Source organism: Haemophilus sp. SZY H53 (assembly GCF_054332375.1).
Map to the genome: position 1 here is coordinate 173,015 of NZ_JBTGNV010000002.1, position 100,892 is coordinate 273,906.

Genomic DNA, 100,892 nt, shown 5'->3' on the forward strand with positions numbered 1-100,892 from the left:
ACATTACGGTTAAAAGTAATTTTTTCATGTTGTGTTTCCTTATTCTGAGTGTGAAAGATATTGTTTAAATTGTTCGGTTTTTGGATTATCAAAGCAATCTGCACTGCCCATTTCAATAATCTTACCTTGTTCCATATAAACGACCTTTGTCGCCACTTTTTGTGCCACATTCACTTCGTGGGTTACAATTACTTGAGTAATGCCTGTTTGTTGAAGTTCTTTAATGATATCAACAACTTGAGCTGTAATCTCTGGATCTAGTGCAGCCGTTGGCTCATCAAACAACAACACTTGCGGTTTCATCATTAATGCTCGAGCAATGGCAACACGTTGTTGCTGACCGCCAGATAAGTGAAGCGGGAAACGATCGGCATGCTCTTCCAAACGTAAACGTTTTAAAAGTTCTAATGCATCTTTTTTCGCTTCTTCCTCGCTAATACCTAACACTTTTTTCGGCGCTTCAATTAGGTTTTCAATCACGGTTAAATGTGGCCAAAGATTGTATTGCTGAAATACCATGCCCACATCTTGACGAAGTTGACGAATAGCTTTCGGATTATTATTCGCCTGAGACAAATCAAAATGGTTATTCGCAATATGCAATTCGCCAGAAGTTGGCACTTCTAATAAATTTAATGTACGGATTAACGTACTTTTCCCTGCCCCACTTGGTCCGAGTAACACCACGGTATCGCCTTCTTGTGCATCAAGATTGATATCAAACAATGCCTGTGATGAACCGTAAAAGAAATTCAAATTTTTAACACTAATCGCCATTTTAAGTTTACTGCTATCCTTGATTGATTCGTAAGATTGAATAAATATTACTTTTTAGTGATTATTTATGCAAGCATTTTTTATAAAAAATCCCAAAAAACTTTTTGGGATCTTTAAATCATTGAATTTTAACCGCGCTTGTCGTGTATTAAGCCTCTTTCGCCATTTCAAATTCAACTAACATCATTAAAATATGGATCACTTTGATGTGGATTTCTTGAATACGATCTGCATAACCAAAGTGTGGCACACGAATTTCAACATCCGCTAGGCCTGCCATTTTACCGCCATCTTTACCTGTCATCGCAATCACTTTCATGCCTTTTGCTTTCGCCGCTTCAATTGCATTTAAGATATTTTTAGAATTGCCTGATGTCGATAACCCGAATAAAACATCGCCTTCTTTACCCACTGCTTCAACAAAGCGAGAGAATACATATTCATAGCCAAAGTCATTACTTACACAGCTTAAATGACTTACATCAGAAATCGCAATTGCAGGATAACCCGGACGATTTTCACGATAACGACCAGTTAGTTCTTCTGCGAAGTGCATAGCATCACAGTGAGAACCACCATTACCGCAAGATAATACTTTCCCGCCATTTTTAAAGCTTTCGGCTAACAATTTAGCTGCTTTTTCAATGAGTTTGATATTGTTATCATCTGAAACAAACTTATTTAATACATCTTGTGCTTCCACAAGCTCCGCTTTAATTTGATCAAAATACATTTTATTCTCCTTAAAAATTAAAATTCGAGATAGTGTTGGCATTGTATAGCGTTCATTTCAAATAATCTAGCGCTCTTTCTTATCTCTCTATTTTCCAGCTTACTTCTCATTATTTTGCGATACGAATCACAAATTCAATTAAAAACGCTGTAAAAAATGACCGCACTTTTTAAACTCAAACAATTTAAAAGGAGAGATTATGCGAGTAGTTTATTTATTACTTTGTATGCTATTCAGTCTGATAACTTGGGCAAATGATAGTGATTTAATGCTATTAAGCACCTATGAGAACCAAGATATTCAAGGTTGGGTAATGTCAGAAAAATTAGATGGGATACGAGGTTATTGGGATGGCAAAGCGCTATTAAGCCGTCAAGGATTACCCTTACCCGCACCCGCCTATTTTACCGCTCAATTTCCACCTTTTGCCATTGATGGTGAGCTATTTAGTGAACGTAATCAATTTGAAGAAATTGCTTCTATTACGAAATCCTTTAAAGGTGATAATTGGGCAAAATTAACACTTTATGTTTTTGATGTACCGAATGCCTCAGGCAACCTCTTTGAACGTCTCAAAACCTTAGAAGATTATTTGAAAAACAACCCTACGTCTTATATCAAGATTATTCCACAAATTCCAATCCAAGATAAAACGCACTTATTCAACTATTTACATGAAGTAGAAGCAAAAAAAGGTGAAGGGGTTGTGTTACGTAATCCTAACGCCCCTTACGAACGGAAACGCAGTACACAAATTTTGAAGCTTAAAACCGCTTATGATGAAGAATGTATGGTGGTTGAGCATCATAAAGGAAAAGGACAATTTGAAAATATACTCGGTTCACTCACCTGTGAAAATCATCGTGGAAAATTCAAAATCGGTTCAGGATTTAATCTGAATGAGCGTGAAAATCCACCACCTATTGGCAGCACGATTACCTACAAATATCGTGGATTAACCAACTCCGGAAAACCTCGTTTTGCCACTTATTGGCGAGAGAAAAAATAAGAACGGCCAAAACATCAAAATTTTTGACCGCTCTTTTATGTTTAATAACTCAATTATAGGTGTTGATTAATAAACGCCGCTAATTGATTTTTTGGTAACGCACCGACTTGTGTTGCAACAAGTTGGCCATTTTTGAAAAGTAGTAAAGTTGGGATACTACGTACACCAAATTGACCTGCCACTAATTGGTTATCATCTACGTTGATTTTAACGATTTTTGCTTTACCTGCGAATTCAGGTGCGATTTCATCTAAAATTGGCGCAATCATTTTGCAAGGACCACACCAAGGTGCCCAAAAATCCACTAATACAGGGATATCTGATTGCACAACCGCAGTTTCGAAATCTGCATCAGTAATATGTAATACTTCGCTCATTTTTATTTCCTTATCTAATAAGATGTTGATTAATTAACACCTAACATTAATTGATGCCGTGCATAATAGCACAAGGTATATAGAATTGCACAGATTAGTTCGATTGATAAAAACTAACTATTTAAGCTGTGCAAATGCCTGTAATAAATCAGCCTTGATGTCTTCCACATCTTCTAAACCAACAGAAAAACGCAACAATGTGTTTGTAATACCACGGGCGACACGTTCTGCTTCAGGAATATCCATATGAGTTTGGGTCGCAGGATAAGTAATAAAACTTTCTGTACCGCCTAAGCTTTCCGCAAAGGTAATCAACTTGATTGATTTTAAGAACGTATTCACCCAATTTTCATCTTTCAAACGGAAAGACAGCATACCGCCTTTGTTTGGATATAACACACTATCAATTTGTGGTTGTTCGCGTAAAAATTCCGCAATCGCCTTCGCATTGTCTTGATGGCGTTTCATACGTAATGAAAGAGTTTTCATACCACGCACGGTTAACCAAGAATCGAATGGCGAAAGTACAGCACCTGCACCATTTTGAATATAGGCGATACGATCACAAAGTTCTTGCCCTTTTGCAATAATCAAGCCCACTAAACTATCATTATGACCCGCAATATATTTTGTACCGCTATGAATGACAATATCTGCGCCTAAATCTAATGGACGAGATAGCACTGGAGTTAAGAAGGTATTATCCACAATCATTAACAAGTTGTGTTTTTTCGCTAACTTCGCAATTTCTGCCACATCACACTCTTCCATTAATGGATTTGATGGGGTTTCAATAAAAATTGCTTTTGTATTCGCTGTAATAGCGGCTTCAATTTCAGTTAAAGAAGCAGTATTCACATAAACGGGTTTCACGCTGTTGTTATTTTTATAGGCAAAATCTAATAAGCGATAAGTTCCACCATATACATCACTTGACACAATCCATTCATCAGGACCTTTAAATAGGTTCATCAACACTTGAATTGCCGCCATGCCGGAGGAAAAGGCAAAACCACGATCACCATTTTCTAATTTTGCTACGGTATCTTCCAAAACACTACGCGTTGGGTTTTTCGTGCGGGTATAATCAAACCCAGTACTTTCGCCAATCCCATGATGACCATAGGCCGTTGAAAGATAAATTGGCGTTGAAACCGCACCAGTGCGTTCATCACTGCGATTCCCCGCTTGGGCTAATAATGTATCGATAGAATATTGTTGTGTCATAATTTACCTCTAAAACATGCAAAAACTTGACCGCACTTTTCTTTATTTAATGGCGAGCAAAACGTTCCAATTTTGTCATAAAGCCACTCACGATAAAAGTAGAAATTGAAAACTCTGTGAAAATTATATTCTTGTGTTAAATTTTGCTGTAATTTCAACCGAAACGAAGATTTTTTCAACATTTGAATTTTTTTTTCAGATCTTCGATTGACAGAATTTCAAATTCCCGTAAAATGCACCGCACTAACAGCGTATGCGGGAATAGCTCAGTTGGTAGAGCACGACCTTGCCAAGGTCGGGGTCGCGAGTTCGAGCCTCGTTTCCCGCTCCAAACTAACGGCGTGTTAGCAAAGCGGTTATGCACTGGATTGCAAATCCATGTAGCTCGGTTCGACTCCGGGACACGCCTCCATAACCACGTAGTTAGTTAATCACTCAATGCCCGAGTGGTGGAATCGGTAGACACAAGGGATTTAAAATCCCTCGCCTTTCGAGGCGTGCCAGTTCAAGTCTGGCTTCGGGCACCATTTAAACACCAATCAAAAGATTTTAAAATTTACTTTAAAATCATCTAGTTGGGTCGTTAGCTCAGTCGGTAGAGCAGCGGACTTTTAATCCGTTGGTCGAAGGTTCGAATCCTTCACGACCCACCACTTCTTTCTTAAGTGGCGATAAAGTGGCGGTTAAATTTCCATTTTTTTACACTTTCATTTATAAATTATTTATCTTAGTGGCGATGCCGCCAATCATTAAAAATAAAATTAAAATTTCTTATTAACTATCACGTAAAAGATAAAAACACTTTATAAATCAATATACTGTAATCTCCTACAAACTTATACAGATCTCTTTTAAGTGAAAAACACTGTAAAACCCCGTAAATTTTACAGTTAAGATCTCTATTCAGCGGCTGCTTATCCCGAATTACTTGATGTCCTACTCCCGTAGAATACTTAGTCTAAAATAAGATAAGCTTATATTATTGAATTTCCTCCTCTTTGCTAAACAACGCTCATAAAAAACGACCGCATTTGCAGTCGTTTCTATTTATAACTCAAAGGATTATTTTAATTTTTCACCTTTAAATTCACCTGTTAAACTTTCTAAGAAAGAGGTAATATCTTCAACATCTTTTTGAGCAGGCTGTTGCACGTTGCTTTGGTATTTCAACATTGCAATAACAGCATCTTTTAAGTCTTTTGCTGACGCATCATGGAAATATGGTGCAGTAAGTGCGACGTTACGTAAGGTTGGTACTTTGAAACGATGCATATCGAATGGATCTTTAGTTTGAGCAAATCGACCTTCATCGGCATCAGTTAATGGCATACCACGATCTTTAAAGTAATCGCCGTAGAGTCCCATGTATTCATAAGATTGTCCGCCCATTGCTACACCAGTATGGCAAGTATCGCATTTATGTTGTTTGAATAACTCATAACCATGAACTTGTTGCTCAGTCAAAGCTGTTTTATCCCCTTTCAAATAACGGTCAAAATCACTATTTGGCGTAATTAATGTTTTTTCATATTCACCAATCGCATGAGTTAAGGTTTCTTTCGTCACTTGTGGATATTCTTTTAAGAATGCTTTTTTGAACTCTTCATCCATTTCAAAACGTGCCACGATGTCATCCCAAGAGTGCGATCCCATTTCTACCGGATTTGTTGGAGGACCTTTTGCTTGATCCGCTAAATCTGCCGCACGGCCATCCCAGAATTGTACAAAGTTGAATGCGGCATTGAATACAGTTGGTGCGTTAATCGGACCTTTTTTACCTTCAATCCCTGTTGAAGTATCAAGTCTATCCACCCCACCTTTATCTAATTGGTGACAAGTATGACATTGAATAGAACCATCGCCTGATAAACGACCATCAAAGAAAAGATCATGGCCTAACGCAACTTTTGCTTCATCTTTCGCAATACTGTCTGGAATCGGTTGCACTAAACGATCGGCATCAACATTGGGTGTTTCTTTTGGTAAAGACATTTTACGTGCTTCACGAATCCAGTTAAGCAACGCCACTTTTTCTTGCTCATCTGGTTTGCTTCCCCAGTGAAGATGTCTGAATTTAGCAATTGGCATTTCATTATTTTCAAGCACTCGCTGTAGCTTTGCTAAATCAGCTTGGGATAATTTGCTCGGATCTTTTAAGCCTTCAACTAAACGATCTAGACGGAAAGCACGAAGGCCACGCTGAATATCCGATTGCATTTCATCCCCCACAATCGGAAATTTTGAATAAAATGGAAGTGGCGTGTTTGGACTATGACAATATTGGCAGCTGTTATCAAACAATGCTTTTGCCACTTTTTCTTGTTCGCCCGTATAGCGATTTTCCATTAAAAGTTGGGTCGCGTTCTCTTTATCAAATTGATGTAAATACCCCACAACGCCAAAATAACCTAAGATAGCAATGGCTGCACCGCCAATAATCAGTTTTTTCATCTAATCCTCCAAACGATCAATAAAACATAAAAAAGGTAAAGTTTAAAGTTAGGTAATTATGCCAAAAAATTGACTTATTTTTTATGTGGATTTGATCTGCTTTGGCTATAGATTTGATTGATTGCATTTAAGATATTTTTACTTTATAGAGGGCTAATTTCTTTTAGAATTTAGCAATAAAAAATGCGGTTATTTCTAACCGCACTTTACTTTTCATTATCTTTTGTTTATTTCTTTGGCGCCTGCATAAAGCGGAAGAAATCACTGTCAGGTTTCAAGATCATCATATTACCTGAACCTTCGAAGCTGCTTTCATAGGCTTTTAAGCTACGAATAAAGCTATAAAACTGTGGTTCTTGAGCAAAGGCTTGAGAATATAATTTTGCCGCTGCTGCATCACCATTACCACGTAATTCTTGTGCAGTTTTGTTTGCATTCGCTAAGATCAAGGTGACTTTACGATCCACATCCGCTTGAATGAAGGCCGCTTTTTCTTTACCTTGAGAACGGTGTTCACGGGCAACCGCATCACGTTCTGCACGCATACGTTGGTAAATCGAAGAAGAAACTTCATCCGGTAAATTGATTTGTTTTACGCGAACATCGACGACTTCAATCCCTAATTCAGAGGTACTATCCTGCCCTGAATTTAACGCTTTTTTCGCCCCCGCCATTAATTCACCACGCGTACCTGAAACGATATCTTTAATTGTACGAGTACCTATTTCTGAACGCAGACGGTCATTCACTTTACGGCTTAATAAGCTTGAAGCTTGGTTATAATCGCCACCACCCGTTGCAGTATAGAAACGACCAAAATCGCTGATTTTCCATTTTACATAGGAATCCACCAATAAGTCTTTTTTCTCAACTGTCACAAAACGAGTAGCTGAACCATCAAGGGTACGAATACGCGCATCAAGCACTTTAATGCTATCAATGAAAGGCAATTTGAAATGCAAACCTGGCTCATACACCACAACTTTGTTTTCTGCATCACGTTGTACTTTGTTAAAACGCAACATGATGCCACGCGAGCCCTCAGTTACAACCACGACGCTGGAATATAGCACCACAGCAATCACCACAATAATCGGAAGTAAAAATTTACGCATTAGTTAAATCTCCCTTGGCGAATGCCTTCATTTGATTGAACTGGTTGAGTCGTTTGCGTTTCTACACGACGTTCCTGTGTTGAAACAGGTGCAGAACTGACCGCACTTTCAGGTGTTGTAGTAGTCGGTTGAGCCGCTTTTTTACCCATTAATTGTTCTAATGGTAATACGGTTAAATTGTTACCATTATTTGCATCTAACATGACTTTCGGCGTATTTGCCATGACTTTTTCCATGGTTTGAATATAAAGACGCTCTTTTAACAAATCAGGCGCAGCTTTAAATTCAGGTAAAAGACGTTGTAAACGTTCCACTTCCCCTTGCGCATCAAGCACAACACGATCTTTGTAAGCAGTAGCTTCTTCGATAATACGCTGTGCGTCACCGCGAGCAATTGGCTCTTTCTCACGAGCATAAGCTTCTGCTTCACGAATGTAACGTTGTTCGTCTTCCTGCGCTTTAATCGCATCATCGAAAGCATCTTTTACTTCTTCTGGTGGACGTGCGGATTGGAAGTTCACGTCAATGACCTCAAGGCCCATATCATAAGGTTTAACAATATCATTTAACGCTTTCCACGTTTTTTCACGCACCACTGCTCGACCCGTTGTCAACACATCATTCATGGTCATATGACCAATCACATAACGAAGTGCACTGTCCGTCGCTTGTCCGAGACTATTATCCGCATTGCTCACGCTAAACAAGTATTTTTCAGGATTTTGCACACGATATTGTACGGTCATTTCTACTTTAACCATGTTTTCATCTTTAGTTAACATCGCACCTTGCGTTTTAAGCTCACGAACTTGTTCTACATTCACTGGAATCACTTTATCAACAAAGGTTGGCTTCCAGTTTAAACCTGGTTGAACGATAGAATGAAACTCACCAAAACGTAACGTCACACCACGTTCCGCTTCTTTAATGGTGTAAAAACCGCTTGCCCCCCAAATAATTCCCCCGATCACCGCGGCGATCGGTAAAATTTTACCTAAATTGAATGAAGGGATATTCGGCGAAGTATTATTTGAACCGCCTTTTTTATTACCTCCACCTAATTTTTTCAACAGATTATTGAATATTTCTTCAATATCTGGTGGTGATTGCTCCTGATTTTTATTGTCTCGCGAGCCCCAGCCATTTTCATTTTGCTTATCTGATGAATTATCTGACTGTTTTGGACCGCTGCTCTGTCCCGGTTTACCCCAAGGATCTTGATCTGGACCGTTTTGCGACATTACGTTCTCCATTTGTCTAAAAATTTTAATGAGTTTATCGAAATAAATGGGGTTAGTCTATGAAAATACAAGTGTCTAATCAAGTTTTATAAAATAAAAAAACCTTGAATATTTTCAAGGATTTTCTTTTATTCATTTACTTGGTAAATCAAGGATTTTTTTATATTTTTTTCGAGTAATTTTTTTCCATCCCACTGATAAAAGTGCGGTTGAATTTTTGACTGATTTATAAATGCCGCAAAGTAAAAAGGCAATTCATCTGTAAAAATCAACTTACCTTTCGGACAATAATCTGAAAAGATCTGCAGTTGTTCTGGCAAATGCGTCACACTTGATAACTTCACTATTCCTACGCCTTGTGATTTCAACACAGCTTCACGCAAACACCAACAACGATAAAAGGCCAGGTCTGCATCAGGCTGTTTAACAAACCATTCTTGTTCTGCTTGTGGAGCAAAATGCGCCATGAGCGCAGAAAAATTCCGTTTTTTCGAAAATTCAATATCAATACCGACCGCACTTTTTTCTGATTCATTAATATGCAGCAATACAGCAACCCAATCACCAGAGTGACTAATATTAAAATCAATATTCTCGACGGGAAATTGTGGTCTATCACTTTGTGTACGATAAATTCGCCCTAAAAGTGCGGTTGATTTTCCCGCTGTTTTTAACAACTGCCAAAGTAAAAAATGCGCCAATCGACGGCATTGATATCGTTGCGTTATCCGAGAATTTCCCTTTGGTTCCGTATGCAAATTCTCAGGGACTAATTCCCTAGGAATTTCATCAAAAGGGAAAGATTGTTGAATATTGGCGTAGGCAATAAAAGTTGTCATAAAAATAATGAATAAACACGCAAGTTTGATTGCATTATAAAAGGAAATCCACCGCACGCCAACGTACCCCAAAAAACAAAGGGCGTTTATCCCGCCCTTTTGAGTAACAAAACAAAAGTGCGGTCAGATCAAAATCAACCGCACTTTTTTATTATTTCAACAAATATGCACGTAATTGTGCAAAATCGTCATCCATTTCATCAGAAAGTAATGGCAATTTATTATGTTTATCTAACGCTTCTGGCAATGGAAGATCGAGCGAAAGAATACGCTCTACAGACTCTTTAAATTTCGCAGGATGTGCCGTACATAAGAAAATACCGGTTTCATCCGCTTTAAGTTGGTCTTTCAATACTTGATAGGCGATCGCGCCGTGTGGCTCACATAAATAACCTTTTGCATACATCGCTTTTAAGGTTTCTTCTGTTTCGCCATCGCTTAACATACCTGAACCTAAATCACTTAAATTCCAGCCATTGCGTTTGAATAGTTCTTCTACACGCGGCCAGTTGTTCGGACGACTGACATCCATCGCATTAGAAAGCGTGGCTACAGTCGCTTTAGGTGCCCAGTTACCTGATTCTAAATAACGTGGCACGGTATCATTCGCATTGGTTGATGCAATAAAGTGTTTAATTGGTAAACCTAATGTTTTTGCAATTAAACCTGCGGTTAAATTACCAAAGTTACCACTTGGTACAGAAACTACGACATTATCACGTTTTTCTTTTGGTAACTGCGAGACCGCTTCAAAGTAATAACAAACTTGCGCCAATAAACGGCTAATATTAATGGAGTTTGCTGAATTTAGACCAATCGCCTGACGCAGTTCTTCATCATCAAATGCTTGCTTCACTAACGCTTGGCACGCATCGAAATCGCCATTAATCGCAACAGTGCGGATATTCCCACCTAAAGTACAGAATAGTTTTTCTTGTAATGGGCTGATTTTGCCTTTCGGATATAAAATCACGACATTGATGTTTTCCAACCCGTAAAATGCATGCGCAACTGCCGCACCAGTATCGCCCGAAGTGGCTGTTAAAATAGTAATTTTGCCATCACCACGTACTGCTGCGAGTGCTTGTGCCATAAAACGACCACCAAAGTCTTTAAACGCTAAGGTTGGACCATGAAATAATTCAAGGGCATAAATATTGTCTTCCACTTTTTCTAATGGTGCCATAAAGGTGAACGCATTTTTCACCATCGCATCCAAAGTGGCTTTCGGCAATTCTTCACCGATTAAGGCGCCAAGAATTTTTTGGCTACGTTCAACCAATGGTAAGGCTAATAACTCATCAATATTGGTTAAAGCGGGGATCGTTTCAGGAAAGAACAAACCTTGATCTTTGCCAAGTCCTTGACGTACTGCTTGCGCAAAATTCACTTGTTCTTCAGGGTGTTTGATATTGTACAAATTCATTGTATATCCGTTAATTATAGAGTTTTAATAAAATGTTATTCCCCTCTTATAAAAGAGGGGATAAAAGCGATTTATTGTTTAACCGAGCTCTCTCGCGCCATCATTATCGACCTTACAAACATGCACAAAGCCTTCATTGTTTTGTAAATAATAATTTTCTAAATAAGTCGCGAGTTTTGTTGCGGTTTGCAAATCAGGTGCAATGGAGAACATCGTTGGGCCAGAGCCTGAAATCCCCGTCGCTAATGCACCTAAATCACGAGTAGCTTGTTTCACTTCTGCGAAGTTTGGTAATAAAGCCTCTCGATAAGGTTCCGCAATCACATCTTTCATCATCATCGCGGCAAGGTTTTCTTGATGAGTGTGACATGCGTGCACAAAGCCACCTAAATGCCGACCATGAGAAATCACATCTTGACGTGTGTAGCTTTTTGGTAAAATTGCACGTGCTTCAGCGGTTGAAACCTCAATGCCTGGGTAAGCTAAGACCCAATACCAATTATCAAAAAATGGCAGTTTTTGGCAAATGTTACCGAGGGATTGTACCATAAATTGCACTCCGCCTAAGTAACAAGGTGCCACATTATCATAATGGATAGAACCAGAAATACGACCTTCTAACTCGCCCATCATTTCTAACAATTCCATTTTTGAAAATGCTTCATCGTGGAATTTATTTAATGCCACTAATGCAGCCACAATAGAACAGGCACTTGAGCCTAATCCCGAACCAATCGGCATATTTTTCTCAAGGGTCAAACGCAATGGTTTGACTCTCACATTGCGTAATTTTAATTGCTCACTAAACAGCACATAGGCCTGATACACGATATTTTTTTGCGGCTCTTTTGGCAATTTACGCACAAAATAGCCCGCACTTTCGAGCTCGAAACCACTTAGAATAGACTCAATCTGTACGACATCACCTAATAATGAACCATCAATCGGTGAAATGGCTGCGCCTAATGTGTCAAACCCTACACTAATATTTGCACTCGATGCTGGAGCATAAATTCTTAACATGTTAAGTCCTTTTTAGTGGTGTAATGTTCTTAAAATATCCGCAAAGATGCCTGCTGCAGTCACGGCATTACCCGCACCGTAGCCACGTAATAGCAACGGAATTGGTTGATAATAACGCGTATAGAATGCAAGGGCATTTTCACCGTCTTTCACCTTATACAATGGATTATTTTGATCCACTGCAATGATTGACACTTTGCAATGGCCATCTTTAATTTGGCCTACGTAACGCAATACTTTGCCTTCTGCTTTCGCAGCTTCAACACGCGCTTTAAATTCCGCATCTAATTGTGGCAACATCGCCATAAATTCATCGGCTGATTTGCCTTCAGAGAAGCCTTTCGGTAACACGCCTTCCACTTCCACATCGGAAAGCTCAAGTTCTAGACCTGCTTCACGCGCTAAAATAAGCAATTTACGTGCCACATCTTGACCCGATAAATCATCTCGAGGATCGGGCTCTGTAAAGCCTTTTTCTCGAGCAAGTGCGGTCACTTCAGAAAGAGAAAGTCCTTCTTCTAATTTACCGAAGATGAAAGAAAGCGAGCCAGATAAAATACCCTCAAAATACTCAAGTTCATCTCCCGCTGCCAATAAATTCTGTAAGTTTTCGATAACAGGTAAACCTGCGCCTACGTTGGTTTCATACAAGAATTTATGTTGACTCGCTTGGGCATTGTGACGTAATTCATGGTAATAGGCTAATTCACGGGTATTCGCTTTTTTGTTTGGGGTTACCACGTGGAAGCCTTCTTTTAACGCACGCGCATAAAGTCCTGCGACCGATTCAGCTGTTGTACAATCAACAAAGACTGGGTTCACCACGTGATGTAATTTAATGAAAGATAACAACACATCAAAATCAGAAGGTTGGGTTGCATTTTCAAGGTCTGCTTTCCAATTATCTAAATTCAACCCGTTTTCATCCAAAAGCATTTTTGTTGAATTCGCTAAGGCACAAACACGGATTTCAATATCCTTCTTTGCAAGGTACTCTTTTTGTTGTTTGATTTGTTCAATCAATTCACCGCCTACACCACCGACGCCGACTAGAAACATATCGACGACTTTCTTATTATTAAAAAGGGCTTGGTGAGTCGCTTTCACAGCTTCAATCGCTTTATTTTGCGCCACTACTGCTGAAATTGAACGTTCAGAAGAACCTTGTGCAATTGCTACTAAGCTAATATTCGCTTGAGCCAATGCAGAGAAGAAACGAGCAGCAATACCCTTAGCTTGTTTCATACCATCGCCCACAACAGAGATAATAGAAAGATCTTTTGCCACTTCAATTGGTTCTAAGTCATGGGCTTTTAATTCTGTCGCAAATTCTTGTTCTAAAATCGCTTTCGCAGCATCTGCTGATTTTACTGGCACACAGAAACTAATACTGTATTCAGAAGAAGATTGAGTGATTAAAATCACCGAAATACCAGCTTTTGACATCGCAGAGAAAACGCGAGCGGCCATTCCCACCATACCTTGCATACCAGGTCCTGAAACGTTAAACATCGCCACGTTATCAAGGTTAGTAATCCCTTTCACTTGTAAACCTTCAGATTTTACATGACCATCAATTACAGAACCTGGCGCAGATGAGTTACCCGTATTTTTAATTACACATGGAATTTGTTTTGGTAATAATGGACCAATTGTACGCGGATGGATCACTTTCGCACCAAAATAAGAAAGTTCCATTGCTTCACGATAAGAAAGGCTTGGTAATAAACGTGCATCTGGTACTAAACGTGGATCACAAGTATAAACGCCGTCTACATCAGTCCAGATTTCGCAAACAGATGCGTCTAAACAAGCCGCTAAACAAGCGGCTGAATAATCAGAACCATTACGCCCTAATAACACTAATTCACCTTTGTCATTGCAAGCGGTAAAACCTGCCATTAAGACAACTTTATCTTTTCCGATACTTTTCGCATCAACGCGTTTTGTAGATTCTGCAATATCAACTGAAGATTCTAAGTAGCCGCCTTGTGCTAATAATTGCTTAACTGGATCTACAATGTGAACATTGTATCCACGTGCTTCAAACCAGGCTTTCATCATGGCAATCGATAACTTTTCACCACGGCAGTCGATGGTTGCTTTCACTTTATCTTCTACTTTGCCAGCTTGGCGGATTTCTTCTAATAAACCTTGAATTTGGGTAAATTCTGCATCAATAATAGCTTTGATAGCGGCAAGATCAAATTTATTATTTTCAGCATACAAACCATTAATGATGTTATAGAAAATTTCAATGGCTTCGTCAAAGTGGGTATCGGTTGGTTGGTTTAATGCAGCTTTTTCAGAGAGGGCAACAAGATGATTGGTGATTTTAGCAGGAGCGGATAACACACCGGCTGCTTGTTCTTCTAAATGAGCTTTTTCGATTAATTGAGCCGCTTGCGAGAAACGCTCAGGGTTGGCTAATGAAGTGCCACCAAATTTTAATACGCGCATGATAATATCCTCAGATGTTGTGATTTTTAAATATTAAAAAACCCGCACTAGATTGATGCGGGTTTTCCTGATCCTGTTTGCTACGCACTAACCCGCCCCATTAATTGTCGTAATGGTCATAATAATGGTGGTAATAGTGAAAGTGCGGTTATTTTTCATTGTATTTTTACCTTGAAAAAAGATATGTTTAGAAATACCGAAAAAGCGCAAGTTTGTCAAACATAAAATCGAAAAAGTGAAGCTTTTTTCCTAAAAATCATTACGTTGGTGTAGAATAAGAAAACTTAACATTGCTCAGGAAGGAAATGATGACAATTCAACAATCACTCGAAAACATTCATCAACAAATCCAAACATCTACTCAACTTGCACATCGTCCTGAAAGTGCGGTCACTTTATTGGCAGTTTCTAAAACCAAACCCAATGAAGCAATTTTAGAAGCCTATCAAGCCGGACAAAAAGCATTTGGGGAGAACTACGTTCAAGAAGGCGTAGATAAAATTCAGTATTTTGAAGCACAGAATATTCAACTTGAATGGCATTTTATTGGGCCATTACAATCTAATAAAACGCGTCTTGTCGCTGAACATTTTGATTGGATGCAAACGCTAGAACGTGCCAAAATTGCCGATCGTTTAAATGAACAACGCCCTACCAATAAAGCGCCTTTGAATGTTTTAATTCAAATTAATATCAGTGATGAAGCCAGTAAATCAGGTATTCAACCGAGTGAAATGATTGAGTTGGCAAAACACATTGAAAATCTACCGCACTTATGTTTACGTGGATTAATGGCGATTCCTGCACCAACAGATAATATTGCTGAACAAGAAGCCGCCTTTAGCCAAATGAAACAATTATTTGAGCAGCTTAAAGTCGCCTTGCCTCATCAGCAAATTGATACGCTTTCTATGGGAATGACCGATGATATGCAAAGTGCCATCAAATGTGGCTCAACGATGGTACGCATTGGTACGGCCATTTTTGGGGCGAGAGATTATTCAAAAAAATAATGAATAGAGAATAAAAAAGCGGTCAAAATTGACCGCTCTTTGATCAGAATTTAATTAAACTTCTTCACTCTTTTCAGAGAAACGTTCAATCTTCGCACCTAAACAACGAAGTTTATCCTCAACGTGCTCATAACCACGATCGATGTGATAAATACGATCTACGATAGTTTCACCACTTGCGATACATCCTGCTAACACAAGACTGATTGATGCGCGTAAATCTGTCGCCATCACTTCTGCACCAGAAAGATGCTCAACACCGTGACAAACTGTCGTGTTACCTTCAATCTCAGCTTTACCACCCATACGAATTAATTCTGGAATGTGCATAAAGCGATTTTCAAAGATGGTTTCAGTAATGATACTTGTGCCTTCAGCCACCATGTTTAATAAGGTGAACTGTGCTTGCATATCTGTTGGGAAGCCTGGATGTGGTGCAGTACGAATATTGACAGCTTTCGGACGATTGCCATACATATCCAATGTAATGCTATCTTCAGTCACTTCAACTTCTGCGCCTGCTTCACGGAGTTTATCAATCACCGCATCCATGGTATCTGCTTTGGTATTTTGACATACCACGCGACCACCAGAAATGGCACCCGCAATTAAGAATGTACCGGTTTCAATACGATCTGGCACAATGCTGTGCTCGCAGCCTGTTAAGCGGTCAACACCTTCAACGACAATGTGATCTGTCCCGGCACCTGTAATTTTCGCCCCCATTTTGTTGAGGAAATCTGCCGTATCAACAATTTCTGGCTCGCGAGCAGCGTTTTCAATGATTGTTGTACCTTTTGCAAGTGTTGCAGCCATCATGATAGATAAAGTTGCACCGACACTCACTTTTTCCATCACAATACGTGTACCTACAAGACGATCTGCAACAACCGCTTTAACATAACCTTCATCAAGCTCAATTGTTGCACCGAGTTTTTCTAAGCCGCTAATGTGAAGATCAACCGGACGTGCACCGATAGAACAACCACCTGGTAAAGAAACTTGACCTTGATTAAAACGAGCCACCAACGGTGCTAGTGCCCAAATAGAGGCTCGCATGGTTTTTACTAATTCATACGGTGCAACGAAGTGATCAATTTTAGAACAATCTAATAATACAGCACCTTCAGCATCACGCTCTGCCACCACACCAAGTTTGTGCAAGATTTTTAAGGTTGTATCAATATCTTTTAGTTCTGGTACGTTTGTTAATTTAACCGGCTCAGTTGCCAAAATTGCAGCAAAAAGAATAGGAAGTGCAGCATTTTTTGCACCTGAGATGGTCACAGTACCACTTAAGCGAGATTGCCCGCCATAAACACGAAATTTTTCCATAGAAAATCCTAGCTTGCTTGATGTAATAGACGATCCATTTTCCACTTTGCAGTGGTATAGGTTTTAATCGTTAAAGCGTGAATTTCGCCAGTTTGAAAGTAAGGCATTAATGGCGCGTAGATGGTTTGTTGCTGTTTTAATTTAGAAAGTGCTGAGATTTCATCACTTACTACAATCACACCAAAGTGAGCATTTTCACCTTGAGCATAAACCTCATCTACATTCAGGCTTTCTTTTAAAATACGTTCAATTTCTTGCAGTTCCATTCGGATTTCCGTTTTAATTATGGTCGATAAAAGTGCTAATCCAATGAGATAAATTCACTAAATCAGCAAGGGTTAATAGCTGTTCTGGAGGGTTTATCAACCGCACTTTTTTATTTGGTAACTGCTCGCAATCGTGTAGAAAATCACACAATAATGCAAAACCAGCAGAATCAATTCGATTGATTTCAGTTAAATCAAATTCAATGAGACTTTGATTGTTTTGCTTTTCTGATAAAAAAGAAGCACGTTGTTGCCATAATGGTAACAACGTGTTGCGGGATAGCTCCCCCGATAATTGGAGAGCTATCTTATCATTATTTTGGATTAAATCCCACTTTAACGCAGTCATTCGCTTATTTGCTCAATGTCACTGGTGCTGCAGCAGATTTTTGAATTTGAGCAGTTAATGCTTCAATACCTTGTTGACGTAAGATACCGCTCCATTCATTTTGTTTAGTGACAACCATGCTCACGCCTTCTGCAACCATGTCATAAGCTTGCCATTCGCCAGTTTTACTGTTTTTACGCCATTTAAAATCTAATTTGATTGGCGCTTGCCCACCATTTTGTACAATATTAACACGAATGCTCACTAGGTTTTTATCACCTACCTCTTTAGCCGGTTCAATTTGAATATTTTGATCAGTGTAAGCGGTTAACACTTGTGCATAAGCTTGTTCAATAAAATCGCTGAATGCTTTAAAGAATTTTTCACGTTGTTCTGGTGTGGTTGATTTAAAGTGTGAACCTAACACCAAAGAACCTGCATAGTTTACTTGCACGTAAGGTAATAAATCGTTACGCACGATAGTACGTAAATAATTTGGATCCTTTTTAATTTTTGCCTGATTGTTTTTTATATCGGCAAATAACTTATCTGATGCTTGTTGCATCAACACATAAGGACTGGTTTCTGCACGTACAGTTTGAGTCACAAAAAGCGTAGCCACTGCAAATGCCATTAGGCTAAACCATTTTTTTAACTGAATAAATTTCATCATAAATCTCCCAAATAAAGATTATTATTTTACATCTGGTTCTGCTTTGTCAGCATTACCATCTACTTTTTTATCACCGTAAAGGAACTGACCGATTAAATCTTCCAATACCATTGCGGATTTCGTGTCTTGAATTTGGCTACCGTTTTTTAGCATTGCGGTTTCACCATCATCAAACCCCATGCTTAAAGCGATATATTGCTCCCCCAATAATCCCGATGTTTTGATCGATAACGAACTGTTTTCCGGAATTTCTTGATATTCTTCATTAATCGCAATACTGACTTTTGGTAAGTACGATTTTTCGTCTAACTTAATATCAGACACGCGACCAATGACTACCCCACCAAGTTTAAGTGGCGCTCGGACTTTTAGTCCACCAATATTGTCAAAAGTTGCAGTCACTGTGTAAGATTTTGTTTCACCAAAACCTTGTACATTTGCTACGCGTAAGCCTAGAAACACTAACGCAGCGATACCGAGTAGTAAAAATAAGCCTACCCAAAATTCATATTTAATTGTTTGTCGCATAAAAATACCCTATTAGCCTGCCCCAAACATAATGGCAGTTAAGATGAAATCGAGCCCAAGTACCACAAGTGATGCGTGGACAACTGTTCTAGTTGTGGCTTGACTGATACCTTCAGATGTTGGAATACAATCATAACCATTGAATAACGCAATCCACACCACCGCAATGGCGAAAAATACGCTTTTAATAAATCCGTTTAGAATGTCATAGCTCCAGCTGACAGCATTTTGCATCACTGACCAGAAGCTACCTGCATCGACACCTTTCCAATCCACGCCAACAAGCGAGCCGCCCCAAATACCAATCGCGGTAAAGAGAATCGCAAGAATTGGCATCGCAATCACGCCCGCCCAAAAACGCGGTGCAATCACACGACGTAATGGATCGACTGCCATCATTTCAAGGCTGGAAAGTTGTTCTGTGGCTTTCATCAAGCCAATTTCAGCCGTTAGTGCTGAACCCGCTCGACCCGCAAATAAAAGTGCGGTCACTACTGGACCTAATTCACGTAATAAAGACAGTGCCACAAGTTGACCAAGGCTGGTTTCTGCAGAAAAATCTACCAAGACTACATAGCCTTGTAAACCTAACACCATACCAATAAATAAACCTGAAAGCAGGATAATTAATAACGACTGTACACCTAATACGTACAACTGCTTCACTAATAAAGGAAAATGTTGACGAATTTGTGGCTTACCGACTAACGCACCAAACAACATAAAGCCGGATCGGCCTAATGCACGGAAAAATTTGATTACGCTTCGTCCAAGTGAAGAAATCATATCAACAATCATTTAAATAATTCCTCCACATAATCACCTGCCGGATAATGGAATTTTACCGGACCATCCGCTTCACCTTTCAAGAACTGCACCACTTGCGGATCTTGGCTCGCGAGCAGTTGCTCTGATGTTCCTTCGGCAATCACATGCTTATCCGCAATAATATAGGCATAATCTGCAATACTTAATATTTCATTCACATCATGGGAAACCACAATAGAGGTTAACTTCAGTGCTTCATTCAAGCGTTTAATTAAGCTCACGATCACGCCCATGCTGATTGGATCTTGCCCTGTAAACGGCTCATCAAACATGATTAAATCTGGGTCAAGTGCGATCGCTCGAGCTAATGCTGCACGACGCGCCATCCCCCCAGAAAGCTCCGAAGGCATCAAATCTGCCGCACCTCGTAAGCCCACTGCTTCTAATTTCATCAATACAATTTGACGAATTAGACTTTCTGGTAAACGCGTATGCTCGCGAATCGGAAATGCCACGTTATCAAACGTTGAAATATCCGTAAATAATGCACCTGATTGGAATAACATTCCCATGCGTTTACGCACTTCATAAAGCTCTCGATTTGAAAGACGACAAATATCTTGTCCATCAAACAAAATCTCGCCTTGTTCAGGATGCAACTGACCGCCAATTAATTTCAGTAGCGTGGTTTTTCCGATCCCTGATGGCCCCATGATGGCCGTAATTTTGCCCTGTTGGACTTTCAAATTCAGGTTATCGTAAATCACACGCTCACCTCGTTTAAAGGTCAGGTTTTTGACTTCGATTAGATTTTTATTCATTAAAATCTCATTGGTTTTATAAGAAGAAATTTATTTTTCTCTCACGTTAAAAAAGTGCGGTCGTTTTGACTGCTATTTTTGTGAAAGGTTCAAGCGACGTTTTAATAACGTCGTGAAGCCACGTAATAACACAAAAATTAATGACAACACATAAATAGGTAAATTACCTAATGCTGCATAAGGCGTTTTGCCTTCTGTTGGCACCATTTTATGGGTCAGCGTTGTTTCCTCAAATTGAGGCGCTTGCGCTTCAATGTTACCTTTTGCATCAATAAACACTGAAATCCCTGTATTCGTTGCACGAATTAATGGTTTACCTAATTCGAGCGCGCGCATTCTAGCCATTTGTAAATGCTGCCAAGGGCCAATGCTATCACCAAACCATGCATCATTAGAAATCGTCAGCAAATAATCGGTTTCTTTTTTCAGATTTTCACGAAGTTGCTCACCAAAAATAATTTCATAGCAAATAGCTGGCGCAAAAGCATGTTGTTTTGCCATAAAAGATGGCTGTACCGCATCGCCACTTTGGAACGCAGACATTGGCAAATTAAATACGGAATTAAGTGGGCGCAACAAACTTTCTAACGGCACATATTCACCGAATGGCACGAGATGATGTTTGCTGTAACGATTTTTTGTCGTCAACTCATAAGGAAAATCAGAATTCCCAGCCGTCACAATCGAATTTAATAATTTACCGCTTTGCTCATCACGATATACGGTACCAATCATTACTTCCGTGTTTTTCTCTTTTGCGACTTTATCTAAAGCTTCAAAAAATGGCGTAATCGCATTTTCAAGGGTTGGCAATGCTGACTCAGGTAAAATAATCAAATCAGACTTGCCTAAATGTGTCAAAATTTGTTTTTGATAGATGTCTACTGTAGCATAAAGATATTCAGGATCCCATTTTAAATTTTGCTCAATATTGCCTTGTGCAAGCGTGACAGTTAGTCCTTTACCTTCTTTGGGTTGAACAAAATTCATCTTACCAGCATAAGCGCTTAATCCACCCACAACCAATAAGAGCAATGCATTCACACTGACTAAATTCCATTGTTTTTTCGATAGTGAAAAAACAAGATTAAAAATGACCGCACTTGCCCAAACGGTAAAGAATGTCATCCCCGTGACACCAAAGATCGGCGCAATCCCGTAAAACGGACTGTCTATTTGGGTATAACCAAATTGTAACCAAGGAAAACCGGTAAACACCCAACCACGCAAAAATTCAGTCAATGTCCAAATCGCAGCAAAAATGACCGCACTTTGCACCTGAAAACGCTGCACGAAATAAGTGAAAAGCATTGGATAAAGTGCTAGGTAGGCCGAAAGTAAGCCCACCAAGAGATAGCTCACACCAAGGGAAGCCCCACCAAATTGATGAATGCTAACATTTAACCAACTTACACCAAAACAGAAAAAGCCCATCGACCACAAAAAAGTAGCAAAAAGTGCGGTTGATTTTTTGGCATTTTTCGCTACAAAAAGTAATCCGCCTAAGGATACATAGGCTAATCCCCAATAATCAAACGGTGAAAAAGCAAATACGCCAATTACCCCAGAAATCAAGGCTATAAGATAAACGACTAATTTATTCATTTTATCCATACTATAAAAAAATATTCCCCCTCTTCAGCAAAGAGGGGGCCAAGAATACGGTCAAACTGAGTAACTTACTCAGCTTGTTCTTCTACACCTTCCATATCTGACAAATGCTCATCTGGCACGGTTACACGTACCTGAATCAAACGACGGCTATCGGCAGAGGTCACTTTAAATTGAATATTTTCTAAGGTAATTTCTTCACCGCGCTTAGGCAAATACCCAAAGGCTTGCATGATTAAACCACCAATGGTATCCACTTCTTCATCATCGAAATGCGTATTAAATTGGGCATTAAAATCATCAATATCTGTTAATGCACGCACCGCATAAGTGTGACGAGAAAGCTGACGAATATCCGCGACATCTTCCTCATCAAATTCGTCTTCAATATCACCGACAATTTGTTCGAGAATATCTTCGATAGTCACCAAACCTGATACTGCACCAAACTCATCCACCACAATCGCCATATGGAAACGCTCAGAGCGAAAATCTTTTAACATACGATCGACACGTTTACTTTCCGGCACTATCACGACTGGACGTAATAACTTGGACAACTCGAATTCTTCTGCATCTTCACGTAAAAACTTAAGCAAATCTTTCGCGTGCAAAATACCTTCAATATTATCGCGGTCATCCGTATCTGCAATTACAGGAAAACGAGAGTGAGCGGATTCAATAATGGTATTCAAACAAGCATCGAGATCTTGATTCGATTCAATAAATACGATTTGCGAGCGAGGAATCATGATATCGCGTACACGAAGCTCAGCGATTTCCATTACTCCTTCAATCATTTCACGAGTGTTTTGATCGATTAAATCGTTTTGTTCTGAATCGCGAATCACCTCCACGAGTTCCTCACGGTTTTTCAGCTCACCTTGGAAAAAGCGGCCAATAAGTGATTGGAAAAAAGACTTTTTAGTTGTTTCAGTTTGATTACTCGAATGTTCTTCGTTCATAAAATTAAATGCGTTACTGTCGGATTGACTGCGTAAAAAGTAGCATATTTTGACAAAAATCGCAAAAAACTTAAGCTAAATGGCTGAAAATAAAGTGCGGTTAAAAACTTGGTAATTTTTAACCGCACTTTTATTAATTGATTAAACTATTTAAACCTAAACTCTGTCCACTGGTAATAGCGTTCACCTGCTTTTTGAATACCGCCATAATTTTGCCATTCGGGGTGGTTTGGGGTATCGGGAAGACATTGGGTTTCAAGGGCGATGCCATTGAAATCTTGATAAGTGCTATCTTCACGAGTTGGAGTGCCGGCAAGATAGTTTCCCGTATAAACCTGTAACGCCGCTTGGGATGTGAGTACTTCAAGGCTTAAATCTTCATTAGGGGAAGTCAATAATACACAAGGCTTTTGCCATGCTTTATTGACAATAAAGGAATGATCGTAACCTTTTGTTACCACTTGATCGCCTTGTTGAAAATCTTTTACGATTGGTTTTGCAACACGAAAATCAAAGCTAGTATTCACCACATGCTTAAGTGGTGAATTTGGGATGCCTTCACCATCAACCGGCAGATAAAAATCCGCATTAAGGCGTAGTGTATGATTTCGCACATCACAGCCCTGCTCAGCATTTTCTAAATTGAAATAAGCGTGGTTTGTTAAATTAAGCGCGGTATCTTTATCACTTTCTGCTTCGTATTCAATTTTTACGCTATTTTCATCAGTCAGTGTGTAAAGCACATTAACCTGCACATTACCTTCAAAACCTTGATCACCATCGGGAGACACAAGGGAAAAACGCACAAAATTCTGACCGCACTCTTCCACTTTCCAACGGCGTTTATCAAAGCCTTCTTTACCACCATGTAATTGATGTTTGCCTTGATTCTCAACCAGCTGAATTGTTCGCTCACCTAATTCAAATTTGGCGTTAGCAATACGGTTTGCATAGCGCCCTACGCTTGCGCCCAAATAAGCAGTTTGATGAGGATAATCCTCCACTTTGCAGCCAAGTAACACTTCTCGCAACTCACCATTCACAGGGACTTTACAAGAAAGCCAAGTGGCTCCCCAATCCATAAATTGCACGATCATGCCATTTGAATTGGTGAGTTGAACAAGTTGATAAGGCTGTCCATCTGGTGCATTGAACGCCGTTTTTTCTAGCATAGACTCACTCCTTGTGAGGCTGTGCAAACGTAGAAATCTTCTTTTAAACCCGTTTGTTTTTCATAATTATCGGCAATAATTTTACGCACGGCTTCGACTTTATCATGAGGCGCAAGGGCAACAATACAGCCACCGAAACCACCGCCTGTCATTCTCGCACCACCGGTTTTACCAATCACTAATTGAGCGAGTTCAACAAGATAATCGATTTGCGGCACGGTAATCTCGAAATCATCGCGCATTGATTCGTGAGATTGCCCCATTAATTCACCTAATTTTGTTAAATCGTTATGTTTTAAGGCTTCAACGGCATCAAGTACGCGTTGGTTTTCAGTCACCACATGGCGTGCACGTTTAGCCACTAAAGAATTAAGTGCGGTCAATTCTGCTTCTCTTTTTTGGAATTCTTCTACTGACACATCACGCAGCGCTTTCACACCAAAGAATTCTGCCGCTTTTTCACATTGCCAACGGCGTGTATTGTATTCACCCGTCACCAAATCATGCGGTACATTTGAGTTCACAATAATAACAGCGACATCTTTCGGCACAGGCGTTGGCTGTGTTTCTAAACTACGGCAATCAATCATTAAGAGATGATCTTTTTGTCCTAAAGCCGAAATTAATTGATCCATGTTCCCACAATTTGCGCCTACAAATTTGTTTTCAGCTTTTTGACCAATTAAAGCAATCTCTGTATGTGTTAAAGGTAAATCACTGAGTTGTTGGCAGAACTTACCCGTCGCTACTTCAAGAGCAGCAGAAGAACTCAAACCAGAAGAATGTGGCACATTTCCGGAAATCACTAAATCAGCACCTTGTTTAAATTGTGGGCAACGTTCTTGAATAAATTTCACGACACCACGCACATAATTCGCCCATTTTTGCTCACTTTGAGGGAAATCTTCATCAAGAGAAAAGGTATCCTCAAGATCAAGATCGGCGGCATAAACATGCCAAATATGATCAGCACGTTTTAATCCTGCAATAGCTGTACCATAATTGATCGCACAAGGCATCACAAAGCCATCATTATAGTCGGTATGTTCGCCGATAATATTTACACGACCTGGTGCATATACGGTCAGTTCAGGTTGCTTGTTATATTTTTGCGTAAAAATGTGTTGGGATTTTTGAACTGGAGTCATATTATTTTCCTTTCTCTTTCACACTCCCTCTTAACTCAAGAGGGAAAGGATTTCTTAACGTTCTTTATAGTGTACTTCGCTTAACGCACGTAATCTTTCTGCCGCTTGTTCAGCGGTGAGGTCACGTTGGCTTTCACCTAGCATTTCATAACCCACCATAAATTTGCGAACCGTAGCTGAACGCAACAATGGTGGATAAAAATGTGCATGAAGCTGCCAATGTTCGTTATCTTCACCATTAAATGGTGCTGCATGGAAGCCCATCGAATAAGGGAAAGACGTTTCAAATAAGTTATCGTATTTCGTTGCCAATTTTTTCAATATCACGGCAAGATCTTTAGCTTGAGCTTCAGTTAATTCTGTTAAGCGTTTTACATGCAATTTAGGCAACAACAGGGTTTCAAACGGCCACACCGCCCAATAAGGCACAACCGCAACCCAATGCTCGGTTTCCACCACAATACGTTCTTTTTTCTCTAATTCTTTTTGAACGTAATCCACTAAAAGTACCGAACCGTGTTTTTCATAATAATTTCGTTGAGCAACATCTTCACGTGCGACTTCATTCGGTAAAAAGCTATTTGCCCAAATTTGTCCGTGCGGATGTGGATTGGAACATCCCATTGCCGCGCCTTTATTTTCGAAAATCTGTACCCACTGATATTTTTGACCCAGTTCACGCAATTGCTCTTGCCACACTTTAATCACTTCTTCAATTTCAAGTGCGGTCAATAACGGCAATGTTTTACTATGATCTGGCGAAAAACAAATAACACGGCTTTCACCACGAGCTTGGCTCATTTGGAAAAGAGGATCGGCTGATTGCTCTGGCGCGGGTGTATCTTCTAATAAAGCCGAGAAATCATTTTTGAATACATAAGGTTTATGGTAATCCGGATTAGGTTCGCCCGTGATACGTTTATTACGCGGGCAAAGATAACAATTTGGATCGTGGCTTGGCTTTTGTTCCTCACTCACTTTTTCTTGTTGCCCCTGCCATGGACGTTTAGCACGATGTGGCGAGACTAAAACCCATTGGTCAATTAACGGATTATAACGACGATGTGGATGATCTGTCGGTTCAAATACGGTTTCGCTCATATTTTTGCTCCAAAATGTAAACGATTACAAAAAATTTTCTCATAAGATAACAAATTAAAAAAAATAAACCGTGATCATTATCACAAAATCAGGAAATAAGCCGCTCATTCAATCACTTTTTTGTGACGAATGTAGCATTTTTGAAAGTAACCGCTTTCAATTTTATTCAAATTTACTATGATAATTGCTATGAAAAAATGAATGAGAGCCCTGTTATGCCTACAATTCGAGATGTTGCTGAATTAGCTTGCGTGTCGGTTGCCACTGTTTCCCGGGTGATTAATCGCTCCCCATCTGTGAGTGAAAAAACCCGTTACTCGGTACAACGCGCTATGGAAGTCTTAAATTATCAACCCAATGCAAACGCACAAGCTCTGGCAGTACAAAATACTGATACCATTGGCGTGGTGGTTACCGATGTAACGGATCCGTTCTTTGCTATCTTGGTTAAATCGGTCGATAAAGTCGCTGAAGAACATCAAAAAACGATTTTGATTGGCATTGGATACCATCATGCAGAAAAAGAGCGTGAAGCAATTGATACCTTGCTACGCAAGCGTTGTAGCTGTCTAGTCGTTCATTCCAAAGCCCTTTCTGACGAAGCGTTACAGCATTATTTAGAAAATGTACCCGGTATGGTGGTAATTAACCGCGTGATTGCGGGTTATGAAAATCGTTGCGTCAGCCTTGATAACCGTCAAGGTACCTATCTTGCCACTGAAATGCTGATTCGTTATGGTCATAAGCATATCGCCTACATAGGTTCCAATCACGGTATTTTAGATGAAACAGAACGTAAGGAAGGCTACTTAGAGGCCTTAGAAGCGCATAACTTCCCCATTGTAGAACAAGCCATTGTGCATAATTCACCTGATTTTGAAGGCGGTGAAAAAGCCATGATTGATTTATTAAGCTACAACTCCAATTTAACCGCTGTGGTGGCCTATAACGATACCATGGCAGCTGGTGCAATTTCTGTTTTAAATGAAAACAATATCAAAGTCCCGAAACAATTTTCCATTGTAGGATTTGATGATATGCCGATTGCTCGGTATTTAATCCCCAAACTCACTACAATTCGCTATCCAATTGATTTAATGGCAAATTATGCGGCAAAACTAGCGTTAAGTTTAGTCGATTCGTCTATTGTCACACCGACTGTTGTTCAATTTAATCCAACATTGGTGAGACGTTTTTCCGTAGAAAATGCAATAAAACCGTGATGTAGATCACAAATTTAAACATTGCTATGTAATCGTTTTCATTTATGTGAGTTTGATCACAGATTAACAGTTTTGATTTCGTTATGATGCATTCAGTTGCAATAGATGTACGCAACATTCCTCTATTTGATATATAAAAAATCAACAATAAAATCTCTTTCTCTACATAGGAGCGTTTTTATGAAAAAAACAGCAGTATTAAGTACGGTCGCTTTAGCAATCGGTTTAAGTTCAGCAACTTCAGGTTTCGCAGCCGATAACCGTATTGGTGTTACCATTTATAAATATGATGACAACTTCATGTCATTGATGCGTAAAGAAATCGATAAAGAAGCGAAAGCCCTTGGCGGCATTGAGTTATTAATGAATGACTCTCAAAATGCACAATCTATTCAAAACGACCAAGTAGATGGTTTGCTTTCTAAAGGTGTGAAAGCCTTAGCGATTAACTTAGTAGACCCGGCAGCCGCTTCAACTGTTATCAAGAAAGCGAAACAAGATGACATTCCTGTTGTTTTCTTCAATAAAGATCCGGGCGCCAAAGCAATTGGTATCTATGACCAAGCTTACTATGTTGGTACTGATCCGAAAGAATCTGGTTTAATCCAAGGTGATCTAATTGCGAAACAATGGAAAGCAATGCCAGACTTAGACTTAAACAAAGACGGTAAAATCCAATATGTATTATTAAAAGGTGAACCAGGCCACCCGGATGCTGAAGCGCGTACTAAATATGTGATTGAGCAATTAAATGCTAAAGGTATCCAAACCGAACAATTATTTATTGATACCGGTATGTGGGATGCCGCAATGGCAAAAGATAAAGTGGACGCCTGGTTATCTAGCTCTAAGGCCAATCAAATTGAAATGATTATTTCAAATAATGATGGTATGGCATTAGGCGCACTAGAAGCAACCAAAGCTCACGGTAAAAAACTACCAATCTTTGGTGTAGATGCGTTACCAGAGGTACTTCAATTAATTAAGAAAGGCGAAATTGCAGGTACTGTGTTAAACGATGGCGTTAACCAAGGTAAAGCAGTTGTTCAACTTTCTGCAAACCTTGCTAGCGGTAAAACAGCAACAGAAGGTACACAATGGAAATTAGAAAACCGTGTGGTACGTATCCCTTATGTTGGTGTGGATAAAGATAACCTAAGTGAATTCTTAAAATAAGAAAATCTATTGCTTTTCTTTAATTTTAGGGGGGAAAGGAAACCCAAATTCCCTTTCCCCCCTTTTTGATGAGGTTGGATATGACAACTCAAACCCAAGACAGTGATGTACTACTGACAATGACGGATGTCAGTAAGTCTTTCCCCGGTGTAAAAGCCCTTGATCACGCCAATCTAACAGTTCGTTCTCACTCTGTTCACGCCTTAATGGGCGAAAACGGGGCGGGTAAATCGACATTATTAAAATGCCTCTTCGGAATTTATGCAAAAGACGAAGGTGAAATTTTATTCTTAGGCAAACCTGTTGATTTTAAAACATCAAAAGAAGCCCTTGAAAATGGGATTTCAATGGTTCACCAGGAACTTAACTTGGTGCGTCAAACCAGTGTAATGGATAACCTATGGTTGGGTCGCTACCCACTTAAAGGTCCTTTTGTGGATCACGCCAAAATGTATCGTGATACCAAAGCGATTTTCGATGAATTGGATATTGATGTTGATCCAAGAGAAAAAGTGGCCAAACTTTCTGTTTCACAAATGCAGATGATCGAAATTGCGAAGGCGTTCTCTTATAACGCTAAAATCGTAATTATGGATGAGCCAACATCCTCACTTTCAGAAAAAGAAGTGGAACATCTTTTCAAAATTATTCAAAAATTAAAAGATCGCGGTTGTGGCATTATCTATATTTCACACAAAATGGATGAAATCTTCAAAATTTGTGATGAAATCACCATTCTTCGTGATGGTAAATGGATCAATACCGTTGAAGTTAAAGGCACCACCATGGAAGAAATTGTTTCAATGATGGTTGGCCGTGAATTAACACAACGTTTCCCTGAAAAAACTAACGTACCCAAAGAAATCACGCTTGAAGTGGAACATTTAACTGCGGTGAATCAACCTTCCATTCAAGATGTTTCCTTTAATTTACGCAAAGGTGAAATTTTAGGTATTGCAGGTCTTGTTGGTGCAAAACGAACTGATATTGTGGAAGCCATTTTTGGTGTACGCGAATTAAAAGAAGGGACGATCAAACTCAACGGAAAAATCGTGAAAAATCATACCGCACTTGAGGCGATTAACCACGGTTTTGCTTTGGTGACTGAGGAACGTCGTTCAACCGGGATTTATTCAAACCTAAGTATTGAATTTAACTCTTTGATTTCAAATATGAAATCTTACCTCACCCCATGGAAATTGCTCAGCAACAAAAAAATGGCGAGCGATACGCAATGGGTGATTGATGCGATGAACGTGAAAACCCCTTCTCACAAAACAACGATTGGATCGCTTTCTGGTGGTAACCAACAAAAAGTCATTATCGGCCGTTGGCTTTTAACCCAACCAGATATCTTAATGCTCGACGAACCAACTCGTGGTATTGATATTGGGGCAAAATTTGAAATTTATCAGCTCATTCAAGAACTCGCTAAAAAAGATAAAGGCATCATTATGATTTCATCAGAAATGCCGGAACTATTAGGCGTAACAGACCGAATTTTGGTCATGAGTAATGGTCGTGTTGCCGGCATCGTTGAAACGGCAAAAACGTCTCAAGAAGAAATTTTGCAACTTGCCGCAAAATATTTATAAATCATAAAGGAACAAATTATGAGTGCCTTACCAAAAAATAAATCATTCGATTTCTTAAAACAAAATGCGATTTATTTTGTGTTGTTGATTTTACTTGGCATCATCATCGCACAAGATCCAACATTCTTGAATGTTCGCAACTTTAGTAACATTTTAACTCAATCATCCGTCCGCCTTATTATCGCCCTTGGTGTTGCAGGCTTGCTTGTCACTCAAGGTACCGACTTGTCAGCCGGTCGCCAAGTCGGTTTAGCGGCGGTTATTTCTGCTACCCTCTTACAATCAATGGAAAACATGAACCGCGTGTTCCCGGATTTAGGTGAAATTCCGATTCCAGTAGTTATCCTGACTGTTTGTGTGATAGGTGCTGTAATCGGTTTAGTGAATGGTTTAGTTATCGCTTATCTCAATGTAACTCCGTTCATTGCAACCATGGGTACCATGATCATTGTTTACGGTTTTAACTCACTTTATTACGATGGCGTAGGTGGCTCACCAATTGCTGGCTTCAGTGAATCTTTCTCTAACTTCGCACAAGGCTTCTTTAGACTCGGTTCATTCAAATTATCCTACATCACTATCTATGCGGCAATTTGTGCATTCTTAGTTTGGGTGATGTGGAATAAAACACGCTTCGGTAAAAATATCTTTGCTATCGGTGGTAACCCTGAAGCAGCAAAAGTATCTGGCGTAAACGTAGCACGTAACCTTGTTGTAATTTACATGATTTCTGGTATGTTCTATGCATTCGGTGGTATGTTAGAAGCTGGCCGTATCGGTAGTGCTACCAACAACCTTGGTTTCATGTATGAATTAGATGCGATTGCTGCCTGCGTAGTAGGTGGTGTATCTTTCGCTGGTGGTGTGGGTACTGTTATCGGCGTAATCACGGGTGTTATCATCTTCACCGTTATTAACTATGGTTTAACTTACATCGGTGTTAACCCTTACTGGCAATATATCATTAAAGGTAGCATTATCATCCTCGCGGTTGCTATTGACTCCTTAAAATACGCGAAGAAAAAATAATTAAAAATAACGATAAAAATAACCGCACTTTAGCAATAAAGTGCGGTTTATATTTAATCAATCTAAGGATTTAAAATGTCAAACAACGTAACTAAAGATAATTTAACTGTCAATTTCAGTACTGACTGGTTTACTCATAATATCCCTCCCCTATCCTATATTTTTGAACAATTTACTCCTCAAAGAATCTTAGAAATTGGTTCATTTGAAGGGCGTTCAACGCATTTTTTTACTGAGGAAATGCTTAAATACCATAATGAAATAGAGATTCATTGTATTGATTCTTGGGAAGGTGGATTAGAGCATCAAGGAAAGTGGGATATGAGTTCTATTGAGCAATCTTTCAATGAGAATATTCAAACATTAATGATTTATGCCAAACGATGCGGAAAATCCCTTAATATTATCAAACATAAGGGATATTCCCATACTAAAATGATTGAACTATTAGCAAAAGGCGAAGCTGGAAAATTTGATTTTATCTATGTAGATGGTTCTCATGAAGCTCCAGATGTACTATTTGATGCTATTTTAGCCCATAAATTAGTAAAAAATAATGGTATTATTGCTTTTGATGACTATTTATGGAGCCCAGAAGAAAATGGCAAACAAAACTACTACCACCTAGTAAAACCTGCTGTCGATGCTTACGTCAATATCTATCAGCAAAAACTCCATGTTTTACAGATGTTACCCGTTTATCAACTTTATATACAAAAACTATCAGATTAACTAATTAAAAATATAATAAGCCTGTGTAATCAGGCTTATTCGTATTCATCTAACCATTTCAACAAAATCGCTTCCAGAATACTCTCATTAGATTTCATTGGATCATCATCAAAACCGTCTAGTTCACAAATCCACTGATGCAAATCCGTGAAACGTACCGTTTTAGGATCTAAATCTGGATTACGATCATACAGCTCTTCTGCGATAAGTTGGGCATCAGTCCATTTCATTAGTGAGCCGCCTCATTCGCATGGTTAATATTATATTTAGGGATTTCCACCACTAAATCTTCATCCCCCACGACACATTGGCAAGAAAGGCGGCTATCCATTTCTAAACCCCATGCTTTATCTAACATATCTTCTTCTTGATCGCTCGCTTCATTTAATGAATCAAACCCTTCACGAATAACCACATGGCACGTTGTACAAGCACAAGAACCATCGCAAGCGTGATGAATTTCCACACCCGCATTATGTGCCACTTCTAATAAGTTGTCGCCTGCTGCTGCATCAACCACCATACCCTCTGGGCAGAATTCTTCATTTGGTAAAAAAATCACTTTTGGCATATTACTTTCCTCAATATAAAAAACTCGTTAATTTATAACCGCACTTTATTGTTCAATATCTGATACAGATTTACCTGTCAGCGCTTGATTAATGGATTTATTCATTCGTCTTGCCGCAAATTCTTGAGTCGCGATATCAAGGGCTTTGATTCCCTGGACGATAGCATGACGATCTGTTCCTTCTTTTACATCCATTAATTGTTTCAATGTATTTTCAATTTGGCGGAATTCAGCTTCGGTTAATAAGTCTGCCCCATCTTGCTGTAAGGCCACAATCACGCTTTCAATCACACGATCAGCCTCAACACGTTGCTCGGCTAATTCACGGGCTTGCATATCATCTTGTGCATTATCAAAAGAGGCTTTAATCATTGCCGTTACTTCTTCATCCGTTAAACCATAAGAAGGCTTAATTTGAATCGATGCTTGGACTTTTGTGGATTTTTCCATGGCGGTTACACTTAATAAGCCATCCGCATCCACTTGATAAGTCACTCGAATATGAGCCGCGCCTGCCACCATTGGCGGAATACCACGCAACGTAAAACGACCTAAAGAACGGCAATCATCCACTAACTCACGCTCCCCTTGTACCACATGTACCGTCATTGCAGTTTGACCATCTTTAAAGGTAGTAAATTCTTGCGCGCGAGCCACTGGAATCGTGGTGTTACGTGGAATAATTTTCTCCACTAAACCACCCATGGTTTCAATACCTAAAGAAAGCGGCACAACATCGAGTAACAACATATCGCTGTCATTTTTGTTGCCCACTAAAATATCTGCTTGGATAGCCGCACCTAAGGCAACTACTTTATCTGGGTCGATAGAGGTTAATGGGGTTTTACCAAAGAATTCGCCTACTTGTTCACGTACGTAAGGCACGCGAGTTGAGCCTCCAACCATAACCACTTCCTGTACGTCTTCAGCTTCAACATGCGCATCTTTCAATGCTCGACGGCAGGTTAATAAAGAACGTTTTACCAATGAGTGGATTAATTCATTGAATTGCTCACGACTTAACTCACCTTCAAATCCTCGCCAAGAAATGACCGCACTTTGCTCACTCGTTAAAGCAATTTTAGTCTGGGTCGCTAAGCTTAAAAGCTCACGCTGCTCATTTACATTTTGTGGTTGAATACCTGCTTGCTCAACAATCCAATCGGCAATTAAATGGTCAAAATCATCACCACCTAAAGCGGTATCCCCACCTGTTGCTAAAACTTCAAATACACCTTTAGACAAGCGTAAAATTGAGATATCAAAGGTACCGCCACCTAAGTCATAAACAGCAATGACACCTTCTTTTCCGCTATCTAAGCCATAAGCCACTGCTGCAGCAGTGGGTTCATTTAATAAACGTAATACATTTAACCCTGCAAGACGTGCCGCATCTTTTGTACTTTGGCGTTGAGCATCATCAAAATAGGCAGGTACGGTAATCACCACGCCAGAAAGCTCACCTGCAAGTCGTTGTTCTGCAATATGATTTAAACGAGATAAAATATCCGCAGAGACTTCAATTGGGCTTTTTTTACCTTGATGTGTCACCAATAATGGCAACCCATTTTCACTTGCCACAAACTCATAGGGTAAATTGGTATAACGAGATTGCACATCATCAAGGCTACGTCCAATCAGCCGTTTCACAGAAATAATCGTATTTTTAGGATCAATTGCAGCTTTTGCAAATGCTTCTGTACCAACAAGTTTTTCATTTTCACCATAGTAGACGACTGAAGGCACAAGGCTTCTGTCTTGTTCATCATTCAAAATGGTGGCTTGACCGCTACGCACTGCGGCAACTAAAGAGTTTGTTGTACCTAAATCAATCCCTACCGCAAGACGATGTTGATGTGGTGCAGCCGTTTGTCCTGGCTCTGCAATTTGGAGTAATGCCATATCTCTTTTTATCTCTAATAATTAATTCGTTAAGGGCTCGTTATGCCACTGAATAAGCTTGTGCAAATTTATCTTGTTCAGTGAAACTTGCGTTGTAATGGGTTTCAATGTTGACTTCGCGTCGTTCACGCTGATTAATATCAGTCGTCTTATCTTCTGAAAGCTCTGGTGTAAAAACAATCATGTGGTTACCATCGAGTTGTTTTACATCTTCTTGCCAATTTTGCCAAAATAGATTTTGGTAAAATGCTTCAATGTCACCATTTAATGCCCAAGCTAAGAAATCCGTATAGGTAAAATTTAAATCATGCCAAGTTAAATCTTTTGGCGAAAAATAATAAATCTTGCCAAGATTAGAACCTAAAGAGCCACCATTTAAAGCAAAATAACCACCAATGACATCGTCCGCAACAAGCAAATATTTTGGTTTATCACCTGATTGATTAAAGGATTTGCTGAAATTCCAGTCCATTAATCCACGTGGTAATTTAAAACTGCCTGACCCCAATATACGCAACCAACCATGATGGATTAAAATGCCGCCAGTTTCATAAATGACCGCTCCCATTGGAGAAGAAGTGGGCATTTGCATGGTGAAAAGCTCACGTTCTGCGCTAGATTGATCTTTTTTAATCACATCACAATGATTACGAGCATGCTCAATCCATTGGGAAATGGTTCCCCAAGCAGATTTTGAGGCATCAGTCAGTTGTTCTAAAGTTTGCATAATCGAGTTTCATTAGTATGAGGGCCGCTGCCCATTTATCAATAGCGAAAAGGGCGTATTAAACGCCCTCAAGATTATAATTCAAATAGACGTTCTTCTACTTGGCTAATTTCATCCGCCAATTTTTTTAGAAAACGTAATTTATCACAGAACTGTGCAGCAGTTGACCATTGTTGCTCATTTAGCTGAGCTTCAAGTGCGGTCAACATTTCTTTTGTTTCTTTTTTAACGCGTTTCGCAAAGGATTCTAATGCATTTTCATCCTGGCTTTGCTCAATATTTTCGAGCTCTTCTCGCCATTCTAATTGCTGCATTAGGAATGCCATATCTTGTGTGCTCTTTTGTTCTAAATCCTGTGCTTCTCCCGTATTTAATGCAATAATTGCTTCCGAACGTAAAATTGGGTCTTTCAAGGTTTTTAATGCATCATTAACTTCTGTTGATTTTTGCATTGCAATGCGTTGTTCTTGTGCATCTGCCGTAACAAAATTATCCGGATGCAAACTCTTTTGAAGCACTAAATAGCGTTCAGACAAAAGCGATTGATCAACATTGAAAGCAACGGGCAAATCAAAAATAGCAAAAGGATTTGTCATCTTTATTCCTTAAACATGGAAACTTTCACCACATCCACATGATTCTTTCACATTTGGATTGTTATATTTAAAGCCTTCGTTCAAGCCTTCTTTGACATAATCTAGCTCAATGCCATCTAAATAAACCAAGCTTTTTGGATCGACTACCACTTTCACGCCATGCTGCTCAAAAACAAGATCGTCATCATTGAGCACATCAACGAATTCAAGCACATAACCTAAACCCGAACAACCTGATGTTTTTACACCTAAGCGTAAACCGATGCCTTTTCCACGATTTTCAAGAAAAGTACGAACTCGTTGTGCCGCTTTTTCAGTGAGTGTTATAGACATATTCTGATCCTTAAATTGATAAAGTGCGGTCATTTTCAACCGCACTTTGATTACTTACCTTGTTTATTTTTGTAGTCAGCAATGGCGGCTTTAATTGCGTCTTCTGCTAAGATTGAGCAGTGAACTTTTACCGGTGGTAATTCAAGTTCTTCCGCAATTTGGCTGTTTTTGATTGCACCTGCTTCATCTAAAGATTTACCTTTCACCCATTCGGTAATTAAAGAACTTGATGCAATCGCAGAGCCACAACCATAAGTTTTAAATTTCGCATCTTCAATAATGCCACTATCATTTACTTTGATTTGTAACTGCATAACATCACCACAAGCCGGTGCGCCAACCATACCCGTTCCTACTGAATTATCTTTTTTGTCCATTGAACCAACATTGCGTGGATTTTCGTAATGATCGATAACTTTTTCGCTGTATGCCATATTCTTTTCCTTTCCTAAATAAGTTGCTATCAAGCGGTCAAGCCGCCTTGAAAATTAGTGGGCTGCCCACTCAATAGTGTTTAAATCAATACCTTCTTTGAACATATCCCAAAGTGGCGATAATTCACGAAGTTTTGCTACTGCATTACGTGTTAAATTAATGGTGTAATCAATTTCTTCTTCCGTTGTCCAACGACCAAGTGTGAAACGAATTGAGCTATGTGCTAATTCATCATTACGACCTAATGCACGTAATACATAAGATGGTTCTAAACTTGCTGAAGTACAAGCCGAACCAGAAGAAACTGCCACATCACGTAATGCCATCATCAATGATTCACCTTCAACATAGTTAAAGCTGATGTTCAAATTATTTGCTACACGGTGATCCATTGAACCATTTACATAGGTTTCTTCAATTTCTTTTAAGCCATTATATAAACGATCGCGTAAAGCTCTAATACGAGGAATCTCTGTCGCCATTTCTTCTTTTGCAATACGATAAGCTTCACCCATACCAACAATTTGGTGTACAGGTAATGTACCAGAACGCATACCACGCTCGTGACCACCACCATGGATAATTGCTTCTAAACGAACGCGAGGTTTACGACAAACATATAATGCCCCGATACCTTTTGGTCCGTACAATTTGTGACTAGACATTGACATCAAATCAACCGGTAACTCAGCAAGATTAATTTCTACTTTACCGACACTTTGGGTCGCATCTACGTGGAAAATCGTTTTATTTGCACGGCAAAGCTCACCAATTGCTTTAATATCCTGGATAACGCCAATCTCATTATTCACGTGCATAATTGACACAAGAATCGTATCTGGACGTAATGCAGCTTTGAATTTCTCAAGATCGATTAAACCATCTGCTTCTGGATCTAAATAGGTGACTTCAAAGCCTTCACGCTCTAATTGACGACAAGTATCTAATACGGCTTTATGCTCCGTTTTACTGGTGATAATGTGCTTACCTTTTGTTTGATAAAAGTGCGCTGCACCTTTAATTGCAAGGTTATCTGCTTCTGTTGCGCCAGAAGTAAACACGATCTCACGTGAGTCTGCGCCAATCAAATCCGCAATTTGATTACGTGCAATATCAACCGCTTCTTCAGCTTGCCAGCCAAATTTATGTGAACGAGATGCTGGATTACCGAATACACCATCAATGGTTAAATACTCCATCATTTTTTTAGCCACACGTTCATCAACTGGACATGTTGCTGCATAATCTAAATAAATTGGTAATTTCATTTTCACTCCTAAATAACTATCAAAAATGCCACCATTTTGACCGCACTTTGATCTACTTTCCTATTATTGGTTGACTACAACCAAATCATCAAAATCTTTGTGAGCTTTATGTTTTCCTGTTTTTTTCTCAACAAGCTCAGCTAATGAGATCTCATCTAAAAAATCAGAAATACGATCACTTAATTCTTGCCATAAAGTATGAGTCAAACATTCTACTCCACCTTTGCAATTTCCTTTGCCAAGGCATCTTGTGACATTAATATTCTCATTGACGGCAGAAATCACCATACCAATAGATATTTGATCAAGTGGTAAAGCTAAACAATAGCCGCCTCCAGGACCTCTAACGCTCTTTACTAATCCACCTCTTCGTAATTTTGCAAATAGCTGCTCAAGATAAGAAAGTGAAATATTTTGACGTTCCGAAATATCCGCTAAACAAACTGGCGTAGACCCTGCATGTAATGCGATATCTAAAATCGCAGTAACTGCATATCGCCCTTTAGATGTAAGTTTCATAAAATATTCCTATTAATCATCATTTGGGCAGTTTACATATCTGACTGTAATAGTCAACTTTGCCCTTTTTCCAAATTGACGCGTTTTTCAACGGCACTTAGCATCCCATGCAAAATATTCAATTCATTTTTCTCCAAAAAGGAACGATTATAAAGCCGTCTCAATTTTTGCATAACCCCTTGATTTTGAATGAAACCAAGTGATTTATATACCCGTTCTGTATGCGTTAAAAAATACTCTATCTCTTGCGTTGTGGGATAGATATTTTCTATTGTAGAAAGAGTATTTTCCGTTTTACCTTTTGCTAAAAATGCCATTCGCATTTCATAACTGACTAACTGAACAGCCATCGCTAAATTTAGCGAAGAATATTCAGGATTAGCGGGAATATTTAAATGATAATGACACTTAAGTAATTCTTCATTTGTAAGCCCAACACGCTCACGACCAAACACAATCGCTACCTGACCTTGATGAGCACAGGCTTTATCAGCACATTCTCTTGGTTCAATCAACGTACTCTGTAGATGGCGTAATCTCGCACTGGTACCGATCACTAAGGAGCAATCTTCTATTGCTTGCTCAAAAGTATCAACAATTTTAGCATTTTGCAAAACGTCATCTGCCCCAGCTGCTAATGCGATAGATTGTTCATCTACTGATTTTGGCGACACCAAATAAAGATTGGATAATCCCATCGTTTTCATTGCACGCGCAGCTGAACCGATGTTTCCGCTATGTGATGTTTCAACTAGAACAATACGAATATTTTGTAACATTTTATGTCCGACTTAAATTTGTGGATATTCTAACATAATAACCGTTAAATATAGTCAAGAATTTAAAAAATATTTGATTTTTTCCTTAATTTATTGGAAATAATAAGATAGATGAGATTTTTAATGGTGGGCTGTGAGAGATTCGAACTCTCGACCGACGGATTAAGAGTCCGCTGCTCTACCAACTGAGCTAACAACCCAACCTGTTAAATAATGATATGAGAAATGGTGGGTCGTGAAGGATTCGAACCTTCGACCAACGGATTAAAAGTCCGCTGCTCTACCGACTGAGCTAACGACCCGTGATACTGCTATGGCTTTGTATGTTACAGATTTTATTTTTGGATGCAAGAAAAATCTGAAGAAATCATACCAACTGCACGAACACTCACCAATAGCAGGATATATTTTTTACAAAAAAAGGAGAGTGAATTTCTCTCCTTTTCTAAGAATGAAAATTCCCTAAAAATTAATATGCTAACACTGCACGACGGTTTTTAGAGTATGCTGCTTCATCATGACCTAACACTGCAGGTTTTTCTTCACCGTAAGAAACAGTTGATACTTTACCCGCATCAACACCTTTACCAGCTAAGAAACCTTTAACTGCATCAGCACGGCGTTGACCTAAAGCAATGTTGTACTCAGGAGTACCACGTTCATCGGTGTTACCTTCAACAACTACTTTAGAAGCTGGAGTTGCATTTAAGTATGCAGCGTGAGCATCTAAGATTTGAACGTATTCACCTTCGATGTTGAATTTGTCGAAACCAAAATAAACGGTGTTATAACGTTGTTGAAGATCTTCAACAGAGTAACCACCGAAAGTTTGGCCGTTGTTGTTAGCACCGTTGCCTGCTGCATCGTTGTTTGATGAGCTACATGCTGCTAATGCAGCTACTGAACCAGCAACTAATAATGATTTAACAAATTTGTTCATTAGATTTCTCCTCAATGAGTTCTTTTATTTAGTCAAATATGGCGACCAAGCTGGAAATTTCACTTGGCCATTACTTCCTGGAAGACTCGCTTTAAAGCGACCATCTGCAGAAACTAATTGTAACACCTTTCCTAGCCCTTGTGTAGAGCTGTAAATAATCATGATACCGTTAGGAGAAATACTTGGGCTTTCACCTAAGAAAGATGTACTTAATACTTCAGAGCTACCGCTGGTGAGATCTTGTTTTACCACATTATTATTACCGTTGATCATCACAAGTGTTTTACCATCACTACTGATTTGCGCACTACCGCGACCGCCAACTGGTGATGCACCACCACCGCTTGCGCTCATACGATAAACTTGTGGTGAACCGCTTCTATCTGAAGTAAAGAGAATTGAGCTACCATCTGGAGACCATGATGGTTCTGTATTATTACCCGCACCGCGAGTTAATTGAGTCGGTGTACCACCATTTGAGCCCATTACATAAATGTTTAATAAACCATCTTGTGAAGAAGCAAACGCAAGTTTAGAACCGTCTGGAGAGAACGCTGGTGCACCGTTATGACCAGGGAAAGAAGCAACCACTTTACGAGAACCAGAACCTAGGTCTTGTACAACAAGTTGTGATTTTTTATTCTCAAAAGATACGTAAGCTAAACGTTTACCATCTGGAGACCATGCTGGAGACATAATTGGCTGTGAGCTACGATTGACGATGAATTGATTGTAACCATCGTAATCTGCTACACGAACTTCATAAGGTTGTGATCCACCATTTTTTTGCACTACATAAGCAATACGCGTTCTGAATGCACCACGAATACCAGTTAATTTTTCAAATACTTCATCACTCACAGTGTGCGCACCGTAACGCAACCATTTATTAGTCACGGTATAGCTATTTTGTGCAAGTACGGATCCTGGCGTACCTGATGCGCCCACAGTATCAACTAACTGATAAGAAATGTTATAACCACTACCCGTTGAAGTCACTTGACCTACAACAACAGCATCAATACCTAAAGCTGTCCAAGCCTCTGGTTTCACTTCTGCTGCAGTTGTTGGTTGTTGTGGCATTTGGCTTACTGGAATTGGGTTAAATTTACCACTATTACGTAAGTCATCCGCAACAATTTGACCAATATTTTCAGGTGCAGAACCTGCGAAAGGAACAACTGCGATAGGACGAGCCCCATCTACCCCTTCATCAATCACAATTCGAACTTCATCTTCTGCCATTGCTGTGCTTACAAATGCAAACATCATCACAAATAGCCCGATAACACGTTTGATCAATTTCATTTAATCACCTTATTTTAACGTTGTTACTTTCTTAAAACCGATTATCGAGCATTGATATCAAAATCGATAGTCGGCGCTTTGTATTTTTCATACACTGCATCAGATGGTGCCGCTGGAACTTTTTTCGTTCTTGCCACCGCACTTAATGCTGCAGTACAAATATCATCAGGTCCTGAGACACGTTGGTAGCCTAAAATAGTACCATCTCGGCCAAGCTGGATTTTAATACTACAAACTTTACCAGCAAAACTAGGATCTTTTAAGAAACGACGTTGAATTTCACGTTTAATTACACCTGCATATTGGTCACCGACCTTGCCACCGTCTCCAGCCCCAAGTCCCGCACCACTACCTTGTGTACCGCCTTTATTCGCATTACCACCTTTAGATGCGCTACCACCACCGATGTCACCACCGTTCATGAAATCATCTAAAGCTGCTTGATCCGCTTTACGTTTTGCTGCATCTGCTTTGGCCTTCGCTTTAGCTTCTGCATCCGCTTTCGCTTTTGCTTCTGCCTCTGCTTTCGCTTTGGCATCGGCCTCAGCTTTCGCTTTCGCCTTGGCGTCTGCTTCAGCTTTTGCCTTAGCGTCTGCTTCAGCTTTTGCCTTAGCGTCTGCTTCAGCTTTTGCCTTGGCTTTTGCTTCAGCCTCTGCCTTCGCTTTCGCCTCAGCCTTGGCTTTAGCATCTGCTTCTGCTTTTTCTTTCGCTTTTTGAGCTTCAGCTTGTGCCTTCGCTTTTGCCTCTTCTTCAGCTTGCTTAGCGGCTGCTGCTAAACGTTTCGCCTCAGCTTCCGCTTTCAACTTCGCTGCCTCTGCAGCTTGTTTTGCTTTTGCTTCTTCAGCTTGTTTCTGTTTTTCTAACGCCTCTTGACGAGCAAGCTCTTGCTGCTGTTTTTGCTTTTGCTTTTCAATTTCTTGCTGCTTTTGTTTTTCAAGTTCTTTTTGACGTTGAATTTCCTGCTGACGCTTAATCTCTTCTTGTTTCGCAATTTCTTGCTGATTTGGTTCAGGTTCAGGCTCTGGTTTTTTCTCTTCAACTACAGGCTCAGGTTTCTTCTGTTTATCAGTTTGACCTTTTTTCTGTTGTTGAATACGTCCCCATTCCTGTGCTGCGCTGCCAGTATCGACCATAACAGCTCCCATGGCATCACCTTCACCTTCTCCACCACCCATTATTTCAACGGTTTGATAAAGAGAGCTCCAAATCAACAAACCAAACAATGCAAGGTGCATCGCAATAGAGATGACAAACTCATTTGCACGTTTTTTTCGTCGATTATTCTGCACGGTTTTACCTACTTATTCTTAAATTGGGTTGGTCATTAAACCCACAGACTTAATGCCGGCAAGATGTAGTAAATTCAGTGCTTTAATCACTTCTTCATAAGGTACATCTTTTGCTCCGCCCACTAAGAACATTGTGTTATTGTCTTTATCAAATTCTTGTTTTGATAATTGGGTTACCATTTCTTCGTTAAGGCCTTCTTGGCGTTGACCACCAATCGAAATCGAATACTGCCCAATACCTGCTACTTCTAAAATAACCGGTGTTTTATCTTCATTTGATACATTTTGACTTTGCACCGAGTCAGGGAGTTCCACTTGAACGCTCTGACTGATAATCGGCGCGGTTGCCATAAAAATTAACACTAAAACTAAAAGAACATCGAGAAATGGCACGATATTAATTTCAGATTTAATGTCTTTACGCTGACGACGAGCCATAATTTCCTCTAAAACTTCGCTAAAATCCACCGCACTTTTCGTTTTATTTATGAAGTGCGGTCAATTTTTTATTTATTTTTAATGGGGCGCTTTACCAAAAGCTTGACGATGTAAAATTGTGGTGAATTCATCAATGAAGTTACCATAATTTTGTTCAATCGCATTTACACGTAAGCTTAAACGGTTATACGCCATTACAGCTGGAATTGCCGCAAACAAACCGATCGCTGTTGCGATCAAGGCTTCTGCGATACCTGGAGCAACCATTTGTAATGTTGCTTGTTTCGCACCACTTAATGCCATAAATGCGTGCATGATCCCCCAAACGGTACCAAATAAACCGATATATGGACTTACAGAAGCCACTGTTGCTAAGAAAGGTACTCGACTTTCAAGGGATTCTACTTCACGATTCATCGCAAGGTTCATTGCACGAGTCGTACCTTTGATAATTGCTTCTGGCGCATCTGCATTCACTTGTTTTAAGCGAGAGAATTCTTTAAAGCCGACAAAGAAAATTTGTTCGCTACCTGTTAATACCTCACGACGATTAGATAAACCATCATAAAGTTTATTTAAATCTTCACCAGACCAGAAACGATCTTCAAAAGTGTTCGCTTCTTTTAACGCACTCGTCAAAATACGGCTACGTTGAATGATGATTGCCCAAGAAATAATTGAGAACGAAATTAAGATCACAATTACAAGTTGAACAACGATACTCGCTTTTAGAAAAAGATCTAAAAAGTTCAATTCTGCAGTCATTGCATACTCCGAAAAGTTATTTACTTTAAAAATGCCGCTTTTAATTCTTCAGGAATTGCGACAGGTTTCATTTTGCCTAGATCAACACAGGCTACCTTAACAGTAGCCTTTGATAACATCACCGTATCACGAACTAACCGCTGTTCAAAGAGGATTGTCGCCCCTTTCACTACCGTTATTTCAGTTTCGACAATAAGATAATCATCCAATTTTGCTGGAATACAATAGTCAATAGACATGGTTTTGACCACAAAAGCTAATTGTTGTTCCTGCAATAATGATTGTTGAGAAAAATTAAGCGTTCTTAAATATTCAGTTCGCGCACGTTCAAAAAAATGTAAGTAACGTGCGTGATACACTACTCCACCAGCATCCGTGTCCTCATAATAAACACGAACAGGAAAGGTAAAACATTGGTTATTCAAAATAATGCTCAAATTATCAGCCATAACAAGCCGCTTATTTTAGAACCTGTTCATAAGATGTGCAAGATCCAAATAATAATATTTGTCTATCGCTCCTATAAAAACCAATGCTGAACAATGGCAATTATTGTGGTGAAATAACCAATAAAGGGCAAGAAAACAAGCTGCCATATTGCCCGACGAATATCAAATCCAATCCCGTGAATCCATAAATTAATCAATCCCCAAAAGATTGCAAGTATCCAAGCAGGATGAGCGGTTCGAAGTGCGGTTGAAAATTGACTTAAATTTAAAAAGAAAGCCGCAGTTAAAAATAACGCTAAAATAAATGAAAGGGTCCGCAAGGAACCCTTATTACTTAATTGATAGAGTGAATAAATCATCATTACTCGTCAAATTTACCTGACGTTTCTTTACTAATGGTTAATTTAGCACTCACCATAACTGCAGCCAACACACCCACTACCCAAATTACATATAACATATTGTTTCTCCTTAGTATAATGAGTTTTTGTTGTCTTCAACAAAGTTTTCATCCAAGCGACCAAACATTTTGTAGTATGACCAAATGGTATAAAGCAATGAGATGGTAACAAATACTAATGCCAAGTAGAACATTAAGGTTAATGTTAATTCACTTGACGTTGCATCCCACATTAACAAACTTTGTTCAGGGTGAGTACTTGAAGGCATTACAAATGGGAACATTGATACTGCCGCAGTAATAATTACACCCGCCATTGTTAATACAGAGAAGAAGAACGCAAAACCACAACGATTTGCTTTAGATGCAACCACATTCAATAATGCACCAACCACAGCTAATACAGGGAATGCCCATAAAGCTGGATTTTCATTGAAGTTTCTAAACCATGCTCCAACTTCAACAACTACCTCTTTACCAGAGGTCGGCGCAGATGCAGCAAAGTGATCAATAGTGCTCGTCACCACATAACCATCTTTGAAAGAAAGCCATAACCCTGCCAATACAAAAGTAATTAATGTGACTAATGCACCGATTTGTGTAATTGCTCTTGCACGATCACGCAATGCTGAAGTGGTTTTCATTTGTAACCAGTTCGCACCGTGAGTGACTAACATTGCAAGACTTAACACACCACAAAGTAATGCGAATGGGTTTAATAATGCAAAGAAAGAACCCGTATAAGTTGCTTGGGAAAGCTCATTTAATTCAAATGGTACACCCTGTAATAAATTACCAAATGCCACACCGAATACTAATGCAGGTACAAAACCGCCCGCAAATAAGCCCCAATCCCACACAGCACGCCATGTTGGATTATCAATTTTTGCACGATATTCAAAACCAATTGGACGGAAGAATAACGCGGCTAATACAAGGAATAAGGCAATATAGAAGCCTGAAAACGCTACAGAATAAACAATCGGCCATGCCGCGAAGATTGCACCACCAGCAGTTAATAACCAAACTTGGTTACCATCCCAGTGTGGAGCAATAGAGTTAATCATAATACGTCTTTCTACTTCTTTCTTACCTGCTACGGGTAAAAGTGCGGTCACGCCCATATCGAATCCATCTGTTACAGAGAAACCGATAAGCAATACAACAACTAGCACCCACCAAATAATACGTAGAATTTCATAATCAAGCATAATCCATCTCCTGCTTATTTAGATGATTGCTCAAAATAGTATTTGCCGGTTTTCAATGCACTTGGACCTAAACGTGCATATTTAAACATCAAATACATTTCCGCAATAATGAAGAAGAAGTAAAGTACACAAATTAAACCGATAGAGAACCATAAGTCACCTACACTCAAGTTAGAGGCAGACACACCCACCGGTAATACTTCATAAATCGCCCATGGTTGACGACCAAATTCAGCTAAGAACCAACCAAATTCAATCGCTAAGAATGGCAATGGAATACTCCAAAGCAATGCTTTAAGTAATAAGCGAGAAGAAGTCACTTTGTTACGTAAATTCTGAACAAATGCACTAAAGGTCAGTAAAATAATTAAACCACCTGCGGCTAACATACCACGGAATGCCCAGAAGTTAGGACCTACGTTTGGAATAGTATCACGTGCTGCTTGTTTAATTTGTTCATCCGTTGCATCAACAACTTTATCTGTGTAACGTTTTAATAATAAACCGAAACCTAAATCACCTTTGACTTCATCAAATTTTGCTTTAGTTTCTGGATTTACTTGACCTGCTGATTTTTTCTCTGCTTTTAATTGCGTGAATAAATCATAAGCAACCATACCGTTACGAACACGACCTTCATTTTTCGCTTGAATGTCTTTCAAACCAACAATTTCAGTGTCTAAAGAACGCGTTGCAATTAAACCACCCAAGTAAGGGATTTCAATCGCAAAATCATTTTTCATTTCAGCGGTATTTGGAATTGCAACTGGATGGAATGGTGCTGGTGCTGCATGAGTGTCAAACTCAGCTTCCATTGCAGCCAATTTCACAGGTTGTGCTTTACCGATGTCATAACCTGATTCATCACCCATAATTAATACCGCTGATGCAGCGATAAAACCAAAAGTTGCCGCTACAGAGAATGAACGCTTAGCGAAACCGATATCGCGACCTTTTAATAAATAGAATGCACTGATACCTAATACAAACATTGCACCGGTTGTATAACCTGCTGTTAATGTATGTAAAAATTTACTTTGCGCAACCGGATTTAACCAAAGATCTAAGAAGCTGGTCATTTCCATACGAACGGTTTCAAAGTTAAATTCTGCCGCTACCGGATGTTGCATCCAACCATTCGCGACTAGAATCCACATCGCAGAAAGGTTTGAACCAAAGGCTACGCAGTAAGTTGCGAGTAAGTGTTTACCTTTAGTTAAACGATCCCAACCGAAGAAGAATAAACCCACGAAAGTGGACTCTAAGAAGAACGCAAGTAATGCTTCGATCGCTAATGGCGCACCGAAAATATCACCTACATAGTGAGAATAATAAGACCAGTTTGTCCCGAATTGGAACTCCATGATAATACCGGTCGTTACCCCTAGAGCAAAGTTAATACCAAATAACTTACCCCAGAATTTAGTCATATCTTTATATACTTCTTTGCCCGTTTTAACATAAATGGTTTCCATGATCACAAGAACGAAAGATAAACCTAATGTTAATGGTACAAAAATGAAGTGATATAACGCAGTTAATGCAAACTGCAAGCGTGAGAGATCAACAACGTCTAACATCTCAACTCCTTGTATAAACCTACAAGATTTTCACTTTATGATTACCAAGGATAACCTAAAATAACCACCCCTAAAGACTCAACACAATGCGTCAAGCAAGCTTGAACTATTTACACGATAATCGCCCTTTTGTTTAGAAAAAGAGCTTTACCTAATTATAATGTAAACACTCAGAACTGGCGTCTATTCTACTACTATTTATAAGGATAAAAAATAGCAAAAATTGTTAGTTTGATCACATTTTTGATATAAATTACAAAATACCCCATTATATGTAAAGCAATCAAAATTGATCTATATAGAATATGATGTCTTTTTACCCATCTCAGCAGTTGTATTTAATTAGAAAACCCAACTTATCTAAGAAATGCTAGACAATATTGTAAAATTTTGGTATTTTCCCAAAAAGCACTCTGTAAAAGTCTTTTGTTAGGATTAACAATGAAAAAAATTTATAAAATATTGACCGCTCTTTTGGGTTCTATTGCATTATCTGCTACTGCAGCACCTATAGCAGAAAGTAAAGCTGTATTTCCACAGCAATGTTTACAGTTATTTAAAGAAACAGAAAATTTGATTGCTCAAGCAGAAAAACAGCCTGGCACTCATACTCAAGTCGGTAAAATCAAAAGTAAACTTAATCAAAGCAAACAGCAAATTCTTGAAATGGAATTAGCGACTCAACAAAAAAGCTGCGATGTGGGTTTAGCAAGATTAAATAGCATGAAGAACTATACTGAAGAAACTAACTAAGCAGGTTTCAAAAAGAAAGGACATATTGATATCAATATGTCCTTTTTTATCTGTCTTATTCTGACGGCTTCTGAAGCCCGAAGTGTCGATAAGTTAACGAAGTAGCAATCCGGCCTCGAGGAGTTCGCTGTAAAAATCCTTGTTGAATCAAGTAAGGTTCTAAAACATCCTCGATAGTGTCTCGTTCTTCACCTATTGCTGCTGCCAAGTTATCTACCCCAACTGGTCCACCATCAAAACGTTCAATCACTGCGGTAAGCAATTTTCTATCTAAGTAATCAAAGCCCGCATCATCTACATCTAACATTGAAAGCGCTTGTTTCGCAATGTCTGCCGAAATAATGCCATTATTACGCACATCAGCAAAATCTCGAACGCGACGCAATAAACGGTTTGCAATGCGAGGCGTACCACGTGAACGATGCGCCACTTCAAAAGCGGCTTTATCTTCTAATTCCAGATTTAAGCAAGAGGCACTTCTTGTCACAATAGAAGTTAAATCTTCAACGGAATAAAATTCTAAACGCTGAACAATACCAAAACGATCACGTAGTGGCGAAGTTAAAGAACCCGCTCGAGTTGTTGCACCAATTAATGTGAAAGGTGGCAAGTCTAATTTAATTGAGCGTGCAGCAGGGCCTTCACCGATCATAATATCCAACTGATAATCTTCCATTGCCGGATAAAGCACTTCTTCAATCGCAGGGGAAAGACGGTGAATTTCATCAATAAACAACACATCATGGGGTTCAAGATTGGTCAGCATTGCCGCTAAATCGCCAGCTTTTTCAAGAACTGGACCTGATGTTGTGCGAATATTCACCCCCATTTCATTCGCCACAATATTAGCTAGCGTCGTTTTTCCTAAACCTGGAGGACCAAAGATCAAAAGATGATCTAAGGCATCTTGACGCAATTTTGCCGCCTGAATGAAAATATCCATTTGCTCTCGCACTTGTGGCTGTCCCACATAGTCCGCTAAAAGCTTTGGACGAATCGCACGATCGATGACATCTTCATCCATCTTTGCCTGACTGCTAATAATTCTATCTGCTTCGATCATATCTGTTTAATCTTTATAATGCGGCTTTTAAAGCTTCGCGAATTAATTGCTCACTGCTTAAATCCGCTTTAGCGACTTTTTTCACCATTTTTTCAGCATCGGTTGGTTTATAACCTAATGCAACTAATGCAGCAACCGCTTCATCAGCTGAGCTTTCAGCTTGGCGCAATTCTGAAGTTGAAGGAATATGCTTACTCTCTACAAAGAAATCGCTTTGGCGAACATCTTTAAACTTCCCTTTTAACTCTACCAATAAACGTTCAGCCGTCTTCTTACCCACACCTGGAATTTTAACTAATTTCGATAGTTCTTCTCGTTCAATAGCGTAAGCAAACTGCTCTACTGACATCGCTGATAAAATCGCGAGTGCCAATTTAGGTCCAACACCATTGGTTTTAATTAATTCACGGAATAAAGTGCGGTCAGTTTTTTGGGCGAATCCAAAAAGAAGATGAGCATCTTCACGCACAACAAGATGGGTAAATAAAGTAGTTTCTTGCCCGATTTCAGGTAAGTCATAAAAACTGGTCATCGGTAACAATAATTCGTAACCGACGCCTTGTACATCAAACAAAATTTCAGGAGGTTGTTTTTCTAATAAGATGCCTTTTAAACGACCGATCATACGATTTTCATGTAAAAAAATTTTGCATAGCATAAAATAAAACTGGACATTAATCCAGTTAAATTTTTAATCTAAATCGACCTCGGCTGTACCTTGTTCTTAAAAGTGCGGTCATTTTTTCGTGTGTTTCTGTGGTTTTGACCGAGCTAGCAATATGCAAAGAATGTTGAATGGTGTGGGCATGTGTAATCGCAATAGCTAAAGCATCTGCTGCATCTGCCTGAGGCTTATCTGAGAGCTTCAAAATTCGTGTCACCATATCTTGTACTTGAACTTTATCTGCAGAACCAATCCCTACGACAGTCTGCTTCACCAAACGAGCCGCATATTCAAATACAGGTAAATCATGGTTGACGGCTGCCACAATCGCTGTACCACGTGCTTGCCCCAGTTTTAAAGCTGAATCCGCATTTTTAGCCATAAACACTTGTTCAATAGCAAACATATCAGGCTGAAATTGTGTGATGATTTCTGTCACGCCAGCATAAATTCGTTTTAATCGAGTAGGTAAATCTTCTACCTGTGTGCGGATGGCGCCACTGCCGAGATATTCTAAATGGCGACCATTTTGTCGAATCACACCATAACCCGTTACACGAGAACCAGGATCAATACCTAAAATAATACTCATAAATTCTCAAAAATAAACGGCCGGTCAATGCCGGCCGTTTTTAGCGTTAATTATTGGTTTGCTTTTGCAGTTGCTTTTGCATCTACATCACAGTTTTTCACAACAATTTTGTCTGCTTTTTTACCTTTAATTAAAAGATTTACTGGCACAACAGAATCAAATTTATCTAAAGTTAAACCACTATCTACGTTCCAAACATATTTTCCTGACGTAAATGAAGTGAAGTCTTTTTGAGCTGCATCACGAGCAAAATCTTTCGCGATAACTTTGTTACCCACCATCACCATTGCTGCTGTTGGTTCTTGGTTTTCGAATTGGTAAACTGCAGTTACCGTTTTCTTGTTACAAGTATAAACGACTGTTTTATCCGTTACAGTAGGTGCTGCAGTTTGCTCTGCTTTGTTTTCTACTTTTGGTGCTTCGCTTGCACAAGCTGATAAAACAACAAGCGCGGCCATTGCTGGTAATACTTTAGCAAATTTCATTCTAAATCTCCTTAAAATTACAGTTGAGCTGCAACTTCATCACTAATTTCACCGTTATGATATACGTTTTGTACATCGTCACAGTCTTCTAACATGTCAATTAAACGCAACAATTTAGGCGCAGTTTCAAGATCAAGATCAACTGTTGTTGATGGAATCATTGTCACTTCTGCGTTATCAATTTTAAATCCTGCTGCTTCGATTGCATCGCGCACCGAACCTAAATCTTCCCACGCAGTATAGATTTCAAATGAACCATCATCTTGTGGTTGAACATCATCTGCACCGGCTTCAATTGCCGCCTCCATTAACGCATCTTCTTCACCTTGGCTAATTAAAATCAAGCCTTTTTTGCTGAATAAGTAGCCCACAGAACCTTCTGTCCCTAAGTTACCACCACATTTAGTAAAACTTGGGCGAACCTGTGAGATGGTTCGATTTGCGTTGTCACTTAGACACTCAACCATCACAGCAGTTCCACCCGGACCATAACCTTCATAAATTCTTGTTTCCATATTGGTGTCATCACCACCGCCCACACCGCGCTCAATCGCACGGTTAATGGTATCGCGAGTCATGTTGCTCGATAAGGCTTTATCTACTGCCGCACGTAAACGCGGGTTCGCACTGACATCACCGCCACCAATTTTTGCAGCAGTGACTAATTCACGAATTAATTTTGTAAAAATTTTACCGCGTTGCGCATCTTGTGCGGCTTTACGGTGTTTAATATTTGCCCACTTACTATGGCCTGCCATGTTGTTTTCCTTCTTATCTTAAAAACGTTTTTTAAATTAAATCCTCTTATATAGAGGAAAGCCGTTCATCAAATATTTTTTGATGGCCTCGGCATTATTCGGCGATTTCGTCATTTGGATCGCATGCTCTGGTGAAACCCATTGATACGCCAAATGCTCACTTAATATCGGTTCAAATTCCTGCTCAACTGCCAATAAAAACCAATGTTCATGACAGTGAGTCACATTCGGTGCGTATTTATAGCGGAAATGCGGGAAAATTTCAAATTCTATACTCTCTTTACAATCAAAAAGTGCGGTCGAATTTTCTTCTATTTTTAATTCAACTTCTTCCCAAACTTCTCGAATTGCTGTTTCTCTTGGTGTTTCGTTGGTTTCCAATGTCCCCGTAACGGATTGCCAAAAGGTGGGATCATCTTGGCGCTGAAGCATAAGAACACGATGCGTGCTTTCCGCATAAATTACCACGAGAACCGATTGATTATTTTTATATTTCAAGCTCGTCATCTACATAATTGAGAATGGGCAGCATCATACCTTTTCTACTAAAAACTTTCAAAAAAATTACCGCACTTTAAAACTAAAGCGTGGTAATTATCTCAATTATTTTAGTTTAACCAGCCAGCTTGTTGGGCGATAAACAAGCCTGCAAAGGCTGTTAAGTAGAATAAACCGATAAGGGATAACCACAATAAGCCGCCTTTTACACTATGTTTCGCGTGCTTAGTCAGAGATAAATTCAACCAAGCAAAGATTGGTGCAGAAACAAATGAAGCAATCATCGCGAATTTCAACATTGGGCCTACTGCATTATTAAAGTAGAAAATAATCGCTAAACCAGATAATGCCGCAAAAATCATACCGATATTAAGAATTCTCACAGAGCTTTCCTGTTTACCGAATAAGATACGCAAAGATTCAACATTTGTACGAGAGTAACCATCAATTACTGTAATTGTTGTACCAAACATACACATGAACGCAATGACTGCAATTAATAAGCGAGACCATTCACCGATAGTACTTGCATACATATTGATAAGTTGTGCGATATATTTTCCACCAACCATCTCTACGCTTTCAGGAGAACCATATTGCACCAATGCACCAAGCGCTAAGAATACGACAGCTAAAATTGCTGTACCGATATAACCCACGTTGAAATCAAATAGACCATCTTCATAAGATACTTTCGTTAGACGACGTTTTGCCACCACCCACATAGAGTTAACAGCAGAAATTTCAATTGGTGCAGGCATCCAGCCCATTAAGGCCACTAAAAACGCTAATTTACTTAATTCCCATGGAGAAGGTGCTACAAAATCAGGTGTGGCTACGCCATTAATCCCGTTACGCATAAAAGCAATCACGACAGCGCTCACGGTTGTTACCGTTAAAGCAATCATGATGATTTTCGATAAACTATCTAATAAACGATATTTACCCAACAATAAAATGCCGGTTGTCACAAGAATCACTAATGAGCTTAATACTGGCATTGGTAGAGGAATTGGCGTAATGAAGGTTAAAATTGCGGCTGTTAATAATCCCACTGCAGCGGTATTAATCACTGTGGCAAAAACGTTTAAAGCAAGGAATAACCAAAGGTAGAACTTCCCTTTTTGACGGTAACCTTCTAACAACGTATTACCGGTATCTAGGGTATATTGAACACCGAAACGGAAGAAAGGATATTTAAATAAGTTAGCAAGAATAACAATACTCACTAATTCCCAACCATAGATCGCACCCGCTTGGGTAGATGCAATAATATGCGAACCACCAACAGCTGCTGATGCCATCACGATGCCCGGGCCTAAGGCAGAGAATTTACTCGCCCACGTTGATTTTTCTACTGGAGTTGAAACTTCACTCATAAAATGTTCTCTTATAAATTAATCATAAATCGAAAAAGGTCTTATTTATAATAGAATTTTATCCTTGAGTAAAGTAAATAAAGTTCCATTTAAAGAAGAATAAAAGAGTAAAAATCTAATTATTTTGAAATTTCAGGATATAACTTCAAAACAAATAAAGATACATCATATTCATACCAAAAAAGTGATGTATTTAAGTGAATAAAATTTTTTCAATAAAAAGAAAGTGCGGTCAAAATCAGTTGAATTTTTGACCGCACTTTATCTTAAAACTCAGTAAGCTCTCTCTTAATAACATAAATGAACTTAAAAATAGATTAATTATTCTTCATTTCATCAAACGATAAGCTATCTTTCAATATGTTTATCCAATATTCATTGTAATCTGGAGCCTTTAAGTGAATTTGACTTAAACATGTATTTAACGTTAAAAACATTATTGGAATAATATCCTTAGAGCATCTAGCTACAGCATAATGACTAAAATTATCACTCATTCCTGCAAGTTCATTATTTGAATTCATCTTACAAATCATGAAGTTTCCCTTATAACTAAATATAAAATCTGGCAATAGTGATTTATCTTTAGAGCGAATAAGCTCATCTAGTATTTCTAATAAAATTTCATCAGAAATACTATCAAATCCAAAGATAACTCCTAAATAAGGGTTACGTTTCTCTAGGGGAAATGAAAAACCTTTCCCTAAGGGTAGTCTATACAAAGGTGTAATATCTGTAGACAATGAATCTTCTCTTGTAAGTATTTTCATTGATTCTATATTACATAAACTTTTTTCAAACTCCTTGGAAGACAAATAAGATTTTACTTCTATTTCTCCATATACAGATTCGCAAGGGAATAGACTTGCATTTTCCCCTTTAAAAAGCACATTTGAATAAACATTATCGTATATGACAATATCAATTTGCTTACTAACTCCACCATCTGATGAAAATATCTGTCCCGAGCCTAGTCCATAACATTCAGGAAGAAAAGATCGTAAATGAGTAGATATAATCTGCTCTCTAGCATTACCTATTTCTACAGGATGAGTAAATAATTGGCTACCTTTAAATTTACTATCTATGCCACTACTAACATTTCTAAGAGCATCTAAAAATTTCATTTTCTCCTCACAAAAATGCGGCCAAAATTGGCCGCACTTATTTTATTCTTAAATATAGGTACACTACTCAGATTTCACCACTGCAATACTCAACTCAGCTAGAGCCTGCGGATTCGCAAAACTTGGTGCTTCTGTCATTAAACAAGCTGCGGCTGTTGTTTTCGGGAATGCAATCACATCACGGATATTTTCAGTGCCCGTTAAAAGCATGGTTAAACGGTCTAAACCGAAAGCTAAACCAGCATGTGGCGGTGTACCGAATTTTAATGCATCCAATAAGAAACCGAATTTTTCGCGTTGTTCTTGTTCATTAATGCCAAGAATACGGAAGACGGTTTGTTGCATTTTCGGATCGAAAATACGGACGGAACCACCACCTACTTCATAGCCGTTGATCACCATATCGTAAGCATTTGCTACCGCATCGGTTGGATTCGCTTCTAATTGTTCTGGCGTAAAATCTTTTGGTGAAGTGAATGGGTGGTGCATTGCGGCAAGATTACCCTCTTCATCACGTTCAAACATTGGGAAATCAATCACCCAAAGCGGTTGCCATTCGTCTAAACGAGTTAAGCCAAGATCACGACCTAATTTCAAACGTAACGCACCCATTGCATCAGTGGTAGTTTGCCATTTGTCTGCGCCGAAGAATAAGATATCGCCAGTTTGAGCTTTCACACGTTCAGCTAACGCTTTCCATACATCTTCATTTAAGAATTTCGCAATCGGGCTTTGTACGCCTTCAAGGCCAGCATTAATGTCATTTACTTTCGCCCAAGCCAAGCCTTTTGCACCGTAAATACCAACAAATTGTGTATATTCATCAATTTGTTTACGAGTGATTTCAGTACCATTTGGTACACGAATGATTGCCACACGGCCGTTTGGATTGTTTGCAGGCTCATTAAATACTTTAAATTCAACATCTTTAACGATATCTGCCACATCGACTAATTCAAGCGGGTTACGCAAATCTGGTTTATCTGAGCCAAAACGAGTCATCGCTTCTTGCCAGGTCATTTGCGGGAATTTACCTAAATCCACACCAATGATGTTTTGCCATAAACCGTGTACCATGCGTTCCATAATCTCACGCACTTCTGGTGCTGTTAAGAAAGAGGTTTCCACATCGATTTGAGTAAATTCAGGTTGACGATCTGCACGTAAGTCTTCATCACGGAAACATTTCACAATTTGATAATAACGATCAAAACCAGACATCATTAAAAGCTGTTTGAAAAGCTGTGGTGATTGTGGCAATGCATAGAATTTGCCTTTATGTACACGACTTGGCACTAAATAGTCACGCGCACCTTCTGGCGTTGCTTTGGTAAGCATTGGGGTTTCAATATCAAGGAAACCATTGTCATCCATAAAACGACGCACAAAACTGGTGATTTTTGCACGGGTTTTCAAACGTTGTGCCATTTCTGGACGACGTAAATCTAAATAACGATATTTTAAACGTTGTTCTTCGGTGTTATTTTGGTTGAAGTCTAATGGTAAAACGTCAGAAGCGTTGTAGATGCGTAATTCTTTCGCTAACACTTCCACTTCTCCTGTCGCCATATTTTTATTAATTTGATTGTCTGGACGCGCGATCACTTCACCTTTAATTTGAATACAAAATTCATTACGTAAGCCTGAAGCTGCGGTTAAGGCTTCTTGATATTTCGGGTCAAAACAAACTTGTACGACACCATCACGATCACGCATATCAATAAAAATTAAACCACCTAAATCGCGACGACGGTGAACCCAACCGCTTAATGTTACTTCTTGCCCAATATGGTTGCGGTTTAATGCACCGCAATAATGTGTACGCATCATTTCTATATTCCTTTCATTTTTCTAAAAATGGATAATTAACGCGTTGATTATACGGAAAAAGACATGCCTTTTAAATTGAAAAGCGAAATTTATTTGATCCTTTAAAAACTTTCACTAAAATGACCGCAGTTTTTTGCATTTTATCTAAATAAATGCCCTCTCAATACAACAACAGAATTCAATCATGATGAAAGATACAATTTTTGCAGCCCCGATCGAAAAACTGGGCGATTTTACTTTTGATGAAAGCGTGGCGGAAGTTTTCCCCGATATGATTCAACGCTCGATTCCGGGCTACTCCAACATTATCACGGCGATTGGTATGTTGGCTGAGCGTTTTGTGACTGCTGACAGCCAAGTCTATGATTTAGGCTGTTCACGCGGTGCGGCAGCTCTTTCTATGCGACGTAATATTAAACAACCTAATGTGAAAATTATCGGTGTCGATAATTCTTCGCCAATGGTGGAACGCTGCCGTCAGCACGTTGCGGCTTATCATAGTGATATGCCCGTAGAAATTCTTTGTGATGATATTCGTCAAATTGAAATTAAGAACGCCTCAATGGTGGTGCTCAACTTCACGTTGCAATTTTTACCACCAGAAGATCGTGTAGCCTTGCTCACCAAAATCTACCAAGGTTTAAATTCAAACGGCGTGTTGGTGCTCTCTGAAAAATTCCGTTTTGAAGATGAAAAAGTGAATGAGCTACTAATTGACCTACACCACCAATTCAAACGTGCTAACGGTTACAGTGAGCTTGAAGTGAGCCAAAAACGCACCGCACTTGAAAATGTCATGCGTACTGACTCGATTAATATCCACAAAGAGCGGTTAAAAAATATCGGATTTTCACATGTAGAATTGTGGTTCCAATGCTTTAATTTTGGTTCAATGATTGCGGTGAAATAAACCAAATCCTAGAAAGCAAGTTATATCTTGCAATAGAAGCAACCAATTTCTATGCTATAATCGCCCAACACCCAAATAGAAAAGAGGAAAACAAAATGCAAATTTTACACACGATGCTTCGAGTAGGTGATTTAGACCGCTCTATTAAATTTTATCAAGACGTTTTAGGTATGCGTTTACTGCGTACCAGTGAAAATCCTGAGTATAAATATACGCTTGCATTTTTAGGTTACGAAGATGGCGAAAGTGCAGCAGAAATTGAATTAACATACAACTGGGGCGTAGATAAATATGAACAAGGTACAGCATATGGACATGTTGCTATAGGCGTTGATGATATTTATGCTATTTGTGAAGCAGTTCGTGCAAGTGGTGGTAAAGTGACTCGCGAACCAGGCCCAGTTAAGGGTGGTACAACCGTTATTGCCTTTGTTGAAGATCCTGATGGTTATAAAATTGAATTTATCGAAGATAAAAGTTCAAAATCAGGTCTAGGTAATTAATTAAAAGTGCGGTTGATTTTTTCGCTCTTTTATAACGCAGGGTTACCTGCGTTATTTATTTTAAAGGATAAAATATGTCCAATTCTCAAGAAATACCTTATCACCACCAATTAAAAAATCGTTTTCGCGGTTACTTCCCCGTTATTATTGATGTAGAAACAGCAGGATTTGATGCAAAAAAAGATGCACTTTTAGAACTTGCGGCAATCACCTTAAAAATGGATGAAAATGGCAATTTGCAACCTGATCAAAAATGCCATTTTCATATTGAACCATTTGAAGGGGCGAATATTAATCCCGAATCACTCAAATTTAATGGAATTGATATTCACAATCCATTGCGTGGAGCCGTATCTGAATTAGACGCCATCACGGGGTTATTCCAAATGGTGCGTCGTGGACAAAAAGATGCAGAATGTCAGCGCTCTATCATCGTAGCGCACAATGCCACTTTTGACCAAAGTTTCGTGATGGCGGCGGCTGAACGTACGGGTGTAAAACGCAATCCGTTCCACCCTTTTGGGATGTTTGATACGGCAACGCTTGCTGGTTTTATGTTTGGGCAAACAGTACTCGTCAAAGCGTGCCAAGCGGCAAAAATTCCTTTTGATGGCAAACAAGCCCATTCAGCGCTATATGATACTGAACGTACTGCGGAATTATTTTGCTATATGGTGAATCACTTAAAAGAGCTTGGCGGTTTCCCGCATATTGCTCAAACAAATGAAACGGAAAAAACAGCTGAAAATCAGACCGCACTTTAATTTTTAAAGTTTTTTAGAAAAAAACTTGCAATCATTTCTGGTTTACCGTATTTTAAAAAGTAATTCAATTTAGTTATCTAAATAAGAGAGTTTCAAATGAACTTTATCCTTCGTCACCATCATCGCCATTCAACTGAATAATCTTTCAGGCTGTTGGCGTGCTTGGAAGATTTCTTCCGAGCTGACAAGATAAAGATCAAAAAAATCTTACCCCTCGGAAGGCAACTTTCGAGGGGTTTTGTTTTATTATTAATTACAGGAGTTTATTACTATGCGACATTTAATCTTAAATCAATTTTCTTTTATGCAACCTTTTTCTTTTAATTAATCAATAAGGAACAACAATATGCTATCGAATCCCGTTGTTATTTCAATTGTCGTGCTACTGGCGTTAAGCCTATTGCGCGTGAATGTGGTTATCGCACTGGTGATTTCCGCCCTGACTGCAGGCTTATGCGGTAACTTAGGTTTAAGCAAAACCATTGAAGCCTTTACAGGCGGCTTAGGTGGTGGTGCTGAAGTGGCGATGAACTATGCGATGCTCGGTGCATTTGCCATTGCGATTTCAAAATCTGGTATTACTGATTTGCTTGCCTACAAAATGATTACCCGAATGAACAAAACACCAACCAGTAAAAATTTAGCCTGGTTTAAATATATGCTGCTTGGCATTTTGCTTTTATTCGCCATTTCATCCCAAAACTTACTCCCAGTACACATTGCGTTTATCCCGATTGTAGTGCCGCCTTTACTTTCTATTTTTAACCGTTTAAAAATCGATCGTCGTGCAGTGGCTTGTATTATTACCTTTGGTTTAACCGCAACTTATATGATCTTGCCTGTCGGTTTTGGAAAAATTTTCATTGAGAGCGTGTTAGTCAAAAATATCAATCTTGCTGGTGCACCACTCGGATTACAAACCAGCGTAGGTGAAGTTTCCCTTGCTATGCTTATCCCTGTTTCAGGCATGATTCTTGGTTTACTCACTGCTGTATTTATTACCTATCGTAAACCACGTGAATATGTAGTAACAACTACTGAGCCAACGACAACCGAAATTGAACAACACATTGCGAACATTACACCTATTCAAATTACTGCAAGTGCGGTTGCTATTGTCGCTACTTTTGCTACACAGCTTTTCACAAGCTCAACAATTATTGGTGGTTTAGTCGGTTTAGTCATTTTCGGTGTATTCGGTATCTTCAAACTCAAAGAAAGTAATGACATTTTCCAACAAGGCTTACGTTTAATGGCGATGATCGGCTTTGTTATGATTACAGCTTCTGGTTTTGCTAATGTCATTAATACCACAAGTGGTGTACAAGATTTAGTAGATGCGCTTTCTACTGGCGTGATTCAAAGTAAAGGTGTTGCCGCATTCTTAATGTTACTCGTTGGGTTATTGATTACTATGGGTATTGGTTCTTCCTTCTCAACTGTACCAATTATCACCTCAATTTATGTACCTCTTTGTCTCTCTTTTGGTTTCTCACCACTTGCGACAGTGGCTATCGTAGGTGTAGCGGCGGCATTAGGGGATGCGGGTTCACCGGCTTCTGACTCCACACTTGGGCCAACATCCGGTTTAAATATGGATGGTAAACACGACCACATTTGGGATTCGGTTGTACCAACTTTTATGCACTACAATATCCCATTATTAACATTCGGTTGGATTGCAGCCATGACCCTTTAATCGTTATAATCCCTGCATATATTATGCGGGGATTTTTTTATGTCTATTCAATCATTACTCAATACGCTCGAGCAAAAAGTACTTCAACTGACTCAAGCCTATCAACCTAACTCCGATAAAAAAATCAATGCGAAATTTAACCGCACTTTATTTACCGAAGATTTTGAAACCGTTGGTTTTTATCTCAAAGAAATCCAACAAAGCTTAACTAAGCTATGTAAAATTCCGCATCAAAATGAAGAGCAAATTGTATTTATGGCAGAACATCTTTTAGGGCAATGTACCGCCTTGAACGAAGCGATGAATCGCAAGCATAAAAAGGCTATTCAACCGAAAAAAACGGAACAACCAGTTACAAGTAATAAATCACAACATAGCATTCATCGTCTCCCTCCTAGAGAGCGTCTAGAAAAGTATTATGAAGCCTTGCAGCAACTCACAGAAAAATACGGAGAAGCCAAAGCACAAGCTAATACGGCTCAAACAGATATTCAACGAGATATATATAAGCAAACAGCTGCGATTTATTTAACACGCCGACAAAAATGTTTAGAAGCGATTGAGACCTTAGAAGAATACCTTGCTTTTAAAGAGGCTCGAGACAGTGCTGTCAAAAAATAAGATCTTTTTAAAATAGACTGAAAAGCAAAAATCCCTAAATCTTTCAATTTAGGGATTTTTTGAATTTGATGGCGGAGGAAGTGAGATTCGAACTCACGGAGGGCGTAAACCCTCGCCGGTTTTCAAGACCGGTGCCTTCAACCACTCGACCATTCCTCCGTGATTTAAGCGAGGTGAATAATACGTTTTTTCCCTCACCCCGTCAAGCAAGAAAATAAAAAAATTATCTGACTGACTACTTTTAAATCATAATGCTTTAAAAATACACAAAATAAAAAACGGAACCTACTGGCTCCGTCTTTATTATTGAGATATTACTCTGCTTTCGCTTGTGTCGCTTCAGAATAAATATGGCTAATTGCACTATGATGGCCTGCGGCGCCTTTACCGTTAAAGTAATAACGAGACTCCGTCCATTTTACAATTGGGAATGGTTTGGACTCTTCATCTGGTGCTTTCGCTAATGTCATCGCTGCTTTAGTGTGCTGTACTGCTGAAATGGTACCTGCACGACCTGTAAACACATAAGAGCGAACGAATTCTGCTTTTTCTTGCGGTTCAACTTCAGCTGTTTCGACTTGAGCAACCGGCTCTGATTTATGATGCAAGCGTTCTAATGATTCTTGCACTTTCTGTTGCACTGCTTCATTTGCCGGTTGAGTAATGAAATCTAAAGCCGGTTGAGTTTTTACCGGTTTTTCTTCCACGACAATACCCGTTGCAGGCGTGATCACACCTTTTTTCGTTTTTTCTTGCTCAAGCAATTCATCCACAGATAAGAAATTGCTTTCTTTCGCTGCATTTACAACAGAATAATCGACACAAACTTTACCGCTTGCTAATTCAGGTGAAGCAACTGCCGCAAATAATGGCATTGGTGACTTCACTTCATTACGACGACGACGTTGATTATTCGATGTACGCAAATGACGTGGAGTACGTCGCTGACGTTCTTGACGAGGTTTATTTTCTGTATTATCAACAGTGTTATTTTCAACCACTTCATTTTTAATCACAGGAACTTCAACGGCCTCAATAACATTCTCATTGATGTTATTTGTATTATCCTCAATACGAACACGTTTACGTAAATCACGACGTTGACGACGCTCTGCTACCGGTTTCTCTGCTTTTTCTTCTTGACGATTATCATCAGAAACATTCGCTAAATTAACCGCACTTTCAGATGTCACTTCTTCATTCGCATTACGACGATTGCGACGATTATTTACACGCTCGCGAGTTGGACGCGCATTTTCTTCATCTGTATTTTTCGCATTATCGTTGTTTTCGTTATTGCGAGAACGGCGATTATTACGACGATCTTGATTGCGGCGATTATTACGGTTGTTGTTACGATTGTTGCGGTTATTTTGATTTTTCTCTTCTTCTTTTGGTTCAGAAGCAAATAAACCTTTAATTGCGGCAACAATTTTCGCAAACAATGATGGTTCTTCCGATTTACGCTCAACTGGTGCTGGTGCAGCTGTTGGAATCGATAAAGATACTGCTGCACTTTCCACCACTTGCTCAGAGGTCACGGCTGCAGTTTCAATGTTGCGAGAAACAAGAGACTCTTCTGGTACAAATGTATCGTCTTGTGCATCATGGAATTTGGTTAAGTTATAGCTTAATTCATTTAGCTCTTCGCCTTCACGTACACGGAATACGCTGAAATGTGGCGTTTCCATCGCTTCATTTGGCACGACGATAATATCAACATCATGACGTTTTTCGATGCTATGAACAGCTTTACGTTTTTCGTTAAGTAAGTAAGATGCAATTTGTACAGGCACGATAGTGTGTACTTGTTTGGTGTTTTCTTTTAACGCTTCTTCTTCGATTAAACGTAAGATAGAAAGTGATAAACTTTCGTTATCACGCACTTTACCCGTACCTTGACAGCGTGGGCAAACATGGTGAGAAGACTCACCTAATGATGGGCTTAAACGCTGACGTGACATTTCCAACAAACCGAAGCGAGAAATACGGCTAATTTGAATTCTAGCACGGTCTTGACGCACGGCATCACGGATACGGTTTTCTACTTCACGTTGGTGACGAACAGGTGTCATATCGATGAAGTCGATAACCACTAAGCCACCTAAGTCACGTAAACGTAATTGACGAGCAATTTCATCCGCCGCTTCAAGGTTGGTATTTAATGCTGTTTCTTCAATATCACCACCACGAGTTGAACGCGCCGAGTTGATATCAATCGCTGTTAACGCTTCTGTCACATCGATCACAATCGAACCACCAGAAGGTAAACGTACTTCACGTTGGAAGGCGGATTCAATTTGAGATTCAATTTGATAGTGGCTAAATAGCGGCACTTCGCCTTGATACAGTTTCACACGATTGATGAAATCTGGACGCACAAGTTTGATGTGTGCTTTCGCTTTTTCAAATACTTTCGGGCAATCAATTAAGATCTCACCGATATCACGACGCAAGTAATCACGGATCGCACGAACAATCACATCACTTTCTTGGTGGATTAAGAATGGCGCCGGACGACTTTGTGAAGCTTGTTTAATCGCTTCCCAATGATGCAACAGTACTTTTAAGTCCCATTGTAATTCTTCTGGTGATTTACCTACACCCGCTGTACGCACGATAAGACCTACGCCTTCTGGTACATCTAAAGAACTCAATGCTTCTTTTAATTCGATACGTTCATCGCCTTCAATACGGCGAGAGATGCCACCTGCACGCGGATTGTTTGGCATAATCACCAAATAACTACCGGCAAGGGAAACAAAAGTGGTTAAGGCTGCGCCTTTATTGCCACGCTCTTCCTTGTTCACCTGAACGATCACTTCTTGACCTTCAGTCAAAATATCACGGATATTTGGACGACCTTGGAATACATAATCAGCAGGGAAATATTCGCGGGCAATTTCTTTTAAAGGAAGGAAGCCATGGCGCTCTGCACCATAATCCACAAAGGCAGCTTCTAAACTCGGCTCTACGCGAGTGATTTTCCCTTTGTAAATATTGGCTTTTTTCTGTTCATGACCCGGACTTTCAATATCCAAGTCGAATAAACGCTGGCCATCGACCAACGCAACGCGCAACTCTTCTTTTTGAGTCGCATTGATTAACATTCTTTTCATTGTCAATTTCTCGTTTGAATTATCTAAAATACCTTGAAAATTAACCGCACTTTACAGATTGACTGACCTTAGCCATCGACCTCGTGTTTCTCGCGAACAGTCAATCTCACGACTGTGTGTTGCTGGGTGCATTGATAGCATACTCAATTGTTATCTAAGACAATTTTCGTAAAACAATGCGGTGTGTTAATTACGCATTGCAAGGAAGCGTTAATCTTCAAGAAAAATATGTTGATTATCAATGTCTTATGCCATTCGCTGCATTGAGTATTGACCAACATACAAAATCGCTTTCTAAATGCCAAATTTTAGGCATAGAAAGACGCTCTATTATCCACATTCGGGGCTAAATTAGCAAGGCATTCTTGCTATTATCACCAGGGATATTGTGATATGATTCAGCCCAATTTTTAAAGGACAGATTCAATGACTGAAAAACAAGAAAAAATCATCAATCAATCCGTCAAAATGCTCACCGTTTCTGAGGATGAAGCAGGACAACGCATTGATAATTATTTATTGGCAAAATTAAAAGGTGTGCCAAAAAGTTTGATTTATCGCATTCTGCGTAAAGGCGAAGTTCGTGTGAACAAAGGACGAATCAAACCTGAATATAAATTGCAAAATGGTGATGTGGTGCGTGTGCCACCAGTTCGTGTTTCTGAAAAAAATACCGCGCCGATTTCTAAAAACTTGAATAAAGTCGCCTCCCTTGAAAGCCATATTATTTTTGAAGATGATTGTTTATTAGTATTGAACAAACCTTCTGGCATTGCGGTTCATGGCGGAAGTGGCTTGAATTTTGGTGTGATAGAAGCCTTGCGTGCATTACGTCCTGAAGCCCGTTTTTTAGAATTGGTTCATCGCTTAGACAGAGATACATCAGGCATTTTATTGGTGGCAAAGAAACGCTCTGCCTTACGCAACTTACACGAACAACTTCGTGTTAAAACGGTACAAAAAGACTATCTCGCACTCGTGCGTGGACAATGGCAATCTCATGTGAAAGTCGTGCAAGCACCTTTATTAAAAAATGAATTAGCCAGTGGCGAACGCATCGTTAAAGTCAGTGAACAAGGCAAACCTTCTGAAACGCGATTTGCTATTGAAGAACGCTACCAGAATGCGACCTTAGTAAAAGCGTCGCCTGTAACGGGAAGGACCCATCAGATCCGAGTTCATACTCAATATGCAGGTCACCCAATCGCGCTGGATGATAAATACGGTGATAAAGAATTCGATAAATATATGCAAGATCTCGGACTCAATCGTTTGTTTTTACATGCATTTTCTATTCGATTTGAACACCCTAAAACGGGCGAAACATTACGTTTCAACGCACAACTAGATGAAAAAATGAAAACAATTCTGAAAAAACTGCGTGAAAGCAAAGAGATAAACCCATAGACAAGAAAAATGTTTATTGCTATATTTGATAACGGAGACAACTCGTTTCTATCATTAATTAACATATAACAACAAAGGATAGCAAAAAAAAAATGGCAAAAGGACAATCATTACAAGATCCTTATTTGAATGCGTTACGCCGTGAACGTATTCCTGTTTCGATTTATCTCGTTAATGGGATTAAATTACAGGGTCAAATCGAATCATTCGACCAATTCGTGATTTTATTAAAAAACACTGTTAATCAAATGGTGTATAAACACGCTATTTCAACTGTGGTTCCAGCACGTTCTGTTTCTCACCACAATAATAACGGTCATCATGCAGCACAAGCTTCTGATGCTGCAGCGGAAGTAGAAACACAAGCAGAATAGTTCTGTTCAATGAATGATTTCATCAATTTAAGTGCGGTTGAAAATTCACCAGAAATTTCAACCGCACTTTCGTCATCTAAAACAGGCGACAATAACCAATCGGCAAAAGATAAAGCTGTCGTCGTGCATGTTTTCTTTTCTCAAAATAAAAACATTGAAGATCTGCAAGAATTCCAGCTTTTAGCAGAATCTGCCAATGTTGAGATTTTACAAATCATCACCACGAGCCGTACTACACCACAAGCAAAATATTTTATCGGTGAAGGAAAAGCACAAGAAATTGCGGATGCAGTAAAAGCCTTAGATGCCGATGTTGTTTTGGTGAATCATCAATTAACCCCTGCACAAACCCGTAATTTAGAAAGCATCTGCCAATGCCGTGTTGTGGATCGCACTGGGGTGATTTTAGATATCTTTGCCCAACGAGCCCGATCGCACGAAGGAAAATTGCAAGTTGAATTAGCCCAACTCAAGCATTTATCGACTCGATTAGTTCGTCGAAAAACAGGCTTAGATCAGCAAAAAGGTGCGGTTGGGTTACGTGGTCCAGGCGAAACGCAATTAGAAACGGATCGCCGTTTAATCAAGGTGCGTATTGCGCAGTTGCAAAATCGTTTGGCGAAAGTCGAAAAACAACGTAATCAAACTCGACAAAAAGCGGATATCCCTACCATTTCTTTGGTCGGTTATACCAATGCGGGCAAATCGACACTATTCAATTTCATCACACAAGCCAATGTCTATGCCGCGGATCAGCTTTTTGCTACCCTCGATCCCACATTAAGACGTTTACAAATTCAAGATGTTGGTACTTCAATTCTCGCCGATACCGTTGGTTTTGTTCGCCAGCTCCCTCATGATTTAGTGTCCGCTTTTAAATCTACCTTGCAAGAAACGGTAGAAGCCAGTTTGTTATTGCACGTCATTGATGCGGCAGACGCTCGAAAGATCGAAAATATTGAAGCGGTGAATTTAGTATTGGAAGAAATTAAGGCTAACAAAGTACCGGTATTGTTGGTGTATAACAAAATCGATTTATTGGAAAATGTAGCGCCCCATATTGAATATGATGACGAGAATAAGCCCGTTGCCGTTTACCTTTCAGCACATTCAGGTGAAGGATTAGATCTGCTACTTGAAGCCATTAAAGTGCGGTTGAAAAATGAGATACTTTCTTTCACTCTCACGCTGCTCCCGCAAGAGGGCAAAATTCGCCATGCGCTCTATCAATTAGATAGCATTCGTCACGAACAAATTTCGGATGAAGGTGAATTTATCCTCAATGTACAAATTGATAAAGTCGAATGGCTCAAACTTTGTAAACAATTCCCTAAACTGTCAGAAATTATTTACTAATACCGTATTGTTTTAATTTATTGGCGATCGCCGTATGTGATACGCCTAATCGTTGTGCTAATTTTCGTGTACTTGGATACTGAGCATAAAAAGTACGCAATACACTCGCCTCATATTGTCCCATGATCTCATCCAGGGTTTGCTCACCAAAATCATCCACAGAAATGACCGCACTTTGTACGGGTTTTAAATTTAAACTTTCAATATCAAGCTGGTTATTTTTCGCTAAGGAACAGGCGCGATACAAGACATTGTAAAGCTCTCGTACATTGCCTTGCCAAGGCTGCCCTTTCAAATAATTCAAAAAATCAGCATCATATTGCGGCATTGAAATCTTAAGCTGCGTGCTAATTTCTTGCAAAAAACCGTCCGTTAAAGACTGAATATCTTCAACTCGCTCACGCAATGGCGGTACATTTAGTGCTAAGACATTTAAGCGATGGAATAAATCACTGCGCAATTTCCCTTGTTCTAACAGCTTTTCCATCGGTTCTTGTGAAGTACAAATCACCCGAACATTTGCATGATGTTCTTCTTCTTCACCCACTCGACGGAAAGAACCATCAGTTAAAAAACGCAATAATTTTGCCTGTAAACTTAATGAAAGCTCGGCAATGCCATCTAACAACACCGTACCTTCGTGAGCATATTCAAAAAAACCGATGGTTTCACTGTCACTCACTTTCCGCCCAAACATTTCGCTTTCCGCATCTTCATCCGGCAGGCCTGCACAGTTTACTGCAATGAATTTTTTCTCACGACGCAAGCTCGCAAAATGGCAAGCTTTGGCTAATAAATCTTTACCCGTGCCCGTTTCACCTTGAATTAAAAGCGGCACATCAAACATCGCAAAACGTTGTGCATTTTCGACCGCACTTTTCATGGAAAGGCTTTGAGTGACAAAGCAAGAGAACGGATCTTGTGGATTAAATGTCAGCATAAAATAAGCTCTGTTTTATTGAATGATGCCGATATGATAGGAAGTTTATTGATATGTGTAAAGATTAATTTACATATAAAAAGGGCAATCATTGACTGCCCTTTTAAATGATTTTTCGTATTATTTTTTCACTGCACGATCAAGTTCTTGTGCAATGATTTCCATACTTTCTAAACCACCAAATGCAAGATACCAATTGGCTGCATCAAGGTACACAATGTGTCCATCTTTATATGCTTTGGTTTGTTTGATGATATCGTTATCCAATACTTTTTGCGCATTGTTGGCTTTTTCTGTAATGGCCGCTGTACGATCCACTACGAGTAAAAAGTCTGGATTTTTTTCTAAGATATATTCAAAACCAACGCTTTGTCCATGCGTAGACGATTTGATGCTGTCATCAATCGGTTTAAAACCAAATTTTTGATACACCATACCATAGCGAGAACCATCACCAAAAGCACTGATTTTACTTTCATTAACCAACACTAATAGTGCCGTTTTGCTTTGTGCGTCTTTTGCAACTTGCGCAACTTTACTGTCTAACTCGGATAATTTCTCTTTTGCTACATTTTCTTTGTCAAAGATCTGACCAAGTGCGGTCACATTTTGTTGAAAACTCGGGTAGTAATTGTTGTAGTCATAATCCACATTCAACACGGGGGCTATTTCCTTAAACTTGTCGATCATTTTTTCTTGACGTTTAGACGCAATGATCAAATCTGGATTAAGTTCGTTAATTTGCTCCAATGATTGTTCTTTCAAATCACCAACATTTTTATATTTTTTGTCTGCAAATTCTGAAAGATAGTTTGGAATTTTTCCGCTTTGTGGGAAGCCCACTATTTTATCTTGCACACCTAATGCACGAAGCGTATCAGCTGCACCAAAATCGAGAACTACCACTCGTTGTGGGTTTTGTGGCACAACTTGTTTTCTAACAGAATTTTCCACCGTAATATCCGCAGCTTGTACAACACCAGAAAGTGCGAAGAGTGAAAGTGCTAAAGTTGATAATGTTTTTTTCATAAAGATTTCCTTATTTATCTAAAGTAAACAGCAATTTTGTTATTATCGATATTCTGAATAGGGATCGTCATATCATAAATATCTTGTAATACGGTTGATTGCATAATGTGGTTAACTTCACCTTGTTGGACTAATTTTCCATTTTTCATGGCAACAATATAGTCAGAATAACAAGAGGCGAAATTAATATCATGAATCACAATCACCACGGTTTTGTTGAGTTCTGTCGCTAATTTACGCAAAACTTGCATGATCTGCACAGAATGTTTCATATCCAGATTATTTAATGGTTCATCCAACAAAATATAATCGGTATCTTGTGCAAGCGTCATCGCAATATAAGCGCGTTGTCGCTGCCCACCACTTAAGTTATCGATATATTGATGACGAATATCATCTAAATCCATATAAGCAATGGCATTATCAATAAAAGTGTGGTCAGTTTGAGTTAAATTTCCTTTGGAATAAGGAAAACGCCCAAAAGCGACCAAATCTTCAATGCTTAGACGCAAATTAATGTTGTTAGTCTGCTTTAAAATCGCAAGCTGTTTCGCAATATCGCTACTTTTCTTACGATTGAGCAATTCACCGTTGAGATAAATCTCGCCACTATCAGCATTCAACAAACGGCTCATAATAGACAGCACTGTACTCTTCCCCGCGCCATTCGGTCCGATAAAAGACGTAATTTTCCCCGTTGGGATGGTGACAGACACGTTGTCCACCACCTTTTTGCTTCCGTAACTTTTCGTAATATTGCGAATTTCTATTGCCATTTTTTGTTTGCTCTTAATAACAAATAAATAAAGTACACACCGCCGACAAAATTAACGATGATGCTTAATGTCGTGCGGAAGGTAAAAATATGAGTAACCAATAATTGCCCAAAAACCAAGGTAATAATGGAAATTAACATCGCAGCAGGAATAAGCACCTTATGGCGATAATCACGAATAAATTCAAAAGTTACATTCATTACCAATAACCCAAGGAAAGTAAGTGGGCCAACAAGTGCGGTCGATACTGATGTTAAAATTGCCACGAGAATTAATAGGACTTTTAAGGTCTTTTGGTAATCGATACCTAAGTTAATGGCATTTTCTCGCCCTAACGCCAACACATCAAAGCAATGCCAATATTTAAAACTGAAAACAATGGTCGCTACTAAAATGGCTAATGCGACCCACAAGATTTGAGTATTGATTCGGTTGAAACTTGCAAAGCCAATATCTTGAGCGATCTGGAATTCATTTGGGTCAATCAACACTTCCATAAAGGTCGTTAAGCTACCAAAGAAGGTGCCGAAAATAATCCCGACAAGCAACAAGAAGAAAATATTTTGGCTCTCTTTCTTAAACAGGAAGTGATAAAGCACTAATGAAAACGCCATCATTAATCCCGTACATAAGACAAACAATGCAATCGAATTCATTGAAAGCAATGTACTTGAACCGAAAAGAAAAATGATCGTCGTTTGAATCAGTAAATACAGCGAATCTAAACCCAAAATACTCGGCGTGAGAATTCGGTTATTCACAACCGTTTGGAAAATCATCGTAGCGAGTGCAATTGCCGCACCTGTAATCACAATCGCAATTAAGGATAAGGCACGATTTTCCAAGGCATATTGCCAACGGTTTGGTAAGTTGTAGCCTAAATAGAGTGCAAGAGAAACAATGGCTAACAACGACAATACAATCAGTTGAGAAGAAGATTTCTTAGCCATTTCTATACCGCTTTAATAATAAAAATAAGAAGATACCACTGCCAAATACGCCAACTACGGCATTAATGGAAATCTCATAAGGATAAATCACACTTCGCCCTAAAATATCGCAGAATAAAACAAATACGGCACCCAACAAGGCGGTATGAGATAACACTTTCTTCAAGTTATCACCCAAATAAAGTGTGACGATATTCGGGATAATTAACCCCAAGAAAGGAATCACGCCAACAGACACAATAATAATCGAAGATACGACCGCCACAATGAGCAGGCCGAGATAAAGTACTTGGTTGTAATTTAGACCCAGATTAACCGCAAAATCTTTCCCCATCCCGACAATAGAAAAACGATGTGCAAATAAATAAGCTACGATGAGGGTAGGAATACTGAAATACAACAATTCATAGCGGCCTGACATCACAAGAGAAAAGTCTCCTTGTAGCCACCCGGATAAGTTTTGTAATAAATCTTCTTTATAAGCAATAAAGGCGGTAATTGAACTGATGATATTGCCGAACATAATCCCCACTAAAGGCACAAAAATCGTGTCCTTGAATTTCAAACGGGACAGAATCGTCATGAATAACAATGTCCCAAGAAAAGACACGATGACCGCAATAGTGGTTTTTAACAACATAGAAGCAGTTGGGAAAAACAGCATCGCCATTAAAATGCCTAATCGTGCGCTGTCCATTGTGCCCGCCGTGGTGGGAGAAATAAATCGGTTTCGACTGAGTTGCTGCATCACCAAGCCACAAATACTCAAGGATGCGCCAGCAATCAAGATACTGATTAAGCGAGGCACGCGACTAATTAAAAAGATCTGCCATTGATTACCTTCAAAATTCAGTAACCCTTTCAGATTAACAGTGCTCACCCCGAGAAAAAGTGAGACAAAGGAAAGCGCGATCAAAAGAAAAATGAGATAACGTCGCTTAATCATAACAAATGAGAATAATTCTAAAACGCAAAGAAGGATAGCATATTGATGAAAAAGAGGAAAGATGAAGTGCGGTCAGTTTTTGATTAATTTTTTAAGCACATAAAAAATGCGGTCCAAATTTGACCGCACTTTATTCGCTACAGTTTTAACATCTTTTCCGCTTCTTTCGCTTGCACTAAGAACTGTTTACGCTCTGCTGTTGCCATTGCACTACTTGTACCAGGTAATTTAACTGTCAATGGATTTACAACACGACCATTAATATGAAACTCATAATGTAAATGAGGTCCCGTTGAGATTCCTGTATTTCCTGTTAAAGCAATACGCTCTCCCTTCTTCACAGTTTGCCCTGCACGAACTAAAGCACGACTTAAATGCATATACACCGTTTGATATTCGCGACCATGACGTATCACCACATAACGTCCTGCACCACCTGCTTGATAAGCCACCTTTTCAACTACGCCTTCTGCTGGCGCAATAACGGGCGTACCTGGAGCAACAGCAAAGTCGACGCCTTTATGTGGGCGAATACGTCCTGTGACTGGATGACGACGATTTGGATTAAATGGCGAAGAAACACGCGCTTGACGTTGTAGTGGATAACGCGCAAAGCCCTTGCCAAGGGTCTCACCTTGTCTATTATAATAGCGACCATTTGCCGCTTGAATTCCATAATAACTTTTACCACCTGTTATAATATGGATAGCTTCTACATTACCTTGTCCCGTTAATTTATCACCTAAATATTCACGTGACACTAAAATCGCAAATTTGGTGCCTTTACTGAGTTTTTGAAGGCTTACCTGCCATTGTAATGCGGAACTTAACTGACTGATTTGACGACCATCCAAACCTAAATCACGCAAACTTGATGCAAAAGATCCGTTAATCGTGCCTTTTAATACCTCTTTCTTCCAAATACTCTTCTTCTCTAAGATTTGGCGTTTAAACTTGCCGTCTTCAGTGCGCTCATAAATTCGCTCTTCTTTTTCAGATACCAACCAGTTTAAATACTCCAGTTGATCTTCTTTATCTAAAATCCAATAGAACTGCTGACCTGCGCGTAAGTTTTTTAATTCAGGATAGGTTGAAATCAAATTATTCGCAGTATTATCTTCTAGACCTGAAAGTTCTAACACATCTTTTAATGAATCACCTCGTACCACGGTATGACTAAATTGATCGGTAATACGTAGTGCCTGATCAGCCACATCTAAAATACCGGTCAATGCATCTTGTGCATCTTTTGGTAGCTCATTTAGCTCATCAAACTGAGGCTTAATTTCATCAACTTCATCATCTTTTGCTTGGAGTTCATCATCATAAGAGGTTGCATCTTCCGTATTAGCATGTTGTTTTGCTTCAGGATGTTCGCCTTCTTGAGATTGAGGATTGCCCGATTCCGTTTTTTCAGGTGTCAGAGATTGATATTGAACGTTATCTACCATCTCTGGCTCAAGATTACTTTGCAAAGAAGGATCATAATCAGCGGTATCTTTAAAGGCGAGAAAAGTACCTGTAAAAATAAGTAAAAGTGCAGTAAAAAAAATCGCTGCTTTTATGCGAGACTTTCTTTTCCGTCGTTCTCTGGCTAATTTAACGTGCTGCACTTTTGCTACCCTTAGATATAAAATAAAAGATTTTCGTGATTCAGACTACAAAATCTAGAAAAAATTCATTTTACCCCAAGAATATAAAATCTTATGCCTAATATTTAGACACTGATAGAATTTCTTGAGAAAAATAAGGAAATGAGCTATGTTATTGGGCTATTTTTAAGGGGAGAATTATGCAAATTAACGCCATTCAACCAACCCAATCAGTACCATTAATTACGCTAAAAAATATCAATGTAGTCTTTGAGCAAAAGACCGCACTGCGGGATATTAATCTTAACATTTATCCTCATTCAATTATTACCATTGTCGGTCCTAATGGTGGGGGAAAATCAACCCTTTTAAAAACCTTATTAAAATTACAAGCGCCAACATCCGGTGAAGTGATTTATAGCGCGAATGTCAGAATTGGCTATGTCCCACAAAAAATTCACCTCGATCACAGCTTACCGATGACGGTTGAGCGTTTTCTGGCGCTCAAAAAAGGTGTTAAAACGCAAGAAATATCAACCGCACTTGAGCAACTCTCTATTACTCATTTGAGAAAAAATAATATGCAAAAACTCTCTGGTGGCGAGATGCAACGTGTGCTATTGGCTCGTGCAATTTTGAATAAACCCAATTTACTGGTGTTAGATGAACCGACTCAAGGGGTGGATATTAATGGTCAAGCTGAACTTTATCAGCTAATTCATCGTACTCAACAAGCTTTAAATTGTGCGGTCTTAATGGTTTCCCATGATTTGCATATCGTGATGGCGGACAGTAAAGAAGTGTTGTGCATCAATCAACATATTTGCTGTGCCGGCACACCCGAAAGCTTATCGAATAATCCCACATTTATGCGTCTTTGGGGCAATCAAATCTCACAAAATGTGGGCTTTTATACGCACCATCATAATCACCACCATAATATGCACGGTGATGTTTGTAGTTGCAGTGCCAATCCATCAGAATGCCAACAATAAGGAAAAATCATGTTTGAGATTTTGTTTCCAGCCTTGCTTACCGGCTTACTGCTTTCCTTAATTACTGCCCCATTGGGTGCCTTTGTGGTGTGGCGTAAAATGGCTTATTTTGGCGATACGCTTTCCCACTCTGCCTTACTCGGTGTGGCGTTAGGGATTTTCTTACAAATTAATCCTTATGTTGCCATTGTGATTTTGACGATTATTCTTGCCGTATTAATGGTGTGGCTCGAAAGTAACACGCAATTTTCAGTAGATACCCTTTTAGGCATTATCGCACACAGTTGTCTTTCTCTTGGTGTAGTCACGGTTGGCTTGCTTAAAAATGTCCGCGTAGATTTAATGAGTTATCTTTTTGGGGATTTGCTCGCCATTAATTTTAACGACTTACCTTACATTGGCGCGGGTGTGGTTATTGTATTAGGCACGCTGCTTTACTTCTGGCAAGCCTTACTCTCCACCACAGTCTCACCTGAACTGGCACAAGTGGAAGGCATTAACATTAAAAAAATGCGATTTATCTTAATGATTTTGACCGCACTTACCATTGCATTAAGTATGAAGTTTGTTGGAGCTCTGATTATTACATCGCTCTTAATTATTCCCGCTGCAACAGCAAGACGCTTTGCTAAGACACCTGAGCAAATGGTGTTTATTGCGATTTTAATTAGTATGCTTTCCGTTATTGGCGGGTTATTCCTTTCCGCCTTTTATGATACAGCGGCGGGGCCTTCTGTCGTGATTTGTTCCGCATTTTTGTTTTTGTTATCATTACTAAAAAAGGAATATTTATAATCCGCTCCAACCAGTGAAAACCATTTGCACCGCACCTTAAATCTTGATAAAGTGCGGGCAACTTTTGACGATATTTTAGGATAAGAAATGAGCCAAGAATATTTAGATTTTGAATTACCTATTGCTGAACTTGAAGCTAAAATTGAAGCACTACGTTCAGCATCTGATGACAAAATTGATTTACACGATGAAATTAAACGCTTACAAAAGAAAAGCGATGAATTAACCAAAAAAACCTTTGCAAATCTTGATGCATGGCAGGTTTCTCGTATGGCACGTCACCCAAATCGTCCATACACGCTTGATTATATCGAACATATTTTTACTGATTTCCAAGAACTGGCAGGCGATCGTGCCTTTGCAGATGATAAAGCAATCGTAGGTGGTCTTGCTCGTTTAGATGGTCGCGCGGTAATGATTATCGGTCACCAAAAAGGTCGTACGGTAAAAGACAAAGTAACTCGTAACTTTGGGATGCCAGCACCTGAAGGCTATCGTAAAGCGTTACGTTTAATGCAAATGGCTGAGCGTTTTAACTTACCTATCATTACCTTTATCGACACACCAGGGGCTTACCCGGGCATCGGTGCGGAAGAACGTGGTCAGTCTGAAGCGATTGCTCGTAACTTACGTGAAATGTCTACATTAAAAGTACCTGTTATCTGTACGGTAATCGGTGAAGGCGGTTCTGGTGGTGCATTAGCCATTGGTGTCGGCGACAAAGTGAATATGTTGCAATATTCAACTTATTCCGTTATTTCACCAGAAGGCTGTGCTTCAATCTTGTGGAAGAGCGCAGAAAAAGCATCTACCGCAGCCGAAGTCATGGGCTTAACCGCTACTCGTTTAAAAGAGTTAGGTTTAATTGATAATATCGTTCAAGAGCCATTAGGTGGTGCGCATCGTAATTATCATGAAATGGCACGTAATTTAAAACAATGCCTCCTTGAAGAACTAAACGAACTCGATACCTTCGACAAAGATGGCTTATTAGAAAGACGTTATGAACGTTTAATGTCTTACGGTTATTGTTAATAAAATAGAGCGGTTAGTTTAACCGCTCTTTTTTGTGTTTTGAAAAAAATGTTGCATGGATGCAAAAAACAGCATCAATGCCTAAAATAATATAAAAGGAGAACTTAAAATGAAAAACGTATTAGCAATCCAATCTCACGTAGTTTATGGTTTCGCTGGTAATAAATCTGCTACCTTTCCAATGCAGCTATTAGGCGTGGATGTATGGGCACTCAATACCGTGCAATTCTCTAACCATACTCAATATGGTAAATGGACAGGCATGGTGATTCCACAAGAGCAAATTGGTGAAATTGCTAACGGTTTAGATGCCATTGGAAAACTGCAAGAATGTGATGCGTTGCTTTCTGGCTATTTAGGTTCAGCTGAGCAAGTTGACCAAATTATCTATGCTTTAGAAAAAATCAAAGCACGTAACCCAAATGCACTTTACTTGTGCGATCCAGTGATGCCAAATGCCGAAAAAGTCTGCGTGGTCGCCGATGGTGTACGTGAACGCTTAATTGAAAAAGCCATTCCACGTGCGGATATCATGACCCCAAATCTTTCCGAACTTCGTACGCTTTCTGACTTCCCTATCAATACGTTTGACGATGTGCTGAAAGCCGCCAATGCATTAGTGGCTAAAGGTGTGAAAAAAGTGTTGGTTAAACACTTAGGTAAAGCGGGTAAATTAAATGATCCCGATACCTTTGAAATTATTATGGCGACACCTGAAGGTGTATGGCATTTAAGCCGTCCGCTTTATAAATTTAACTTTGAACCTGTTGGTGTGGGTGATTTAATTGCGGGTACTTTCTTGGCGCATTACTTAAACTGTGGCAACGATGTTGAAGCTTTTGAAAAAATGAATAATGCGGTGGCAGGCGTAATGAAAACTACCTTTGATTTAAAATCTTACGAACTCCAACCTATTGCTGCACGTTTTGAGATCTTAAATCCAAGCACAAACTACAAAGCTGTTAAAGTTGCCTAATGGATCTTTTTTCATTATTCCAAGCTCAAATCCCAACCACCGCCAATAAGCTTCTCATTGCTTTTAGCGGTGGTTTGGATTCAACTGCACTGCTTTCTTTAGTTAAAAAACTCCGCGAAAAACGACCGCACTTAAGTCTGCGAGCTATCCATATCCATCACGGATTAAGCCCGAATGCGGATGCTTGGACGGCTCATTGCCAACAACTCTGTAAACAATTTGCCATTCCACTTATTATTGAAAGAGTCAAAGTGGAAATGCACGATGGCATTGAAGCTGGCGCTAGAGAAGCCCGTTATCAGGCGATTTTGAAACATATTCAGCCAGATGAATATCTGGTCACTGCACATCATTTAAATGATCAAACTGAGACTTTTTTCCTAGCGCTAAAACGAGGCGCGGGATTACAAGGTTTAGGCGCAATGCAAAAAGAAAGTCAATTGTTCGGGATGTCTATTCTACGCCCGCTTCTTTCTTTTACCCGTAATGAATTAGAAGATTACATTCAGCAAGAAAATCTGTCTTGGGTCGAAGACGAAAGCAATCAAGATAATCATTACGATCGCAATTTCTTACGTAACCAAATTTTGCCTGAAATACGTCAACGCTGGGAACATTTTGATCATGCTGTTCAGCGTGCCGCACAACATTGTTTTGAGCAACAACAACTGATTAATGAATTATTACAGACCTGCTTTGAGCAGCACATTCTTGAGGATCAAAAACAGTTTTCGCTCATAAACTTTCTAGACTATTCACCGCAAAAACAAACCTCACTTTTGCGTATGTGGCTGGCTAAAAATCAGATTGCTATGCCTACGCAGATTCAATTAATGCATATTATTGATGATGTTATTCAGGCTAAAGCGGATGCATCCCCACAATTTCAACTCGGGGAGCATATTATTCGCCGTTATCAGGAATGTCTCTATTTAACGGGGAAATTCGCTGATTTGTCGCAAACTTGTCTTGATATGCCGTTAAATCAACAGATTCTTTTGCCTGATAATCTTGGAAGAATTTATGCAATCAACAATGAGCAAGGCATTTTAGTCCATTGGAATGACAAACAAGTTCAACTTGCTAATACACAAGAGCCGATTCAAATACGATTTGCTTATACTGGCAAAGTAAAACGACAGCATAATCGCCCAGCAGAAACCATGAAAAAAATTTGGCAAGAGCTCGGTGTTCCGCCTTGGCAACGAAATCGTATCCCACTCATTTTCTATGGAGAGACTTTACAAAGTGCGGTAGGTTTTTTCTGTGTTTTTCAGAACTTAGAGAAATAAAAAATGAGTGATGATTCACCCATTTTTATGATAAAGAAAAGCGTTTAAAATGCCTGCCGTAAATTCTTTCCGTAAATAAAACCCCAGCGGCAAAGTATCAATCACTTCCCCATTTTTACCAATGCCTTTCGTAATGGCTTTACTGTTTGCACCTTTTGGACGCAGTTGCATAACTTCACCAATACGTGCCGTAATCTGATCTAACTTTCCGAGCACAATATAATCCATCAACTCTTCCCAATCTTGGCGTAATTGATGTTCTTGTTCAACCGAAGGTTGCCATAAGATAGGCTGACCAATATGGCGGTCACGTAAAGGAATATCTCTACTGCCTTCAATGGGAATCCACAAGACTTTCGATAATTTATGACGAACGTGCGAATTTTCCCAATTTACCCCGGAGTTTTGAACCAAGGGCGCAAGACTCACAAACGTGGTTTCTAACGGAAAGCCTTCTGCATTAATGGGTAAAGTTTTTAATTCAATGCCTAAATGGGAAAAATCCTGTTCAGCCTTACTGCCTGCCGTAGCACCTAATGCAGTTTCAAGCAACATCCCAACCCAACCTTTATCGCGTTTTAAATCCGGTGGAACTGGAACATGTAATTCGTCAGCTAATTCACCAAAAGTTAAGCCAGCTATGGATTGTGCTTTGGAAAGTAATTGTTCAAGGGTTTGTGGAATCATTCGTGATATTTCTTAAAAAAGCGAGGCTTAGTATTTTCAGTACCTTTATCAATATAGGGAATTTTTTCTAATTGTAATAAAAAACGTTTTGCCTCTAAGCCTCCGCCAAAACCAGTTAAAGTACGATCTTTACCTAAAATGCGGTGACAAGGAATAATAATACTAATCGGATTACTCCCTACCGCACCACCTACGGCTCGAACCGCTTTAGGATTATTAATCTGCAACGCAAGATCACCATAAGAGGAAAGCTCACCATAATCAATTTCGCGTAAAGCTTGCCAAATAGAGAGTTGAAACGCTGTACCTTCTGGCTTCAAGGGGATATCTGAAAAACGCTCGACTTCTCCACTAAAATATCGTTCAAAAGCCAAGTATACTTTTTGAAAAACAGGCAATTCATCTTTTTTATGCCATTTAGGATTAGGTTCATATTGCTCTTTTTCAAAATCAATATGTGTAATACTTTCACCATCAGATAAAATTAAAAGCCGCCCGATAGGAGAAGGATAATAAGTATAATAAAGTACGGTCATTTTTTGCCTTGTTTTATAAAAAAGAAAAGCACACTTCGTGTGGAGGTGTGCTTTATTATGCTAAATTTTCTAACCGATTAGAAACTATAATTTAAATTCAAACCGTAAAGATTTGCACTTGCTTTAGAGGTGTAATTTCCAGTTACCACTACAGCACCATTGCGGATAATTTGCTCTTCTTTGAAATGAACTTTTTTACCTTTCAAATAAGCATAGCCTAAATCAACTGAAAGATTTGGAGTAAATTTATATGTAGCACCTACGCTATACCAAGTACGATCTGTATCAGGAATTGCCGCACTAGCATATTCAGTTGCTGCAGCTTGATCATAAGCAATACCTGCTCGTAAAGTTAATTTCTCATCCACATCGTAAGTTCCACCTAGTGCTACACGCGAACTATTTCTGTAGTACATTTTCTTATGAAATGCTTCTACGCCATCAGCATGATACGTTGCATATAAGTTTTTCAGACGACTCCAGTGAGAATATTTATAACTATAGTGCATAGCAAATTTCTCGGTTAATTGGTGAAATCCTGAAAACTCTAAATAATCAGGCAAATTGAGCTTTAAACCACCTTCTTGCCCAATACGCTGAGCTTGTAAACTAGTTGCTGTATGATCTGTAAAATCAATATCTACTTTAGAATGGTAAGCTAAACCAATTCGATGATTTTCATTAAATTGATACATTACACCAGCATTCCAAGCAAAAGCCCAAGCCGCTTTGTCTTGTAGTTGAGTTAGAATAGTATCTTTTTGAACGCTACTTAATGAAGCCAATAATGGACCAGCTGTAGGAGGTAATTGTATAGCTCCTTCGCGTACAGCCTTACCAACATATTGAGCTGCATCAGCCAGAGCACCAGCTCTACGCTCAATTTTTGCTTTTGCATAAACTGCATTTAAACCCACACCAGCACTTAAACCTTGAGTCACACGATATGAACCGCTTAAATTTAAGTTAATCGCACTTAAATCAGTTTTACCGCCGAATACTCCTGCGTTGTAATCTGATTCATATTCACTTTTTAATCCAAAATTCACATTCATACCACCACCAATGGCAAATTTGTCATTAATTGGTGCCACAAAATACATATTCGGAATCAATGAATCTGGTATAACACTATCATGATCTGCAGAACCTGCAGCAACAGTACGACCTAATGCATTAACGGTAACCGGACCACTCATTCGAATTTTAGAATCCACATAAACGCCACCCACAGAGAATTGGTTGGTTTTAAATAAGCTCATTAATGCTGGATTAGTTGCAACCACTGAGGCATTGTCCGCAATTGCAGCTTCACCGGCATAAGCACGACCAAGACCTGACGTTGACACTTCTGCTAATTGGAATGCAGCAGCATTTACACCGCTTGCAGTAGATAAGATCGCCATCGCTACTAGCGTTTTATGAAATTTTTTCATCGAGAACCTATTGTGACTAATAATAAAAAGCTCCCAGATTCTAAAGCTCCATGAAATAGAGTGCAAATTATTTTAAACTAATTTATAAGTGTTCCGACCACTATTCAATAAATCATATTTCAATTTAAAATACGGTTATTTTTGCAGAGTTGTTCAAAAGTGCTAAAATACAGCCAATCTTAATTTTTAAATAAGGAAATCCTATGACTGTAACATGCAAAGCTGAAGAATCTCTCACTTGTAGTTGTGTTGATGTGGGGACGATTATTGACGGTTCAGATTGCGCTGTTGATATTCATCAAACCTATGCAAATAAAGCTGAAGCTGAAGCGGCACTTAATTGTTTCGTTGAAAAAGCACGCAAAACAGAAAGTGATCCTTGCGATATTAAAAGTGAAATCACAGAAACTGAAAATGGCGCCAATTTAACGGCACGTTTTACATTTAGCTGCCAGGCTGAAGCAATGATTTTCGAATTAGCGAATCGCTAAAAAACATTCTAGAAAATAACCGCACTTTATTATTAAAAATAAAGCGCGGTTATTTTTTGCTTAAATCATGATTAAATCACTATCGCAAACGTTTGCTTGATCTGGTACAATCACGCCGTTTTATCATTTAACCTAAAAATATAGGACAACATTGTGAGCAAACCATCATTAAGTTATAAAGATGCAGGCGTGGATATTAATGCCGGTAACGAATTAGTTGAACGTATTAAACCACACGTAAAGCGGACAACTCGCCCTGAAGTTATCGGGGGATTAGGTGGGTTTGGTGCATTATGTGCCATTCCGGGCAAATATAAAGAACCCATCCTTGTTTCAGGTACAGACGGTGTGGGCACTAAATTACGCCTGGCCATTGACTTAAAAAAACACGATACCATCGGTATTGATTTGGTTGCTATGTGTGTTAACGATTTAGTCGTGCAAGGTGCCGAACCCTTATTCTTCTTGGATTACTACGCCACGGGCAAACTTGACGTAGATGTTGCCTCCGATGTAGTGAAAGGCATTGCTGAAGGCTGTGTACAATCAGGTTGTGCATTAGTCGGGGGTGAAACCGCCGAAATGCCAGGCATGTACCACGCTGGCGATTATGACCTTGCAGGTTTCTGTGTGGGCGTGGTTGAAAAATCAGAAATCATTGATGGTAGCCAAGTTAAAGTAGGAGATGCTTTAATTGCACTAGGTTCAAGTGGCCCGCATTCAAATGGTTATTCTTTAATTCGTAAAGTCATTGATGTTGCTGGCGTCAACCCAGCCACTGAGCAACTAGATGGTCGTCCATTAAGTGAACAAGTGCTTGCGCCGACAAAAATCTATGTAAAATCTGTTCTCGCTTTAATCAAACAAACGGAAGTCCATGCTATTGCACACTTAACGGGTGGCGGTTTCTGGGAAAATATTCCCCGTGTATTACCAAAAAATACCAAAGCCGTTATTTATGAAAGCAGTTGGGAATGGCAACCCGTATTCAAATGGTTACAAGAAAAAGGCAACATTGAAACCTATGAAATGTACCGTACGTTCAACTGCGGCGTTGGCATGGTGATTGCATTACCACAATCGCAAGTGGAAACCGCTTTAACGATTTTAAAACAATCGGGTGAAAATGCCTGGTTAATCGGTCATATCGAAAGTGCAACAGATGACGAACCACAAGTTATCATTAAATGATATCTCTTTTCCATCTCAGGGCGAAAATTTCAGAATGAAAGGTTCGCCCTTCTTTTATGTAGAATAATATGAAAAAAATTGCCGTCCTGATTTCAGGACAAGGATCAAATCTTCAAGCGATAATTAAGGCTTGTCAAACTGGTTTTATTCCTGGAAAGATTGTGACTGTCATCAGTAATAAAATCGATTCATTTGGCTTAGAACGTGCTGAAAGTGCGGGCATTCCTAGCCGAGTTTTTTTGCGCCAAGATTTTGCCTCTAATCTCGATATGGATAAGGCTATAGGTGATTATTTAGATGATCTCAATGTTGATCTCATTGTGTTAGCCGGCTACATGAAAATCTTAACCAAACCATTCACACAACGTTTTGCTGGGAAAATTTTAAATATTCACCCTTCCCTTCTTCCAAAATATCCTGGGTTACATACTTATCAAAGAGCACTTGAGAATGGCGAGAGCGAACATGGTACAACCGTGCATTTTGTCAATGAAGAGATCGATGGCGGTGCCATTGTGTTACAAGCTAAAGTACCGATTTTCCCTGGTGATACCGTCGAGGAGATTGAACTTCGTACACGTGAACAGGAATATCATATTTATCCTTTAGTGATTAAATGGTTTATTGAGGAGCGATTAAAACTCGAAAACGGTATAGCATATTTAGACGACTCCCCTTTACCCATATCTGGCTATGCCGCTGAATAACGTTAAATAAAAAGCGGTACACACTGTGTACCGCTTTTTTCAGAACAAGGTTCCATTAGAAACGATAACCTAAACCGACGAAATATACTGTAGGGTCAAGTTTCACCTTCACCGTATGATTTTCACCAGCTAAATTAAAACGCGCTTTGGTTTTAATTTGCGCATACCACATTGCCGCATTGAAATAAAGGTTATCTGTCAGTTTAACATCTATACCCACATTCGCAATCGGGCCAACTGAATCTTTTAATCTAAGATTAGATACACCAGCTAACTTAGCTTTTTCACTGAAAAACGTGGTGTAGTTAAGACCTCCACCTATATAAGGACGTACACTAGCATCTTTATCCAAGAAATAGTATTGAGCATATAAACTTGGCGGTAAATGTTTAGTTTTACCCACTAAAGCAGACCCTAACTTAATCTCATGACTAAAAGGTGTCGCCGCAAGTAATTCTACCCCGATGTTATCAGTGAACATATAAGTACCCGTTAACCCCAATTGAGTATTATTGTTCACTTTAAATTTGAAGACATCGCTATTTGTGCTCGTGTGAGTATCCACAAGAACACCACCCGCTCTTACAATAACATCACCTTGTTGATGTGCATTTGCAAAGCCTGCTAATAATGCTGCGCTTAATCCCAATGCTAATGCCGTTTTTTTCATATTTTGACTCCTTAGTCATTATCTTTTAAGTCCGCATTCGGACAATACTATCTCTTGTTATAATAATACTTATTTTGGGGTATTAAACCGTGATCTCTGTCAAATTTTTTGAAATTAATTAAAAAATTTTTTTTAATCTAGAGCAATTCTTCGTATTTTTAGTTTTTTGATGTCAAAGCTTGTATAATTACCTCACTTTTTTTACCGAGAAAATAAGATGCAAATTAACTTTACTCAGATTTTTCAAGATAGCCTCAATTTTATGCGTAATCAGCGAAAAACCGTGCTGATTTTCGTTGGGATTTTTGTTGTCTCACAATTGATTAATGCATTAGTCAGTGTACCAATGCCGAGTTTGGGTGATAATCCTAATCCATCACAACAAGACATTATTGATGCATTAAGCAAAGTGGAGCCAACTGCTCTGATTGGATCTTTTGTATTCCAACAATTATTGATGTCTTTTATTGCGACCTTCGGTATTGCAACCATTCATCATATTAGCCAGCAAAACCAAAATCCGATTAATCAAGGTCTCATGCTGACATTACGTCGTTTTTTAGGTGTGGTGGTTTTAGATATTTTTATGAGCTTGCCGCTTTTATTTGGTATCGTTGATGTTATGAGTTCATTTTTAAGCAAAAATGCACTCTCCCCTCTAGCCTTTTTTTCAATGGTATTTGGCTTGTTTTTCTTTGTTCGTTTATGCTTATCGCCCGTGCATTATATTGCTTCCAATCAATCTATCGGGCAAAGTGCTTTACAAGTGTGGCGTGCGGGTGTTAAACGTAATGGCATATTGATTATTTATGCTTTGATCACTTATTTACTTCTACCTTTATTAGTGAATAGCGTTGGTGCAATCCTAGGTACATCATTTCTAAGTGTGATTTTTGGCATTTTGGTAGCATTATTTCAACTATTTATTTTAGTATTTACTTACCGTTTTTACAGTTTATTTATGAAGGCATAATATGAAGCAACTTCTTGAATTTATTCCTCTTGTTCTCTTTTTCATCACCTACAAAATGTTTGGGGTGCGTGAGGCGGCGATTGTCTTAGTGATCGCGACCATCATTCAGATGGTTGTACTAAAACTGAAATATGGCATGATTGAGAAACAACAAAAAATCATGGCAATTGCTGTCGTCTTTTTTGGTTTGCTCACTGCCTATTTCAATGAAATCAAATACCTACAATGGAAAGTCACGATTATTAATGCCTTATTTGCCATTGTTTTATTGGTTGCACAATTCCAATTCAATACGCCACTGGTGAAAAAGTTATTAGGCAAGGAAATCCAATTACCGAATAATGTGTGGAACAAATTAAATGTAGGCTGGGCAGGATTTTTTATTCTGTGTATGCTGGTAAATATTTATATCAGCCAAAATATGTCTGAAGATGCTTGGGTTGATTTCAAATCTTTTGGTTTACTTGGTATGACCTTTGTTGCAACAATTGTCAGCGGTGCTTATATTTACCGTTACTTACCTAAAGATGATCAAAAAAATGATGAGGAAAAATAATGGTTTCAAATCTTATCGATAAAGACGGTCGTCAATCTAAAGGCGTATTATTACTACGCACCTTGGCTATGCCTTCAGATACCAACGCCAACGGCGATATTTTCGGTGGCTGGATTATGTCACAAATGGATATGGGCGGAGCAATTCTAGCAAAAGAAATTGCTCATGGTCGCGTTGTCACCGTTGCCGTAGAAAGTATGAATTTCATTAAGCCTATCGCCGTCGGTGACGTGGTGTGTTGTTACGGCCAATGTCTCAGTGTGGGTCGTTCTTCTATTAAAATCAAGGTAGAAGTATGGGTGAAAAAAGTTGCCAGTGAACCAATTGGGGAACGTTACTGCGTGACAGATGCTGTATTTACCTTTGTCGCCGTAGGAAAAGACGGCAAATCCCGCTCTATTCCACGTGAAGGTAATCTTGAACTAGAACGAGCATTAGCCTCTATCGAAGAATTAAATTGTTAAAAGGATAAATGATGTATTACGTAATTTTTGCCCAAGATATTCCTGGTACTTTAGAAAAACGCCTTACTGTACGTGAGCAACATCTTGCTCGTTTAAAACAATTACAAGCAGAAGGTCGCTTATTAACAGCAGGTCCTAATCCTGCCATTGACGATGAAAATCCAGGCGAAGCTGGCTTTATCGGCTCGACTGTGATTGCTCAATTCGAAAGTCTGTCTGCAGCAAAAGACTGGGCTGCACAAGATCCTTATGTTGAAGCTGGCGTTTACGGTGATGTGATTGTGAAGCCTTTCAAAAAAGTTTTCTAAATAAAACGAACGCTACACTCAAAGACGGATCTAAATATCCGTCTTTCTCTTTATATGGAATCTCCTATGCGAGCACTTAAACACACGACAATTTCGTTATTGATTTTAACCGCACTTTCAGGCTCAGCTTTGGCTAATCAGCATGCCCATAAAAGCAAAAATGAAACAGCGCCACAAATTAACCTTGCAGAAGAACAAGCCAAATGGGCACAGCAACAGCACGCTCATGAATTAAAGCTGATTGAACAACGCGCGACTTTTCTGCAATTAGAGTCGCTCCTAAAAAGTGCGGTCAAAAATAATCATGTTTCTAATAATGCCAAATTATTTCTTGGGCTTATTGATTCTTTAAAAGGTTATCCATTGCAAACTGATGCTATAGCGGCTTATTTAGATGCACGTGTAAAAACCGTTAATCGCGATACACCTCGTGAAGAAGTGAATGCATTGCGAACAGACATTGAACAATTTATTCAGCAACATTCCTCTCATTTCCTACGTGGAAAATTAGAACAACGTATTTTTACGTTATTCACCAATGCTGAAGATACTCAATCTCTCGCCAAACTCAAGCCAAATAATTTAGAAACACAAATTGCCGTGCTTACAGCTAAATATCAAATAGAGGCAGCCAATACCAGTCAGACGACAGAAAACCAATCAAACGACAAGAATAAATTGGCTATTTTGTCTGAATATGAACAACTTTGGCTCAATAATGCAGAGCTTCCTAATGATGCTCAACTCTGGGCGGCTTGGTATTCACAAGGTGGACGCGCTGAAGAGAAGATCTATCAAAAAGCGGAAATGCTCTTCAGTAAAAATGATGCGAAAGGATTAGAAATACTCGCTAAAGAGTTAGAAAAAATTGAGAATGCTAAAGAAGATGAGCAAGTAGCCGCTCATTTAGCGCTCTATCAGGATCTCTTAAAAAATCCAGCCAATTTGAAAATACTTGCCGAGAAATTACCATTAATTAATGATAATACGAATAAAATCACCAATAAATTTGCTGTAGTGCTCGGTTTTGCTCGTTATTTGCGAACCATTCCGGAAAATATGAATGAGCCAACTTTCACTCCTTACGAGCAATGGGCTAAGACTTGGCAATTAAATGAAAGTGAATTACGTGGTTGGAAAATCGCCTTTATTAGCCGTTTCTTTGATAACGAAAGCCCTAACTTTGTGCAATGGCGCGATCAAGAAATCCTAAAACTCAATGCAGATAACCTCATTGAACGTCGTTTGCGTACGGCTATTTGGCAACAAACGGATTTATTAGGTTGGTTGAATGCCCTTTCAGATGAAGCGAAGCAAAAACAAGAATGGCGTTATTGGATGGCTAAAATAGCTGCTCAAGCATCCGATAAAGATGCGAAACAACGATTAGAAGCTTTATCGAAAGAACGTGGGTTTTATCCAATGTTAGCAGCGGTCAAATTAGGCCATTCCTACAAACTGGAAATGCCTAAAATTTCTCAAGAGTCCAATATCCAAGAGGAGTATTCAGCTGAATTAGCTGAGATTGCAGAACTGCGTCAATTAGATCGATTAGGCGCAGCCAAACAACGTTGGCGTTCTCTATTAGAAAAATTACCGCAAGAGAAACAACTTGCGTTAAGCCAATATGCAAATGAACAAAATTGGTTTGAATTGGGCGTAGATGGCTCAATTATTGCAAAAGCTTGGGATTATATCGACTTACGCTTACCAAATGCTTACAGTCAATATTTTGATATTGCCCTCAGTAATGGGAATCTCAGCGCAACGGAACCTCAAGCGATTGTGGATAATCGTGTAACCAAAACTTTTGCCATGGCCATTGCTCGCCAAGAAAGTGCTTGGAATCCAATGGCACAATCTTCTGCAAATGCTCGAGGATTAATGCAGCTATTACCGAGTACTGCACAAAAAACAGCAGAAAATCAGCAACTTCCTTATAACGGTGAGTTAGATTTATTTAAACCGCTTAATAATATTTTACTCGGCACGGCTCACTTAAATGAGTTAAATGCTAAATACCCTAATAACCGAATTTTGATCGCCTCCGCCTATAATGCGGGAGCAAGCCGTGTAGAAAAATGGCTTGCAAGAGCCAATGGCAAATTGGCTATGGATGAATTTATTGCCTCTATTCCATTCTTTGAAACGCGAGGTTATGTTCAAAACGTATTAACTTACGATTTTTACTATCAAAACCTACAAGACAAAGAAAAATTACAAACCTTTAGCAAAGAGGAATACGATCGGCTATACTAGTCGCACTAGTTTAATAGTATAGGGTTGTTGATATGTATATTAGTCGCAATTTAGAACAATGGAATGCTTTCCTCGCGACCTTGCAAACTGCATTTAAGCAAGGCAAAGCACAAGATTTCTTAACGCTTCTGCTCACGCCTGATGAACGTGATGCGGTGGGGTTACGTTTACAAATCGTAGCACAGTTATTGGATAAAAATCTCTCACAACGAGAGATTCAACAAAATCTCAATACCAGTGCAGCAACCATTACGCGTGGTTCTAATATGCTCAAAACAATGGATCCGGATTTTATAAACTGGGTGAAAAGCCAACTCGATGAGCAAGCTGCAAAAAACTAAGCGAATTCTGACCGCACTTTTACATCTTTTTCGCCCCTCTTGGTGGAAAAAAAATTGGCAACGGGTTGCGTGGCGTTTTTCTCTCGCAATCCTGGCATTTTTCATTTGCTTCCGCTTTATCCCTGTTCCCTTCTCTGCCTATATGGCACAGCAAAAAATCGGGCACTTATTACAGTTAGATTTCAGCTATTCAATCAAATACGATTGGGTGAGCCTTGATGAAATCTCACCGAATATGCAACTTGCGGTAATTGCCGCTGAAGATCAAAAATTTCCCAACCACTGGGGCTTTGATTTTGAAGCAATTCAAAAGGCCTTTAAATTTAATGAAAAATCTCGCCGAATCCGAGGCGCTTCAACGATTTCTCAACAAACAGCAAAAAACCTCGTTCTCTGGCATGGACAAAGTTGGTTTCGCAAAGGATTAGAAGTTCCCATAACGGCATTAATGGAAATCTTTTGGTCCAAAGAACGCATTTTAGAAGTGTATTTGAACATCGCAGAATTTGGTCATGGCATCTTTGGTGTAGAAGCAGCTAGTCGCTATTACTTCAAAAAATCAGCGAAAAACTTAACTCAATCAGAAGCGGCATTACTCGCTGCAGTTTTACCGAATCCGATTATCTATAAAGTGAATAAGCCTAGTGCATTAGTTCGTAAAAAACAAAGTTGGATTATGGGACAAATGAATGGATTAGGCTTAAATTATCTGAAAGAAATGTAGATTTTCCATAAAGAAAAAAACCTTGAAACTCACTTTAAGTTTCAAGGTTCTAAATTTGGTGGGATAATCTCACTTGAACTAGCAATATAAGACTTTGATTTATAATAACTTTATTTGTTGGGTTTGTGTTCAGTGTTACTATTGGTGTTACTAAAAAATGAAGTGATAGATTATCTATAATAATTAAAGCACTGGTATGCTACCTTGTGAGTTAATGGTAGCACAACAATAGGAAAATATCTAAAAAAGTAAAATAGTATTATTCGACTATTTTTTAGACAGAAATTTTTAAAAATTTTCTTAATGAAAACATTAGTTATATATGAGAATGAATAAGATAAGTTTCCTATGTTGGAAAGCAGAAAATTTGTTCAAAAAATGCTTGCAAGCAATCTGGAGGAAGTATAGGATGGTCTCAAGTTGATTTTAGTTAGACCATACAACAGTAAGGATTTCTTATTAATATATGAAATAGAGGCTATACGCCTTATCAAAAGTGATATTACAGATCATTTTTTTAAACGCAATAATATAAGGGTATTACTAACTAAAGAGTAATACCCTTTTTATATATAGGGGTTTTACCATGGATAGAATAATCAGGGTAAAAGAATTTTTAACGATATTAGGAATATCTAAAAGTACATTCTACACTTGGCAGGATAAAAGTTCTGCTTATTATAAGCCTAATTTTCCCAAAAAAGTTAGCCTAGGAGCTAACTCCGTAGGCTACTTTGAATCTGATGTAAATCGGTACTTAAACAACATTAAAAACCTAAATGAGGTGATCTATGCTTAAAACAGTAGATGATAAGATTTTTTCAATTATTAATAGGAAATTGCCATTAGAGAAACGTTTTAAGAAGTTAACTAGCAATGCTAGAAATGTCTTATATACATTAATCATAAAAAGTAAAAATGAAAATAAAGAAATAACGTTAACTACTTTCAACTCGGAATCTGTTTTTAACTTAAAAAGAGATTTATTCATTAAAGCTATAAATGAATTGATAAAAGTAGATTATTTAAAAAGAACTGAAATAGATAATATCTATATGCTAAAAATTTAAATCCAAGCCACTATTTAGTGGCTTTTTTATGGAGATTATTATGAAGAAAGAAAATGTAAGTTTTCCAGATAAATGGAAGGGATGGAGATTAAAAAATAATGAGATTAATTACAATGTAGATGATAATAACTATCTACTTTCTAGGCGTAACTATTTACTAGATAAAGTAGATGATAGCAGTTACAAACTTAAGAATAGCATAGATAGCTATTCAAATAGGCAAGTCTTAGCTTGGGGTTGCGGCTCAGGGAAAACCACAAATTTAAAGGTTCTTTGTGCTAATACTGATAAGTCTACTTTGATTATTGTAAAAACAAATGAAGAAATTAAAAGGCTTGTATTTGATGTTAAAGCATTAAATCCTAAACAGTCCATTTGTGGAATTTATAAAGGAAGCGATACATTAAAAGAATTAGAATGTAATATTTATGCTTTGTCAAAATATAGAATAGTAGTAACTAATAACTGGAGGGCTTTATATGAATCAAGCAATATATTTATTAACTATGATGATCCCATAAAGAAAGAGATAACAAAGAGAGAATTAGTTATCTTTGATGAATTCCAGACCCCTTATACGGATATAGTAGTAAAACATGAGAAATTATTAGTAGAACTTTATAAGAGAGAGTTGATATACGGAAAAGAGATAAGGCTAAATAAGGAGACAATTAAGAATATAATAAATTTTGACAAAAATATATTTAATGAATTATTTAATGATTTACCTGATATAAAAAATGAAAAACTATATCATGAAAGAGTTAGCTGGCTATTCAATAAACTTATAGTATCTTTAGGAGATCTATCTAATACAGATATATCATCAGATATTATCATACACCAAGATATTAATGACTTTATAGATGAAGATACAAAATTAATTATTTTAGATGCCACAGCAGAATTTTTATTTGAAGGTAGTAATAATTGGAATATAGAAAGATATAATCAAAGTAAAGTAGTTATAAATAATAATATTTATTATGATACATTGTTATCAACACGAAGGACAAGAAAAAGTAATGAGAAACATAAAAAAGATATTGTTGAAGACATAAGAAAACTTGAGAAATATATTTCTATGAATAATGGAAATAAACATCTTGTTATTACATGGAATAATACATTTCATATAGAGAATCTACCTAACTTCATTAAAGAAAATATTAGTAAAGATTTGCGAGATAAATATGAGGTTATTCATTATAATTCAGGAAAGTGTAGAGCTACAAATGAGTATATAAAATATGATTCAATAATATTTTTTGGTGAGTGGTTTAATAATTCATTTCATGCAGAGAGACTTTCTGAAGTATTAAATACTAAAATATAATCTAAAGATCTAGTAAAATCAGAAATAGTTCAAGCAATTTTTAGAACTCAAGCAAGAATAGGAAAGTCAGTATCTATCGCATTTTTTTACAATTATAATGAGAAATTATTGGATGGATACGATTCATTTGAAGAAAGTATTAATAGTATATTGAATATAGAAGATAATGATTTTAAAAGAATGGTTAAAATGAGAAGAATATTAAATATAATGGAAAATGAATTGAATAAGAATACACTAAAAAAAGTAAAAAACTTCATTCGTAAAATGAATATTTTAGATTTAAAAAAATGAAATTATGGAAATTAAAACCAGCCTTAAAGAATTAAATGATATTGTTGATCATAAATTTAAATCTAGGAGAGATGTTATACCACTTCAAAATGCTCTCATGGAATACCTTAATATAAATTTAACTTTATAAAATAAAAGCCTAATAGGGAGTTAATCTATTAGGCTTTATTTTTTATTGAATAGTTACATAAAAATCTTTTCCATTATCACTACTTTCAATTTTATAACGTATAGGTGCTTTTATGCCACTGTTATATTGATTTCTATAAACTTCTATTGCTTGTTCATGTTCTCTAACCATTTTATCTAACTGTTCTTTAGTTTCAGATAAATATTTATCCCTTTCTTGTTGATAATAAATTTTTACTCTATTAATATCTTGAGGGTAAGATTCTTCTAAAATCCTAAGATTATCTTCAATATTCTTAACCTTATCATCCCTTTCTTGATTGAATCTATTTTTATGATGATTGTAATTATTAGAAAGTTCCTTTTTGTTACGTTCTAAAGACTCAGACACTTCTTTATCACTTGCTCCTGCTCTTTTATAGTTTTTAGCATCTAATTCGATTTGGCTAGACATTCTTTTATAATGATTTTCATTTTCTAGTAATTTTTGTTCTGAATCAGAAATAGCTTTATTTTTATCTGAAGAAAGACTGTTCTTTTTACTAGAATATTTATTTTCTAATTCAGATAACTGTTCTTTTTCTCTTTTATCCATTTTTAATGAAAATTCATTAAATGCATTTTTTAGCATTATTTCTTTTTTTGGGTCTTCGGAATATATAATGGAATTACTTTCTTAATAGTTTAAAAACAACTGGTGTTTAAATTGGATTTTCTGGTGGGATGTTAGGATAATCAATAGTATTATATAAAAGTATCAATCACATACGAGTGATACTTTGGGAAAAAAATAAAATAGTCCAATTTACTTGACCGTGTACTATGGTACATGGTTTATAATATTCAGGGGGTGAAATAAGATGATTTATCGCATTAGTGAGTTTGCAGATAAATGTGGAGTTAATAAAGAAACGATCAGATATTACGAGCGAAAAAATTTATTACAAGAACCTCACCGAACGGAAGCTGGTTATCGGATATATTCATATGATGACGTTAAGCGTGTTGGGTTTATTAAACGAATACAGGAACTTGGTTTCTCTTTAAGCGAGATTTATAAATTACTTGCTGTTGTAGATAAAGATGAAGTTCGTTGTCAAGATATGTTCGAATTTGTTTCTAAAAAACAAAAGGAAGTGCAAAAACAAATAGAGGATTTAAAACGAATTGAAACTATGTTAGACGACTTAAAACAACGATGTCCAGCTGAAAAGCAATTACATTCGTGTCCAATAATAGAAACATTAACATGAGAGATTAATTAACGAAAGGAGCTTTTTTATGAATAAATTTAAGGTAAACATTTCAGGAATGACCTGTACGGGTTGTGAAAAACACGTAGAATCAGCACTTGAAAAGATAGGTGCTAAAAATATTGAGTCTAGTTATCGTCGTGGTGAAGCAGTATTTGAACTGCCCGATGATATTGAGGTTGAAAGTGCAATAAAGGCGATTGATGAAGCAAATTACCAAGCCGGAGAAATTGAAGAAGTATCATCACTAGAAAACGTGGCGTTAATTAATGAAGACAATTATGACCTTCTTATTATTGGTTCTGGTGCTGCTGCCTTTTCTTCGGCAATTAAAGCTATAGAATACGGTGCAAAAGTTGGAATGATTGAGCGTGGAACGGTTGGGGGAACCTGTGTGAATATTGGCTGTGTTCCGTCAAAAACTCTTCTTAGGGCAGGGGAAATCAATCATTTATCAAAAGACAATCCGTTTATAGGTTTACAAACATCCGCTGGAGAAGTGGATTTAGCTAGTTTAATCACGCAAAAGGATAAATTGGTGAGCGAACTTCGGAATCAAAAATATATGGATTTAATTGATGAATATAATTTTGATTTAATTAAAGGTGAAGCAAAATTCGTTGATGCTAGTACGGTTGAGGTCAATGGGGCAAAGTTATCTGCAAAACGCTTTTTAATTGCAACAGGTGCATCGCCTTCGTTGCCCCAAATTTCAGGACTTGAAAAAATGGACTATTTAACTAGTACAACACTTCTTGAGTTAAAGAAAATACCAAAACGATTAACTGTAATTGGTTCAGGATACATTGGAATGGAGCTTGGACAACTATTTCATCATTTAGGTTCAGAAATAACGCTTATGCAAAGAAGTGAGCGACTTTTAAAGGAGTATGATCCTGAGATTTCAGAGTCAGTTGAAAAAGCGTTAATTGAACAGGGTATAAACCTTGTCAAAGGGGCAACTTTTGAGCGTGTTGAACAAAGTGGAGAGATAAAAAGGGTTTACGTAACAGTAAATGGCAGTAGAGAAGTCATTGAATCAGATCAGTTACTTGTTGCCACTGGAAGAAAACCAAATACGGATTCTTTAAATTTAAGTGCAGCAGGTGTTGAAACTGGAAAAAATAATGAAATCCTGATCAATGATTTTGGTCAAACAAGTAATGAAAAGATTTATGCAGCAGGAGATGTGACTTTAGGACCACAATTTGTATATGTAGCAGCCTATGAAGGTGGAATTATTACTGATAATGCTATTGGTGGATTAAACAAAAAAATAGATTTATCGGTAGTTCCTGCTGTTACGTTTACGAATCCGACGGTTGCAACGGTTGGTTTAACAGAAGAACAAGCAAAAGAGAAAGGGTATGATGTGAAGACATCTGTATTACCTTTAGATGCTGTTCCAAGAGCAATTGTAAACCGTGAAACAACCGGTGTATTTAAACTAGTAGCAGATGCAGAAACACTAAAAGTATTAGGGGTTCATATTGTATCTGAAAATGCAGGAGATGTCATCTATGCAGCATCATTAGCTGTTAAATTTGGCTTAACGATAGAAGATTTAACAGAAACCCTAGCACCATATTTAACAATGGCTGAAGGGCTAAAATTAGTTGCACTTACGTTCGATAAAGATATTTCGAAATTATCTTGTTGTGCAGGCTAAGGGAACTTTTTTACAACTCCCTATTCAAGTGAACCAGCTAATGCTTTAAGGGATTTTCTAAGTGCATTTGTGGTCACAAAAATAATTTAACACTGATGATTTCGACATCAAATCTATAATTGATACCTTAACACCGCAGAGTAATAAAGGATGAATAATATGTCAGACTTATTATCCCTACCAGACATTAAAACAATAGAACCGCCACAATAAAATGAAACCGATATGATGTTTAAAGTTGAAGCAGTCGGACCACCTGAACGTTGTCCTGAATGTGGTTTTGACAAGTTGTACAAACACAGTTCAAGAAATCAACTAATTATGGATTTGCCCATTCGTTTAAAGCGAGTGGGCTTACAATTGAACCGTAGACGATACAAGTGTCGTGAATGCGGATCTACCTTCTGGGAACGCCTAATATCTGTAGATGAAAAGCGTAGTATGACCAAAAGGCTTTTAAAGTCCATTCAAGAGCAATCCATGTCTAAGACCTTTGTAGAAGTCGCAGAAAGCGTTGGTGTTGACGAGAAAACCATTAGGAACGTTTTTAAGGACTATGTGGCACTCAAAGAACGTGAATACCAGTTTGAAACTCCTAAGTGGCTTGGGATAGACGAGATAAATATTATCCGTAGACCTCGGCTTGTATTGACTAATATTGAACGCAGGACTATTTATGACATCAAGCCTAACCGTAACAAGGAAACAGTCATCCAACGTCTTTCAGAAATCAGTGACAGGACTTACATTGAGTACGTCACAATGGATATGTGGAAGCCCTACAAAGACGCAGTGAACACTATCCTTCCACACGCTAAAGTTGTCGTAGATAAGTTTCATGTAGTTAGAATGGCTAATCAAGCCTTAGATAACGTCAGAAAGTCTTTGAAAGCCCATATGAGCCAAAAAGAAAGACGTACCCTTATGCGTGAAAGGTTTATCCTTCTAAAGCGTAAACACGATCTAAATGAACGTGAATCATTCCTCTTAGATACTTGGTTAGGTAATCTTCCTGCTTTAAAAGAAGCCTATGAACTCAAAGAAGAGTTTTACTGGATATGGGATACTCCTGATCCAGATGAAGGTCATCTTCGTTATAGTCAATGGAGACACCGTTGTATGTCCAGCAACTCTATATGCAAAAATTGAACGTGGAGAAACTAAGCTCAATCTTCATAAATTGGAGCAAATTGCCAATATCTTTAATATTGATGTTTTAGAACTAATCAAAAATGATGATAAGAATGTATTGTTCTTTATGAATGATCATAATACTAACTACTACGGTTCAAATGAGAATTTGACATCAGAAATCGATCGATTAAAACTAACTATTTCGCATAAAGATGAGCTATTGAAACAAAGAGATCTAGTGATTGAACAAAAAGATAGCGAGATTTCAGCATTGAAAGAGATTATTTCTTTGCTTAAATCGAAATAGACACTATCTATAATATACTTATTTTATCTAAATTATTTAACTATCAGAAAACGCTGTATAACCTATCTAAATCACTGCTAGCAGCATTATTTAGGGATATCCCTTCTTTTCTCCAAATAATTAGCATGATTATAAGCTAGGCTAACTTGGCTTCCTGTTTTATGTGCTAGACAAGCTTCAGCATGCTCATGTTGAACGCCTTGTTCTGCTAAAAAAGTTCTAGCCAATCCCCTTAATCCGTGTGCAGTCTGTTTATCTTTGTAACCCATCCTTTTTAGTGCCATATTAACAGTAGATGAACTCATTGCTTTCTTTAAATCACTTCTATGAGTAAACAAATATTTATTATGACCCGTCATTGGTCTTAGCTGTTCTATCAAAGCCATTACTTGGGATGATAATGGTACTGTATGTAGAAACCTCACTTTCATTCTTTCAGCAGGAATATTCCATTCTTTTTTATCAAAATCAAATTCGCTCCATGAAGCGTTACTTGCTTCATTAGGTCTAACCATTGTTAATAATTGAAATAAGATTAATAATTGAGTTTTCTTTTCAATCTTAGCACTATGTATTGATTTTATAAGGGTAGGAATTTCTTCAATACTTACTCTAGGGTTATTTCTTTGACGAACAGACTTGAATGTAGAGCTAATTTTTAGGCAAGTATTACTTTCAATTAACCCACTATTAACCGCAAAATTTAAGATTTCATTTAGATGACCGCATAGTCTATGAACCATATCTGGAGATCCATTTTCCTCCACTTTCTTTAACATTTGGACTACTAAAGAAGGCTTAATTTCTTTAATAGAATATCGACCTATCAAAGGAAAAAGATGAAGCTCTAAGTTTCGCCAATATTTATTGATCGTTTTCTCTTCAACTTCTGAACTTTTTTTCTCTTTCCAAAGTTCTGCAACTTTCTCAAAGGAACTTTGAGTATCCATAAGCTGCTTTCTTTCTAGTTCTTCTCTATGTTTTTTAGGATCAATTTGTTGAGCTAATAATTTACGACAGTCATCTCTTAACATTCTAGCTTCAGCTAAGCTAACTATCGGATATGTACCTAGCCCTAAATTAGTCCTTGTACCAAGAATAGGTCGTATATAATTAAATAGCCATAATTTAGAGCCGTTAGGCTTAATTCTTAATAAAAGCCCATAACCATCACATAAGCTATACTCTTTTTCTTTTGGCTTAGCTTTTTTTATCTCCGTATCTGTTAAGGGAGTTGTTCTTCTTGCCATTAGATACCTCCAAAATGAAGTAACACTAAAAACTTTATAAATTTATTTTATAAATCATAAAGTTATAATTAATTTAGTAACACTATATGATCCTATCATAGCATGGTGTTACTATTAGTGTTACTAGAATTTGTGGATTTGGTTGGTTTCTATCGGACTTGTTAGAACAACAAAAAAGCCTTGATATGCTATATATCAAGGCTTTATCGGACTATATCATACTATATAAAATTAGAATTTGGTGGAGATAATCGGGATCGAACCGACGACCTCTTGAATGCCATTCAAGCGCTCTCCCAACTGAGCTATATCCCCAAATAACGCAAGCTATGATAAATTTCGGCTGATAAACTGTCAATATTGAAATAATCAAATCTTGTTTATCAGCCTAAATATTAAGCGTTTTGAGATTTAATAAAATCAATGGCACGTTGGATACGCGCTAACACACGTTCACGACCGATACCCACTAATGTCACATCCATCGAAGGTGATTGACCTGATCCTGTTACTGCCACGCGTAATGGCATCCCGACTTTACCCATACCCACTTCTAATTCAGCTGCGGTTTGTTCAATCGCTTCATGCGTAGAATGTAAATCCCAGCGAGAAAGTGCGGTCAATTTTTCTTTTACTTTTTCAAGTGATTCAATCGCCGCTGCTTTAAAGTGTTTCTTCACCGCTGCTTCATCAAAGCTTTCAAACTCTTCGAAGAAATAACGGCTTGCTGATGCCATTTCTTTTAAGGTTTTACAACGTTCTGCAAGCATCGTCACGATTTCAGTTAATGCTGGGCCATTTGATGTATCAATACCTTGATCTTTATAGTGCCATGCAAGGTGTTTTGCCACATATTCAGGTGGTAACTCACGAATGTAATGGTGGTTTAACCACAATAATTTTTCTGTGTTAAATGCACTCGCTGACTTACTCACATGATCTAATTCGAAGAATTTAATCATTTCTTCACGTGTAAAGATCTCTTGGTCACCATGCCCCCAACCTAAACGAACAAGATAGTTGATTAAGGCTTCAGGTAAATAACCGTCATCACGATATTGCATCACACTTACCGCACCATGACGTTTTGAAAGTTTTTGACCATCATCACCATTAATCATGGAAACGTGCGCATATACCGGAATTGGTGCGCCTAACGCTTTTAAGATATTAATTTGACGTGGAGTGTTGTTAATGTGGTCTTCACCACGCACAACATGAGTAATACCCATGTCCCAGTCATCCACTACCACACAGAAGTTGTAGGTTGGTGAACCATCGGTACGACGAATAATTAAATCATCTAATTCGCTATTGCTGATTTCAATACGACCACGCACGGCATCATCAAACACGACTGAACCTTCTGTTGGGTTTTTAAAACGTACAACATGTGGCTCATCGGCTGAATGATTGTGATCATGTAAACAATGACGGTCATAACGTGGTTTTTCTTTGTTTTGCTCTTGTGTATGACGTAATTCTTCTAGGCGCTCTTTAGAGCAATAGCAACGATAAGCCAAGCCTTGCTCAATCATTTCATCAATCACTTGATTGTAACGCTCAAAGCGTTTGGTTTGATAGTAAGGACCATGCTCCCAAGCCAGGTTTAACCACTCCATCCCTTCAATGATTGCTGCTGTTGCTTCCGGTGTAGAACGCTCTAAATCGGTATCTTCAATGCGTAATACAAACTCACCGTTGTTATGTTTTGCAAATAACCAAGAATAAAGGGCTGTACGTGCGCCACCCACGTGCAAATAACCTGTTGGACTTGGGGCAAAACGCGTACGTACTTTTACATTCGGATCTAATTCAAAAGGAGGATCAATTTTCATTTTCTTAATAACCTATTCATTTACAAAAATTACCTTTATTTTACTACGACTTGCGTGACTTCTAAATAAAAAATCTGATTTTATGCCTATTTTTGCAACAACTAGACGCTTTTTCATAAAAATATATTGACTGAAATCTCATTATACTTATAATGCCAATCCACAACATTAAGGGCGATTAGCTCAGTTGGGAGAGCACCTCCCTTACAAGGAGGGGGTCACTGGTTCGAGACCGGTATCGCCCACCACTTTTTCCAAAGTAGACTTTAATGTTGTAAAAGTTTGACCAAGCGGGCGATTAGCTCAGTTGGGAGAGCACCTCCCTTACAAGGAGGGGGTCACTGGTTCGAGACCGGTATCGCCCACCAC

General features: G+C 38.5%; 104 protein-coding genes, 10 tRNA genes and 2 other annotated features (1 of these 116 cut by a window edge). Of the genes, 44 read left to right on the forward strand and 70 right to left on the reverse strand.

Annotated elements, in window-relative coordinates; all coding sequences use genetic code 11:
- The 3 genes from ACXVWB_RS02960 to lpcA form a co-directional block, all read right to left on the reverse strand.
- Nucleotides 1-28, reverse strand: partial view of a lysine/arginine/ornithine ABC transporter substrate-binding protein gene (locus ACXVWB_RS02960; RefSeq protein ID WP_289901320.1) — the start only. Its footprint begins 692 nt before the window's first position; the window shows 28 of its 720 coding nt (coding positions 1-28); its start codon is at nt 26-28; its stop codon lies off the left edge, out of view.
- Nucleotides 29-39: 11 nt separating this feature from the next.
- The gene (gene artP, locus ACXVWB_RS02965) at nt 40-777 is read right to left on the reverse strand and encodes an arginine ABC transporter ATP-binding protein ArtP (RefSeq protein WP_005696556.1); all 738 of its coding nucleotides are present in this window, start codon (nt 775-777) and stop codon (nt 40-42) included.
- Between the two features lie 148 nt (nt 778-925).
- Nucleotides 926-1,510, reverse strand: coding sequence for a D-sedoheptulose 7-phosphate isomerase (gene lpcA, locus ACXVWB_RS02970; protein ID WP_014065007.1), 585 nt, complete (start codon nt 1,508-1,510; stop codon nt 926-928).
- A 199-nt stretch (nt 1,511-1,709) separates the two neighbouring features.
- Here lpcA and ACXVWB_RS02975 point away from each other — a divergent pair, with 199 nt between their 5' ends.
- Nucleotides 1,710-2,519, forward strand: coding sequence for a DNA ligase (locus ACXVWB_RS02975; RefSeq protein ID WP_289901321.1), 810 nt, complete (start codon nt 1,710-1,712; stop codon nt 2,517-2,519).
- A 53-nt stretch (nt 2,520-2,572) separates the two neighbouring features.
- Here the strand turns inward: ACXVWB_RS02975 and trxA are convergent, their stop codons facing one another.
- Nucleotides 2,573-2,896, reverse strand: coding sequence for a thioredoxin TrxA (gene trxA / locus ACXVWB_RS02980; RefSeq protein ID WP_049364449.1), 324 nt, complete (start codon nt 2,894-2,896; stop codon nt 2,573-2,575).
- Nucleotides 2,897-3,013: 117 nt separating this feature from the next.
- The gene (locus ACXVWB_RS02985; protein WP_289901322.1) at nt 3,014-4,123 is read right to left on the reverse strand and encodes a methionine biosynthesis PLP-dependent protein; all 1,110 of its coding nucleotides are present in this window, start codon (nt 4,121-4,123) and stop codon (nt 3,014-3,016) included.
- Nucleotides 4,124-4,378: 255 nt separating this feature from the next.
- On the opposite strand from ACXVWB_RS02985, the gene ACXVWB_RS02990 reads away from it, so the two are divergent.
- From ACXVWB_RS02990 to ACXVWB_RS03005, 4 genes are all read left to right on the forward strand, one after another.
- Nucleotides 4,379-4,454: transfer RNA gene (locus tag ACXVWB_RS02990), tRNA-Gly, on the forward strand.
- A 7-nt stretch (nt 4,455-4,461) separates the two neighbouring features.
- A tRNA-Cys gene (locus tag ACXVWB_RS02995) sits at nt 4,462-4,535 on the forward strand.
- Nucleotides 4,536-4,563: 28 nt separating this feature from the next.
- Nucleotides 4,564-4,650: transfer RNA gene (locus ACXVWB_RS03000), tRNA-Leu, on the forward strand.
- 50 nt (nt 4,651-4,700) lie between these two features.
- A tRNA-Lys gene (locus tag ACXVWB_RS03005) sits at nt 4,701-4,776 on the forward strand.
- A gap of 409 nt (nt 4,777-5,185) precedes the next feature.
- Here the strand turns inward: ACXVWB_RS03005 and ACXVWB_RS03010 are convergent.
- The 7 genes from ACXVWB_RS03010 to thrA form a co-directional block, all read right to left on the reverse strand.
- Nucleotides 5,186-6,574, reverse strand: coding sequence for a cytochrome-c peroxidase (locus ACXVWB_RS03010; RefSeq protein WP_289901323.1), 1,389 nt, complete (start codon nt 6,572-6,574; stop codon nt 5,186-5,188).
- 227 nt (nt 6,575-6,801) lie between these two features.
- Nucleotides 6,802-7,689 (reverse strand): protease modulator HflC, encoded by an 888-nt coding sequence (hflC, locus tag ACXVWB_RS03015; RefSeq protein ID WP_289901324.1) that lies wholly within the window; start codon nt 7,687-7,689, stop codon nt 6,802-6,804.
- On the reverse strand, nt 7,689-8,930 hold the full coding sequence (hflK, locus tag ACXVWB_RS03020) for an FtsH protease activity modulator HflK (protein ID WP_289901325.1): 1,242 nt from the start codon (nt 8,928-8,930) through the stop codon (nt 7,689-7,691). The genes hflC and hflK overlap by 1 nt, the downstream gene beginning before the upstream one ends.
- Before the next feature lie 128 nt (nt 8,931-9,058).
- Nucleotides 9,059-9,769 carry a 4'-phosphopantetheinyl transferase family protein gene (locus ACXVWB_RS03025; protein ID WP_289901326.1) on the reverse strand — a complete coding sequence of 237 codons (711 nt, stop codon included), beginning with the start codon at nt 9,767-9,769 and terminating at the stop codon, nt 9,059-9,061.
- A 151-nt stretch (nt 9,770-9,920) separates the two neighbouring features.
- Nucleotides 9,921-11,195 carry a threonine synthase gene (gene thrC / locus ACXVWB_RS03030; RefSeq protein ID WP_289901327.1) on the reverse strand — a complete coding sequence of 425 codons (1,275 nt, stop codon included), beginning with the start codon at nt 11,193-11,195 and terminating at the stop codon, nt 9,921-9,923.
- Between the two features lie 78 nt (nt 11,196-11,273).
- The gene (thrB, locus tag ACXVWB_RS03035; protein ID WP_289901328.1) at nt 11,274-12,218 is read right to left on the reverse strand and encodes a homoserine kinase; all 945 of its coding nucleotides are present in this window, start codon (nt 12,216-12,218) and stop codon (nt 11,274-11,276) included.
- A gap of 12 nt (nt 12,219-12,230) precedes the next feature.
- Nucleotides 12,231-14,678: a bifunctional aspartate kinase/homoserine dehydrogenase I gene (thrA, locus tag ACXVWB_RS03040; protein ID WP_289901329.1), complete on the reverse strand. Its 2,448-nt coding sequence runs from the start codon at nt 14,676-14,678 to the stop codon at nt 12,231-12,233.
- 32 nt (nt 14,679-14,710) lie between these two features.
- Nucleotides 14,711-14,824, reverse strand: a sequence feature (Thr leader region).
- Between the two features lie 162 nt (nt 14,825-14,986).
- Here thrA and ACXVWB_RS03045 point away from each other — a divergent pair.
- Nucleotides 14,987-15,691 carry a YggS family pyridoxal phosphate-dependent enzyme gene (locus ACXVWB_RS03045; RefSeq protein ID WP_289901384.1) on the forward strand — a complete coding sequence of 235 codons (705 nt, stop codon included), beginning with the start codon at nt 14,987-14,989 and terminating at the stop codon, nt 15,689-15,691.
- A 54-nt stretch (nt 15,692-15,745) separates the two neighbouring features.
- On the opposite strand, the gene murA is transcribed toward ACXVWB_RS03045, so the two are convergent.
- The 12 genes from murA to galT all read right to left on the reverse strand — a co-directional run bounded on the left by murA (nt 15,746) and on the right by galT (nt 26,407).
- On the reverse strand, nt 15,746-17,026 hold the full coding sequence (gene murA, locus ACXVWB_RS03050) for a UDP-N-acetylglucosamine 1-carboxyvinyltransferase (RefSeq protein ID WP_289901330.1): 1,281 nt from the start codon (nt 17,024-17,026) through the stop codon (nt 15,746-15,748).
- Between the two features lie 8 nt (nt 17,027-17,034).
- Nucleotides 17,035-17,292 (reverse strand): BolA family protein, encoded by a 258-nt coding sequence (locus ACXVWB_RS03055; protein ID WP_005697151.1) that lies wholly within the window; start codon nt 17,290-17,292, stop codon nt 17,035-17,037.
- Nucleotides 17,293-17,305: 13 nt separating this feature from the next.
- Complete coding sequence (locus tag ACXVWB_RS03060; protein ID WP_014064941.1) at nt 17,306-17,641, reverse strand: STAS domain-containing protein; 336 nt, start codon at nt 17,639-17,641, stop codon at nt 17,306-17,308.
- 4 nt (nt 17,642-17,645) lie between these two features.
- A complete protein-coding gene (gene mlaC / locus ACXVWB_RS03065) occupies nt 17,646-18,293 on the reverse strand; it encodes a phospholipid-binding protein MlaC (RefSeq protein WP_289901331.1) in 648 nt (215 codons plus the stop codon).
- Nucleotides 18,294-18,314: 21 nt separating this feature from the next.
- Nucleotides 18,315-18,821, reverse strand: coding sequence for an outer membrane lipid asymmetry maintenance protein MlaD (mlaD, locus tag ACXVWB_RS03070; protein WP_049355493.1), 507 nt, complete (start codon nt 18,819-18,821; stop codon nt 18,315-18,317).
- Between the two features lie 12 nt (nt 18,822-18,833).
- Nucleotides 18,834-19,619 carry a lipid asymmetry maintenance ABC transporter permease subunit MlaE gene (mlaE, locus tag ACXVWB_RS03075; RefSeq protein ID WP_049355494.1) on the reverse strand — a complete coding sequence of 262 codons (786 nt, stop codon included), beginning with the start codon at nt 19,617-19,619 and terminating at the stop codon, nt 18,834-18,836.
- Entirely contained in the window at nt 19,616-20,410 is a 795-nt protein-coding gene (gene mlaF / locus ACXVWB_RS03080; protein ID WP_289901332.1) for a phospholipid ABC transporter ATP-binding protein MlaF, read from the reverse strand. The genes mlaE and mlaF overlap by 4 nt, the downstream gene beginning before the upstream one ends.
- 72 nt (nt 20,411-20,482) lie before the next feature.
- On the reverse strand, nt 20,483-22,015 hold the full coding sequence (gene lnt / locus ACXVWB_RS03085; RefSeq protein ID WP_289901333.1) for an apolipoprotein N-acyltransferase: 1,533 nt from the start codon (nt 22,013-22,015) through the stop codon (nt 20,483-20,485).
- A 74-nt stretch (nt 22,016-22,089) separates the two neighbouring features.
- On the reverse strand, nt 22,090-22,986 hold the full coding sequence (gene corC, locus ACXVWB_RS03090) for a CNNM family magnesium/cobalt transport protein CorC (RefSeq protein ID WP_014064936.1): 897 nt from the start codon (nt 22,984-22,986) through the stop codon (nt 22,090-22,092).
- Nucleotides 22,987-23,132: 146 nt separating this feature from the next.
- On the reverse strand, nt 23,133-24,158 hold the full coding sequence (gene galM, locus ACXVWB_RS03095) for a galactose-1-epimerase (protein WP_289901334.1): 1,026 nt from the start codon (nt 24,156-24,158) through the stop codon (nt 23,133-23,135).
- Complete coding sequence (gene galK, locus ACXVWB_RS03100; protein WP_289901335.1) at nt 24,152-25,306, reverse strand: galactokinase; 1,155 nt, start codon at nt 25,304-25,306, stop codon at nt 24,152-24,154. Before galK ends, galM begins: the two co-directional genes overlap by 7 nt.
- Nucleotides 25,307-25,360: 54 nt before the next feature.
- Nucleotides 25,361-26,407: a galactose-1-phosphate uridylyltransferase gene (gene galT, locus ACXVWB_RS03105; protein ID WP_049374436.1), complete on the reverse strand. Its 1,047-nt coding sequence runs from the start codon at nt 26,405-26,407 to the stop codon at nt 25,361-25,363.
- Between the two features lie 215 nt (nt 26,408-26,622).
- On the opposite strand from galT, the gene ACXVWB_RS03110 reads away from it, so the two are divergent.
- From ACXVWB_RS03110 to ACXVWB_RS03130, 5 genes are all read left to right on the forward strand, one after another.
- Nucleotides 26,623-27,630: a substrate-binding domain-containing protein gene (locus ACXVWB_RS03110; protein WP_289901336.1), complete on the forward strand. Its 1,008-nt coding sequence runs from the start codon at nt 26,623-26,625 to the stop codon at nt 27,628-27,630.
- Nucleotides 27,631-27,810: 180 nt separating this feature from the next.
- Nucleotides 27,811-28,806 (forward strand): galactose/glucose ABC transporter substrate-binding protein MglB, encoded by a 996-nt coding sequence (gene mglB / locus ACXVWB_RS03115; protein ID WP_049355502.1) that lies wholly within the window; start codon nt 27,811-27,813, stop codon nt 28,804-28,806.
- Between the two features lie 80 nt (nt 28,807-28,886).
- The gene (gene mglA / locus ACXVWB_RS03120; protein WP_289901337.1) at nt 28,887-30,401 is read left to right on the forward strand and encodes a galactose/methyl galactoside ABC transporter ATP-binding protein MglA; all 1,515 of its coding nucleotides are present in this window, start codon (nt 28,887-28,889) and stop codon (nt 30,399-30,401) included.
- A gap of 18 nt (nt 30,402-30,419) precedes the next feature.
- On the forward strand, nt 30,420-31,430 hold the full coding sequence (mglC, locus tag ACXVWB_RS03125) for a galactose/methyl galactoside ABC transporter permease MglC (protein WP_289901338.1): 1,011 nt from the start codon (nt 30,420-30,422) through the stop codon (nt 31,428-31,430).
- A 75-nt stretch (nt 31,431-31,505) separates the two neighbouring features.
- Nucleotides 31,506-32,162 carry a class I SAM-dependent methyltransferase gene (locus ACXVWB_RS03130; RefSeq protein ID WP_289901339.1) on the forward strand — a complete coding sequence of 219 codons (657 nt, stop codon included), beginning with the start codon at nt 31,506-31,508 and terminating at the stop codon, nt 32,160-32,162.
- A 35-nt stretch (nt 32,163-32,197) separates the two neighbouring features.
- On the opposite strand, the gene iscX is transcribed toward ACXVWB_RS03130, so the two are convergent.
- The 21 genes from iscX to ACXVWB_RS03235 form a co-directional block, all read right to left on the reverse strand.
- Nucleotides 32,198-32,392 carry a Fe-S cluster assembly protein IscX gene (iscX, locus tag ACXVWB_RS03135; RefSeq protein WP_289901340.1) on the reverse strand — a complete coding sequence of 65 codons (195 nt, stop codon included), beginning with the start codon at nt 32,390-32,392 and terminating at the stop codon, nt 32,198-32,200.
- Nucleotides 32,392-32,733 (reverse strand): ISC system 2Fe-2S type ferredoxin, encoded by a 342-nt coding sequence (gene fdx, locus ACXVWB_RS03140; RefSeq protein ID WP_005696659.1) that lies wholly within the window; start codon nt 32,731-32,733, stop codon nt 32,392-32,394. The genes iscX and fdx overlap by 1 nt, the downstream gene beginning before the upstream one ends.
- A 45-nt stretch (nt 32,734-32,778) precedes the next feature.
- Nucleotides 32,779-34,635: a Fe-S protein assembly chaperone HscA gene (gene hscA, locus ACXVWB_RS03145; RefSeq protein ID WP_289901341.1), complete on the reverse strand. Its 1,857-nt coding sequence runs from the start codon at nt 34,633-34,635 to the stop codon at nt 32,779-32,781.
- Between the two features lie 40 nt (nt 34,636-34,675).
- Nucleotides 34,676-35,362: a DUF2625 domain-containing protein gene (locus ACXVWB_RS03150; RefSeq protein ID WP_049374440.1), complete on the reverse strand. Its 687-nt coding sequence runs from the start codon at nt 35,360-35,362 to the stop codon at nt 34,676-34,678.
- A gap of 74 nt (nt 35,363-35,436) precedes the next feature.
- Nucleotides 35,437-35,958: a Fe-S protein assembly co-chaperone HscB gene (hscB, locus tag ACXVWB_RS03155; RefSeq protein ID WP_289901342.1), complete on the reverse strand. Its 522-nt coding sequence runs from the start codon at nt 35,956-35,958 to the stop codon at nt 35,437-35,439.
- Nucleotides 35,959-35,967: 9 nt separating this feature from the next.
- Nucleotides 35,968-36,291 (reverse strand): iron-sulfur cluster assembly protein IscA, encoded by a 324-nt coding sequence (gene iscA, locus ACXVWB_RS03160; protein ID WP_032822628.1) that lies wholly within the window; start codon nt 36,289-36,291, stop codon nt 35,968-35,970.
- A gap of 50 nt (nt 36,292-36,341) precedes the next feature.
- Nucleotides 36,342-36,725, reverse strand: a complete 384-nt coding sequence (gene iscU, locus ACXVWB_RS03165; RefSeq protein ID WP_005696665.1) for a Fe-S cluster assembly scaffold IscU — start codon at nt 36,723-36,725, stop codon at nt 36,342-36,344.
- Between the two features lie 54 nt (nt 36,726-36,779).
- On the reverse strand, nt 36,780-37,994 hold the full coding sequence (locus ACXVWB_RS03170; protein ID WP_128787631.1) for an IscS subfamily cysteine desulfurase: 1,215 nt from the start codon (nt 37,992-37,994) through the stop codon (nt 36,780-36,782).
- A gap of 63 nt (nt 37,995-38,057) precedes the next feature.
- Complete coding sequence (iscR, locus tag ACXVWB_RS03175) at nt 38,058-38,513, reverse strand: Fe-S cluster assembly transcriptional regulator IscR (RefSeq protein WP_128787632.1); 456 nt, start codon at nt 38,511-38,513, stop codon at nt 38,058-38,060.
- 53 nt (nt 38,514-38,566) lie between these two features.
- On the reverse strand, nt 38,567-39,292 hold the full coding sequence (trmJ, locus tag ACXVWB_RS03180; RefSeq protein ID WP_128787633.1) for a tRNA (cytosine(32)/uridine(32)-2'-O)-methyltransferase TrmJ: 726 nt from the start codon (nt 39,290-39,292) through the stop codon (nt 38,567-38,569).
- Nucleotides 39,293-39,416: 124 nt separating this feature from the next.
- Nucleotides 39,417-39,492 (reverse strand) — tRNA-Lys (locus ACXVWB_RS03185).
- A gap of 26 nt (nt 39,493-39,518) precedes the next feature.
- A tRNA-Lys gene (locus ACXVWB_RS03190) sits at nt 39,519-39,594 on the reverse strand.
- 167 nt (nt 39,595-39,761) lie between these two features.
- Nucleotides 39,762-40,232, reverse strand: coding sequence for a peptidoglycan-associated lipoprotein Pal (pal, locus tag ACXVWB_RS03195; RefSeq protein WP_014064916.1), 471 nt, complete (start codon nt 40,230-40,232; stop codon nt 39,762-39,764).
- 24 nt (nt 40,233-40,256) lie between these two features.
- Nucleotides 40,257-41,540 carry a Tol-Pal system beta propeller repeat protein TolB gene (gene tolB / locus ACXVWB_RS03200; protein WP_128787635.1) on the reverse strand — a complete coding sequence of 428 codons (1,284 nt, stop codon included), beginning with the start codon at nt 41,538-41,540 and terminating at the stop codon, nt 40,257-40,259.
- A gap of 41 nt (nt 41,541-41,581) precedes the next feature.
- Nucleotides 41,582-42,829 carry a cell envelope integrity protein TolA gene (gene tolA, locus ACXVWB_RS03205; RefSeq protein WP_128787636.1) on the reverse strand — a complete coding sequence of 416 codons (1,248 nt, stop codon included), beginning with the start codon at nt 42,827-42,829 and terminating at the stop codon, nt 41,582-41,584.
- A gap of 18 nt (nt 42,830-42,847) precedes the next feature.
- On the reverse strand, nt 42,848-43,267 hold the full coding sequence (gene tolR / locus ACXVWB_RS03210; protein WP_014064913.1) for a colicin uptake protein TolR: 420 nt from the start codon (nt 43,265-43,267) through the stop codon (nt 42,848-42,850).
- A gap of 78 nt (nt 43,268-43,345) precedes the next feature.
- Nucleotides 43,346-44,032, reverse strand: a complete 687-nt coding sequence (tolQ, locus tag ACXVWB_RS03215) for a protein TolQ (protein ID WP_049356471.1) — start codon at nt 44,030-44,032, stop codon at nt 43,346-43,348.
- A gap of 20 nt (nt 44,033-44,052) precedes the next feature.
- Nucleotides 44,053-44,481: a tol-pal system-associated acyl-CoA thioesterase gene (ybgC, locus tag ACXVWB_RS03220; protein ID WP_225852609.1), complete on the reverse strand. Its 429-nt coding sequence runs from the start codon at nt 44,479-44,481 to the stop codon at nt 44,053-44,055.
- A 71-nt stretch (nt 44,482-44,552) separates the two neighbouring features.
- Nucleotides 44,553-44,840 carry a cyd operon protein YbgE gene (gene ybgE, locus ACXVWB_RS03225; protein WP_128788031.1) on the reverse strand — a complete coding sequence of 96 codons (288 nt, stop codon included), beginning with the start codon at nt 44,838-44,840 and terminating at the stop codon, nt 44,553-44,555.
- Nucleotides 44,841-44,952: 112 nt separating this feature from the next.
- Nucleotides 44,953-46,092 carry a cytochrome d ubiquinol oxidase subunit II gene (gene cydB, locus ACXVWB_RS03230; RefSeq protein ID WP_289901343.1) on the reverse strand — a complete coding sequence of 380 codons (1,140 nt, stop codon included), beginning with the start codon at nt 46,090-46,092 and terminating at the stop codon, nt 44,953-44,955.
- A gap of 14 nt (nt 46,093-46,106) precedes the next feature.
- Nucleotides 46,107-47,672 carry a cytochrome ubiquinol oxidase subunit I gene (locus ACXVWB_RS03235; protein ID WP_289901344.1) on the reverse strand — a complete coding sequence of 522 codons (1,566 nt, stop codon included), beginning with the start codon at nt 47,670-47,672 and terminating at the stop codon, nt 46,107-46,109.
- A 441-nt stretch (nt 47,673-48,113) separates the two neighbouring features.
- On the opposite strand from ACXVWB_RS03235, the gene ACXVWB_RS03240 reads away from it, so the two are divergent.
- Nucleotides 48,114-48,425, forward strand: coding sequence for a DUF5339 domain-containing protein (locus tag ACXVWB_RS03240; RefSeq protein WP_289901345.1), 312 nt, complete (start codon nt 48,114-48,116; stop codon nt 48,423-48,425).
- A gap of 55 nt (nt 48,426-48,480) precedes the next feature.
- On the opposite strand, the gene ruvB is transcribed toward ACXVWB_RS03240, so the two are convergent.
- The 9 genes from ruvB to aspS all read right to left on the reverse strand — a co-directional run bounded on the left by ruvB (nt 48,481) and on the right by aspS (nt 56,821).
- Entirely contained in the window at nt 48,481-49,488 is a 1,008-nt protein-coding gene (ruvB, locus tag ACXVWB_RS03245) for a Holliday junction branch migration DNA helicase RuvB (protein WP_289901346.1), read from the reverse strand.
- Nucleotides 49,489-49,501: 13 nt separating this feature from the next.
- Nucleotides 49,502-50,113 carry a Holliday junction branch migration protein RuvA gene (gene ruvA / locus ACXVWB_RS03250; RefSeq protein ID WP_128788032.1) on the reverse strand — a complete coding sequence of 204 codons (612 nt, stop codon included), beginning with the start codon at nt 50,111-50,113 and terminating at the stop codon, nt 49,502-49,504.
- Between the two features lie 58 nt (nt 50,114-50,171).
- The gene (ruvC, locus tag ACXVWB_RS03255) at nt 50,172-50,744 is read right to left on the reverse strand and encodes a crossover junction endodeoxyribonuclease RuvC (RefSeq protein ID WP_128787639.1); all 573 of its coding nucleotides are present in this window, start codon (nt 50,742-50,744) and stop codon (nt 50,172-50,174) included.
- Nucleotides 50,745-50,794: 50 nt separating this feature from the next.
- A complete protein-coding gene (locus tag ACXVWB_RS03260; RefSeq protein WP_289901347.1) occupies nt 50,795-51,229 on the reverse strand; it encodes a hypothetical protein in 435 nt (144 codons plus the stop codon).
- A 17-nt stretch (nt 51,230-51,246) separates the two neighbouring features.
- Nucleotides 51,247-51,987, reverse strand: coding sequence for a YebC/PmpR family DNA-binding transcriptional regulator (locus tag ACXVWB_RS03265; RefSeq protein WP_005697071.1), 741 nt, complete (start codon nt 51,985-51,987; stop codon nt 51,247-51,249).
- Between the two features lie 36 nt (nt 51,988-52,023).
- The gene (gene nudB / locus ACXVWB_RS03270; protein WP_289901348.1) at nt 52,024-52,494 is read right to left on the reverse strand and encodes a dihydroneopterin triphosphate diphosphatase; all 471 of its coding nucleotides are present in this window, start codon (nt 52,492-52,494) and stop codon (nt 52,024-52,026) included.
- A 101-nt stretch (nt 52,495-52,595) separates the two neighbouring features.
- A complete protein-coding gene (locus ACXVWB_RS03275) occupies nt 52,596-53,864 on the reverse strand; it encodes an NRAMP family divalent metal transporter (RefSeq protein WP_289901349.1) in 1,269 nt (422 codons plus the stop codon).
- Between the two features lie 317 nt (nt 53,865-54,181).
- Nucleotides 54,182-54,991 (reverse strand): DUF6602 domain-containing protein, encoded by an 810-nt coding sequence (locus tag ACXVWB_RS03280; RefSeq protein WP_289901350.1) that lies wholly within the window; start codon nt 54,989-54,991, stop codon nt 54,182-54,184.
- Between the two features lie 63 nt (nt 54,992-55,054).
- Entirely contained in the window at nt 55,055-56,821 is a 1,767-nt protein-coding gene (aspS, locus tag ACXVWB_RS03285; RefSeq protein WP_289901351.1) for an aspartate--tRNA ligase, read from the reverse strand.
- A gap of 184 nt (nt 56,822-57,005) precedes the next feature.
- Between aspS and cmoA the strand changes: the two genes are divergently transcribed.
- The 5 genes from cmoA to priC all read left to right on the forward strand — a co-directional run bounded on the left by cmoA (nt 57,006) and on the right by priC (nt 61,318).
- Nucleotides 57,006-57,731, forward strand: a complete 726-nt coding sequence (gene cmoA, locus ACXVWB_RS03290; RefSeq protein ID WP_289901352.1) for a carboxy-S-adenosyl-L-methionine synthase CmoA — start codon at nt 57,006-57,008, stop codon at nt 57,729-57,731.
- A 95-nt stretch (nt 57,732-57,826) separates the two neighbouring features.
- Nucleotides 57,827-58,234 (forward strand): lactoylglutathione lyase, encoded by a 408-nt coding sequence (gene gloA, locus ACXVWB_RS03295; RefSeq protein ID WP_289901353.1) that lies wholly within the window; start codon nt 57,827-57,829, stop codon nt 58,232-58,234.
- Between the two features lie 74 nt (nt 58,235-58,308).
- On the forward strand, nt 58,309-58,998 hold the full coding sequence (gene rnt / locus ACXVWB_RS03300; protein WP_289901354.1) for a ribonuclease T: 690 nt from the start codon (nt 58,309-58,311) through the stop codon (nt 58,996-58,998).
- 116 nt (nt 58,999-59,114) lie between these two features.
- Nucleotides 59,115-59,242: a sequence feature (His leader region), on the forward strand.
- A gap of 102 nt (nt 59,243-59,344) precedes the next feature.
- The gene (locus tag ACXVWB_RS03305) at nt 59,345-60,697 is read left to right on the forward strand and encodes a Na+/H+ antiporter family protein (protein WP_289901355.1); all 1,353 of its coding nucleotides are present in this window, start codon (nt 59,345-59,347) and stop codon (nt 60,695-60,697) included.
- 39 nt (nt 60,698-60,736) lie between these two features.
- The gene (priC, locus tag ACXVWB_RS03310; RefSeq protein ID WP_289901356.1) at nt 60,737-61,318 is read left to right on the forward strand and encodes a primosomal replication protein PriC; all 582 of its coding nucleotides are present in this window, start codon (nt 60,737-60,739) and stop codon (nt 61,316-61,318) included.
- A 69-nt stretch (nt 61,319-61,387) separates the two neighbouring features.
- Here the strand turns inward: priC and ACXVWB_RS03315 are convergent.
- A tRNA-Ser gene (locus tag ACXVWB_RS03315) sits at nt 61,388-61,477 on the reverse strand.
- A gap of 155 nt (nt 61,478-61,632) precedes the next feature.
- Entirely contained in the window at nt 61,633-64,437 is a 2,805-nt protein-coding gene (gene rne / locus ACXVWB_RS03320; RefSeq protein ID WP_289901357.1) for a ribonuclease E, read from the reverse strand.
- A 426-nt stretch (nt 64,438-64,863) separates the two neighbouring features.
- Between rne and rluC the strand changes: the two genes are divergently transcribed.
- The 3 genes from rluC to hflX all read left to right on the forward strand — a co-directional run bounded on the left by rluC (nt 64,864) and on the right by hflX (nt 67,574).
- Nucleotides 64,864-65,844: a 23S rRNA pseudouridine(955/2504/2580) synthase RluC gene (rluC, locus tag ACXVWB_RS03325; protein ID WP_065244214.1), complete on the forward strand. Its 981-nt coding sequence runs from the start codon at nt 64,864-64,866 to the stop codon at nt 65,842-65,844.
- Nucleotides 65,845-65,936: 92 nt separating this feature from the next.
- On the forward strand, nt 65,937-66,218 hold the full coding sequence (gene hfq / locus ACXVWB_RS03330) for an RNA chaperone Hfq (protein WP_289901358.1): 282 nt from the start codon (nt 65,937-65,939) through the stop codon (nt 66,216-66,218).
- A 9-nt stretch (nt 66,219-66,227) separates the two neighbouring features.
- Entirely contained in the window at nt 66,228-67,574 is a 1,347-nt protein-coding gene (hflX, locus tag ACXVWB_RS03335) for a ribosome rescue GTPase HflX (protein WP_289901359.1), read from the forward strand.
- On the opposite strand, the gene ACXVWB_RS03340 is transcribed toward hflX, so the two are convergent.
- The 6 genes from ACXVWB_RS03340 to mepM form a co-directional block, all read right to left on the reverse strand.
- Nucleotides 67,564-68,514, reverse strand: coding sequence for a sigma 54-interacting transcriptional regulator (locus ACXVWB_RS03340; protein WP_289901360.1), 951 nt, complete (start codon nt 68,512-68,514; stop codon nt 67,564-67,566). The genes hflX and ACXVWB_RS03340 overlap by 11 nt on opposite strands.
- Nucleotides 68,515-68,634: 120 nt before the next feature.
- Nucleotides 68,635-69,543 carry a siderophore ABC transporter substrate-binding protein gene (locus tag ACXVWB_RS03345; protein ID WP_289901361.1) on the reverse strand — a complete coding sequence of 303 codons (909 nt, stop codon included), beginning with the start codon at nt 69,541-69,543 and terminating at the stop codon, nt 68,635-68,637.
- Nucleotides 69,544-69,557: 14 nt separating this feature from the next.
- Nucleotides 69,558-70,319: an iron ABC transporter ATP-binding protein gene (locus ACXVWB_RS03350; protein ID WP_289901362.1), complete on the reverse strand. Its 762-nt coding sequence runs from the start codon at nt 70,317-70,319 to the stop codon at nt 69,558-69,560.
- Nucleotides 70,310-71,269: an iron chelate uptake ABC transporter family permease subunit gene (locus tag ACXVWB_RS03355; RefSeq protein WP_289901363.1), complete on the reverse strand. Its 960-nt coding sequence runs from the start codon at nt 71,267-71,269 to the stop codon at nt 70,310-70,312. The genes ACXVWB_RS03350 and ACXVWB_RS03355 overlap by 10 nt, the downstream gene beginning before the upstream one ends.
- Nucleotides 71,262-72,215: an ABC transporter permease gene (locus tag ACXVWB_RS03360; protein ID WP_289901364.1), complete on the reverse strand. Its 954-nt coding sequence runs from the start codon at nt 72,213-72,215 to the stop codon at nt 71,262-71,264. Before ACXVWB_RS03360 ends, ACXVWB_RS03355 begins: the two co-directional genes overlap by 8 nt.
- A 137-nt stretch (nt 72,216-72,352) precedes the next feature.
- On the reverse strand, nt 72,353-73,828 hold the full coding sequence (mepM, locus tag ACXVWB_RS03365; protein WP_289901365.1) for a murein DD-endopeptidase MepM: 1,476 nt from the start codon (nt 73,826-73,828) through the stop codon (nt 72,353-72,355).
- Nucleotides 73,829-74,007: 179 nt separating this feature from the next.
- Between mepM and znuC the strand changes: the two genes are divergently transcribed.
- The 5 genes from znuC to tilS all read left to right on the forward strand — a co-directional run bounded on the left by znuC (nt 74,008) and on the right by tilS (nt 78,900).
- Nucleotides 74,008-74,802, forward strand: a complete 795-nt coding sequence (gene znuC / locus ACXVWB_RS03370; protein WP_289901366.1) for a zinc ABC transporter ATP-binding protein ZnuC — start codon at nt 74,008-74,010, stop codon at nt 74,800-74,802.
- A gap of 9 nt (nt 74,803-74,811) precedes the next feature.
- A complete protein-coding gene (znuB, locus tag ACXVWB_RS03375; RefSeq protein WP_049366407.1) occupies nt 74,812-75,597 on the forward strand; it encodes a zinc ABC transporter permease subunit ZnuB in 786 nt (261 codons plus the stop codon).
- Between the two features lie 87 nt (nt 75,598-75,684).
- Nucleotides 75,685-76,632 (forward strand): acetyl-CoA carboxylase carboxyl transferase subunit alpha, encoded by a 948-nt coding sequence (accA, locus tag ACXVWB_RS03380; protein WP_075915680.1) that lies wholly within the window; start codon nt 75,685-75,687, stop codon nt 76,630-76,632.
- Nucleotides 76,633-76,741: 109 nt separating this feature from the next.
- Entirely contained in the window at nt 76,742-77,608 is an 867-nt protein-coding gene (pdxY, locus tag ACXVWB_RS03385; protein WP_049369150.1) for a pyridoxal kinase, read from the forward strand.
- On the forward strand, nt 77,608-78,900 hold the full coding sequence (gene tilS, locus ACXVWB_RS03390; protein WP_289901367.1) for a tRNA lysidine(34) synthetase TilS: 1,293 nt from the start codon (nt 77,608-77,610) through the stop codon (nt 78,898-78,900). The genes pdxY and tilS overlap by 1 nt, the downstream gene beginning before the upstream one ends.
- Before the next feature lie 15 nt (nt 78,901-78,915).
- On the opposite strand, the gene mutH is transcribed toward tilS, so the two are convergent.
- The 3 genes from mutH to ACXVWB_RS03405 form a co-directional block, all read right to left on the reverse strand.
- Nucleotides 78,916-79,587 (reverse strand): DNA mismatch repair endonuclease MutH, encoded by a 672-nt coding sequence (gene mutH, locus ACXVWB_RS03395; protein ID WP_289901368.1) that lies wholly within the window; start codon nt 79,585-79,587, stop codon nt 78,916-78,918.
- Nucleotides 79,584-80,123, reverse strand: a complete 540-nt coding sequence (locus ACXVWB_RS03400; RefSeq protein ID WP_289901369.1) for a methylated-DNA--[protein]-cysteine S-methyltransferase — start codon at nt 80,121-80,123, stop codon at nt 79,584-79,586. The genes mutH and ACXVWB_RS03400 overlap by 4 nt, the downstream gene beginning before the upstream one ends.
- Before the next feature lie 77 nt (nt 80,124-80,200).
- Nucleotides 80,201-81,559 (reverse strand): OmpP1/FadL family transporter, encoded by a 1,359-nt coding sequence (locus ACXVWB_RS03405; protein WP_289901370.1) that lies wholly within the window; start codon nt 81,557-81,559, stop codon nt 80,201-80,203.
- A gap of 203 nt (nt 81,560-81,762) precedes the next feature.
- Between ACXVWB_RS03405 and ACXVWB_RS03410 the strand changes: the two genes are divergently transcribed.
- The 3 genes from ACXVWB_RS03410 to purN all read left to right on the forward strand — a co-directional run bounded on the left by ACXVWB_RS03410 (nt 81,763) and on the right by purN (nt 83,948).
- The gene (locus ACXVWB_RS03410) at nt 81,763-82,050 is read left to right on the forward strand and encodes a YfcZ/YiiS family protein (RefSeq protein ID WP_289901371.1); all 288 of its coding nucleotides are present in this window, start codon (nt 81,763-81,765) and stop codon (nt 82,048-82,050) included.
- 153 nt (nt 82,051-82,203) lie between these two features.
- Entirely contained in the window at nt 82,204-83,241 is a 1,038-nt protein-coding gene (gene purM, locus ACXVWB_RS03415; RefSeq protein ID WP_289901372.1) for a phosphoribosylformylglycinamidine cyclo-ligase, read from the forward strand.
- Nucleotides 83,242-83,309: 68 nt separating this feature from the next.
- Entirely contained in the window at nt 83,310-83,948 is a 639-nt protein-coding gene (gene purN / locus ACXVWB_RS03420; protein WP_289901373.1) for a phosphoribosylglycinamide formyltransferase, read from the forward strand.
- 55 nt (nt 83,949-84,003) lie between these two features.
- On the opposite strand, the gene ACXVWB_RS03425 is transcribed toward purN, so the two are convergent.
- On the reverse strand, nt 84,004-84,618 hold the full coding sequence (locus ACXVWB_RS03425) for an OmpW family outer membrane protein (RefSeq protein ID WP_049356401.1): 615 nt from the start codon (nt 84,616-84,618) through the stop codon (nt 84,004-84,006).
- A gap of 217 nt (nt 84,619-84,835) precedes the next feature.
- Between ACXVWB_RS03425 and ACXVWB_RS03430 the strand changes: the two genes are divergently transcribed.
- From ACXVWB_RS03430 to ACXVWB_RS03475, 10 genes are all read left to right on the forward strand, one after another.
- Nucleotides 84,836-85,591 (forward strand): beta-methylgalactoside transporter, encoded by a 756-nt coding sequence (locus ACXVWB_RS03430; RefSeq protein ID WP_289901374.1) that lies wholly within the window; start codon nt 84,836-84,838, stop codon nt 85,589-85,591.
- Between the two features lies 1 nt (nt 85,592).
- On the forward strand, nt 85,593-86,147 hold the full coding sequence (locus ACXVWB_RS03435; RefSeq protein WP_289901375.1) for a septation protein A: 555 nt from the start codon (nt 85,593-85,595) through the stop codon (nt 86,145-86,147).
- Nucleotides 86,147-86,611 carry an acyl-CoA thioester hydrolase YciA gene (yciA, locus tag ACXVWB_RS03440; RefSeq protein WP_049372961.1) on the forward strand — a complete coding sequence of 155 codons (465 nt, stop codon included), beginning with the start codon at nt 86,147-86,149 and terminating at the stop codon, nt 86,609-86,611. The genes ACXVWB_RS03435 and yciA overlap by 1 nt, the downstream gene beginning before the upstream one ends.
- An 11-nt stretch (nt 86,612-86,622) precedes the next feature.
- A complete protein-coding gene (locus ACXVWB_RS03445; protein WP_128787676.1) occupies nt 86,623-86,919 on the forward strand; it encodes a YciI family protein in 297 nt (98 codons plus the stop codon).
- Between the two features lie 66 nt (nt 86,920-86,985).
- Complete coding sequence (locus tag ACXVWB_RS03450) at nt 86,986-89,178, forward strand: transglycosylase SLT domain-containing protein (protein WP_289901376.1); 2,193 nt, start codon at nt 86,986-86,988, stop codon at nt 89,176-89,178.
- Between the two features lie 32 nt (nt 89,179-89,210).
- Nucleotides 89,211-89,519 carry a trp operon repressor gene (trpR, locus tag ACXVWB_RS03455; protein ID WP_289901377.1) on the forward strand — a complete coding sequence of 103 codons (309 nt, stop codon included), beginning with the start codon at nt 89,211-89,213 and terminating at the stop codon, nt 89,517-89,519.
- A complete protein-coding gene (gene mtgA, locus ACXVWB_RS03460) occupies nt 89,497-90,243 on the forward strand; it encodes a monofunctional biosynthetic peptidoglycan transglycosylase (RefSeq protein ID WP_289901378.1) in 747 nt (248 codons plus the stop codon). The genes trpR and mtgA overlap by 23 nt, the downstream gene beginning before the upstream one ends.
- 586 nt (nt 90,244-90,829) lie before the next feature.
- Nucleotides 90,830-91,042 (forward strand): helix-turn-helix transcriptional regulator, encoded by a 213-nt coding sequence (locus ACXVWB_RS03465; RefSeq protein ID WP_010129411.1) that lies wholly within the window; start codon nt 90,830-90,832, stop codon nt 91,040-91,042.
- Complete coding sequence (locus tag ACXVWB_RS03470; RefSeq protein ID WP_010129410.1) at nt 91,035-91,313, forward strand: hypothetical protein; 279 nt, start codon at nt 91,035-91,037, stop codon at nt 91,311-91,313. The genes ACXVWB_RS03465 and ACXVWB_RS03470 overlap by 8 nt, the downstream gene beginning before the upstream one ends.
- 40 nt (nt 91,314-91,353) lie before the next feature.
- Nucleotides 91,354-92,649, forward strand: a complete 1,296-nt coding sequence (locus ACXVWB_RS03475) for a DEAD/DEAH box helicase family protein (protein ID WP_289901379.1) — start codon at nt 91,354-91,356, stop codon at nt 92,647-92,649.
- 466 nt (nt 92,650-93,115) lie between these two features.
- Here ACXVWB_RS03475 and ACXVWB_RS03480 read toward each other — a convergent pair whose 3' ends face one another.
- Nucleotides 93,116-93,703: a hypothetical protein gene (locus ACXVWB_RS03480; RefSeq protein WP_005644465.1), complete on the reverse strand. Its 588-nt coding sequence runs from the start codon at nt 93,701-93,703 to the stop codon at nt 93,116-93,118.
- Between the two features lie 229 nt (nt 93,704-93,932).
- On the opposite strand from ACXVWB_RS03480, the gene merR reads away from it, so the two are divergent.
- From merR to ACXVWB_RS03500, 4 genes are all read left to right on the forward strand, one after another.
- Nucleotides 93,933-94,325, forward strand: a complete 393-nt coding sequence (gene merR / locus ACXVWB_RS03485; RefSeq protein ID WP_005644354.1) for an Hg(II)-responsive transcriptional regulator — start codon at nt 93,933-93,935, stop codon at nt 94,323-94,325.
- Nucleotides 94,326-94,353: 28 nt separating this feature from the next.
- Complete coding sequence (gene merA, locus ACXVWB_RS03490; RefSeq protein WP_001031935.1) at nt 94,354-95,994, forward strand: mercury(II) reductase; 1,641 nt, start codon at nt 94,354-94,356, stop codon at nt 95,992-95,994.
- Nucleotides 95,995-96,219: 225 nt separating this feature from the next.
- Nucleotides 96,220-97,143: an ISL3 family transposase gene (locus ACXVWB_RS03495; protein WP_289901380.1), complete on the forward strand. Its 924-nt coding sequence runs from the start codon at nt 96,220-96,222 to the stop codon at nt 97,141-97,143.
- A 31-nt stretch (nt 97,144-97,174) separates the two neighbouring features.
- Entirely contained in the window at nt 97,175-97,435 is a 261-nt protein-coding gene (locus ACXVWB_RS03500; RefSeq protein WP_005644566.1) for a hypothetical protein, read from the forward strand.
- Between the two features lie 86 nt (nt 97,436-97,521).
- Here ACXVWB_RS03500 and ACXVWB_RS03505 read toward each other — a convergent pair whose 3' ends face one another.
- From ACXVWB_RS03505 to gltX, 3 genes are all read right to left on the reverse strand, one after another.
- Complete coding sequence (locus tag ACXVWB_RS03505) at nt 97,522-98,685, reverse strand: tyrosine-type recombinase/integrase (RefSeq protein WP_289901381.1); 1,164 nt, start codon at nt 98,683-98,685, stop codon at nt 97,522-97,524.
- 239 nt (nt 98,686-98,924) lie between these two features.
- Nucleotides 98,925-99,000 (reverse strand) — tRNA-Ala (locus tag ACXVWB_RS03510).
- Between the two features lie 80 nt (nt 99,001-99,080).
- On the reverse strand, nt 99,081-100,523 hold the full coding sequence (gene gltX / locus ACXVWB_RS03515; protein ID WP_297570141.1) for a glutamate--tRNA ligase: 1,443 nt from the start codon (nt 100,521-100,523) through the stop codon (nt 99,081-99,083).
- Between the two features lie 172 nt (nt 100,524-100,695).
- Between gltX and ACXVWB_RS03520 the strand changes: the two genes are divergently transcribed.
- Nucleotides 100,696-100,771, forward strand: a tRNA-Val gene (locus ACXVWB_RS03520).
- A gap of 44 nt (nt 100,772-100,815) precedes the next feature.
- Nucleotides 100,816-100,891, forward strand: a tRNA-Val gene (locus ACXVWB_RS03525).
- Nucleotide 100,892: the final 1 nt, after the last annotated feature.

What these genes read in the sequence shown, in the direction of transcription:
- artP (WP_005696556.1), bottom strand. Translation starts at nt 777, where the DNA reads ATGGCGATTAGTGTTAAAAATTTGAATTTCTTTTACGGTTCATCACAG.
- lpcA (WP_014065007.1), bottom strand. Translation starts at nt 1,510, where the DNA reads ATGTATTTTGATCAAATTAAAGCGGAGCTTGTGGAAGCACAAGATGTA.
- ACXVWB_RS02975 (WP_289901321.1), top strand. Translation starts at nt 1,710, where the DNA reads ATGCGAGTAGTTTATTTATTACTTTGTATGCTATTCAGTCTGATAACT.
- trxA (WP_049364449.1), bottom strand. Translation starts at nt 2,896, where the DNA reads ATGAGCGAAGTATTACATATTACTGATGCAGATTTCGAAACTGCGGTT.
- ACXVWB_RS02985 (WP_289901322.1), bottom strand. Translation starts at nt 4,123, where the DNA reads ATGACACAACAATATTCTATCGATACATTATTAGCCCAAGCGGGGAAT.
- ACXVWB_RS03010 (WP_289901323.1), bottom strand. Translation starts at nt 6,574, where the DNA reads ATGAAAAAACTGATTATTGGCGGTGCAGCCATTGCTATCTTAGGTTAT.
- hflC (WP_289901324.1), bottom strand. Translation starts at nt 7,689, where the DNA reads ATGCGTAAATTTTTACTTCCGATTATTGTGGTGATTGCTGTGGTGCTA.
- hflK (WP_289901325.1), bottom strand. Translation starts at nt 8,930, where the DNA reads ATGTCGCAAAACGGTCCAGATCAAGATCCTTGGGGTAAACCGGGACAG.
- ACXVWB_RS03025 (WP_289901326.1), bottom strand. Translation starts at nt 9,769, where the DNA reads ATGACAACTTTTATTGCCTACGCCAATATTCAACAATCTTTCCCTTTT.
- thrC (WP_289901327.1), bottom strand. Translation starts at nt 11,195, where the DNA reads ATGAATTTGTACAATATCAAACACCCTGAAGAACAAGTGAATTTTGCG.
- thrB (WP_289901328.1), bottom strand. Translation starts at nt 12,218, where the DNA reads ATGTTAAGAATTTATGCTCCAGCATCGAGTGCAAATATTAGTGTAGGG.
- thrA (WP_289901329.1), bottom strand. Translation starts at nt 14,678, where the DNA reads ATGCGCGTATTAAAATTTGGTGGCACTTCATTAGCCAACCCTGAGCGT.
- ACXVWB_RS03045 (WP_289901384.1), top strand. Translation starts at nt 14,987, where the DNA reads ATGACAATTCAACAATCACTCGAAAACATTCATCAACAAATCCAAACA.
- murA (WP_289901330.1), bottom strand. Translation starts at nt 17,026, where the DNA reads ATGGAAAAATTTCGTGTTTATGGCGGGCAATCTCGCTTAAGTGGTACT.
- ACXVWB_RS03055 (WP_005697151.1), bottom strand. Translation starts at nt 17,292, where the DNA reads ATGGAACTGCAAGAAATTGAACGTATTTTAAAAGAAAGCCTGAATGTA.
- ACXVWB_RS03060 (WP_014064941.1), bottom strand. Translation starts at nt 17,641, where the DNA reads ATGACTGCGTTAAAGTGGGATTTAATCCAAAATAATGATAAGATAGCT.
- mlaC (WP_289901331.1), bottom strand. Translation starts at nt 18,293, where the DNA reads ATGATGAAATTTATTCAGTTAAAAAAATGGTTTAGCCTAATGGCATTT.
- mlaD (WP_049355493.1), bottom strand. Translation starts at nt 18,821, where the DNA reads ATGCGACAAACAATTAAATATGAATTTTGGGTAGGCTTATTTTTACTA.
- mlaE (WP_049355494.1), bottom strand. Translation starts at nt 19,619, where the DNA reads ATGATTGTTGATATGATTTCTTCACTTGGACGAAGCGTAATCAAATTT.
- mlaF (WP_289901332.1), bottom strand. Translation starts at nt 20,410, where the DNA reads ATGAATAAAAATCTAATCGAAGTCAAAAACCTGACCTTTAAACGAGGT.
- lnt (WP_289901333.1), bottom strand. Translation starts at nt 22,015, where the DNA reads ATGAATAAATTAGTCGTTTATCTTATAGCCTTGATTTCTGGGGTAATT.
- corC (WP_014064936.1), bottom strand. Translation starts at nt 22,986, where the DNA reads ATGAACGAAGAACATTCGAGTAATCAAACTGAAACAACTAAAAAGTCT.
- galM (WP_289901334.1), bottom strand. Translation starts at nt 24,158, where the DNA reads ATGCTAGAAAAAACGGCGTTCAATGCACCAGATGGACAGCCTTATCAA.
- galK (WP_289901335.1), bottom strand. Translation starts at nt 25,306, where the DNA reads ATGACTCCAGTTCAAAAATCCCAACACATTTTTACGCAAAAATATAAC.
- galT (WP_049374436.1), bottom strand. Translation starts at nt 26,407, where the DNA reads ATGAGCGAAACCGTATTTGAACCGACAGATCATCCACATCGTCGTTAT.
- ACXVWB_RS03110 (WP_289901336.1), top strand. Translation starts at nt 26,623, where the DNA reads ATGCCTACAATTCGAGATGTTGCTGAATTAGCTTGCGTGTCGGTTGCC.
- mglB (WP_049355502.1), top strand. Translation starts at nt 27,811, where the DNA reads ATGAAAAAAACAGCAGTATTAAGTACGGTCGCTTTAGCAATCGGTTTA.
- mglA (WP_289901337.1), top strand. Translation starts at nt 28,887, where the DNA reads ATGACAACTCAAACCCAAGACAGTGATGTACTACTGACAATGACGGAT.
- mglC (WP_289901338.1), top strand. Translation starts at nt 30,420, where the DNA reads ATGAGTGCCTTACCAAAAAATAAATCATTCGATTTCTTAAAACAAAAT.
- ACXVWB_RS03130 (WP_289901339.1), top strand. Translation starts at nt 31,506, where the DNA reads ATGTCAAACAACGTAACTAAAGATAATTTAACTGTCAATTTCAGTACT.
- iscX (WP_289901340.1), bottom strand. Translation starts at nt 32,392, where the DNA reads ATGAAATGGACTGATGCCCAACTTATCGCAGAAGAGCTGTATGATCGT.
- fdx (WP_005696659.1), bottom strand. Translation starts at nt 32,733, where the DNA reads ATGCCAAAAGTGATTTTTTTACCAAATGAAGAATTCTGCCCAGAGGGT.
- hscA (WP_289901341.1), bottom strand. Translation starts at nt 34,635, where the DNA reads ATGGCATTACTCCAAATTGCAGAGCCAGGACAAACGGCTGCACCACAT.
- ACXVWB_RS03150 (WP_049374440.1), bottom strand. Translation starts at nt 35,362, where the DNA reads ATGCAAACTTTAGAACAACTGACTGATGCCTCAAAATCTGCTTGGGGA.
- hscB (WP_289901342.1), bottom strand. Translation starts at nt 35,958, where the DNA reads ATGACAAATCCTTTTGCTATTTTTGATTTGCCCGTTGCTTTCAATGTT.
- iscA (WP_032822628.1), bottom strand. Translation starts at nt 36,291, where the DNA reads ATGTCTATAACACTCACTGAAAAAGCGGCACAACGAGTTCGTACTTTT.
- iscU (WP_005696665.1), bottom strand. Translation starts at nt 36,725, where the DNA reads ATGGCATACAGCGAAAAAGTTATCGATCATTACGAAAATCCACGCAAT.
- ACXVWB_RS03170 (WP_128787631.1), bottom strand. Translation starts at nt 37,994, where the DNA reads ATGAAATTACCAATTTATTTAGATTATGCAGCAACATGTCCAGTTGAT.
- iscR (WP_128787632.1), bottom strand. Translation starts at nt 38,513, where the DNA reads ATGAAACTTACATCTAAAGGGCGATATGCAGTTACTGCGATTTTAGAT.
- trmJ (WP_128787633.1), bottom strand. Translation starts at nt 39,292, where the DNA reads ATGTTACAAAATATTCGTATTGTTCTAGTTGAAACATCACATAGCGGA.
- pal (WP_014064916.1), bottom strand. Translation starts at nt 40,232, where the DNA reads ATGAACAAATTTGTTAAATCATTATTAGTTGCTGGTTCAGTAGCTGCA.
- tolB (WP_128787635.1), bottom strand. Translation starts at nt 41,540, where the DNA reads ATGAAATTGATCAAACGTGTTATCGGGCTATTTGTGATGATGTTTGCA.
- tolR (WP_014064913.1), bottom strand. Translation starts at nt 43,267, where the DNA reads ATGGCTCGTCGTCAGCGTAAAGACATTAAATCTGAAATTAATATCGTG.
- tolQ (WP_049356471.1), bottom strand. Translation starts at nt 44,032, where the DNA reads ATGACTGCAGAATTGAACTTTTTAGATCTTTTTCTAAAAGCGAGTATC.
- ybgC (WP_225852609.1), bottom strand. Translation starts at nt 44,481, where the DNA reads ATGGCTGATAATTTGAGCATTATTTTGAATAACCAATGTTTTACCTTT.
- ybgE (WP_128788031.1), bottom strand. Translation starts at nt 44,840, where the DNA reads ATGATTTATTCACTCTATCAATTAAGTAATAAGGGTTCCTTGCGGACC.
- cydB (WP_289901343.1), bottom strand. Translation starts at nt 46,092, where the DNA reads ATGCTTGATTATGAAATTCTACGTATTATTTGGTGGGTGCTAGTTGTT.
- ACXVWB_RS03235 (WP_289901344.1), bottom strand. Translation starts at nt 47,672, where the DNA reads ATGTTAGACGTTGTTGATCTCTCACGCTTGCAGTTTGCATTAACTGCG.
- ACXVWB_RS03240 (WP_289901345.1), top strand. Translation starts at nt 48,114, where the DNA reads ATGAAAAAAATTTATAAAATATTGACCGCTCTTTTGGGTTCTATTGCA.
- ruvB (WP_289901346.1), bottom strand. Translation starts at nt 49,488, where the DNA reads ATGATCGAAGCAGATAGAATTATTAGCAGTCAGGCAAAGATGGATGAA.
- ruvA (WP_128788032.1), bottom strand. Translation starts at nt 50,113, where the DNA reads ATGATCGGTCGTTTAAAAGGCATCTTATTAGAAAAACAACCTCCTGAA.
- ruvC (WP_128787639.1), bottom strand. Translation starts at nt 50,744, where the DNA reads ATGAGTATTATTTTAGGTATTGATCCTGGTTCTCGTGTAACGGGTTAT.
- ACXVWB_RS03260 (WP_289901347.1), bottom strand. Translation starts at nt 51,229, where the DNA reads ATGAAATTTGCTAAAGTATTACCAGCAATGGCCGCGCTTGTTGTTTTA.
- ACXVWB_RS03265 (WP_005697071.1), bottom strand. Translation starts at nt 51,987, where the DNA reads ATGGCAGGCCATAGTAAGTGGGCAAATATTAAACACCGTAAAGCCGCA.
- nudB (WP_289901348.1), bottom strand. Translation starts at nt 52,494, where the DNA reads ATGACGAGCTTGAAATATAAAAATAATCAATCGGTTCTCGTGGTAATT.
- ACXVWB_RS03275 (WP_289901349.1), bottom strand. Translation starts at nt 53,864, where the DNA reads ATGAGTGAAGTTTCAACTCCAGTAGAAAAATCAACGTGGGCGAGTAAA.
- ACXVWB_RS03280 (WP_289901350.1), bottom strand. Translation starts at nt 54,991, where the DNA reads ATGAAATTTTTAGATGCTCTTAGAAATGTTAGTAGTGGCATAGATAGT.
- aspS (WP_289901351.1), bottom strand. Translation starts at nt 56,821, where the DNA reads ATGATGCGTACACATTATTGCGGTGCATTAAACCGCAACCATATTGGG.
- cmoA (WP_289901352.1), top strand. Translation starts at nt 57,006, where the DNA reads ATGATGAAAGATACAATTTTTGCAGCCCCGATCGAAAAACTGGGCGAT.
- gloA (WP_289901353.1), top strand. Translation starts at nt 57,827, where the DNA reads ATGCAAATTTTACACACGATGCTTCGAGTAGGTGATTTAGACCGCTCT.
- rnt (WP_289901354.1), top strand. Translation starts at nt 58,309, where the DNA reads ATGTCCAATTCTCAAGAAATACCTTATCACCACCAATTAAAAAATCGT.
- ACXVWB_RS03305 (WP_289901355.1), top strand. Translation starts at nt 59,345, where the DNA reads ATGCTATCGAATCCCGTTGTTATTTCAATTGTCGTGCTACTGGCGTTA.
- priC (WP_289901356.1), top strand. Translation starts at nt 60,737, where the DNA reads ATGTCTATTCAATCATTACTCAATACGCTCGAGCAAAAAGTACTTCAA.
- rne (WP_289901357.1), bottom strand. Translation starts at nt 64,437, where the DNA reads ATGAAAAGAATGTTAATCAATGCGACTCAAAAAGAAGAGTTGCGCGTT.
- rluC (WP_065244214.1), top strand. Translation starts at nt 64,864, where the DNA reads ATGACTGAAAAACAAGAAAAAATCATCAATCAATCCGTCAAAATGCTC.
- hfq (WP_289901358.1), top strand. Translation starts at nt 65,937, where the DNA reads ATGGCAAAAGGACAATCATTACAAGATCCTTATTTGAATGCGTTACGC.
- hflX (WP_289901359.1), top strand. Translation starts at nt 66,228, where the DNA reads ATGAATGATTTCATCAATTTAAGTGCGGTTGAAAATTCACCAGAAATT.
- ACXVWB_RS03340 (WP_289901360.1), bottom strand. Translation starts at nt 68,514, where the DNA reads ATGCTGACATTTAATCCACAAGATCCGTTCTCTTGCTTTGTCACTCAA.
- ACXVWB_RS03345 (WP_289901361.1), bottom strand. Translation starts at nt 69,543, where the DNA reads ATGAAAAAAACATTATCAACTTTAGCACTTTCACTCTTCGCACTTTCT.
- ACXVWB_RS03350 (WP_289901362.1), bottom strand. Translation starts at nt 70,319, where the DNA reads ATGGCAATAGAAATTCGCAATATTACGAAAAGTTACGGAAGCAAAAAG.
- ACXVWB_RS03355 (WP_289901363.1), bottom strand. Translation starts at nt 71,269, where the DNA reads ATGGCTAAGAAATCTTCTTCTCAACTGATTGTATTGTCGTTGTTAGCC.
- ACXVWB_RS03360 (WP_289901364.1), bottom strand. Translation starts at nt 72,215, where the DNA reads ATGATTAAGCGACGTTATCTCATTTTTCTTTTGATCGCGCTTTCCTTT.
- znuC (WP_289901366.1), top strand. Translation starts at nt 74,008, where the DNA reads ATGCAAATTAACGCCATTCAACCAACCCAATCAGTACCATTAATTACG.
- znuB (WP_049366407.1), top strand. Translation starts at nt 74,812, where the DNA reads ATGTTTGAGATTTTGTTTCCAGCCTTGCTTACCGGCTTACTGCTTTCC.
- accA (WP_075915680.1), top strand. Translation starts at nt 75,685, where the DNA reads ATGAGCCAAGAATATTTAGATTTTGAATTACCTATTGCTGAACTTGAA.
- pdxY (WP_049369150.1), top strand. Translation starts at nt 76,742, where the DNA reads ATGAAAAACGTATTAGCAATCCAATCTCACGTAGTTTATGGTTTCGCT.
- tilS (WP_289901367.1), top strand. Translation starts at nt 77,608, where the DNA reads ATGGATCTTTTTTCATTATTCCAAGCTCAAATCCCAACCACCGCCAAT.
- mutH (WP_289901368.1), bottom strand. Translation starts at nt 79,587, where the DNA reads ATGATTCCACAAACCCTTGAACAATTACTTTCCAAAGCACAATCCATA.
- ACXVWB_RS03400 (WP_289901369.1), bottom strand. Translation starts at nt 80,123, where the DNA reads ATGACCGTACTTTATTATACTTATTATCCTTCTCCTATCGGGCGGCTT.
- ACXVWB_RS03405 (WP_289901370.1), bottom strand. Translation starts at nt 81,559, where the DNA reads ATGAAAAAATTTCATAAAACGCTAGTAGCGATGGCGATCTTATCTACT.
- ACXVWB_RS03410 (WP_289901371.1), top strand. Translation starts at nt 81,763, where the DNA reads ATGACTGTAACATGCAAAGCTGAAGAATCTCTCACTTGTAGTTGTGTT.
- purN (WP_289901373.1), top strand. Translation starts at nt 83,310, where the DNA reads ATGAAAAAAATTGCCGTCCTGATTTCAGGACAAGGATCAAATCTTCAA.
- ACXVWB_RS03425 (WP_049356401.1), bottom strand. Translation starts at nt 84,618, where the DNA reads ATGAAAAAAACGGCATTAGCATTGGGATTAAGCGCAGCATTATTAGCA.
- ACXVWB_RS03430 (WP_289901374.1), top strand. Translation starts at nt 84,836, where the DNA reads ATGCAAATTAACTTTACTCAGATTTTTCAAGATAGCCTCAATTTTATG.
- ACXVWB_RS03435 (WP_289901375.1), top strand. Translation starts at nt 85,593, where the DNA reads ATGAAGCAACTTCTTGAATTTATTCCTCTTGTTCTCTTTTTCATCACC.
- yciA (WP_049372961.1), top strand. Translation starts at nt 86,147, where the DNA reads ATGGTTTCAAATCTTATCGATAAAGACGGTCGTCAATCTAAAGGCGTA.
- ACXVWB_RS03445 (WP_128787676.1), top strand. Translation starts at nt 86,623, where the DNA reads ATGTATTACGTAATTTTTGCCCAAGATATTCCTGGTACTTTAGAAAAA.
- ACXVWB_RS03450 (WP_289901376.1), top strand. Translation starts at nt 86,986, where the DNA reads ATGCGAGCACTTAAACACACGACAATTTCGTTATTGATTTTAACCGCA.
- trpR (WP_289901377.1), top strand. Translation starts at nt 89,211, where the DNA reads ATGTATATTAGTCGCAATTTAGAACAATGGAATGCTTTCCTCGCGACC.
- mtgA (WP_289901378.1), top strand. Translation starts at nt 89,497, where the DNA reads ATGAGCAAGCTGCAAAAAACTAAGCGAATTCTGACCGCACTTTTACAT.
- ACXVWB_RS03465 (WP_010129411.1), top strand. Translation starts at nt 90,830, where the DNA reads ATGGATAGAATAATCAGGGTAAAAGAATTTTTAACGATATTAGGAATA.
- ACXVWB_RS03470 (WP_010129410.1), top strand. Translation starts at nt 91,035, where the DNA reads ATGCTTAAAACAGTAGATGATAAGATTTTTTCAATTATTAATAGGAAA.
- ACXVWB_RS03475 (WP_289901379.1), top strand. Translation starts at nt 91,354, where the DNA reads ATGAAGAAAGAAAATGTAAGTTTTCCAGATAAATGGAAGGGATGGAGA.
- ACXVWB_RS03480 (WP_005644465.1), bottom strand. Translation starts at nt 93,703, where the DNA reads ATGCTAAAAAATGCATTTAATGAATTTTCATTAAAAATGGATAAAAGA.
- merR (WP_005644354.1), top strand. Translation starts at nt 93,933, where the DNA reads ATGATTTATCGCATTAGTGAGTTTGCAGATAAATGTGGAGTTAATAAA.
- merA (WP_001031935.1), top strand. Translation starts at nt 94,354, where the DNA reads ATGAATAAATTTAAGGTAAACATTTCAGGAATGACCTGTACGGGTTGT.
- ACXVWB_RS03495 (WP_289901380.1), top strand. Translation starts at nt 96,220, where the DNA reads ATGATGTTTAAAGTTGAAGCAGTCGGACCACCTGAACGTTGTCCTGAA.
- ACXVWB_RS03505 (WP_289901381.1), bottom strand. Translation starts at nt 98,685, where the DNA reads ATGGCAAGAAGAACAACTCCCTTAACAGATACGGAGATAAAAAAAGCT.
- gltX (WP_297570141.1), bottom strand. Translation starts at nt 100,523, where the DNA reads ATGAAAATTGATCCTCCTTTTGAATTAGATCCGAATGTAAAAGTACGT.